At 71.1% G+C, this 114,948-nt stretch carries 99 protein-coding genes, 2 tRNA genes and 1 pseudogene (2 of these 102 running past the window's edge); 55 read left to right on the top strand and 47 right to left on the bottom strand.

Translation table 11 applies throughout. The annotated features are described in order from the left end of the window. The 3 genes from ACWDVG_RS09840 to ACWDVG_RS09850 all read right to left on the bottom strand — a co-directional run. On the bottom strand, window positions 1-6,540 hold the beginning of the coding sequence (locus ACWDVG_RS09840; protein WP_451697921.1) for an amino acid adenylation domain-containing protein. 8,343 nt of this gene lie to the left of the window's left edge; only the first 6,540 of its 14,883 coding nucleotides appear in the window; its start codon is at window positions 6,538-6,540; its stop codon lies beyond the left edge, outside the window. 299 nt (window positions 6,541-6,839) lie between these two features. Beyond that, window positions 6,840-8,207, bottom strand: coding sequence for a serine hydroxymethyltransferase (locus ACWDVG_RS09845; protein ID WP_451697922.1), 1,368 nt, complete (start codon window positions 8,205-8,207; stop codon window positions 6,840-6,842). A 136-nt stretch (window positions 8,208-8,343) separates the two neighbouring features. Continuing rightward, window positions 8,344-9,165 carry a TauD/TfdA family dioxygenase gene (locus tag ACWDVG_RS09850; protein WP_451697924.1) on the bottom strand — a complete coding sequence of 274 codons (822 nt, stop codon included), beginning with the start codon at window positions 9,163-9,165 and terminating at the stop codon, window positions 8,344-8,346. Window positions 9,166-9,530: 365 nt separating this feature from the next. On the opposite strand from ACWDVG_RS09850, the gene ACWDVG_RS09855 reads away from it, so the two are divergent. Beyond that, window positions 9,531-10,403, top strand: coding sequence for a 4'-phosphopantetheinyl transferase family protein (locus ACWDVG_RS09855; RefSeq protein ID WP_451697926.1), 873 nt, complete (start codon window positions 9,531-9,533; stop codon window positions 10,401-10,403). Here the strand turns inward: ACWDVG_RS09855 and ACWDVG_RS09860 are convergent. The 3 genes from ACWDVG_RS09860 to ACWDVG_RS09870 all read right to left on the bottom strand — a co-directional run bounded on the left by ACWDVG_RS09860 (window position 10,363) and on the right by ACWDVG_RS09870 (window position 12,363). Then, on the bottom strand, window positions 10,363-10,575 hold the full coding sequence (locus ACWDVG_RS09860; protein WP_451697927.1) for an MbtH family protein: 213 nt from the start codon (window positions 10,573-10,575) through the stop codon (window positions 10,363-10,365). The genes ACWDVG_RS09855 and ACWDVG_RS09860 overlap by 41 nt on opposite strands. Further along, window positions 10,572-11,204, bottom strand: a complete 633-nt coding sequence (locus tag ACWDVG_RS09865) for a LuxR C-terminal-related transcriptional regulator (protein WP_451697929.1) — start codon at window positions 11,202-11,204, stop codon at window positions 10,572-10,574. Before ACWDVG_RS09865 ends, ACWDVG_RS09860 begins: the two co-directional genes overlap by 4 nt. Before the next feature lie 163 nt (window positions 11,205-11,367). Beyond that, window positions 11,368-12,363, bottom strand: coding sequence for a helix-turn-helix transcriptional regulator (locus tag ACWDVG_RS09870; protein WP_451697931.1), 996 nt, complete (start codon window positions 12,361-12,363; stop codon window positions 11,368-11,370). Window positions 12,364-12,515: 152 nt separating this feature from the next. Between ACWDVG_RS09870 and ACWDVG_RS09875 the strand changes: the two genes are divergently transcribed. The 3 genes from ACWDVG_RS09875 to ACWDVG_RS09885 all read left to right on the top strand — a co-directional run bounded on the left by ACWDVG_RS09875 (window position 12,516) and on the right by ACWDVG_RS09885 (window position 14,276). Then, the gene (locus ACWDVG_RS09875; RefSeq protein WP_451697933.1) at window positions 12,516-12,854 is read left to right on the top strand and encodes a hypothetical protein; all 339 of its coding nucleotides are present in this window, start codon (window positions 12,516-12,518) and stop codon (window positions 12,852-12,854) included. 162 nt (window positions 12,855-13,016) lie between these two features. Further along, window positions 13,017-13,166: a hypothetical protein gene (locus ACWDVG_RS09880; RefSeq protein ID WP_451697934.1), complete on the top strand. Its 150-nt coding sequence runs from the start codon at window positions 13,017-13,019 to the stop codon at window positions 13,164-13,166. 240 nt (window positions 13,167-13,406) lie between these two features. Beyond that, window positions 13,407-14,276, top strand: coding sequence for an HAD family hydrolase (locus ACWDVG_RS09885; RefSeq protein ID WP_451697935.1), 870 nt, complete (start codon window positions 13,407-13,409; stop codon window positions 14,274-14,276). A 58-nt stretch (window positions 14,277-14,334) separates the two neighbouring features. Here the strand turns inward: ACWDVG_RS09885 and ACWDVG_RS09890 are convergent, their stop codons facing one another. The 4 genes from ACWDVG_RS09890 to ACWDVG_RS09905 are packed head-to-tail and all read right to left on the bottom strand — an operon-like array spanning window position 14,335 to window position 22,307. Beyond that, a complete protein-coding gene (locus ACWDVG_RS09890) occupies window positions 14,335-16,101 on the bottom strand; it encodes a sensor histidine kinase (protein WP_451697936.1) in 1,767 nt (588 codons plus the stop codon). A gap of 20 nt (window positions 16,102-16,121) precedes the next feature. Next, the gene (gene cydD, locus ACWDVG_RS09895; RefSeq protein ID WP_451697938.1) at window positions 16,122-19,739 is read right to left on the bottom strand and encodes a thiol reductant ABC exporter subunit CydD; all 3,618 of its coding nucleotides are present in this window, start codon (window positions 19,737-19,739) and stop codon (window positions 16,122-16,124) included. A gap of 40 nt (window positions 19,740-19,779) precedes the next feature. Next, window positions 19,780-20,781, bottom strand: coding sequence for a cytochrome d ubiquinol oxidase subunit II (cydB, locus tag ACWDVG_RS09900; RefSeq protein WP_451697940.1), 1,002 nt, complete (start codon window positions 20,779-20,781; stop codon window positions 19,780-19,782). 17 nt (window positions 20,782-20,798) lie between these two features. Beyond that, window positions 20,799-22,307, bottom strand: a complete 1,509-nt coding sequence (locus ACWDVG_RS09905) for a cytochrome ubiquinol oxidase subunit I (RefSeq protein ID WP_451697942.1) — start codon at window positions 22,305-22,307, stop codon at window positions 20,799-20,801. Window positions 22,308-22,510: 203 nt separating this feature from the next. On the opposite strand from ACWDVG_RS09905, the gene ACWDVG_RS09910 reads away from it, so the two are divergent. After that, window positions 22,511-22,888 (top strand): cyclophilin-like fold protein, encoded by a 378-nt coding sequence (locus ACWDVG_RS09910; RefSeq protein ID WP_451697943.1) that lies wholly within the window; start codon window positions 22,511-22,513, stop codon window positions 22,886-22,888. Between the two features lie 75 nt (window positions 22,889-22,963). Here ACWDVG_RS09910 and hisC read toward each other — a convergent pair whose 3' ends face one another. After that, window positions 22,964-24,070: a histidinol-phosphate transaminase gene (hisC, locus tag ACWDVG_RS09915; RefSeq protein ID WP_451697945.1), complete on the bottom strand. Its 1,107-nt coding sequence runs from the start codon at window positions 24,068-24,070 to the stop codon at window positions 22,964-22,966. A gap of 395 nt (window positions 24,071-24,465) precedes the next feature. On the opposite strand from hisC, the gene ACWDVG_RS09920 reads away from it, so the two are divergent. From ACWDVG_RS09920 to ACWDVG_RS09930, 3 genes are all read left to right on the top strand, one after another. Beyond that, entirely contained in the window at window positions 24,466-25,572 is a 1,107-nt protein-coding gene (locus tag ACWDVG_RS09920; RefSeq protein ID WP_451697947.1) for a LacI family DNA-binding transcriptional regulator, read from the top strand. Window positions 25,573-25,833: 261 nt separating this feature from the next. Then, window positions 25,834-27,168 (top strand): metallophosphoesterase, encoded by a 1,335-nt coding sequence (locus ACWDVG_RS09925; protein WP_451697949.1) that lies wholly within the window; start codon window positions 25,834-25,836, stop codon window positions 27,166-27,168. Window positions 27,169-27,426: 258 nt separating this feature from the next. Then, window positions 27,427-28,089 carry a hypothetical protein gene (locus ACWDVG_RS09930; protein ID WP_451697950.1) on the top strand — a complete coding sequence of 221 codons (663 nt, stop codon included), beginning with the start codon at window positions 27,427-27,429 and terminating at the stop codon, window positions 28,087-28,089. 102 nt (window positions 28,090-28,191) lie between these two features. Here the strand turns inward: ACWDVG_RS09930 and thiC are convergent, their stop codons facing one another. Further along, window positions 28,192-29,967 (bottom strand): phosphomethylpyrimidine synthase ThiC, encoded by a 1,776-nt coding sequence (thiC, locus tag ACWDVG_RS09935; protein WP_451697952.1) that lies wholly within the window; start codon window positions 29,965-29,967, stop codon window positions 28,192-28,194. A gap of 182 nt (window positions 29,968-30,149) precedes the next feature. Here thiC and ACWDVG_RS09940 point away from each other — a divergent pair, with 182 nt between their 5' ends. Then, window positions 30,150-31,607, top strand: coding sequence for a YibE/F family protein (locus ACWDVG_RS09940; protein ID WP_451697954.1), 1,458 nt, complete (start codon window positions 30,150-30,152; stop codon window positions 31,605-31,607). 77 nt (window positions 31,608-31,684) lie between these two features. On the opposite strand, the gene ACWDVG_RS09945 is transcribed toward ACWDVG_RS09940, so the two are convergent. The 4 genes from ACWDVG_RS09945 to ACWDVG_RS09960 form a co-directional block, all read right to left on the bottom strand. Next, complete coding sequence (locus ACWDVG_RS09945) at window positions 31,685-32,125, bottom strand: SsgA family sporulation/cell division regulator (protein WP_451698205.1); 441 nt, start codon at window positions 32,123-32,125, stop codon at window positions 31,685-31,687. 138 nt (window positions 32,126-32,263) lie between these two features. Continuing rightward, entirely contained in the window at window positions 32,264-33,028 is a 765-nt protein-coding gene (locus tag ACWDVG_RS09950) for an IclR family transcriptional regulator (protein WP_451697955.1), read from the bottom strand. 287 nt (window positions 33,029-33,315) lie between these two features. Beyond that, window positions 33,316-33,534: a DUF5326 family protein gene (locus ACWDVG_RS09955; RefSeq protein ID WP_451697957.1), complete on the bottom strand. Its 219-nt coding sequence runs from the start codon at window positions 33,532-33,534 to the stop codon at window positions 33,316-33,318. A 151-nt stretch (window positions 33,535-33,685) separates the two neighbouring features. After that, window positions 33,686-34,003 (bottom strand): cupin domain-containing protein, encoded by a 318-nt coding sequence (locus ACWDVG_RS09960; RefSeq protein WP_451697959.1) that lies wholly within the window; start codon window positions 34,001-34,003, stop codon window positions 33,686-33,688. Between the two features lie 51 nt (window positions 34,004-34,054). On the opposite strand from ACWDVG_RS09960, the gene ACWDVG_RS09965 reads away from it, so the two are divergent. The 4 genes from ACWDVG_RS09965 to ACWDVG_RS09980 all read left to right on the top strand — a co-directional run bounded on the left by ACWDVG_RS09965 (window position 34,055) and on the right by ACWDVG_RS09980 (window position 37,272). Beyond that, a complete protein-coding gene (locus tag ACWDVG_RS09965) occupies window positions 34,055-34,432 on the top strand; it encodes a phage holin family protein (RefSeq protein ID WP_451697961.1) in 378 nt (125 codons plus the stop codon). A gap of 3 nt (window positions 34,433-34,435) precedes the next feature. Beyond that, a complete protein-coding gene (locus tag ACWDVG_RS09970) occupies window positions 34,436-35,617 on the top strand; it encodes a cystathionine gamma-lyase (RefSeq protein WP_451697963.1) in 1,182 nt (393 codons plus the stop codon). Between the two features lie 243 nt (window positions 35,618-35,860). Next, entirely contained in the window at window positions 35,861-36,757 is an 897-nt protein-coding gene (locus ACWDVG_RS09975; protein ID WP_451697965.1) for a LysR family transcriptional regulator, read from the top strand. 35 nt (window positions 36,758-36,792) lie between these two features. Next, the gene (locus ACWDVG_RS09980; protein ID WP_451697967.1) at window positions 36,793-37,272 is read left to right on the top strand and encodes an NUDIX domain-containing protein; all 480 of its coding nucleotides are present in this window, start codon (window positions 36,793-36,795) and stop codon (window positions 37,270-37,272) included. Here ACWDVG_RS09980 and ACWDVG_RS09985 read toward each other — a convergent pair. Next, window positions 37,215-38,630: a globin domain-containing protein gene (locus tag ACWDVG_RS09985; protein WP_451697969.1), complete on the bottom strand. Its 1,416-nt coding sequence runs from the start codon at window positions 38,628-38,630 to the stop codon at window positions 37,215-37,217. The genes ACWDVG_RS09980 and ACWDVG_RS09985 overlap by 58 nt on opposite strands. After that, complete coding sequence (locus ACWDVG_RS09990; RefSeq protein ID WP_451697971.1) at window positions 38,602-39,240, bottom strand: HAD family hydrolase; 639 nt, start codon at window positions 39,238-39,240, stop codon at window positions 38,602-38,604. Before ACWDVG_RS09990 ends, ACWDVG_RS09985 begins: the two co-directional genes overlap by 29 nt. Window positions 39,241-39,339: 99 nt before the next feature. Between ACWDVG_RS09990 and ACWDVG_RS09995 the strand changes: the two genes are divergently transcribed. The 3 genes from ACWDVG_RS09995 to ACWDVG_RS10005 all read left to right on the top strand — a co-directional run bounded on the left by ACWDVG_RS09995 (window position 39,340) and on the right by ACWDVG_RS10005 (window position 41,264). After that, window positions 39,340-40,206, top strand: coding sequence for a GNAT family N-acetyltransferase (locus tag ACWDVG_RS09995; protein ID WP_451697973.1), 867 nt, complete (start codon window positions 39,340-39,342; stop codon window positions 40,204-40,206). Between the two features lie 128 nt (window positions 40,207-40,334). Next, window positions 40,335-40,793: a MarR family winged helix-turn-helix transcriptional regulator gene (locus tag ACWDVG_RS10000; protein ID WP_451697974.1), complete on the top strand. Its 459-nt coding sequence runs from the start codon at window positions 40,335-40,337 to the stop codon at window positions 40,791-40,793. A gap of 18 nt (window positions 40,794-40,811) precedes the next feature. Further along, the gene (locus tag ACWDVG_RS10005) at window positions 40,812-41,264 is read left to right on the top strand and encodes an N-acetyltransferase family protein (RefSeq protein ID WP_451697976.1); all 453 of its coding nucleotides are present in this window, start codon (window positions 40,812-40,814) and stop codon (window positions 41,262-41,264) included. Window positions 41,265-41,317: 53 nt separating this feature from the next. Here the strand turns inward: ACWDVG_RS10005 and ACWDVG_RS10010 are convergent, their stop codons facing one another. Beyond that, a complete protein-coding gene (locus ACWDVG_RS10010; protein ID WP_451697978.1) occupies window positions 41,318-42,700 on the bottom strand; it encodes a serine hydrolase domain-containing protein in 1,383 nt (460 codons plus the stop codon). A 162-nt stretch (window positions 42,701-42,862) separates the two neighbouring features. On the opposite strand from ACWDVG_RS10010, the gene ACWDVG_RS10015 reads away from it, so the two are divergent. After that, the gene (locus tag ACWDVG_RS10015) at window positions 42,863-43,672 is read left to right on the top strand and encodes an alpha/beta fold hydrolase (protein ID WP_451697980.1); all 810 of its coding nucleotides are present in this window, start codon (window positions 42,863-42,865) and stop codon (window positions 43,670-43,672) included. 107 nt (window positions 43,673-43,779) lie between these two features. Then, entirely contained in the window at window positions 43,780-44,625 is an 846-nt protein-coding gene (locus ACWDVG_RS10020) for a helix-turn-helix domain-containing protein (protein ID WP_451698207.1), read from the top strand. Here the strand turns inward: ACWDVG_RS10020 and dnaB are convergent. Next, window positions 44,592-46,073 (bottom strand): replicative DNA helicase, encoded by a 1,482-nt coding sequence (gene dnaB, locus ACWDVG_RS10025; protein WP_451697982.1) that lies wholly within the window; start codon window positions 46,071-46,073, stop codon window positions 44,592-44,594. The genes ACWDVG_RS10020 and dnaB overlap by 34 nt on opposite strands. Window positions 46,074-46,497: 424 nt before the next feature. On the opposite strand from dnaB, the gene ACWDVG_RS10030 reads away from it, so the two are divergent. Next, on the top strand, window positions 46,498-47,835 hold the full coding sequence (locus ACWDVG_RS10030) for an MATE family efflux transporter (RefSeq protein ID WP_451697984.1): 1,338 nt from the start codon (window positions 46,498-46,500) through the stop codon (window positions 47,833-47,835). Between the two features lie 123 nt (window positions 47,836-47,958). Here ACWDVG_RS10030 and rplI read toward each other — a convergent pair whose 3' ends face one another. The 4 genes from rplI to rpsF form a co-directional block, all read right to left on the bottom strand. Further along, window positions 47,959-48,405: a 50S ribosomal protein L9 gene (rplI, locus tag ACWDVG_RS10035; RefSeq protein WP_451697986.1), complete on the bottom strand. Its 447-nt coding sequence runs from the start codon at window positions 48,403-48,405 to the stop codon at window positions 47,959-47,961. A gap of 18 nt (window positions 48,406-48,423) precedes the next feature. Continuing rightward, entirely contained in the window at window positions 48,424-48,660 is a 237-nt protein-coding gene (gene rpsR / locus ACWDVG_RS10040) for a 30S ribosomal protein S18 (RefSeq protein WP_005315025.1), read from the bottom strand. 56 nt (window positions 48,661-48,716) lie between these two features. Further along, window positions 48,717-49,301, bottom strand: coding sequence for a single-stranded DNA-binding protein (locus ACWDVG_RS10045; RefSeq protein ID WP_451697988.1), 585 nt, complete (start codon window positions 49,299-49,301; stop codon window positions 48,717-48,719). 73 nt (window positions 49,302-49,374) lie between these two features. Next, window positions 49,375-49,665 carry a 30S ribosomal protein S6 gene (rpsF, locus tag ACWDVG_RS10050; protein ID WP_004950685.1) on the bottom strand — a complete coding sequence of 97 codons (291 nt, stop codon included), beginning with the start codon at window positions 49,663-49,665 and terminating at the stop codon, window positions 49,375-49,377. A gap of 286 nt (window positions 49,666-49,951) precedes the next feature. On the opposite strand from rpsF, the gene ACWDVG_RS10055 reads away from it, so the two are divergent. The 3 genes from ACWDVG_RS10055 to ACWDVG_RS10065 all read left to right on the top strand — a co-directional run bounded on the left by ACWDVG_RS10055 (window position 49,952) and on the right by ACWDVG_RS10065 (window position 52,625). Beyond that, window positions 49,952-50,266: a hypothetical protein gene (locus ACWDVG_RS10055; protein WP_451697990.1), complete on the top strand. Its 315-nt coding sequence runs from the start codon at window positions 49,952-49,954 to the stop codon at window positions 50,264-50,266. A gap of 105 nt (window positions 50,267-50,371) precedes the next feature. Then, entirely contained in the window at window positions 50,372-51,490 is a 1,119-nt protein-coding gene (locus tag ACWDVG_RS10060) for a lipid II:glycine glycyltransferase FemX (RefSeq protein WP_451697992.1), read from the top strand. A gap of 103 nt (window positions 51,491-51,593) precedes the next feature. Beyond that, window positions 51,594-52,625, top strand: a complete 1,032-nt coding sequence (locus tag ACWDVG_RS10065) for an alanine racemase (RefSeq protein ID WP_405855515.1) — start codon at window positions 51,594-51,596, stop codon at window positions 52,623-52,625. Window positions 52,626-52,698: 73 nt separating this feature from the next. Here the strand turns inward: ACWDVG_RS10065 and ACWDVG_RS10070 are convergent, their stop codons facing one another. Together ACWDVG_RS10070 and ACWDVG_RS10075 are read right to left on the bottom strand one after the other, a co-directional pair. Next, window positions 52,699-54,213: a glycosyltransferase family 87 protein gene (locus tag ACWDVG_RS10070; RefSeq protein WP_451697994.1), complete on the bottom strand. Its 1,515-nt coding sequence runs from the start codon at window positions 54,211-54,213 to the stop codon at window positions 52,699-52,701. Window positions 54,214-54,334: 121 nt separating this feature from the next. After that, entirely contained in the window at window positions 54,335-57,100 is a 2,766-nt protein-coding gene (locus ACWDVG_RS10075) for a transglycosylase domain-containing protein (RefSeq protein WP_451697996.1), read from the bottom strand. A gap of 370 nt (window positions 57,101-57,470) precedes the next feature. Between ACWDVG_RS10075 and ACWDVG_RS10080 the strand changes: the two genes are divergently transcribed. From ACWDVG_RS10080 to ACWDVG_RS10090, 3 genes are all read left to right on the top strand, one after another. Continuing rightward, on the top strand, window positions 57,471-58,151 hold the full coding sequence (locus ACWDVG_RS10080) for a helix-turn-helix transcriptional regulator (protein WP_451697998.1): 681 nt from the start codon (window positions 57,471-57,473) through the stop codon (window positions 58,149-58,151). A 48-nt stretch (window positions 58,152-58,199) separates the two neighbouring features. Next, window positions 58,200-59,282, top strand: a complete 1,083-nt coding sequence (locus ACWDVG_RS10085) for an inositol-3-phosphate synthase (protein ID WP_451698000.1) — start codon at window positions 58,200-58,202, stop codon at window positions 59,280-59,282. Window positions 59,283-59,355: 73 nt separating this feature from the next. Then, window positions 59,356-60,615, top strand: coding sequence for an MFS transporter (locus ACWDVG_RS10090; protein WP_451698002.1), 1,260 nt, complete (start codon window positions 59,356-59,358; stop codon window positions 60,613-60,615). A 104-nt stretch (window positions 60,616-60,719) separates the two neighbouring features. On the opposite strand, the gene ACWDVG_RS10095 is transcribed toward ACWDVG_RS10090, so the two are convergent. Further along, window positions 60,720-62,186, bottom strand: a complete 1,467-nt coding sequence (locus tag ACWDVG_RS10095; RefSeq protein WP_451698004.1) for a CCA tRNA nucleotidyltransferase — start codon at window positions 62,184-62,186, stop codon at window positions 60,720-60,722. A gap of 181 nt (window positions 62,187-62,367) precedes the next feature. Between ACWDVG_RS10095 and ACWDVG_RS10100 the strand changes: the two genes are divergently transcribed. The 7 genes from ACWDVG_RS10100 to trxA all read left to right on the top strand — a co-directional run bounded on the left by ACWDVG_RS10100 (window position 62,368) and on the right by trxA (window position 72,184). Next, a complete protein-coding gene (locus ACWDVG_RS10100; RefSeq protein ID WP_451698006.1) occupies window positions 62,368-64,677 on the top strand; it encodes a DUF6049 family protein in 2,310 nt (769 codons plus the stop codon). Between the two features lie 45 nt (window positions 64,678-64,722). Beyond that, on the top strand, window positions 64,723-66,990 hold the full coding sequence (murJ, locus tag ACWDVG_RS10105; protein WP_451698007.1) for a murein biosynthesis integral membrane protein MurJ: 2,268 nt from the start codon (window positions 64,723-64,725) through the stop codon (window positions 66,988-66,990). 117 nt (window positions 66,991-67,107) lie between these two features. Beyond that, a complete protein-coding gene (locus ACWDVG_RS10110) occupies window positions 67,108-68,841 on the top strand; it encodes a protein kinase family protein (protein ID WP_451698009.1) in 1,734 nt (577 codons plus the stop codon). A 116-nt stretch (window positions 68,842-68,957) separates the two neighbouring features. After that, window positions 68,958-69,668 (top strand): RNA polymerase sigma factor SigM, encoded by a 711-nt coding sequence (sigM, locus tag ACWDVG_RS10115; protein ID WP_451698011.1) that lies wholly within the window; start codon window positions 68,958-68,960, stop codon window positions 69,666-69,668. Beyond that, on the top strand, window positions 69,665-70,651 hold the full coding sequence (locus ACWDVG_RS10120) for a hypothetical protein (protein WP_451698012.1): 987 nt from the start codon (window positions 69,665-69,667) through the stop codon (window positions 70,649-70,651). Before sigM ends, ACWDVG_RS10120 begins: the two co-directional genes overlap by 4 nt. A 182-nt stretch (window positions 70,652-70,833) precedes the next feature. Then, entirely contained in the window at window positions 70,834-71,799 is a 966-nt protein-coding gene (trxB, locus tag ACWDVG_RS10125; protein WP_451698014.1) for a thioredoxin-disulfide reductase, read from the top strand. A 46-nt stretch (window positions 71,800-71,845) separates the two neighbouring features. Beyond that, window positions 71,846-72,184 (top strand): thioredoxin, encoded by a 339-nt coding sequence (trxA, locus tag ACWDVG_RS10130; RefSeq protein WP_451698016.1) that lies wholly within the window; start codon window positions 71,846-71,848, stop codon window positions 72,182-72,184. 81 nt (window positions 72,185-72,265) lie between these two features. On the opposite strand, the gene ACWDVG_RS10135 is transcribed toward trxA, so the two are convergent. The 9 genes from ACWDVG_RS10135 to rpmH all read right to left on the bottom strand — a co-directional run bounded on the left by ACWDVG_RS10135 (window position 72,266) and on the right by rpmH (window position 78,996). Beyond that, window positions 72,266-72,883, bottom strand: coding sequence for a GNAT family N-acetyltransferase (locus tag ACWDVG_RS10135; protein ID WP_451698018.1), 618 nt, complete (start codon window positions 72,881-72,883; stop codon window positions 72,266-72,268). A gap of 168 nt (window positions 72,884-73,051) precedes the next feature. Then, window positions 73,052-74,146: a ParB/RepB/Spo0J family partition protein gene (locus ACWDVG_RS10140; RefSeq protein WP_451698020.1), complete on the bottom strand. Its 1,095-nt coding sequence runs from the start codon at window positions 74,144-74,146 to the stop codon at window positions 73,052-73,054. After that, a complete protein-coding gene (locus ACWDVG_RS10145; RefSeq protein WP_451698022.1) occupies window positions 74,143-75,219 on the bottom strand; it encodes a ParA family protein in 1,077 nt (358 codons plus the stop codon). The genes ACWDVG_RS10140 and ACWDVG_RS10145 overlap by 4 nt, the downstream gene beginning before the upstream one ends. 236 nt (window positions 75,220-75,455) lie before the next feature. Next, complete coding sequence (rsmG, locus tag ACWDVG_RS10150) at window positions 75,456-76,172, bottom strand: 16S rRNA (guanine(527)-N(7))-methyltransferase RsmG (RefSeq protein WP_451698024.1); 717 nt, start codon at window positions 76,170-76,172, stop codon at window positions 75,456-75,458. Window positions 76,173-76,289: 117 nt separating this feature from the next. Further along, window positions 76,290-76,802, bottom strand: coding sequence for a Jag family protein (locus ACWDVG_RS10155; protein WP_451698026.1), 513 nt, complete (start codon window positions 76,800-76,802; stop codon window positions 76,290-76,292). Window positions 76,803-76,828: 26 nt separating this feature from the next. Then, window positions 76,829-78,139 (bottom strand): membrane protein insertase YidC, encoded by a 1,311-nt coding sequence (gene yidC, locus ACWDVG_RS10160; RefSeq protein WP_451698028.1) that lies wholly within the window; start codon window positions 78,137-78,139, stop codon window positions 76,829-76,831. 3 nt (window positions 78,140-78,142) lie between these two features. Next, the gene (yidD, locus tag ACWDVG_RS10165) at window positions 78,143-78,469 is read right to left on the bottom strand and encodes a membrane protein insertion efficiency factor YidD (RefSeq protein ID WP_451698030.1); all 327 of its coding nucleotides are present in this window, start codon (window positions 78,467-78,469) and stop codon (window positions 78,143-78,145) included. Beyond that, complete coding sequence (gene rnpA, locus ACWDVG_RS10170; RefSeq protein WP_451698032.1) at window positions 78,466-78,837, bottom strand: ribonuclease P protein component; 372 nt, start codon at window positions 78,835-78,837, stop codon at window positions 78,466-78,468. Before rnpA ends, yidD begins: the two co-directional genes overlap by 4 nt. Window positions 78,838-78,858: 21 nt before the next feature. Then, window positions 78,859-78,996, bottom strand: coding sequence for a 50S ribosomal protein L34 (gene rpmH, locus ACWDVG_RS10175; RefSeq protein ID WP_015659252.1), 138 nt, complete (start codon window positions 78,994-78,996; stop codon window positions 78,859-78,861). Window positions 78,997-79,371: 375 nt separating this feature from the next. Here rpmH and dnaA point away from each other — a divergent pair, with 375 nt between their 5' ends. The 11 genes from dnaA (at window position 79,372) to ACWDVG_RS10230 (ending at window position 93,735) form a co-directional block, all read left to right on the top strand. Continuing rightward, complete coding sequence (gene dnaA / locus ACWDVG_RS10180) at window positions 79,372-81,168, top strand: chromosomal replication initiator protein DnaA (RefSeq protein ID WP_451698034.1); 1,797 nt, start codon at window positions 79,372-79,374, stop codon at window positions 81,166-81,168. Between the two features lie 797 nt (window positions 81,169-81,965). Beyond that, on the top strand, window positions 81,966-83,096 hold the full coding sequence (gene dnaN, locus ACWDVG_RS10185) for a DNA polymerase III subunit beta (RefSeq protein ID WP_399826544.1): 1,131 nt from the start codon (window positions 81,966-81,968) through the stop codon (window positions 83,094-83,096). Window positions 83,097-83,196: 100 nt separating this feature from the next. After that, window positions 83,197-84,075, top strand: coding sequence for a phosphogluconate dehydrogenase (NAD(+)-dependent, decarboxylating) (gene gnd, locus ACWDVG_RS10190; protein WP_451698037.1), 879 nt, complete (start codon window positions 83,197-83,199; stop codon window positions 84,073-84,075). Window positions 84,076-84,134: 59 nt separating this feature from the next. Beyond that, window positions 84,135-85,256 (top strand): DNA replication/repair protein RecF, encoded by a 1,122-nt coding sequence (gene recF / locus ACWDVG_RS10195; RefSeq protein WP_451698039.1) that lies wholly within the window; start codon window positions 84,135-84,137, stop codon window positions 85,254-85,256. Window positions 85,257-85,279: 23 nt separating this feature from the next. Next, entirely contained in the window at window positions 85,280-85,843 is a 564-nt protein-coding gene (locus tag ACWDVG_RS10200) for a DUF721 domain-containing protein (RefSeq protein WP_451698041.1), read from the top strand. Window positions 85,844-86,268: 425 nt separating this feature from the next. Next, on the top strand, window positions 86,269-88,299 hold the full coding sequence (gene gyrB / locus ACWDVG_RS10205) for a DNA topoisomerase (ATP-hydrolyzing) subunit B (protein ID WP_451698209.1): 2,031 nt from the start codon (window positions 86,269-86,271) through the stop codon (window positions 88,297-88,299). 41 nt (window positions 88,300-88,340) lie between these two features. Next, the gene (gene gyrA / locus ACWDVG_RS10210) at window positions 88,341-90,950 is read left to right on the top strand and encodes a DNA gyrase subunit A (RefSeq protein WP_451698043.1); all 2,610 of its coding nucleotides are present in this window, start codon (window positions 88,341-88,343) and stop codon (window positions 90,948-90,950) included. A gap of 103 nt (window positions 90,951-91,053) precedes the next feature. Further along, window positions 91,054-91,626 (top strand): DUF3566 domain-containing protein, encoded by a 573-nt coding sequence (locus tag ACWDVG_RS10215; protein ID WP_451698045.1) that lies wholly within the window; start codon window positions 91,054-91,056, stop codon window positions 91,624-91,626. Window positions 91,627-91,725: 99 nt separating this feature from the next. Continuing rightward, window positions 91,726-91,799, top strand: a tRNA-Ile gene (locus ACWDVG_RS10220). Between the two features lie 160 nt (window positions 91,800-91,959). Then, the gene (locus ACWDVG_RS10225; RefSeq protein ID WP_003958712.1) at window positions 91,960-92,094 is read left to right on the top strand and encodes a DLW-39 family protein; all 135 of its coding nucleotides are present in this window, start codon (window positions 91,960-91,962) and stop codon (window positions 92,092-92,094) included. 267 nt (window positions 92,095-92,361) lie between these two features. Then, window positions 92,362-93,735: a hypothetical protein gene (locus ACWDVG_RS10230; RefSeq protein ID WP_451698047.1), complete on the top strand. Its 1,374-nt coding sequence runs from the start codon at window positions 92,362-92,364 to the stop codon at window positions 93,733-93,735. Between the two features lie 46 nt (window positions 93,736-93,781). On the opposite strand, the gene ACWDVG_RS10235 is transcribed toward ACWDVG_RS10230, so the two are convergent. After that, the gene (locus ACWDVG_RS10235; RefSeq protein ID WP_451698049.1) at window positions 93,782-95,086 is read right to left on the bottom strand and encodes a serine/threonine-protein kinase; all 1,305 of its coding nucleotides are present in this window, start codon (window positions 95,084-95,086) and stop codon (window positions 93,782-93,784) included. Between the two features lie 63 nt (window positions 95,087-95,149). Then, window positions 95,150-95,701, bottom strand: a complete 552-nt coding sequence (locus ACWDVG_RS10240; protein WP_451698051.1) for a helix-turn-helix domain-containing protein — start codon at window positions 95,699-95,701, stop codon at window positions 95,150-95,152. 129 nt (window positions 95,702-95,830) lie between these two features. Here ACWDVG_RS10240 and ACWDVG_RS10245 point away from each other — a divergent pair. The 3 genes and pseudogenes from ACWDVG_RS10245 (at window position 95,831) to ACWDVG_RS10255 (ending at window position 97,255) form a co-directional block, all read left to right on the top strand. Continuing rightward, window positions 95,831-95,903: transfer RNA gene (locus ACWDVG_RS10245), tRNA-Ala, on the top strand. Between the two features lie 176 nt (window positions 95,904-96,079). Continuing rightward, window positions 96,080-96,835, top strand: a pseudogene (locus ACWDVG_RS10250) (Tat pathway signal sequence domain protein); the annotation flags it as partial. Beyond that, window positions 96,818-97,255, top strand: a complete 438-nt coding sequence (locus ACWDVG_RS10255) for a discoidin domain-containing protein (RefSeq protein WP_451698211.1) — start codon at window positions 96,818-96,820, stop codon at window positions 97,253-97,255. The pseudogene ACWDVG_RS10250 and the gene ACWDVG_RS10255, both read left to right, overlap by 18 nt. A gap of 21 nt (window positions 97,256-97,276) precedes the next feature. Here ACWDVG_RS10255 and ACWDVG_RS10260 read toward each other — a convergent pair whose 3' ends face one another. Together ACWDVG_RS10260 and ACWDVG_RS10265 are read right to left on the bottom strand one after the other, a co-directional pair. Further along, a complete protein-coding gene (locus ACWDVG_RS10260; protein ID WP_451698213.1) occupies window positions 97,277-97,666 on the bottom strand; it encodes a hypothetical protein in 390 nt (129 codons plus the stop codon). A gap of 53 nt (window positions 97,667-97,719) precedes the next feature. Next, window positions 97,720-98,943 (bottom strand): NAD(P)/FAD-dependent oxidoreductase, encoded by a 1,224-nt coding sequence (locus ACWDVG_RS10265; protein ID WP_451698053.1) that lies wholly within the window; start codon window positions 98,941-98,943, stop codon window positions 97,720-97,722. A 194-nt stretch (window positions 98,944-99,137) separates the two neighbouring features. Here ACWDVG_RS10265 and ACWDVG_RS10270 point away from each other — a divergent pair, with 194 nt between their 5' ends. Both ACWDVG_RS10270 and ACWDVG_RS10275 read left to right on the top strand, forming a co-directional pair. Continuing rightward, window positions 99,138-100,403: an MFS transporter gene (locus ACWDVG_RS10270; protein ID WP_451698055.1), complete on the top strand. Its 1,266-nt coding sequence runs from the start codon at window positions 99,138-99,140 to the stop codon at window positions 100,401-100,403. Window positions 100,404-100,548: 145 nt separating this feature from the next. Continuing rightward, window positions 100,549-100,914 carry a DUF6344 domain-containing protein gene (locus ACWDVG_RS10275; RefSeq protein ID WP_451698057.1) on the top strand — a complete coding sequence of 122 codons (366 nt, stop codon included), beginning with the start codon at window positions 100,549-100,551 and terminating at the stop codon, window positions 100,912-100,914. Between the two features lie 134 nt (window positions 100,915-101,048). Here the strand turns inward: ACWDVG_RS10275 and ACWDVG_RS10280 are convergent, their stop codons facing one another. Further along, window positions 101,049-101,780 carry a DUF5324 family protein gene (locus ACWDVG_RS10280; protein ID WP_451698059.1) on the bottom strand — a complete coding sequence of 244 codons (732 nt, stop codon included), beginning with the start codon at window positions 101,778-101,780 and terminating at the stop codon, window positions 101,049-101,051. Window positions 101,781-101,993: 213 nt separating this feature from the next. Between ACWDVG_RS10280 and ACWDVG_RS10285 the strand changes: the two genes are divergently transcribed. Both ACWDVG_RS10285 and ACWDVG_RS10290 read left to right on the top strand, forming a co-directional pair. Beyond that, entirely contained in the window at window positions 101,994-102,521 is a 528-nt protein-coding gene (locus ACWDVG_RS10285) for a peptidylprolyl isomerase (RefSeq protein ID WP_451698061.1), read from the top strand. 23 nt (window positions 102,522-102,544) lie between these two features. Continuing rightward, window positions 102,545-103,429 carry a rhomboid family intramembrane serine protease gene (locus tag ACWDVG_RS10290; RefSeq protein ID WP_451698063.1) on the top strand — a complete coding sequence of 295 codons (885 nt, stop codon included), beginning with the start codon at window positions 102,545-102,547 and terminating at the stop codon, window positions 103,427-103,429. 319 nt (window positions 103,430-103,748) lie between these two features. Here the strand turns inward: ACWDVG_RS10290 and crgA are convergent, their stop codons facing one another. Then, window positions 103,749-104,003, bottom strand: a complete 255-nt coding sequence (gene crgA / locus ACWDVG_RS10295; RefSeq protein WP_451698065.1) for a cell division protein CrgA — start codon at window positions 104,001-104,003, stop codon at window positions 103,749-103,751. A 140-nt stretch (window positions 104,004-104,143) separates the two neighbouring features. Between crgA and ACWDVG_RS10300 the strand changes: the two genes are divergently transcribed. From ACWDVG_RS10300 to ACWDVG_RS10320, 5 genes are all read left to right on the top strand, one after another. Then, entirely contained in the window at window positions 104,144-104,917 is a 774-nt protein-coding gene (locus tag ACWDVG_RS10300) for a DUF881 domain-containing protein (protein WP_451698067.1), read from the top strand. 112 nt (window positions 104,918-105,029) lie between these two features. Beyond that, window positions 105,030-105,200 carry a hypothetical protein gene (locus tag ACWDVG_RS10305; RefSeq protein ID WP_451698220.1) on the top strand — a complete coding sequence of 57 codons (171 nt, stop codon included), beginning with the start codon at window positions 105,030-105,032 and terminating at the stop codon, window positions 105,198-105,200. Then, window positions 105,197-105,835, top strand: a complete 639-nt coding sequence (locus ACWDVG_RS10310) for an aminodeoxychorismate/anthranilate synthase component II (RefSeq protein ID WP_451698069.1) — start codon at window positions 105,197-105,199, stop codon at window positions 105,833-105,835. Before ACWDVG_RS10305 ends, ACWDVG_RS10310 begins: the two co-directional genes overlap by 4 nt. After that, window positions 105,832-107,088: a class E sortase gene (locus ACWDVG_RS10315; RefSeq protein WP_451698071.1), complete on the top strand. Its 1,257-nt coding sequence runs from the start codon at window positions 105,832-105,834 to the stop codon at window positions 107,086-107,088. The genes ACWDVG_RS10310 and ACWDVG_RS10315 overlap by 4 nt, the downstream gene beginning before the upstream one ends. A 37-nt stretch (window positions 107,089-107,125) precedes the next feature. Continuing rightward, a complete protein-coding gene (locus ACWDVG_RS10320) occupies window positions 107,126-107,803 on the top strand; it encodes a class E sortase (protein WP_451698073.1) in 678 nt (225 codons plus the stop codon). Window positions 107,804-107,889: 86 nt separating this feature from the next. Here the strand turns inward: ACWDVG_RS10320 and pknB are convergent, their stop codons facing one another. The 5 genes from pknB to ACWDVG_RS10345 all read right to left on the bottom strand — a co-directional run. Further along, complete coding sequence (gene pknB / locus ACWDVG_RS10325) at window positions 107,890-109,917, bottom strand: Stk1 family PASTA domain-containing Ser/Thr kinase (RefSeq protein WP_451698075.1); 2,028 nt, start codon at window positions 109,915-109,917, stop codon at window positions 107,890-107,892. 167 nt (window positions 109,918-110,084) lie between these two features. Continuing rightward, on the bottom strand, window positions 110,085-111,551 hold the full coding sequence (locus ACWDVG_RS10330) for a peptidoglycan D,D-transpeptidase FtsI family protein (RefSeq protein WP_451698077.1): 1,467 nt from the start codon (window positions 111,549-111,551) through the stop codon (window positions 110,085-110,087). After that, a complete protein-coding gene (locus ACWDVG_RS10335; RefSeq protein ID WP_451698079.1) occupies window positions 111,548-112,969 on the bottom strand; it encodes an FtsW/RodA/SpoVE family cell cycle protein in 1,422 nt (473 codons plus the stop codon). Before ACWDVG_RS10335 ends, ACWDVG_RS10330 begins: the two co-directional genes overlap by 4 nt. A 27-nt stretch (window positions 112,970-112,996) precedes the next feature. After that, window positions 112,997-114,478: a Stp1/IreP family PP2C-type Ser/Thr phosphatase gene (locus tag ACWDVG_RS10340; protein WP_451698081.1), complete on the bottom strand. Its 1,482-nt coding sequence runs from the start codon at window positions 114,476-114,478 to the stop codon at window positions 112,997-112,999. A 96-nt stretch (window positions 114,479-114,574) separates the two neighbouring features. Then, window positions 114,575-114,948 carry the 3' portion of an FHA domain-containing protein FhaB/FipA gene (locus ACWDVG_RS10345; RefSeq protein WP_451698083.1) on the bottom strand. The gene runs 151 nt beyond the window's last position, so 374 of the gene's 525 nt are visible here — the last part of the coding sequence; its start codon lies off the right edge, out of view; the stop codon is at window positions 114,575-114,577.

The following is a 114,948-nucleotide window of genomic DNA, read 5'->3' on the forward strand; positions in this document are numbered from 1 at the left end:
CTCGCCGAACAGGCGGGCGACGAGCCGCGCGGTCTCCGGCCGGAACAGCTCCGTGTTGAACTCCAGCCAGCCCGTCAGCGGGCCGCCGTCGTCGGTGATCTCGAAGGTCAGGTCGGTCTTGGCGGTGCCGGTGTACGCCGGTGCCGTCTCGACCCGCAGGCCCGGCAGGGCCGGCGTGGGCAGCGCCCCGGCGCGGACGTCGAGGATCGCCTGGAAGAGCGGGCTGCGGCTCGGGTCGCGGTCCTGGCCGCTCGCCTCCACGATCGCGGAGAACGGCACCCACGTGTGCGGCAGCGCCTCCAGGGTGGTGGCGCGCGCCCGGTCGACGAGGTCGCGGCCGGTGGCGCCGTCCGGCACGTCGAAGCAGAGCGGGACGGTGTTGACGAAGAAGCCGACGACGTCGTCGTAGGCGCCGCCGTCCGGGCGGTTGGCGTCCGGGACGCCGATGACCACGCGCTCCTGGCCGGTCAGCCGGGCCAGGGTCGAGGACATGCAGGCGGCCAGCGTCATGAAGACGGTCGCCTGCTGGTCGCGGGCGAGCGCGCGCAGCAGGTCCGAGTCGGCCTGGCTCAGCGTCAGTGGGACGCGGGCGCCGCCGAAGGTCTGCACCGCCGGCCGGGACCGGTCGAAGGGCAGGTCGAGGGCGAGCGGCGCACCGCCGAGGTGGTCGGCCCAGAACTCCAGTCCCGCGCGGCCCTCCGCCGAGTCGAGGCGGGCGGCCTCGTCGACGGCCCAGCGGGCGTAGTCGTGGATCACGGCCGGCGGTTCACCGGCACCGGCGCCCGCGCCGTGGGCGTACAGCTCGGCCAGCTCACCGGCGATGATCTCCATCGAGCGGCCGTCGGAGACGATGTGGTGGAAGGCCAGGAGCAGGGCGTGCTCGTCGGGCCCGAACTCCACCAGGGCTGCGCGCATCAGCGGCGGCTCGTCCAGGCGGAACGGCCGGCGGGCGTGTCCCTCGACGAGTCCGGCGAGTTCGGCCTCGCGCCGGGCGGGCGCGACCGCGGTCCGGTCGATCACCTCGAACGGGCAGCTCGGGCCGGTGAGCACGAAGGGCACCGGGCGGCCGCCCTCGTCCCTGAAGCCGGTGCGCAGCGCGGAGTGGCGGGTGACGAGCGCGTCGAGCGCGCCGCGCAGGACGGCCGGGTCGAGGTCCCCGTACAGGCGCAGGACGCCGGGGACGACGTAGGCGAGCGAGCCCGGGGCGAACTTCTCCAGGAACCACAGACGGCGCTGGCCGAGCGAGAGGGCGGGCTCGACGGCCGTGGGGACGACGGTCGCCCCGGTCCCGGTCTCCGCCGGTGCGGCGGCGAGTTCGGCGATCCGCGCGGCCTGGGCGCGGACGGTGACCGACTCGAAGAACATCCGCAGCGGCGGCTGGACGCCGAACTCACGGCGCACCCGGGTGTTGAGGTCCGCCGCGCGCAGCGAGTGCCCGCCGAGCGCGAAGAAGTCCTCGTCGGGACCGACGCCCGCCACTTCGAGCACCTGGCACCAGATCGCGGCGAGCCTGCTCTCCATCGGCGTCATGTCCGCCGCCCCGGCCGAGCGGGACACCTCTGCGGCCAGTTCGCGCAGGGCGTGCGCGTCCACCTTGCCGTTCGAGGTGAGCGGGATGCGGTCCAGGACGAGGAGCCGGCTCGGGACCATGTAGCTCGGCAGCTCGCGGTTGAGCCAGTCGCGCAGGCCGTCGGTGCTGACGCCCCCGCCGGTGACGGCGGCGATCAGCTCGGTCTCGCCGGAGCCGCGGGAGGCGACGACGGCGGCCTCGGCGACCTCCGGGTGGCGGCGCAGCGCCACGTCGACCTCGCCCAGCTCGATGCGGTAGCCGCGGACCTTCACCTGCTGGTCGGCGCGGCCGACGTAGCGCAGCTCGCCGTCGGCGGACCGGCGCACCAGGTCGCCGGTGGCGTACAGGCGGCGGCCCGGCTCGGTCGCGAACGGGTCGGGGACGAACCGCTCGGCGGTCTTGCGCGGGGCGGACGCGTAGCCGCGCCCGACGCCCACGCCGCCGATGTACGCCTCGCCCACGACGCCGTCGGCGACGGGCCGCAGCCCGGCGTCGAGGACGTGGATCACCGCGTCGGTCATGTCGGCGCCGATGGACACGTCCCGGGCCCGGGAGACCCGGCCCGACTCGGGGCCGAGGTGGGCGACGGTCGAGCACACCGTGGTCTCGGTGGTGCCCCAGCGGTTGTACAGCCCGACGTGGCCGCGGTCGGCCGCGAACCACTGCGCGAGCTTGTCGGGGTGCGCGGCCTCGCCGCCGATGAGGATCGAGCGCAGCGCGGGGGGCACCTGCGCACCGGCCTCCAGGGCGGTGACGAGGACGTGGAAGAAGGCCGTCGGGATGTCGACCAGGGTGAGGCGCTGCTCCGCGCACCAGGCCCAGAACCGCTCCGGGGAGCCGAGGACCGACTCGTCGCGCTGCACCAGCGTCGCCCCGCGGGTCCAGGCGGAGAAGATCTCCTCCAGGCAGGGGTCGAAGGTGAGCGGCGCGAACTGCAGCACCCGGTCGCCCTCGGCGACGTCGAACGCGTCGAGGAACGACAGCACGTAGCTGACGAGCGAACGGTGCTCGATCTGTACGCCCTTGGGGCGGCCGGTCGAGCCGGAGGTGAAGATGACGTACGCGAGGTGGTCGCCGGTGACGGCGAGCGCCGGGCGCCCCTCGGGCAGGTCCGCGCCGGTCTCCCGGTCGACGCGGGTCGCGCTCCCCAGGGAGCCGGCGAGGTCCGCGGTCGCGGCGTGGCAGAGGATCCGCGCGCACCGCGCGTCGCCCACCATGTCGGCCAGGCGGCCCTGCGGCAGCGTCGGGTCCAGGGGCACGAACGCGGCCCCGGACTTCATGACGGCGAGCATCGCGACGATCAGCTCGGGCGAGCGCTCCAGGCAGAGGCCGACGGTGTCCTCGGGGCCGAGGCCGTCCCGCCGCAGCAGGTGCGCGAGGCGGTTCGCGGCGCGCTCCACCTCGGCGTAGGTGAACTCCACCGCGCCCGCCACGAGGGCGGTCGCGTCGGGGGTGCGGTCGGCGGTCGCCTCGAACAGCTCGTGGACGGAGGTGACGCCCGGCAGGGTGCGGGCGGGGACGTCGGCGCGGTCGAGCGACTCGGTGGCGCCGGTCAGCCGCAGCGCGGACACCGGGGCGTCGCCCTGGACGACGATCTGTTCGAGCAGTTCCAGGAACTGCTGTCCGAGCTGTCCGGCGAGGGCCTCGTCGAAGCGGTCCGCGCGGACCAGCATGTGGGCGAGGAGGCCGCCGCCCGCCGGGATCGCGTGCAGGGTGATGTCGAACTGGGTGGCGAGCTCGCCGGCCGGGAACGGTTCGAGGGTGAGCTCGCCGAGCACCGCGCGGTCGGTGCCCGCGCCGAACAGCACCGAGGTGACGTCGTCGGCGATCGCGGTGTGCGGGCGCTCGAAGACGACCGCCGTGTTGATCGCGGCCGAGGTGTTGCCCCGGGCGCGCAGCAGCTCGACGAGCCGGCTGACCGGGAAGTGCTGGTGGCCGAGGGACTGCCGCAGCTGCTGTCCGGTGCTGCGGATCAGCTCGGTGACGGTCCGGTGGGCGCCGGGCTCGGCCCGTACGGGAATGGTGTTGGCGAAGTAGCCGAGGGTGTTGCGGAAGCGGGCCTGCGGACGGCCGGCCGTGGTGGCGCCGACGACGAAGTCGCGCGCACCGCTGTGCGCCGCGACGAGCACCTCGAACGCCGCCATCAGCACCGAGAAGACGGTGGTGCCGTTGTCGCCGGCGACGCGTTCGAGCGCGCCGAGCAGCTCGGCGTCCACCGTGACCCGGTGGCTCGCGATGCCCTGGCCCGGCCGCGGACGCTCCCGTACGGGCAGCGTCGGGGCCTGGACGTCGCCGGAGAGCAGGTCGAGCCAGTAGCGCTCGTCGGCCCGCCACTGCGGGGAGCGCTCGTAGTCCTGCTGCCAGCGGACGAACTCCTCGTAGCCGACGGCCGCCGGGAGGTCGGGGGTGCGGTCGTGCAGCAGGTCGCCGTAGACGGTGGTCAGCTCGTCGAGCAGGGTCACCACGGACCAGAAGTCCGTGATCGCGTGGTGCTGGGCGAGGACCAGGACCGGTGCGCCGCAGCCGGTGAACAGCCGGGCGCGGGCGACGTCGCCGTGCTCGACGGCGAAGGGCGCGAGCGCGGCCTCGTCGACGCGGGCCCGGAGCACCTGCTCCGTCTCGCCCGTCAGGTCGACGACGTCAAGCTCGAACGGGACGGCGGGGTCGATCAGCTGCGCGCGGCGGCCGCCGTCGGTGCCGAAGGAGGCGGTCAGGATGGGGTGGCGGGCGCCGATGTGCCGGACGGCGGCGGCCAGCAGCCCGGTGTCGACCGGCTCGGTGAGCCGGACCGCGACCGAGACGTTCTGCCGGCAGTCCGGGCCTTCGAGGTCCCGCATGAACAGCAGCGACTGCTGACCGGCCGAGAGCGGTACGGTGCCGCCGCGCCCGCCGGGCTGGTGCGAGCCGGACTCCTGACGGCCGGACTCCTGTCCGGCGGGTGCCTCGGGGGCGCTGCGCAGCCGCTCGTCGATCGCGGCCGCGACCTCGCGCAGGCTCGTCGGCTGGAGCAGCAGGCTCGGGTCGGTGACGACGCCGAGCTGCTCCTCGATCCGGAAGGCGAGGTCGACGGCGGCGAGGGAGTCGAGGTCGAGTTCGGCGACCCGGGTGGCGGGGGCGTCGCCGTCGGCGCGGCCGACCCGGCTCAGGGCGTGCTCGATGGCGTCGGCGCTCGCCTCGGGGGAGAGGGCGAGGAGTGCGGCGCGGGAGGGAAGGTCGAGCTGCCGCCGCTCGCCGCGGGCGGTGGCGGTGGCGGTGGCGGAGCGGCGGTAGAGCTCGCCCTCGACCTGGCCCGCGGTGTACGCGGTCCGGCCGGCCAGGCGCTGGATCTTGCCGCTGGAGGTCTTCGCCAGGCTGCGGGCGGCCAGCAGGACGACGTCGAACAGGGCGATGCCGTGCTCGTGCTGGACGGCGGCGGCGATCGCGTCGGCGATCCCGGGGAGTTCCTCCTCGGGGGTGCCGGCGGCGACCTCGTGGAGGATCACGCACTCCTCGCCGTCCGCGGTCTCCACCGAGAAGGCGGCACCGCAGCCGGGCCGGGCTCGGGTGGAGGCCGCGACGGCGGTCTCCTCCAGGTCGTGCGCGTAGAGGTTCCGGCCGCGGACGACCATCATCTCCTTGAGGCGGCCGGTGACGAACAGCTGCTCGTCCCGGACGAAGCCGAGGTCGCCGGTGCGCAGGTACGGCCGCGGGTCGTCCGCGAGCGTGGCGCCGAAGCTCGCCTCGGTGGCGGTCTCGTCCTCCCAGTACCCGGCGGCGACGGAGGTGCCGCGCACCCACAGCTCGCCCACGGTGCCGGGGGCGACGCGCTCACCGGTCGCGGGGTCGACGACGGCCAGTTCGTGCCCGTCCGCGACCGGACCGGAGGCGACCAGCCGGTCGCCGTCGGGGTGCGGCTCGGCGCGGCCCTGCTCCAGGGCGGCGCGGTCGATCCGGAGGTCGTGCGCCCCGCGGCCGCGGCCGGCGCCCGCGACGAACAGGGTGGCCTCGGCCAGGCCGTAGCAGGGCAGCAGCGCGGAGCGGTCGAAGCCGCTGGGGGCGAAGGCCTCGGCGAACCGCTCCAGGGTGCGGTGGCGCACCGGCTCGGCGCCGCAGAAGGCGACCCGCCAGGACGACAGGTCGAGGTTCTCGCGCTCGGCGGGGGTGCTCTTGTTGACGCAGAGGTCGAAGGCGAAGTTCGGGCCGCCGGAGACGGTGGCGCCGCGGCTGGAGATCGCCTCCAGCCAGCGCATGGGCCGGCGCATGAACTCCAGCGGCGACATGAGGACGTTGGAGAGGCCGGAGAGCATCGGCTGCAGGACGCCGCCGAGCAGACCCATGTCGTGGTAGAAGGGCAGCCACGAGGCCACGACGTCGCCGTCGCCGAGCCCGAAGCCGCCGGCGATCGCGGACCCGTTGGACAGCAGGTTCCCGTGCGTCACGACGACGCCGCGGGGCGTTCCGGTGGAGCCGGAGGTGTACTGGAGCAGGGCGACCGAGTCGCGGGTGAGGTCGGGCCGCCGCCAGTCGTCGGCGCCCTCGGCCATCGCCTCCTCGGTGATCACCCAGGGCAGCCGGGCCAGTTCGGGGGCCTGGCTCTCGAACAGCTCGTACGTGAAGGCCTGCACGAGGCTGTCGGAGAGGACGATCTCGGCGCGGGAGCTCTGCACGACCGCGCGCAGCCGGGGCAGGGTGCGGGCCACGCGCAGGGGGTCCGGCGGGTAGACCGGGACGGCGACCATGCCGGCGTACAGGGTGGCCACGAAACCGATGACGAAGTGTTCGCCCGGCGGATACAGCAGCATGACCCGGGCACCGGGCTTCGCGCGCTCCAGCAGGGAGACGGCCGTCGCCCGCGCACGCCGGTCGATCTCGTGCATGCCGAGCGTGGTGTCGACACCGCCCGCGTCGGCGAGGAACTCGTAGCTGAGGGCGGCGCCGCGCTCGGCGACGTTGCGGCGGATGACATCGACGACAGAGGTGTTTGCGTACATAGACCGTTCTCGCATCGGCGTGGAAGGGGGAGCCCGGACGGGGGAGGGCGGGCCTGCGGGCACACCGCGGCGGCGGGCCGGACGGCAGGAGGGGCGCCGTCGGTCCGCCCGGGGGACGCGCGGGGGAGCCGGTCCGGCGGGACGGGGCCGGAGGGGCTGGTGAGGGGCCGGGACCGGCAGGACCGGGGGCCGGTGGGAGGCGGGTCCTCGTACCCGGCGACGGGCCGGCGGGACGGGGGCCGGCAGGAGTGGCGGCCTGGTAACCGGCGACGGGTCGGCGGGACCGGGCGCCGGTGGGCCTAGTAACCGGCGACGGGCCGGCGGTGGCAGAGGGCGCGGACCCGTTCCTGGACGCGGACCCGGAGGGCGGCGTCGAGGGCGTACGTCTTCTCCGAGGTGTTCTCGGTGGCGGTCAGGACCTCGATGACCAGGTCCGCGACCTCGGCGACGTCGGCGGTGTCGAAGCCGCGGGCCGCCATGCTGTTGCTGCCGAAGCGCACGCCCGACGTCACCATCGCGGAGTGGGCGTCGCCGACGATCCGGTTCTTGTTCACGAGGATGCCGCAGCTCTCCAGCGCCTTCTCGGCGTTGACGCCGGTGACGCCGAACGAGGTCAGCACGTCCGCGACCACGATGTGGTTGTCGGTGCCGCCCGAGATGACCCGGACGCCCCGGTCGACGAGCTGCTCGGCGAGCGCCGCCGACAGGGACCGCACCCGCTGGATCGTCTCGGCGAAGGCCGGGGTGGTCGCCGCGCCGAGGGCGTACGCCTTGGCGGCGATGCTGTTGACCACGGGGGCGCCCTGGATCAGCGGGAACAGCCCGCTCTGCAGGGTCTGCTGGAGCGTGCGGCCGGTGGGGAGCACGAGGTCGGCCGAGTCGCCGAGCAGGATGAGACCGCCGCGCGGGCCGTAGAGCTGCTTGTGGGTGCAGGTGGTCACGACGTGGGCGTGGGGCAGCGGCGAGGGGTGCAGACCGGCCACCACCAGACCGGCGATGTGGGTGATGTCGGCGAGCAGGTACGCGCCCACCTCGTCGGCGATCGCGCGGAACGCGGCCCAGTCGAGCGTACGGGGGTAGGCGGTGGTCCCGGCGACGATCAGGCGCGGCCGGTGCTCCAGGGCCTGCGCCCGCACCTCCGCGTAGTCGATGAGCCCGTCGGCGCCGAGGCCGTAGCTGTGCGCCTGGAAGATCCGGCCCGAGATGTTGACCTTGGCGCCGTGGCTGAGGTGGCCGCCCGCGTCCAGGTCGAGGCCCAGGATCGGGTCGCCCGGCTTCAGCAGCGCGTTCATGACCACCTGGTTGGCGGTGCTCGCCGAGTGGGGCTGGACGTTGGCGTAGCGGGCGCCGAAGGCCTGCTTGGCGCGCTCGACCGCGAGCCGCTCGACCTTGTCGACGTTCACGCAGCCGGCGTGGAAGCGTCGGCCCGGGTACCCCTCGGCCGTGACGTTGGCGAAGAAGCTCCCCTCGGCGAGCAGGGCCGCCGGGCTCACCGGGCTGCACGAGGCGACCAGGGCCAGGGTCTCCCGCTGCCGGTGGAGCTCCTCGTCGAGGAGCCCGTACAGGGCGGGGTCCCCGAGCTCCATGGCGTGCAGGGCGTTCTCGTAGAAGGCCGACAGGGGGGCGGTCGGGCCGGTCAGCGTGGGCAGATCCACGGCATGGGTCATGGGGCCGAATCCAAACTGTGAGGGCGGCGGTCGTCGGCCAGGGGCGACGGGCGGGCGTCGACGGGGACGGGCGCCGAGGGGGACGTCGACGGGTGAGCGGTGGGGGGAAGGGGATCGGAGGAGGCGCGGCGGACGATCAGAAGTTCGGCGTCGAGAGCATCGCCGCGACCTTGCGGTCCGGGTCCTCGAAGCCGCGCCGCCCGTGCATCACGCGCTTGTTGTCGATCATGACGATGTCGCCGGACTCCCACGGGAGGTCGACCCGCACCTCCTCGGTCGCGTCGAGCGCGTCCCACCGGCAGTGCTGCGGGATGGACGACCCGTCCTCGAAGGTCACGATCGCGCCCGAGCCGAGGTAGCTGTTGCACAGCGTGGGCGCGTCCACGTAGGGCGCCCGCGGGACCGCGGAGACGGTCCACCTCCAGTTGAGGTTCCCGGCCTCGTCGAAGTCGTACGCGAAGTCGTCGAAGGTGGCGAACAGCGCCTCCAGCTCCGCCCGGTCGGCCGTGCCGAACACCCGCTCCTGGTGCTCGGGGGCCGTCGGGAACGGAAGCCGCCAGGTCAGCCGCTTCTCGTCGAACAGCGCGCGGGTCTCCGGGGCCAGCCGCTTGTACGCCTCGACGCCGTCGTACACCGTCGTCTCGCCGTCCTCGTCGGCCGGCCGGACGCAGTAGAACCACTGGAGGCCCGGGTGCAGCGGGCAGTAGCTCATCTCGGAGTGCGCCGGAATGGGATTCCGGTGCGCGTCGACGAGGAGGACCGCACCGTCGTCGGAGATCGTCTCGCGATTCGGGTTCTGGTGGAAGAAGAGCTTCGAGGAGAACTTCTGGACGAGCGCGCGGAAATCGTCGGCGGTCGCGCCGAATCCGCGGAACATCAGCGTGCCGTGCTGCTTGAAGAGCTCGGAGATCTCGGCGTGCGGAAGTTCGGCGAGGGGGAGATCCGCGCTCTCGATCACCAGTCCGTGGTGATCGGAAAGGGGAGAGGTTTTGAAAGGGGTTGTCGCCATGAGAATTCCTACGTGAGAGAGAGGCCCGGGGATTCGATCACTTCGGTGACGGTAGACGGGCGTAGAACGGGCGGGCAATATCCGGATCCTGGACTGATCCGGTCAATGAAAGGGCCGCGTCATTCCGTCCATGGCCGCGTCATTCCGGCCGGAGCCGCGTCATTCCGGCCGCGGGCCGATGGGCGCGGTGTCCCCTGAACAGGTGTCACGGCTTTCGGGGGCGTGTGTTCGGGCCGCCGCGGCCCGACCATGGAAGACCGACCGGTACTCGCGTACCGCCCCGTCCCGTCCCGTCAGTGGAAGGCAATGCGGTGATGAACGACCTCCGGCTCGACGCCGTACGCGGCCCACAGGGAGGGCTCGTGCCGCGTGACGCGCCCCCGGCGGTCCCGGCGCTCGGTCCGGCCGACTGCCACATCTGGTGGACCGATCCGGCCACGGTCACCGACGACTGCCTGGCCCTGCTCGACGGGCCGGAACGGGACCGGATCCCGCAGTTGCGCAAGGCGGAGGACCGGCGGCGGTTCGTCGCCGGCCGGGCCCTGCTGCGTACCGCGGCCGCCGGCTACCTCGGCGTCGTACCGCGTGACCTCGACGTGGTGGCCCGCTGCCCCGACTGCTCCCGGAACCACGGCAAGCCCGAACTCCCGGGCACCGGGCTCCAGGTGTCCGTCTCGCACTCGGGCGACCGGGTGGCGGTCGCCGTCACCCGCGCGGGGGCGGTCGGCATCGACGTCGAGGAGATCGGCGCCGCGGTGTCACCCGCCGAGCTGCTGCCCCACGTCCTCGGGCCGTCGGAGCCCCGGACCCCCGCCCACGCCACCCCGAGCGGCTTCCACACGATGTGGACCCGGAAGGAGGCCGTGCTCAAGGCGACGGGACTGGGACTGCGGGTGCCGCTGTCCGAGATCGGGGTGTCCGCCCCGGAGGAGGACCCCCGGGTGCTGTTCCTGGGCGGCCCCGCCGCCAGGCCGGCCGAGGACTTCGTCCTGGCCGACCTGGACGCCGGTGCGGGCCGTGCGGCGGCGGTCGCGGTGATCGGCGGCGGGCCACTGGCCTTCACCGCCTACGCGCGCAGCCACCCCTCGGCCGCGGGGTTCGGCGCGGCCTTCGGTGCGGGGATCGGTACGGGACTCGGAGCGGGGTTCAGCGCGGGGCCGCCGCCGACTCGGACGACCGGGCACTGAGCGGCCGCATGTCCGTCCACACCCGTTCGATGTGGTCGAGGCACTGCTCGCGGTCGCCGCGGAAACCGTCCGGCTCCCAGCCGGCCGGCAGCTCGCGGTCGGCGGGCCAGAGGGAGTACCGCAGTTCGTCGTTGCGGACCACGAGATGGGTGCCGATGCCTTCGGACGTCATGTCTCCACCTGCTGTCGTTGTCGGGATTCGCCGTGCGCGGAGTGGGTGCGCGGGGCGGTCAGGGCGGCGCGGACCAGCTGCGCCTTGTTGTGCGCGCCGAGCTTGGAGCGGATGCGCTTCACGTACGTGTCGACCGTGTGCTGACTGATGCCGATCCGCCGGGCGGCCTGGTCGTGGGTGCAGCCCTCGACCAGGTGCCGGAGCACCTCCCGCTCCCGCGGGGAGAGCGTGGCCACCCCCTGCCGGGCGCCGCTCCCGGCACCGGCCGGAGCCGGTCCCCGGCCCGCCGCCCGCCGGATGGCGTCGACCAGCAGCAGGGGCGCGTCGTCGAAGGGGTGCGTCTCGCCCGGCCGGCCCGAGGCGGTGCCCCGGTCGGCGATCGGGTCCGTGGTCCGTTCCGTGGTCAGGAGGACCGTACGGGCCGGGGGCACTCCGGCCGTCCCGCGCGGCGGCTCGGGCAGCTCGTCGAGCAGCCCCAGGTCGAGGACCAGACAGTCGACCGCGTCGGCCGGCACCGCGAAGGGCGTACCGCTGGCGAACTCGACCTGGATGTCCGCTTCCGCGTCGAGAAGATGCCGGACGCCCAGGAGGGCCAGCTGGTTCCGGACGAAGATCCCGGCACGCACCATGTCGATCCCCCGTCTGCGCTGGTCCCGGTCCGCACCGGCTGTACAGCGCCAATCTCCACGATCGGCGCGACGGCCGGAAGACGACTCCGGTGGCCGATAGGGGCCCTGGACAGAAGGGGACACCGGGCGTGGGCGTCGGGGAGGCGACGCTCCGCCGGACGGGTCAGCGGTTGTCCGGAATCCAGCCGTTCTGCACGGCCCGGACGCCCGCCTCGAAGCGGCTGCGCGCGCCGAGCCGGGTCATCAGTTCGGAGGCCAGCCGTCGGGCGGTGCGCGGCGAGACGCCGAGCCGCTTGGCGATGGTCTCGTCGGTGTGCCCCTCGGCCAGCAGGACGACGACCATGGCCTGCTGGTCGGTGAGCCCCTGCTCGTCGGTCCTGCTCTCCTCGTTCAGCGGCCGGGCGCTCTGCCAGACGCTGTCGAACAGCGCGCAGAGCGCGGTCAGCGTGCCCTGGCCGGTCAGCACGACCGCGCCCTCGGCGCTGTTGTCGCTGTCGACGGGGATGACGGCGACCTTGCGGTCGACGACGATCATGCGGGTCGGCAGCGTGGGTACGGTGCGCACCTCGCCGCCCTGCTTGGACAGCCAGCTCACGTACTGGAGGGTGTGCGTGCTGCTGCGGGCGCTGTTGAGGTAGACGGTCCGCATCCGGACACCGCGGTCGAGGAGTTCCTGGTTGAGCGGCTTCGCGGCCTCGATGTGCTCGGGCCGCTGGGGTCCGTCCGGGGCGAAGGTCATGACCTCCTCCCGCGTCTCCCGGGTGAGGGCGGCGAGCCGGTCGCGGATCTGGTCGATTCCGGTCAGCCGCTCGCTGTGCGACTGGCTGTCGGACGGCCGGGCCTCCGCGTACTCCGCGATGAGCCGGGCCGCGGCCGCCCGCGAGTCCTCCAGCCGTTTCTGGTGCGCGGCCAGTTCCGCCTGCTGGCGTGCCATCAGCATCTGCAGGCCGACCTCGGGCGAGACCGGCCACAGCTCGCCCTCCCGGTCGTAGGAGGGCCTCAGCAGGGCGAGTTCGCTCAGGGTGTCGAGCCCGTGGCGGACCTGCTCGGAAGTGAGTCCCAGTCGCTCGGCGAGGTCCGTCACGCCGTCGTGCGGCCGCGCCAGAAGACCGCGGTAAACGGCCTCGGCCATTGGATCGAGACCAAGCGATGTGAGCACGGCACCTTCCCCCCGGAGGTCCATCAGGACGTCACATGATGCCACGCGTGGCCGGAATTCGACAGAAGGGTGGGTGGACTGTAGCGGCCATTGCCGGAATGGGACTTCTGTTGCCCTTCTCCCCCGTTCGCCCTATTGGGAAAATGCGAGGCGTGTATCTCGTTCACACCGAACTCCTCAACAGGAAGGAGGACTTGTGCATCCCTCAGGACCTCGCGCTTCTCCTTCGCGCCTTGGCGCACCCGGACGACGGCGTGGAGCACGTGGTCGTCCACCCCCGGGCCGGCCGCGGGCTGACGGTGGGCGTCTACCTGCTGTCCGAACGCCTCCGTGACGCGGAGGAGACGGCGGCGCGCCTCTGCGGGCGCGCGGTGGCGGGGACCGGTCCGCTGCCGGGCTGGCGGGTCGGCCGCTCCGAGGCGCCCCTGCTGGCTCCGTACGGCCTCGACGGCCTCGGCGACCTCGGCGACCTCGGCGACCTCGTGGACTGAACTCCTGGTCCGCACACTCCGCTCTCCCCTGACGGGGGTCCGTGACCGCTTCGGTCCAGGGCCCGTTCCGTCCACCCGATAACCCTTCCGAAGCCCTTTCGGCACGACGAAGCTCTGTCTCACCGAACGAACAACACACCCCGCTCGAAAGGGATTCACACGGTGCTGCGCTTTCGTCCCCGCCGCTGGGCCGCCGTTCTCCTGACGGCCTTCGCCCTCCTCGTCCCCGCCCTGAGTGGTTCCGTCGACACCCCCGCCACCGCTGCCGCCGTGGTCGCCGACGGCCCCCAGGACGACATGATCTGGGGCTGACCCGGCCTCCTCGCCCCATGGCGTGGACCGGTGGCGCGGACACGGGTACCGGAGGTGCCCGAGCCGACGTGACGGACGGCACCGAAGACACGGGTCCTCGGTGCCGTTCCGCGTGTCGGGACCCGGGCCCCGGAGGCGCCCGGCGAACCCCGTCCCCGGAGGCGCCCGGCGCCGCGAACTTCCGCACTCATATGTGCGGCTCCTCGCACGCCCGTGCGCAAGGTGCGGAAGAATGGAGCGGTGACCTCTTCCCGCTCCCCGCTTCCCTCCACCCCGGCGGCACGACTGATCGCCACCGACCTCGACGGCACCCTCCTGCGCGACGACAAGACCGTCTCCGAGCGCACGGTCGCCGCCCTCGCCGCGGCCGAGCGGGCCGGCATCGAGGTCTTCTTCGTCACCGGCCGCCCGGCCCGCTGGATGGACGTCGTCAGCGACCACGTCCACGGCCACGGCCTGGCGATCTGCGCCAACGGCGCCGCCGTCGTCGACCTCCACTCGGGCGGCACGTTCGTGCGGGTCCGCCCGCTGGAGCGCGCCGTCGCCCTCGACGTCGTACGGGCGCTGCGCGTCGCGGCCCCCGGCACCTCCTTCGCGGTCGAGCTGACCACCGGCATCCACTACGAGCCGCAGTACCCGCCCTTCTTCCTCGACCCCGGCGCCACCGTCGCCACCGCCGAGAAGCTCCTCTTCGAGGAGACCCCGGGCGCAGCGGCCCCCGTCCTCAAGCTGCTCGCCCAGCACCCGGAGCTCGACCCGGACGTCTTCCTGGCGACGGCCCGCGCGGCGGCCGGCGACCTGGCGGCCTTTACCCGGTCCAGCCCGACCGCCCTCATCGAGATCAGCGGGCTCGGCGTCTCCAAGGCCTCGACCCTCGCCCTCTGCTGCGCCGAGCGCGGCATCACCCCGGAGGAGGTCGTGGCGTTCGGCGACATGCCGAACGACATCGAGATGCTCAGCTGGGCCGGCCGCTCGTACGCCATGGGCAACGCCCACGCGGACGTCCTCGCCGCCGCCTCCGGCCACACGGCCGGCAACAACGAGGACGGCGTGGCGGTCGTCATCGAGCGCCTCGTCGCGGAGGCCCGTCCCACCCCCGGCGCCTCCTAGGCCCCTGGCAGCGAGGGCCACCCCCGCACCCTCCCGCCCCGACCGTCGAGGCGGCTCCCTACAGCGGGGCCTCCCACACCACCGTCGTACCGCCGCCGTCCTCGCCGAGGCCCGGGCCGCACCAGCTCGCGCCACCCAGCGACTCCGCGCGCCGGGCGAGGTTGCGCAGACCGCTGCGCCGGCCGCCGTCCGGGAGGCCGATGCCGTCGTCCGCGACCGTGAGCCGGACGCCGGGGGAGCCGTCGGACAGGGTGACGGTGGCGTCCACGACGACCTCGATCCGGCTCGCGGCCGCGTGCCGGAAGGCGTTGGAGAGCGCCTCGCGCAGCGCGGCGATCAGGTTCTTGCCGGTGAGGTCGCCGACCGTCGCGTCGATCGCGCCGAGAAAGCGGTGCGCGGGCGTGAAGCCCAGCGGCACGGCCGCCATGTTGATCTCCCGGAGCACCCGGGTCCGCAGCCCCGAGGGCGCCTCCGCGGGGCCCTGCTGGAGCGCGAAGATCGCCGTACGGATCTCCTGGATGGTCACGTCCAGCTCGTCCACGGCCTTGCCGACGCCCTCCCGCACCGCCGGCACGACCGACCCGCGCTGCGCGCTCTCCAGCATCATCCCGGTCGCGAAGAGCCGCTGGATCACGAGATCGTGCAGGTCACGGGCGATGCGATCGCGGTCCTCGTACACGGCGAGGCGCTCCCGGTCCCGCTGCGCCTCGGCCATCATCAGCGCGAGCGCCGCCTGCGAGGCGAACTGCGTCGCGAGGGTCCGCTCCGTCTCCGTGAACGGCCGGGCCCCGCGCAGCCGGGGCGTCGCGAGCGCGCCGAGCACCCGGCCGCCGCTCTGCAGCGGCAGCACCATGCTCGGTCCGTACGGGGAGGTCAGCCCGCTGATCATGCGCGGGTCCGTGGCCGCGTCCGCGACGAAGACGGCCTCGCCCTCCAGGAGCTGCTCCACCACGGCGCTCTCGGACGGGATCACCACGCCGAGCGACTTCGTGGGCCGGGGCGAGGAGACGGCGACGATCTCCAGACCGCCCTCCCGGGCCGGCAGGAGCACGATCCCGGCGTCCGCGTCGGCGAGCCGGCGCGCCTGCTCGGCCACGACCGTCAGCGCGTCGTCCGCGTCACCGCCCGAGAGCAGCGCGGTGGTCACGGCGACCGAGCCGTCGATCCACCGCTCACGCTGCCGGGCCGCCTCGTACAGGCGCGCGTTGCCGATGGCGATGCCCGCCTCGGTGGCGAGCACCCGGACCATGTGGACGTCGTCGTCGTCGAACCGCTCGCCCCCGCGCTTCTCGGCGAGGTAGAGGTTGCCGAAGATCTCGCCCTGGACGCGGATGGGAACGCCGAGGAAGGTCCGCATCGGCGGATGGCCGGGCGGGAACCCCGCCGCGCGGGGATCGGCGGTCAGATCGGCGAGGCGGATCGTCCGCGGGTCCCTGATGAGGGCGCCGAGCAGCCCGGCGTGGCCGTCCGGGCGGCGCCCGATGCGGTCGGCGACGTCGTCGCCGACGCCGTGGGTGACGAAGGCCGAGAGGCCGTCGCCCTCCTCGTCGACGACGCCGATGGCGGCGTAACGGGCGTCGGCCAGCTCGGCGGCCGTCTCGCAGATGCGGTCGAGGGTGGAGTGGAGTTCCAGGCCGGTGCCGATCGAGCGCATCGCCTCCAGGAGCTGCGGCACACGGGCGGTCAGCTCCGTGGACAGCCCCTGGAGACTGCGGGTGGCCCGCGCGGCGGCGTCCACGGGATCGGGCCGGCCCGCAGGGTCCTGCCCGCTCTCCGGGTCGTACGGGTCGAGCGGTTCCGGGGCGTCCGGCACGGCGGCGGTCATGACCGTGAGCCTAGTAAGTCCTATTTGGCGAGAAAAGTCGGCCCTCCGGAGCCGGGCCCCGCCGCGGCGACGAGCAGATCGGTCGCCCGCTCCTGCTCCAGCATCCGGCGCAGCGGCCCCTCCGCCCCGGCCAGCTCCGCGTACGGACCGCGCTGCACCGTGCGGCCACCGTCCAGGACCAGCACCTCGTCGACGGCGTCGAGGCCGTGCAGCCGGTGCGTGACGAGGACGGTCGTGCGGCCCTCCGTGGCCCGCAGCAGATCGTCGGTGAGCGCGTCGGCGGTGGCCAGGTCCAGGTGCTCGGCCGGCTCGTCGAGGACGAGGACGGGGAAGTCGGCGAGGAGGGCGCGCGCGAGCGCCAGCCGCTGGCGCTGGCCGCCGGAGAGCCGCGACCCGTGCTCGCCCACGAGCGTGTCGAGCCCGGCCGGCAGCCCGTCCACCCAGTCGAGGAGCCGGGCCCGGCGCAGTGCCTCGCGCAGCTCCCCGTCGCCCGCCCCCGGCCTGGCGAGCCGCAGGTTCTCCCGGACGGAGCTGTCGAAGAGGTGCGCGTCCTGCGCGCAGAGGCCCACGAACCGCCGGACCTCGTCACCGTCGAGTTCCCACGCGGGCACCCCGCCGAGCCGGTACGTGCCGTGTTCCACGTCCAGGAAGCGCAGCAGCACCTGCGCGAGCGTCGTCTTGCCGGAGCCGGAGGCGCCGACGACGGCCACCCGGCGCCCCGGCTCCAGGGTCAGCGCGAAGTCGTCGAGCGCCGGGCGCTCCTGGCCCGCGTACCGCGCGGTCACCCCGGACAGCTCCAGCGGGAACGGCCCCGCCGGGGGAGCGGCGGGCGAGCCCGGCTCCCGTACGGGCACGGGGGCGTCCAGCACCTCGAAGACCCGCTCGGCGCTGTGCCGCACCCGCTGGCGGTACTGGACGGCGAGCGGGAGTCCGGTGACCGCCTCGAACGCGGCGAGCGGCGTCAGGACGACCACGGCGAGGGCCACCCCGTCGAGCCGCCCGTCCCGCACGGCCTGGACGCCGACGAACGCGGCGGCCACCACCGTCAGGCCGCACACCAGGGCGGAGAGCCCGGCTCCGAGCGCGGCGGCGGCGGACTGCCGCGACGCGATGCCGGTGAGCGTCCGGTCGGCGGCCGCGGCCCGCTCGATGCGGCTCCGCAGCGCTCCGACGACGGTCAGCTCCGCGCAGCCGCGCAGCAGGTCGGCGACGGCGGTCGCGAGGGCGCCGCGGGCGGGCGCGAGGCGCCGCTCGGCCCGGCGGGCCAGCGCCCCGCTCACGGCCGGCACGGCGACGCCCGCGACCAGCAGGCCGACGGCGAGCACGGCTCCGGCCTCGGGCAGCAGCCAGGCCGTGAACCCGGCGGAGGCCACGCCCACGACGAGCGCGGCGCCCACCGGGAGGAGCCAGCGGAGCCAGTAGTCCTGAAGCGCGTCGACGTCCTGGACGAGCCGGGCGAGCAGGTCGCCGCGCCGGGTGCGGCGCAGTCCGGCCGGGGCGATCCGCTCCAGCCGCCGGTAGACGGAGACCCGCAGGTCGGCGAGCATCCGGAGCACGGCGTCGTGCGAGACGAGCCGCTCGGCGTACCGGAAGACGGCCCGGCCGATGCCGAAGGCGCGCGTGGCGGTGACGGCCATCATCAGGTGGAGCACGGGCGGCTGTTCGGAGGCCCGGGAGATCAGCCAGCCGGAGACGGCCATCAGTCCGACGGCGGACCCCAGGGCGAGGCTGCCGAGCAGCAGCGCGAGCGCCATCCGGCCCCTGAACTCCCCCGCCATCTCCCGCACCCGCCGCAGCCCGGACCGCGCCCCGTCCCCCGCACCGCCCTCCGCGTCCACGGCGCCGGGCGCGGCCGCCGTCTCCCCGGCGTCCCCCACGACAGCCGCCTCGGGCACGGCCGTCACCGTCTCCCCCACGGCCGCCGCGCGCCCGGCCTCGTCCGCCCTGCCCAGCGGCGACGGGGTCTTGGGCGACAGGGTCTTCGGCGACGGGTTCTTCGGCGACAGGCTCACCACCCGGTCCGCGACCGCGAGCAGTGCTGGCCGGTGCACCACGAGCAGCACCGTCCGCCCGGCCGCCAGGCGCCGGACCGCCTCGACGATCCCCGCCTCCGTCTCCCCGTCCAGCGCCGCCGTAGGCTCGTCGAGGAGCAGCAGCGGCCGGTCCGCCAGGAAGGCCCGCGCGAGCGCCAACCGCTGTCTCTGCCCCGCCGAGAGTCCCGCACCGTCCTCGCCGAGCACCGTGTCCAGCCCCTGCGGGAGGCCGTCGACGAAGCCGTCCGCCCCGGCGTCCCGCAGGGCGTCCCGTACCGCCGCGTCGGAGGCGTCGGGGCGGGCGAGCCGCACGTTCTCGGTGATCGTCCCCGCGAACAGGTACGGCCGCTGCGGCACCCAGGCGATCCGGCCCCGCCAGGCCTCCGGGTCCAGCGCGGCCAGGTCGACGCCCCCGACCCGTACGGAACCGCCCTCCTCGGGCACCGCGAAGCCGAGCACGACATCGAGGAGGGTCGACTTCCCGACGCCGCTCGGCCCGACCAGGGCCACCGTCTCGCCCGGTTCCACCGTCAGCGTCGCCGCGTCCAGCGAGGGCTCGGCCCGCCCCTCGTGCCGTACCGTCACCCGGTCCAGTTCCAGCCGTACGGAGTCCGGCACCGCGACCGTGCCCCCGCCGCGCACCGGCTGTTCGAGGACCTCGAAGATCTCCTCCGCCGCCGCGAGCCCCTCGGCCGCCGCGTGGAACTGGGCGCCGACCTGGCGCAGCGGCAGATACGCCTCGGGGGCCAGGATCAGGATGACGAGCCCGACGTAGAGGTCGAGTTCGCCGTGGACGAGCCGCATGCCGATGGTGACGGCGACGAGCGCCACGGAGAGCGTCGCGAGCAGTTCGAGGGCGAAGGAGGAGAGGAAGGCGATCCGCAGCGTCCGCATGGTCGCCCTGCGGTAGTCGGCGGTGATCGCGCGGATCGACTCGGCCTGGGCCTTCGCCCGGCCGAAGACCTTGAGGGTGGGCAGGCCGGTCACCACGTCCAGGAAGTGGCCCGACAGCCGGGAGAGCAGCTTCCACTGCCGGTCCATCCGGGCCTGGGTGTACCAGCCGATGAGGATCATGAAGACCGGGATGAGCGGCAGGGTCACGACGATGATCGCCGCCGAGACCCAGTCCTCGGTGACGATCCGGGCCAGCACCGCGACCGGGACGACCACCGCGAGGCCGAGCTGCGGCAGATAGCGCGCGAAGTAGTCGTCCAGCGCGTCCACGCCCCGCGTCGCGACGGCGATCAGGGACCCCGTCCGCCGGCCGCTCAGCCACGCGGGGCCGAGCGCCGCCGCGTGGTCGAGGAGCCGGCCGCGCAGTTCGGACTTGACCGCCGCGCTCGCCCGGTGGGCCGCCAGCTCGGTCAGCCAGGAGACCAGCGCCCGCGCCGCCGCGACCCCGGCGAGCAGCAGCAGGGGAGTGGTCAGCGCGGAGACCGCCAGCCCCTTCTGGAAGGCACCCACCACGATCTCGGCGATGAGCATGGCCTGGGCGACGACCAGCGCCGCCCCGGCCAGGCCCAGCACCACCACCGCGAGGAGGAAGAGGCGCGTGGCACGGGCGTACCGGAGCAGACGCGGGTCGATCGGTTTCACGTGAAACATGCCCCTCTGTGAGCAGCGGCCCTGGGTGGGAACGGACGTCCTAGTGGGCGTCGGCGATGTGCTGCGTGCCGATGCGCTTGCGGAACACCCAGTAGGTCCAGCTCTGGTAGAGCAGCACCAGCGGGGTCGCGATCGCCGCGCACCAGGTCATGATCTTGAGCGTGTACGGGCTCGACGACGCGTTCGTCACCGTAAGGCTCCATGCGGGGTCGAGCGAGGACGGCATGACGTTCGGGAAGAGCGCGAGGAAGAGCATCGCCACGGCAGCGGCGATCGTGATGCCCGAGAGCGCGAAGGACCAGCCCTCGCGCCCCTTCCGGATCGCTCCGACCGCACCGACCAGCGCCACCACGGCGACCACCATCGCCCCCAGGCTCCAGGCGTCGCCCCGGTCGGCCTGGGTCCAGCCCAGGAAGACGAGCGCGAGCACCGCCGTGACCAGGCCGAGCCCGAACGCGAGCGAGCGGGCCCGCTCCCGGATGTCCCCCACCGTCTTGAGCGCCGCGAAGACCGCGCCGTGGAAGGTGAAGAGGGTGAGCGTGACGAGGCCGCCGAGAAGGGCGTAGGGGTTGAGCAGGTCCCCGAAGGTGCCGACGTACTCCATCTCCGCGTCGATCCTCACCCCGCGGACGATGTTGCCGAAGGCCACGCCCCAGAGGAACGCGGGCACGAGGGAGGTCCAGAAGATGGCCTGCTCCCAGTTGCGCTGCCAGCTCTCCTCGGGTCGCTTCACGCGGTACTCGAAGGCCACGCCCCGGATGATGAGGCAGACGAGGATGAGCAGCAGCGGCAGGTAGAAGCCGGAGAAGAGCGTCGCGTACCACTCGGGGAACGCGGCGAAGGTCGCGCCGCCGGCGGTCAGCAGCCACACCTCGTTGCCGTCCCAGACGGGTCCGATGGTGTTGATGAGGACGCGCTTCTCGGGCCGGTCCCGGGCCAGCAACTTGGTGAGGACGCCGACCCCGAAGTCGAAGCCCTCCAGGAAGAAGTAGCCGATCCACAGGACGGCGATGAGTACGAACCAGACGTCGTGGAGTTCCATGCCTCGTCTCCTCGGCCTCAGTACGAGAAGGCCATGGGCCGGTCGGGGTCACGGGTGTCCCCGCCGATCGTGGTGGGCGGGTTGAGGTCGTCCTCGGTGAGCTCGGGCGGCCCCGCCTTGACGTACTTGACGAGGAGCCTGACCTCGATCACGGCGAGGACGGCGTAGAGGAGGGTGAAGACGATCATCGAGGTGAGCACTTCGGCCTGGGAGACACCGGGGGAGACCGCGTCCCTGGTGCGGAGCACGCCGTAGACGACCCAGGGCTGGCGGCCCATCTCGGTGAAGATCCAGCCCCAGGAGTTGGCGATCAGCGGGAAGAGCATGGTCCAGAGGGCGACGATCCAGTACCACCGCGTGAACTTCGGGCTGAGCGCCTTGCTCCTGAAGAGGACCAGGTGCGGCACCTCGTCCTCACCGGTCCGCATGCCCGGGGCCAGCAGGAACTTCTTGCGGGTCAGCCAGAGCCCGACGACGCCGATGGCCAGCGAGGCCATGCCGAAGCCGATCATCCAGCGGAAGCCCCAGTAGGCGACGGGGATGTTGGGCCGGTAGTCGCCCGGTCCGAACTTCTCCTGCTCGGCCTCGTTGATGTCGTTGATTCCGGGGACGAACGAGTCGAAGTCGTTGTGCGCGAGGAACGACAGCAGGCCGGGGATCTCGATGGCGACCTTGTTGTGGCCCTCGTCGACGTCGCCGTACGCGAAGACGGAGAAGGGCGCGGGCGCCTCGCCGTCCCAGAGGGCCTCGGCGGCGGCCATCTTCATGGGCTGCTGCTCGAACATGACCTTGCCGAGCAGGTCACCGCTGACGGCGGTGCCGAGTCCGGCGATGATCATGGTGACCAGGCCGAGGCGGAGCGAGGTGCGCATCACGGGGACGTGCCTCTTGCGCGCCAGGTGGAAGGCGGAGATGCCGACCATGAACGCGCCGCCGACCAGGAAGGCCGCGGTCATCGTGTGGAAGAACTGCGTGAGGGCCGTGTTCTGCGTGAGGACGGCCCAGAAGTCGGTGAGCTCCGCGCGGCCGCGCTCCTCGTTGATGCGGTAGCCGACCGGGTGCTGCATCCAGGAGTTGGCCGCGAGGATGAAGTACGCGGAGAGGATGGTGCCGATCGACACCATCCAGATGCAGGCGAGGTGGATCTTCTGCGGCAGCTTGTCCCAGCCGAAGATCCACAGGCCGATGAAGGTCGACTCGAAGAAGAAGGCGATGAGTGCCTCGAAGGCGAGCGGGGCCCCGAAGATGTCGCCGACGAAGCGGGAGTAGTCGGACCAGTTCATGCCGAACTGGAACTCCTGCACGATGCCGGTGACGACACCCATGGCGATGTTGATCAGGAAGAGCTTGCCCCAGAACTTCGTCGCCCTGAGGTACTTCTCCTTCCCGGACCGGACCCAGGCGGTCTGCAGCCCTGCCGTGAGGGCGGCGAGGGAGATCGTCAGGGGGACGAAGAGAAAGTGGTAGACGGTGGTGATGCCGAACTGCCAGCGCGCCAGAGTCTCTGGCGCAAGAGCGAGGTCCACGTCGTCTTCTCCTTACGTCGCCGTGGTCACATCGGCGGTTTGTCCCGCTCATCCCGCCCATTTCGGGAGGAACGAGACTCGCTTGTGAACGCGTTCACATTCACAAGCATTATGGCTCATACGAAATCCGTACTGGAAGTCGGGGCCCCTGTACCGCAGGTCACTCTTTCCCGAGACCTTCAACATATTGTTGAATCCGGGCCATGACCCTTCGGATACGCATCTCCTGGCCGGCCGGCCACACCACGGCCACCCTTGAGGAGACCCCCACGAGCAGCGCGCTCGTGAGGGCCCTCCCGCTCTCCTCCACCGCCCGCACCTGGGGCGAGGAGGTCTACTTCGACACGCCCGTCTCCGTCGCCGTCGAGGAGGGGGCGCGGCAGGTCGTCGACCCGGGCACCGTGGCCTTCTGGACGGAGGGCGACGCACTGGCCCTCCCCTACGGCCCCACGCCGATCTCCCGGGACGACGAGTGCCGGCTCGCGAGCCCGTGCAACCTGCTCGGCTCGCTCGACGGCGACCCGCGGATCCTGGCCGCCGTCAGGGACGGCGACCCGATCCGGGTGGAACTGATCCGCTAGGCCGTTTCTTTCGGATCAGGCCGGATCAGCGAGGTGCCGGGCGTCGGGAGCCCGGCAAGATCCGGAAGAGACGGCCTAAGCCCCCTCGCGGAAGCCCTCCGCCGCCTTGAGGAACAGGTCGTTCGCCTCGGTCTCACCGATCGTGACGCGCACGCCCTCCCCCGCGAACGGCCGCACCACCACGCCGTGCCGCTCGCACTCCGCCGCGAACTCCGTCGTCCGCTCCCCGAGCCGCAGCCAGACGAAGTTGGCCTGGGTGTCCGGCACGGTCCACCCCTGGGCCACGAGCCCCGCGTGGACCCGGGAGCGCTCGGCGACCAGCGAGCCGACCCGCCCGAGCAGCTCGTCCTCGGCGCGCAGCGAGGCCACCGCCGCGTCCTGCGCCAGCTGGCTCACGCCGAACGGCACGGCCGTCTTGCGCAGCGCGGCCGCCACCGGCTCGTGGGCGACGGCGAAACCGACCCGCAGCCCCGCCAGGCCGTACGCCTTGGAGAAGGTCCGCAGCACCGCCACGTTCGGCCGGTCGCGGTAGAGCTCGATGCCGTCCGGGACGTCGGTGTCACGGACGAACTCGCGGTACGCCTCGTCGAGCACGACCAGGACGTCGGAGGGCACCCGGTCGAGGAACCGCTCCAGCTCGGCCCGGCGCACGGCGGTGCCCGTGGGGTTGTTCGGGTTGCAGACGAAGATCAGCCTGGTCCGGTCGGTGATCGCCTCGGCCATCGCGTCGAGGTCGTGCACCTCGCCGTCGGTCAGCGGCACCTGCACCGAGGTGGCCCCGCTGATCTGCGTGATGATCGGGTACGCCTCGAAGGAGCGCCAGGCGTAGATGACCTCGTCGCCAGGACCCGAGGTCGACTGGATCAGCGACTGGGCGATGCCGACCGAGCCGGTGCCGGTGGCGATGTGGGAGACGGGCACGCCGAAGCGGTCGGCGAGCTCCTGCGTCAGCGCGGTGCAGGCCATGTCCGGGTAACGGTTGAAGCTCGCGGCGGCGCCCACCGTGCTCTCCAGGACGCCCGGCAGCGGCGGGTAGGGGTTCTCGTTGGAGGACAGCTTGTAGGCCACCGGTCCGTCGGCGGCGGCCGGCTTGCCCGGCTTGTAGGTGGGGATGCCGTCCAGCTCGGCGCGCAGCTTCGGGCTGCCGGTGCTCTTCCCGCTGGTCCCGCTGGTCTCGCTCACAGTGTGGCCTCCTCGACCGTCCGTCCGTACCGCCAATACTCCTCACCTTATGAGGATTCGCGGCCGCTGCGAATGGGCTGTGGACAACAGGAGGGACACGCTGTGGAAAAGGCCGCACCACCGGCACGGGGCGGGGGGAGCGTGCGGATGGGTGGCGCGCGCCGGTGGCGAGCGCCGTGGCGCGCATCCCCCGTAGAGGTGAGTTGAGACCTCTTCGAGACCTCGCCCCCTCGCCAGGTCGACACCGTTCGACAGCCCAAGGTCGTATGCCAAAAGCGTGAACTACCTTTGATTTCGCGGTCATTGACCCGCCACGACCGTGCAGAAACGTGCCTGTCAACGCAGTCATATGCGACCGGCCCAACCGCCCCCCGTCGCCCTACTATCGGCTCGCCATGACAGCAGCAGGGAAGCACCAGGTGAGCCGGGCACAGACCCGGGGAAGCCGGCAGGGCCGGGCAGGCATCCGGGACGTGGCCGCCGCCGCCGGGGTCTCCATCACGACTGTCTCCGACGCGCTCAACGGCAAGGGCCGACTCCCGGACGCCACCCGCCGCCACGTCCGCGAGGTCGCAGACCGGCTGGGCTACCGCCCTTCCGCAGCGGCCCGCACGCTCCGTACCGGCAAGTCGGGACTCATCGGCCTGACCGTGACCACGTACGGGGATGAACCTTTCACCTTCACCGAATTCGCGTACTTCGCGGAGATGGCCAGAGCCGCCACATCGGCCGCACTCGCCCGGGGCTACGCCCTGGTCATCCTCCCCGCCACCTCCCGCCATGACGTCTGGTCGAACGTCGCCCTCGACGGCACCGTCGTCATCGACCCCTCCGACCACGACCCGGTCGTGACCGAGCTCGTCCGCCAGGGCCTCCCCGTCGTCTCCGACGGTCGCCCCGCCGGCACCCTCCCCGTCACCGCCTGGGTCGACAACGACCACGAAGCCGCCGTCCTCGACCTGCTCGACCACCTCGCCGACGCCGGGGCCCGCCGCATCGGCCTCCTCACCGGCACCACCACCGACACCTACACGCGCCTGTCGACCACCGCGTACCTCAACTGGTGCGAACGCGTCGGCCAGGACCCCGTCTACGAGGCCTACCCGGCGCACGATCCGTGCGCGGGCGCCGTCGCGGCCGACCGGCTGCTCGCCCGCCCGGACCGACCGGACGCCGTCTACGGCCTCTTCGACCCCAACGGCACCGACCTCCTCGCGGCGGCCCGTCGCTACGGCCTGCGCGTCCCCGACGACCTGCTGCTCGTGTGCTGCAGCGAGTCGACCGTCTACGCCACGACCGAACCGCCCATCACGACCCTCTCGCTCAAGCCGCGCCGCATCGGCACGGCCGTCGTCCAGCTCCTCATCGACGCCATCGAGGGGATCGAGACCGACGGACCGGTCGAGCGGGTGATACCGACCGAGCTCATCGTCCGTACGTCCTCGCAGCGCCGCTCCCCGCGCACGACCGTCAGCCCGCCGCGCTCTCCCTCGAACGACTGACATCCACCGGCCGCCGGCCGTCCCCGCTCCTGCCCGTGGGCGGGGACGCCGAAACCGCGTCCTCCACCGGCTTCAACCCTGGACCGGACCTTCCCAATTCGGGCGAAACAACCGGTGAACCCGGAGTGGACCCGGATTCACCACCCCTGGTGCGTCACACAGGCGGACCCTCATTCCTATGATGGGCGCACGACACCGCGGACCACCCCGACCAGACAGGTCCGCGATGTGCAGGGCATCGCGACGGTGGTGGAGGGGTCGATGACTCAGGGGGCCGGGCAGGAGCCCGTGGTGCGCACGGCGACATTGCGTGACTTCCGTGTACCGCCGTACGCCCGCGTGCCCGTGCAGGGCCACGCCGAAGCGCCGGCAGCGGAGCCGCCCTCCGCCGTCCCGCCGACGGCGCAGGAGCCGCCCCGGGCCCCCGCGCCGCTCCCCGACACGCCGACGCCCGCGCAGCCGCCGGCCCCGCCTCAGCCCCCCACCGCCGCGCCGGTCACCGCTCCCCAGGCCGCCCCCGCGCCGGTCCCCACCGCCGCGCCGACCCTCCACCTCGGCCGCATGGCGCCCCCCGCCGCGTACCCCGACCCGGCCGGCGCGTCCTCCATCGTCGCCGTCGCCACCGGACACCCCGGCAACGCCTTCCCCGAGGGCGAGGTGCCCGACGGCTACACCCCGACCGAGCGCGACCTGCCCGTCATCAACCGCGGCGACACGGTCCAGGTCCACGTCGCCCCGGCCCCCGTCGCGGCGCCCGCGGGCGCCCCGGGCGACGGCCCCGGCCCGCTGTACGTGGTCGGCGACGTCCACGGCTACCTCGACGAGCTGGTGGCCGCCCTCCACGAGCAGGGCCTCATCGACGCGAGCGGCCGCTGGTCCGCGGGCAACGCCCGCCTGTGGTTCCTCGGCGACTTCACCGACCGCGGCCCCGACGGCATCGGCGTCATCGACCTCGTCATGCGGCTCTCCGCCGAGGCCGCCGCCGCCGGCGGCTACTGCAAGGCCCTCATGGGCAACCACGAACTGCTGCTCATCGGCGCCAAGCGCTTCGGTGACACGCCCGTGAACTCCGGCGCGGGCACCGCCACCTTCCAGGCCGCCTGGCTCCTCAACGGCGGCCAGAAGCACGACATGGACCGGCTCCAGGACGTCCACCTCCAGTGGATGTCCCGGCTCGACGCCGTGGTCCGCGAGGACGACCACCTCCTGCTGCACTCCGACACCACCGCGTACCTGGAGTACGGCGAGACCATCGAGGACGTCAACGACACGGTCCACGAGATTCTCACCCGGAACGACGCGGACGAGGTCTGGGACCTCTTCCGGAAGTTCACCAAGCGCTTCGCGTTCCGGGACGAGGGCGGCCCCCAGGCGGTCCAGGAACTCCTCGGCACCTACGGCGGACGCCGGATCGTGCACGGCCACAGCCCTATCCCGTACCTCCTCGGCCAGGTCGGCGGCGAGGACGGCGAGGGCGACTCGGGTCCGCTCGTCGAGGGTCCGCACGTGTACGCGGACGGGCTCGCCATCGCGATGGACGGCGGCGTCACCATGGCCGGAAAGCTGCTGGTCGTCCAACTCCCCCTGGCGGACTGAGTGATCGACCCGCTCGACTGACCGACCGCTCGACTGACCGACCGCTCGACCGACCGACCGGATGACCGGCCGACTGACCGGATGACCGGGCACGGGACGCATCACCCTCCGCATCCGGGAAAGTCGATTTCCGGAAACTCCCTGTCAGCGCCCGCCGTCACCGCAATACCATCGGAGCATCCGTAGCAGGCTCTCCTCCGTTTCCGCCCGCCACGCCGTCTCCACGGCCTGTCCGGGCCCCTTACGGAGCATCGGGGGATGCACATGAACGTGGCTCCGCACCTGCTGACCGAGGACCGCGCCGAGTACGAGCGGGTCCTCGACGACGCACTGCACACCGCTCACGCACGTCCGGATCTCGACGGCGTCGGCACCCGGCTGACGCCCGCGCAGCTGCGGTCGATGGCCATGAACGCGACCGCCCTGATCACCGCGGCGGCGGCGAGCGAGTACGACCACTTCGTCAAGGTCCGCGCACAGCGCCGCGCGCCCTCCCCCCGCCCAGCCCCCACACCCGCCCACGAAGGCCCCGGCGCGGGCGTCGTCGCGATCTTCACCGTCATGGTGCCGGTCCTCGGGGGCTCGGCCGCCGCGATATTCCTGCTGGTCGGAGCGGTGCTGCACGCCGTCGCCCCGACCGTCGTCTTCGGCTCCACGCTGCTCACGGCCGGCCTGGTCTTCGCCGCCGTCGCCGCCGCGGGCCTGCTCTGCGCGGCCGTGGGCCTCCTCCTGACGGCCCTGCGCAACAGCCCGGCCGCCTCGGGCGCGACGGCCGCCGCGGCCGACGACGAACTCGCCCTCGCCCGGGAGGCCTGGCGCCACGCCCTCCTGGAGCGCGGCATCGTCCCCTTCCTCCGCGACGCCCTCGCGGCCACGCCCCCGCCCGAGGCCGCCTCCCCCGACCCGCTCCCCGGCCCGTAGCCGGGCGAAGGCCCCGGCGACCGCACGACGTTCGGGCCCGTGGGCAGGGTGACGGCCCGCGACTCCCCCCGTGAGTCGCGGGCCGGTCCGGTGCCCTCGGCGTCAGTTGGCCATCGGGAGGTAGACCCGGTTGCCGGCGGCCGCGAACTCCGCGGACTTCTCCGCCATCCCGGCCTCGATCTCCTCCTGGGTCCCGCCGTGTTCGCGCCGGATGTCCTGGGAGATCTTCATCGAGCAGAACTTCGGACCGCACATCGAGCAGAAGTGCGCGGTCTTCGCGGGCTCCGCCGGCAGGGTCTCGTCGTGGAACTCCCGCGCCGTGACCGGGTCGAGGGCCAGGTTGAACTGGTCCTCCCAGCGGAACTCGAACCGCGCGTCCGACAGCGCGTCGTCCCACTCCTGCGCGCCCGGGTGACCCTTCGCGAGGTCCGCCGCGTGCGCCGCGATCTTGTACGTGATGACGCCCGTCTTCACGTCGTCCTTGTTCGGCAGGCCCAGGTGCTCCTTGGGCGTGACGTAGCAGAGCATCGCCGTGCCCCACCAGGCGATCATCGCCGCGCCGATGCCCGAGGTGATGTGGTCGTACGCGGGCGCGACGTCCGTGGTGAGCGGGCCGAGCGTGTAGAACGGCGCCTCCTCGCAGATCTCCTGCTGGAGGTCGATGTTCTCCTTGATCTTGTGCATCGGGACGTGCCCGGGGCCCTCGATCATCGTCTGGACGTTGTGCCGCTTGGCGATCGTGTTCAGCTCGCCGAGCGTGCGCAGCTCCGCGAACTGGGCCTCGTCGTTGGCGTCCGCGATCGAGCCGGGCCGCAGGCCGTCGCCGAGCGAGTACGTGACGTCGTACGCCGCCAGGATCTCGCAGAGCTCCTCGAAGTTCGTGTAGAGGAAGTTCTCCTTGTGGTGCGCGAGGCACCAGGCGGCCATGATCGAGCCGCCGCGCGAGACGATGCCGGTCTTGCGGCGGGCGGTGAGCGGCACGTACGGCAGCAGCACGCCGGCGTGGACCGTCATGTAGTCGACGCCCTGCTCGGCCTGCTCGATGACCGTGTCCTTGTAGATTTCCCAGGTCAGCTCCTCGGCCTTGCCGTCGACCTTCTCCAGGGCCTGGTAGAGCGGCACGGTGCCGATCGGCACGGGGGAGTTGCGCAGCACCCACTCGCGGGTGGTGTGGATGTTGCGGCCGGTGGAGAGGTCCATGACCGTGTCGGCGCCCCACTTGGTCGCCCAGGTCATCTTCTCCACCTCCTCCTCGATGGAGGAGGTGACGGCGGAGTTGCCGATGTTGGCGTTGACCTTCACCAGGAACCGCTTGCCGATGATCATCGGCTCGATCTCCGGGTGGTTGACGTTCGCCGGCAGCACGGCACGACCGGCCGCGATCTCCTCGCGCACGATCTCGGGCGAGACGTTCTCGCGCAGCGCGACGTACTCCATCTCCGGGGTGATCTCGCCCCGGCGGGCGTACGCGAGCTGGGTCACCGCCTGGCCGTCGCGGCCCCGGCGGGGCAGGCGCGGGCGGCCGGGGAAGACGGCGTCGAGGTTCTTGAGGCCGCCGCCGCGCGGCGAGGTGTGCTTGATGCCGTCGTCCTCGGGGCGGACCGGGCGGCCCGCGTACTCCTCGGTGTCGCCGCGCGCGATGATCCAGTTCTCGCGCAGCGGGGCGAGGCCCCGTCGTACATCGGTGTCGATGGTCGGGTCGGTGTACGGACCGGACGTGTCGTACAGCGTCACGTCCTTGCCGTTGGTGAGGTGCACCTGCCGCACGGGCACACGGAGGTCGGGGCGCGAGCCCTCGATGTACCCCTTGTGCCAGCCCGGCGTGCGCTCCTGGCCGCTCTGGTCGGTGGCAGGCGTGCGTGCATCCTGAATGGTCATGTGACCGAATCTCCCTACGCCGGCATTACCCGGTAACAGGTTCGGCGGTCGGCGCAGCGAAGTCGTCAGCGCCCTCTCAGCCCGGTGCTCCGAGCTCCCGCGTGTGCAAAGGTGCCACCACGCTAGCGTCATCACGGGCGTGCTGAACAGTGGGCCACGGACGTTCTTGCGATGATCGGTCGGTGACTTCCTCGCAGCAGACCCCCGATCCGTACGACTCCGGCCACGGGTCCGGGCAGGAATCCGGCCACGGCTCCGGACCGGGGTCGGGGCCGGGCTCCGGACCCGGCGGTTCCGGGCACGGCCACGGGCACGGCTCGGGCCAAAGCCACGGGCACGGGAACGGCCACGGCCCTGCGCACGGCCACAGCCACAGCCACGGGCCCGCCGCTCCCGTCTCCCGGCATCTGCGCAGGGTCATCGCGGCCGTCCTGGTGCCCTTCGCCGCCGCCGTGGTGGTCGGGCTCGCCGTGCTGTGGCCGGGAGGCGCTCCGGCGCACGAGCGGACCGGGGTCGGCTTCGACCGGCAGACCGAGCAGGGCACGGTCGTCTCCGTCGAGCGCGTCGACTGCGCGGACGTGAACGCCGCCCAGGTGCCGCCGACCGGTGACACCTCCACCCCGCAGGGCCGCGAGGCGGTCAACGCCCAGCAGGGGCAGTGCGAGAAGGCGACCGTCGAGGTGACGACCGGCCAGCACAAGGGCCGCACCTTCACCGAGATCGTGCAGCCGGACGCGCCGCGCCAACTCGACGAGGGTCAGGGCGTGGTGGTCGCGTACGCCCCCGACGCCCCGAAGGACCTGCAGTACTCGGTGACGGACGTGAACCGGAAGGTGCCGTTGGCGGTGCTCGCCGGGATCTTCGCGCTCGCGGTCGTGCTCGTGGGCCGCATGCGGGGTCTGATGGCCCTGATCGCGCTGGCGGTGAGCTTCCTCGTCCTCACGCTCTTCATCCTGCCGGCGATCCTGGAGGGCTCGAACCCGCTGGTCGTGGCGGTGGTCGGGTCGAGCGCCATCATGCTGATCGCGCTCTACATGTGCCACGGCCTGTCGGCCAGAACCTCGGTCGCGGTCCTCGGCACGCTGATCTCCCTGCTGCTGATCGGCCTGCTCGGCTCGCTGTTCGTCGGCTGGGCGTCGCTGAGCGGCAACACCGACGACAACACCGGTCTGATTCACGGGCTCTACCCGGAGATCGACATGTCCGGCCTGTTGCTCGCGGGCATCATCATCGGCTCCCTCGGCGTCCTCGACGACGTGACCGTGACGCAGACCTCGTCCGTCTGGGAGCTGCACCAGGCCGATCCGAGCATGGGTCCTCGGGCCCTGTACCGGGCCGGGATCCGGATCGGCCGGGACCACATCGCCTCGGTGGTGAACACGCTGGTCCTCGCCTACGCGGGCGCCGCCCTGCCGCTGCTGCTGCTCTTCTCGATCGCGCAGAGCAGCGTGGGGACGGTGGCCAACAGCGAGCTGGTCGCGGAGGAGATCGTCCGGACCCTGGTCGGGTCGATCGGCCTGGTCGCGTCCGTGCCGCTCACCACGGGCCTCGCGGCGCTCGTCGTCTCGGCCGACCGTCCGTCCTCCGGTGGCCGTCAGCCCGCGCCGGTACGAGGTGGTCGGCGCCGTCGCGCGAAGTGACGCGGCCCCGGGGGCGGGCCGTCGCCGGTGCCCGGGGCGGTGCGTCCGCGGTCGGTGCCCGGGGCGGTGCCGTCCGGTCATGCCGGGCCGGCGTTCTCCTCCGCCAGGATCCGGCCGAGCGCCGCCTCCAGGTGGTCCTCGAAGTCACCGAGCGTGCGCTCCTGACCGAGCGGAACCAGCTTGTCGGTCCGGTCGAGGAAGGCGACCAGCGGCGGCGCGCTCGCCCGGAACAGGGCGCGGTCGCCGCCCACCTGGAGACGGATGGAGACGTCCGAGAGTCCCTCGGGATCGGTAGGCGCGATGTGGACGTCGCCCTCGCCGCTCGGCCGGTTGATCCCGTCGAGCAGCAGCTCCCTGCCGAACGCCCAGGTGACGGGCGCGTCCCCGGGGAGGTGGAAGGTCATGCGCACCGCGTAGGGATCCCGGGTCTCATACCGCAGTTCCACCGGGATCTTGAAGGAGAGCTCCTCCGAAACGAGGAAGCTCATCAGGACCTCGGCCTGAACCGACTCTCGCATCATGTACCCCGCAGTTGATGGAGCAGTTGTGTAAACACAGCTGCTGAAAGCTGTGACCGAAACGGCCAGGAATGATCCCTCGTGGCCCTCTTGACGCAATCGTGCTGCACGCACTTGCAGATCACAAGGAGTGATTTTTCAGATACTGATAGAGAACGCGAGGGAACTGAAGAGCCTCCCGATCTCCGTACGCAGTCGCTCAACTGCGGGGAGCAACCGTTCTTCCTGGTGGAGAGGGAGGGAAATGGCCATCGCGGCCGCTGCGGACCCCGCCGTCACCGGAATGGCGGCACAGACCGTGCCGAGCGCATATTCCTGCCGCTCTACCAGGGGCTCCATTCTCCCCAAACCGCCCAAACGATCCAAAAGCGCCCGCCGGTTACTCACCGTGTACGGAGTGATGGCTTCCACCGGGTGGCGGTCAAGGTGGTCTTGACGAGATTTCAGATCGAGTTGACTCAGCAGGCATTGCCCGATCGCGTGCGCGTGAGCGGTCTCGCGAAAGTCCGCCCATTCCTCCACGGCGGGGGCGGACGGGGTGTCCGCGACGGCCACGAGCTGGATCTCGCCCTCGCGGTAGAGGGCGAAGTAGATCGGCACACCGATCTCGTCCCGCCAGCGGGCAAGGGAGTCTTCGATCTTGATGCGACGATTCTGCACAGCTCCGCCGCCGGCCAGCCGCCTCGCGGCTTCGCCCAGCACGAACACGCCCTTCTCGCGGAGCAGATAGCCCTCGTGCGTCAGGGTGCGGAGCAGGTGGTACGTCGTCGGCAGCGGGAGGCCCGTCTCACGGGCGAGCTGCTTGGCGGGGGCCCCGTCCTCGTGGGAGGCCACGGCCTCCAGAAGTCTCAGCGCCCGCTGCACCGAACCGATCAAGGTAGGCGCAGCCGTCTGCGTAGCCATGGCCAAAGGTCACCCCCAGGCGTGACAACGGATGCAGTGCACCCGTCGGCGGGGGCCGCCCCCGCGCGACCGCCGGGCCTGGGAACCCCCTGGGGTCCGATCGTGGACCCGTCGGGGGACAAGCGGGAAACCGCTGGTCAGTATGGAGGTCTACGCCTGTAGTCCCCATCACGGCGGAGGACTGCCACCTTAACGGCAGGTACGGAGCCCACACCCCGTTTCAAGCGGCGCGTTCCCCCGCCCGGGCTAACGGCCTCCGCCGTCGTCCTACTGGCCGGTAGCTTCAGCTACCACTCCTCGCGCGAGCGGGACGAGGAGCTGAACTTCCGTACGACGTACACGAGTCCGGCGACCAGGGCCACGAAGAGCAGCACCTTGAAGAGCAGCCCGACCACGAAGGCCAGCACGCTGGTGATGAGTCCGCCGAAGACCAGCAGGGCGAGGGCGGGTATGGCGACCCACTTCACCCACCAGGGCATCCCCGCGAGAATCTCCTGTACCGCCATGGTCTTCTCCCTCGCTCTCGACCGTCCGCCCGCCGCACCCGCGCCGGACACCCTCAAGGCTAGGGTCGCGAAGGCCCCGGCGGAGCCCGCGCTTCCCCGGCTCTTCCCTGAACCACCCCCTAGGGGGCGGACCGTCGAGGGGGCCGCGTGGTCAGCTCTCCGGCGGCGAGAAGACCACCATGACCTTCAGGTCCTCGCTGATGTGGTGGAACTTGTGCGGCACCCCGGCCGGCACGTAGACGACGCTGCCCCGCGCCACCTGCTCCGTCTCCTCGCCGACCGTGATCGCCGCCCGGCCGCTCACCACGAGGTACACCTCGTCCTGGTCGTGCGGCTGCTGCGGGTCGAGTGCGCCGGCGTCCAGCGCGTACAGACCCACGGACATGTGCCGCTCGCGCAGGAACTGGAGGTACGCGCCCTTGTTGGCGGCGCGCTCCGCCTCCAGGTCGTCCAGCCGGAATGCCTTCATCGCCCGTCAGCCCCTGCCCTCGGCCCGATCATGTCTGCCACGATCAGACACATGAAGAATTTCGTAGTCAAGACGCTCGCGAACGCGGGCGCCCTGGGAGTCGCCATCTGGCTGCTCCAGGACATCACCCTGACCGGTGAGAGCACCGGCAAGAAGGCCCTGACGCTCATCCTCGTCGCCCTGGTCTTCGGTCTGGTGAACTTCCTGGTGAAGCCGCTGGTGAAGCTGCTCACGCTGCCGCTGTTCATCCTGACGCTCGGCCTGATCACCCTGGTGGTCAACGCCCTGATGCTGCTGCTGACCTCCTGGCTCGCCGACCAGCTCGACCTCAGCTTCCACGTGGAGGGCTTCTGGACCGCCGTCCTGGGCGGCCTGATCATCTCCGTCGTCTCCTGGGCGCTCAACGTCGTCCTCCCCGACGGCGACTGAGCGATGACCGACTACGCCGACGAGAAGAACCCGCTGGGTTCGCCGGGTTCACTGAGCTCACTGGGCGACGGGACGCTCGCCGTACGGGCAGGGCTGCCCGAGCCCGTGAAGTACGAGCCGACCCTGCCGGGGCCGGTCTTCGCCGCCCACTTCCACCTGCCGGGGGAGCCGACGGGGCCGTACACCTACGGCCGGGACGAGAACCCCACCTGGACCCACCTCGAACGGGCCATCGGCGAGCTGGAGGCACCGGGGGAGCCGGACGTCGAGACGTTGGTCTTCGCCTCCGGCATGGCCGCCATCTCCGCCGTCCTCCTCTCCCAGCTGTCGAGCGGCGACGCCGTCGTCCTGCCCTCCGACGGCTACCAGGCCCTCCCCCTTCTCCACGAGCAGCTGCGCGCGTACGGCGTCGAGGTCCGCACCGCGCCGACCGGCGGGGACGCCCAGCTCGACCTCCTCGACGGGGCGCGGCTGCTGTGGATCGAGACCCCGTCCAACCCGGGGCTCGACGTCTGCGACATCCGCCGGCTCGTGCGCGAGGCGCACGCCGTCGGCGCCCTCGTCGCCGTCGACAACACCCTCGCCACCCCGCTGGGCCAGCGCCCCCTGGAGCTCGGCGCCGACTTCTCCGTCGCCAGCGACACCAAGGGCATGACCGGCCACGGCGACGTCCTGCTCGGGCACGTGAGCTGCCGCGACCCGCGGCGGGCCGCCGAGGTGCGCCGCTGGCGCAAGATCGTCGGCGCGATCCCGGGGCCCATGGAGGCCTGGCTCGCACACCGCTCGCTCGCCACGCTCCAGCTGCGCATCGACCGCCAGTGCGCCACGGCGCACGCCCTCGCGGAGACCCTGGCCGCGCGGCACGACGTGACCGGGCTCCGCTACCCGGGGCTGCCCGGTGACCCCTCGCACCCGGTGGCCGCCCGGCAGATGCGCCGCTTCGGACCGGTGGTCTCCTTCGAACTGGCCGACCGGAAGCGGGCCGAGCGGTTCCTGGAGGGGCTGCGGCTCGTGGACGACGCCACCAGTTTCGGCGGGGTCCGCTCGACGGCGGAGCGGCGCGGACGCTGGGGCGGGGACGCGGTCGCGGAGGGCTTCATCCGCTTCTCGGTCGGCGCCGAGGACCCCGAGGACCTCATCGCCGACGTGGTGCGCGCCCTCGACGAGGCCGCCGCCACCGGCTGAGAGCGGGACCCTCGCGCCCCTCGCTCGGACGGGCCGGGGCGCTCCGAGCCTCCCCCCTCGTGGCTCGGAACGCCCTCGGTTCCACGCGCGGAGACCGCCTGCACAAGGCTAGTTGACTGAGCGTCAGTGTCCAATCACGGTAGCGACAGAGACCTATCGACTTATTTATAGTTGGACGGTCCTGAGGCGCAGTCAGCCGACCGCCTGAGTCGAACGGCCGCACGGCCGGGAGGGGGCGATCCCGTGGATCTGGCCCTGCTGCGCACGTTCGTCACGGTGCACCGGGCCGGCTCCTTCACCCGCGCCGCCGCTCTCCTCGGCCTCTCCCAGCCGGCCGTCACCAGCCAGATCCGGACACTCGAACGGCAACTGGGGCGTCCTCTCTTCCTCCGGCAGGCCCGCGGGGTCACGCCGACCACCATCGGCGACGAGCTCGCCCACCGAGCCGCTCCCCATCTGGACGCCCTCGTCGAGATCGCCGAGACCGGGATCGACGAGGAGAGCGGCCTGCGCACGCTCCATGTCGCCGGGCCGCCGGAGTTCACCAGCCTGCGCGTTCTGCCGGCGCTCACCCCGCTCGTGTCCCAGGGGCTCGCCGTGCGGGCCTCGTTCCCCGGCAACGCCGAGGACCTGATCGACGGCCTCGCCGCGGGTCACCACGACCTGGCCGTCGCCACCGCCCGCCCGCGCGGCGGCCTGCTGGCCGCCACCCCGCTCTGCGACGAGGAGCACGTCCTGGTCGCCGCCCCGCGCTGGGCGGCCCGGCTCTCCCCCGACGTCCTGCTCGACAAGGGCGCCGTGGTCCTGGAGCAGCTGCCGGTGGTCGAGGTGCACGAGTCGCTGCCGTTCGTCGCCCGCTACTGGGCGGCCGTCTTCGAGACCAAACCGGCGACGGCGGCGACCGTCATCGCCCCCGACCTGCGGGCCGTCCGCGAATCGGCCGCCTCGGGCGCGGGGCTCGCGGTGCTGCCGCGCTATCTGTGCGAGGAGGCGCTGGAGCAGGGGCGGCTGGTGGCGCTGCTCGATCCTCCCGTGCCCCCGCTGCGTACGTACTTCCTGCTCGCCCGGACGGGCACGCTCTCCCTCTCCCACATCGCGCGGGCGCAGGAGGAACTGCTGCGTGCCGCGGCCGCCTGGTGAGTTTCAGGTCACCCGGAACGGGCCATTTTCTTCCCATGACCGAACGCCCCGTGGTCAAGCGCACCGCACGCGCCATCCTGCTCGACGGAGACGACCTCATCCTCATCAAGCGCACCAAGCCGGGGATGGATCCGTACTGGGTCACGCCCGGCGGCGGCGTGGAGCCCTCCGACAGCACCGTCGTCGAGGCCCTGCACCGCGAGGTGCGCGAGGAACTCGGCGCCAAGATCACCGATGTGGTCCCCTGCTTCGTCGACACCGTGGAGCACATCGTCGACGGCGGCGTCTCGGGGGTGAAGGTCCAGCACTTCTTCGTCTGCCGCCTGGTCTCCATGGACCTGTCCCTGCGGCACGGCCCCGAGGTCGACGAGCCCGTGGGCGAGTACGAGATCGTCCGGGTGCCGTTCAGCCGGGTCGGCATCGCCGCCGTGCACCTGGTCCCGCTCTCCCTGCGGCACTACCTCGACGGCAACATCGAGGGCGTCCGCGCCATGCACGCTCCCGACCTGGGCTGATCCTCCGCCGCCGGGGTGATCTCCGCCGGGAAGTCGTGACGGATCCGCTCGGCGGGCACCCCGGCCCCGCGCAGGGCGTCGACGCCCTGTCGGACCATGCCCAGCGGGCCCGACAGATAGGCGTCGCGTTCGTTCCAGGGGCCGTAGCGACAGGCGGTCTCCGGGAGCCTGCCCTGCGCGTCGGTGACCGGGTGGACCGCGAGCCAGGGAAACGTCTTCTGGAGGCGCAGCAGGGTGTCCATGTCGTAGAGGTCGTGGCCGCTGCGCGCCCCGTAGAAGACGTCGACGGGGCGCCGGTCGCCGTGCTCGGCGACGTCCTCGACGAGCGCCTTGATCGGCGCGATGCCCGTGCCGCCGCCCAGACAGAGCAGCCCGTGGTCCGTGGCGTGGTCGACCGTCATCGAACCGGCCGGCGGGCCGAGCCGCAGCACGTCGCCGGGCCGGGCCCGGTGGACCAGCGCGTTCGAGACCCAGCCGGCCGGGACCGCCTTCACGTGGAGCGAGAGCAGGCCGTCGGGCCGGGGCGCTGAGGCGAAGGAGTAGTGCCGCCATGTCCGGGGCCACCAGGGCGTCTCCAGCGTCGTGTACTGCCCCGCGAGGAAGGGGTACGGCTGGTCCGGCCTGAGCGTGAGCACCGCGACGTCGGGGGTGCGCAGGTCGTGGGAGACGACCTCCGCCTGCCACCAGGGCGGCGCCTCCTTCTCGTTCTCCGCCGCCGCGTCGATCATGATCTGCGAGATCGTCGTGTACGTGCGGACCCAGGCCGCCTCCGTCCCGGCGTCCCAGACGGTCACCGCGTACCGGGCCAGCGCGCCGAGGAGCGCCTCTCCGACGGCCGGGTACTGGTCGGGCCGCGTGCCGTACTTCCGGTGCCCGCGGCCGAGGTTCTCCAGGTACGCGGTGAGCGTCGGCCTGTCGTCGAGGTGCTCGGCCGCCGTGAGCAGCGCCCTCAGGAGCCGGTCGCGCTGGGTGTCCATGGCGGCGGGGAACATGTCGCGCAGCTCGGGGTTCCGCAGGAAGAGCAGGGCGTAGAAGTACGAGGTGACCCGGTCGGCGACCGGCGCGATCTCCGCCAGCGTGCGGCGGACCAGCACCGCGTCGGGTGAGCCACCGGCGTCACGTGCGCCCGGGTGGCGTGCACCGGCCCCGCGTGGTTCGGCGGCTGGTCGGCCCGGATCGGATATTCGGGCCTCCGCGTCCGTCGTCGTGGTCGGACCATCCATCGTGTGCCTCGCCTCGCGCAGCCGACTTCCGTGAGCGCAGGATGCCGTTCGCCTCCACCGCTCCGAGCAGAAAGCAGTGTTCCCGGCCGGAGGGCAGGAATTCCGACTAAGCTGCGCCCCTTCGGACCAGCGCATAGGCCTCCCGGAGGTCGTCTCCCCGGTAGCCGTGGCGGGCGAGTCCGGCCAGGTGATGATCCGCGTTCACGGCCACCGTCACCGGAACCCGCGCGAAGAGCGCGGCGTCCGACATCGAGTCCCCGTAGGCCACGCAGTCCTCGAACCCGAGCCCGTACCCGGCGCAGAGTTCACGGGTGATCCGCACCTTCGCCGCGGCGTCGAGGATGCCAGGCCGGTGGACGGGCGCGGTGAAGGGAACCGCGGGCCAGGCGGAGGCGTGCGTCGAGTCGACACCCCAGGCGAGCAGGCGCTCCACGAAGAAGTCGGGCGACAGGGAGATGACGGCACAGCGGTCGCCGGCGGCGCGGATGTCCGCCCAGACCTCACGGATGCCGAGGAGCCAGGGCGCCCCGTCGAATGCCGTGTCCACCTGCTCCGGGGTGAGGTCCGCCCACAGCTCCCGCGCGCGGACGGCGAACTCGTCCGGCGTCAGCCCCTGGAGGAACAGCAGCTCCAGGGCCGCGATCTCCTCGGCGAGGCCCAGTTGGCGGGAGATCTCCACGGCGGCGGCCGAGCCTCGGATCAGGGTGCCATCGAGGTCGAAGAGGTGCAGTTTCACGTGAAACATCGTCCGTGCCGGACAGAGGAGAGGCAACGTCCCCCCGCGTCTCGGCCAGATCCCGTAAAGGGGTGGACGGAAGATCGTTGTTTCGAGAGCCTGGCAGGCATGCCTACGCCGTCATCCGTGCCGCTCACCCAGCTTCCCGTCCGGCGCCTCACCTCGGACGATCTCCGGGCCTGCGCCGACCTCGCCGAAAACCGCGGATGGCTCCGCGAGGAACACAAGTGGGGACTTCTGCTCACCGCGGGCACCGGCTACGGCATCGACGACCCGGCCGGCGGCGGGCTGCTCGCCTGCTCCGTGGTCACCTCCTACGGTCCCGACCTCGCCGCGATCGGCATGGTGCTCGTCGCCGAGGCGTACGCCCGTCAGGGCGTGGGCCGCCGACTCATGCGGCACGTGCTCGACGAGGCCGGATCCACTCCGCTCACCCTCCACGCCACCCCGAACGGCCAGCCCCTCTACGAGCAGCTGGGCTTCACCGAGGTCAGCCGTGCGGAGATGGTGCTCGGCCAGTTCAGCTTCACCACCCCCGCCCCCGACGTCGCCGTCCGCCCGGCCACGGCGGACGACCTCCAGGCGATCCTCCGGCTGGACCGCGAGGTCTTCGGCCTGGACCGCACGCCGCTCATCACCCGGCTGCCCGCCTTCGCCGACCACCTCCGGGTCGCCGAGGAGCACGGCGACCTCATCGGCTTCGCCGCGGCCTGGCCCAATATGCACACCCATGTCATCGGCCCCCTGATCGCCCGGGACCCCGCCACCGCCCAGGCCCTGGTGGCCTCCCTGGCCACCGCGACGGACCGGCCGCTGCGCACGGACGTCGACGTCCGCCATACCGAGCTGCTGCGCTGGCTGAAGGAGAACGGGGTCGAGACGATCGCCTTCAACGCGGTGATGACCCGCTCCGTCCCGGACCTCCCCGGCGACTGGCGTCGACGGTTCGCCCCCCTGACCGTCGCGGCCGGGTAATTGTCGCGCCCCCGGAGCGGTGGGCTCCCTCCCGGTACACAGAATTACTTGCACACGCGCACTATTGCGCCGCATCGTCTACTCTGGGAGGAGCCTCCACCACCGAGGAGAGACCGAGGAGAGAGACCATGACCGCGACGGACCCCGCCCTCACCGCGCTGGCGCAGCGCTGGTGCGCCCTCTCCCTGCTCCACGGCAGGATCGAGTCCCACCTGGAGCGCGCCCTGGAGTCCCGCCACGGTCTGAGCGTCCGCGAGTACTCGCTCCTCGATGTCCTCAGCCGCCAGCACAGCGGCCCCGGCGGTCACCTCCAGATGAAGCAGGTCGCCGACGCGGTCGTCCTCAGCCAGAGCGCGACCACCCGGCTCGTCACCCGCCTCGAAGACCGCGGACTGCTCACCCGGTATCTCTGCGCCACCGACCGACGCGGCATCTACACGGACGTCACCGAGGCCGGCCTGAAGCTCCTCGAAGAGGCACGCCCCACCAACGACAGCGCGCTGCGCGAGGCGCTGGACGAGGCGGCCAAGAATCCCGAGCTGGCTCCCCTGGTCCAGGTTGTGGAAGGCGTGGGCGTCTCCGCCTGACGCCGTACGCTTCGGGGCATGAGCGATCTTGAGATACGTCCCACCACCACGGAGGATATCCCGGCCGTCGTCGCGATGCTCGCCGACGACCCGCTGGGAGCCCAGCGCGAGTCCCCCGACGACCTCACCCCGTACCTCGCCGCCTTCGAGCGGCTCGCGGGCGACCCGCACCAGCACCTCGTCGTGGCCGTCCGCGGTGACAAGGTCGTCGGCACCCTCCAGCTGACCGTCGTCCCGGGGCTCTCCCGCCGGGGCGCCACCCGCTCGATCATCGAGGGCGTCCGCATCCACGCGGACGAGCGCGGCAGTGGCCTCGGCACCCAGCTCATCGAATGGGCCGTCGAGGAGTCGCGGCGGCAGGGGTGTGTTCTCGTCCAGCTCACCTCCGACGCCACGCGCATCGACGCCCACCGCTTCTACGAGCGCCTGGGCTTCGAGGCCTCCCACGTGGGCTTCAAGAAGAGCCTCTGAGGCCACCGACGGAGCTGGGCTCGTGTTTCACGTGAAACGCGAGCCCAGCGGGCTCAGAGACCGCGCCAGCCCGCCTCGTCCACCCCGCCCGGCACCGCGTCCCCCGGCTCGTACGGTTCCCGGGTGAAGACGAAGGACCCCAGGTCCAGGTGGCTCACCCCGCCATCGGCCCGCCGCACCACGCGGAGCCGCTCCCCGGCGTAGTAGCCGTTCAGACCGATCCAGTCACCGTCCGGCAGCGCCCGGAACTCCGCGCGGCGCCCGGCACCCCGCAGCGGTTCGAGCGTCACCCCACGGCCCCGCCCGATCCGGAGCCCATAAACGTACGTCCCCCAGTACCAGGGCCCCGTCAACGCCAGCAGCTCCGAGTCGACCTCGGCCTCCGGGAGCGGCCGCCACGGCTCGGGAAGCCTTGGCTCCGCCTCCGCCACGATCCGTACGAGATCGGCGGCCACCAACGCAGCCGGCGGACCGGACGTCGCATTGGCCAGGGCGATCCCCGCCAGCCCCTCCTCCACGCAGACCCACAGACAGGCCACGAACCCGGGCAGGGAGCCCGTGTGCCCGATCAGGGTCCGGCCGTCCCTGCGCAGCAACTGGAGACCGAGCCCGTAGCCACCCTCCCAGTCGCCCTCTCCGGCGGGAGCCGAGGGCACCCGCATCTCCGCCACCGAGGCGGCTCCGAGCACCCGTTCATCGCCCTCCGCGAGAAAGGCGGCGAACCGGCCCAGGTCAGCGGCGGTCGACCACAACTGTCCGGCGGCCGCCATCAGACCGAGGTGCTCCAAGGGCTCGGGCAGCATCACGTCGGCCCACGGATGCACGGCCCAGCCTCCGGCATGCGGGGCCACCGGATCGACCGTCGTCCGAGCCATGCCCAGCGGCTCCAGGATCTCGCTCCGCAGGGCCTCCTCCCAGGGCACCCCGCGTACTGCCTCGACCAGTGCACCGAGCAGGGTGTAGCCGGGGTTGGAGTAGTGGAAGCGGCGCCCCGGCGTCTGGATCATCGCTCCCTCCCCCAGGACGTCGGACAGCTCGGGCCGCAGCTCGGCCGACGAGCGCTCCCACCACGCACCGGGCGTCTCGGCGGCGAGACCCCCACTGTGGGAGAGGAGCTGAGCGATCGTCACCTGCCCCACGCCCGTGCCCTTGAGGTGCCGCTCCAGCGGATCGTCGAGATCGAGGAGCCCCTCGTCCCTCAGCCGCATCACCAGCACCGCGGTGAACACCTTGGTGATCGACCCGATCCTGAACTGCGTGTCCTCGTCCGGTGCATGCCCGTCCACACAACTGCGCGCCCCGCTCCACACCGGCTCCCCGTCCCGTACGACCGCACCCACGATCGAGGGTGCACGCCCTTCGGACTGCGCGAGCGCGACGCGGTGCAGCAGAGCCCGCTCGGTACCGGGCAACAGAGCTTCGAATGATGTCGTCATGCCCCCATCCAACACACGACGACGACTTTCCGGTGCCGCGCCGGTCCCTGCGCCTGCGACCGACGTGCAGAAGGCCGGCGCCCTGCTCGAACGGAGCCGCGGCGTCCCCGTGGCGACATTTGTACAAGACCCTGGGCCGACACCCCCGGCATCCTCCCGCGTATGGCTACTGACGACGGTAAGCAGGTGCACGGGATGCACGTGGTCCACGACGGCCCGCGGGAAGCACCCCCGCTGGTGCTCATCCACGGATCGGGGGCCTCGGGCAGCTCCTGGGGCCCGGTGACGCACGCACTGGCCAGCCGCCATCACGTCATCCGGATCGACCTCCCGGGCCACGGTCAGTCCCCGCCCGCGCCGTCGTACGCCGTGCCGGAACAGGCGGCCAGGCTGGCCGCGGCCCTCGACGAGCTCGGCCTGCGTCCGGTCACTGTGGTCGGGCACTCCAGCGGCGGGTACATCGCCACCGCCCTCGCCGAACAGCGCCCGGACCTGGTGGGTTCGCTCGCACTGATCAGCAGCGGCCCGAGCCCCGACGCACTCCTTCCGCAGCCCGCCGTCCTTCGGGTCCTGATCGACCCGCCCCTCGGCCCGCTTGTGTGGAGAGTCCGTTCCGACGCGATGCTCCGCCGGGGGGTGACCGCGGTGTGCAACCGCCCGGTGGACGTCCCGAACGACCTGGTCGCCGACGTACGGGGCATCAGCTACGGCACGTTCAGGAAGGTGCTGCGCGAGAACGGCGCGTACATCGCCGAGCGGAGCGTACCCGCGCGCCTGGCCGCGCTCGACGTCCCGGTTCTGGTGATCTTCGGTGCTGCCGACCCCCGCTGGGATCCTTCCTCGGCACACCACTACGACACGGTGCCGAACGCGCGAGTGCATCGGCTGCCCGACGTCGGACACTTCCCCATGCTCGAAGCACCCCGAGAGACAAGCGAGTTGCTGTTGCGCTTCGCGGCGACGGGTCGCTGACACCCATCGCCTAGCCTGGTGCCGTGAAGTCCACGGGAGCACCACCTGACTGGGCGTCGGTGGAGGTCGCCGTGCCCCGGCGACCGGGCCGGCTGCCGGGGGTCAGCATGGCCGGGTTCCGCCAACGTGCTCCGGCAGACGTAGACATCGCCATGGTCGCGCACCCCTCGGTGACCCTGTTCGTGGATCTGAGCGACGGCGACAGCCTCGTCCACGACGCCCACGGCCGGCGCGCGTGCGGCAGCACGGTCGTCGGGCTGGTACCGGGCGACCTTCGGCTCGGGGGCCGGGCGGCAGGAAGGATCGAGTGCCTCCAGATCCGGTTGTCGCCGGTCATGGCGGCCGCGGTGTTCGGTGCGTCGATCGACCTCAGCGGTACGGTGGTCTCCTTGGAGGACCTCTGGGGCCGCGACGCCGGACGAACCGAGGAGAGACTGCGGGCCGCCGCGTCGTGGGACGAGCGGTTCACGATCGCGGCGGACGCCCTCGACCGGCGCGTCAGCGCCCGCCGGTCGTGTGATCCAGAGGTCGCCGCTGCCTGGTGGCTGATGCGCACCAGCCGGGGTCGGGTGCGCATCGACAGCCTTGCGGGCGAGGTGGAATGGAGCCGGAAGCGCCTGTGGTCCCGCTTCCGCTCCCAGATCGGCCTCACGCCCAAGCACGCCGCCCGGCTGGTGCGCTTCGACCACGCCGCCCATCTCCTCGCGGCGGGTCACACCGCCGCCCAGGTGGCGGCCGAAAGCGGCTACGCCGACCAGGCCCACCTCCACCGCGAGGTGAAAGCGTTCACCGGGGTGACACCCACCGCCGTAGCCGCTGCGCCGTGGCTCGCCATCGATGACGTCGCGTGGCCGACCTCGTTCGCGGATCTGACCCGACCAGCCGGTCTCACGAAGACGGCCCAAGCGCCTCGGCCCGGTCAGGTCTGTGCCATGTCCACGAAGCGCGAGTAGTGGCCCTGGAAGGCGACCGTGATCGTGGCCGTGGGGCCGTTTCGGTGCTTGCCGACGATGATGTCGGCCTCGCCGGCGCGCGGGGACTCCTTCTCGTAGGCGTCCTCGCGGTGCAGCAGGATCACCATGTCGGCGTCCTGCTCGATGGAACCCGACTCACGCAGGTCGGAGACCATCGGCTTCTTGTCGGTGCGCTGCTCGGGGCCACGGTTCAGCTGGGAGAGGGCGATCACCGGCAGTTCCAGCTCCTTGGCGAGGAGCTTGAGGTTTCGCGACATGTCGGAGACCTCCTGCTGCCGGCTCTCCTGCCGCTTCGAGCCACCCGACTGCATCAGCTGCAGGTAGTCGATGATGACGAGCTTGAGGCCGTTGCGCTGCTTGAGGCGCCGGCACTTCGCCCGGATCTCCATCATGGACAGGTTGGGCGAGTCGTCGATGTACAGCGGGGCCTGGGAGACGTCCGGCATGCGCCGGGCCAGCCGCGTCCAGTCCTCGTCCGTCATCGTGCCGGAGCGCATGTGGTGCAGCGCGACCCGCGCCTCCGCGGAGAGGAGACGCATCGCGATCTCGTTGCGCCCCATTTCGAGGGAGAAGATCACGCTGGGCAGGTTGTGCTTGATCGACGCCGCGCGGGCGAAGTCCAGGGCGAGGGTCGACTTACCCATGGCGGGACGGGCCGCGATGATGATCATCTGGCCGGGGTGCAGACCGTTGGTGAGCGAGTCGAGGTCGGTGAACCCGGTGGGCACACCCGTCATCTCGCCGCTGCGGGAGCCGATCGCCTCGATCTCGTCGAGGGCTCCCTCCATGATGTCGCCGAGCGGCAGGTAGTCCTCGGTGGTGCGCTGCTCGGTGACGGCGTAGATCTCCGCCTGGGCGGAGTTCACGATCTCGTCGACGTCTCCGTCGGCCGCGTATCCCATCTGCGTGATCTTGGTACCGGCCTCCACGAGACGGCGCAGGACGGCGCGCTCGTGGACGATCTCCGCGTAGTACGAGGCGTTCGCCGCGGTCGGTACCGACTGGACGAGGGTGTGGAGGTACGACGCTCCGCCGACGCGGGTGATCTCTCCGCGCTTGGTGAGCTCGGCGCCGACGGTGATGGGGTCGGCGGGCTCGCCCTTGGCGTAGAGGTCGAGGATCGCCGCGTAGACCGTCTCGTGGGCCGGCTTGTAGAAGTCGTGGCCCTTGATGATCTCCACGACGTCCGCGATGGCGTCCTTGGAGAGCAGCATGCCGCCGAGCACGGACTGTTCGGCGTCCAGGTCCTGCGGAGGCACGCGCTCGAAGGTGGAGAGCCCTCCGTCCCAGGGGCCCTCGCTGCCGCGCTCGTGCTGGTCGTCCCGTCCACGGCCTCGGCCGCGGCCCTCACCTCGGGTACGGGTGGGCAGCCGGTCGCTCGGTCCGCTGTCGGCCCAGGGATCGTCCATGGGCTCGGGAACGCTCACCAAGCCACCTCCTCCCGTCCGCTCCGCGGACTCCGCCGTGTCACTCTTTCTACCGCCACGGCTTTGATCAAAGAGTGGCTTTCGCGACCGCTTCTGCGCGTCGGGCGCCGGTCCACGGTAGGCCCGCGGGGGGCTTCAGCCAATCTGGTTATCCACAGGCCCTGTGGGTGAAGGGCCAGATGCTGTGGAGAACTCCCCGGATCCTGTGCACGGACCGGGGGACAGCCATGTGGACAAACTCATAACCCTCCCGCCAACACCCCCCTGACCTGCCCCTTTTCCATCCACGGGCTGTGGGGGAGAAAAAGTTTCGCCCGTGAACCAAGATCAGAACAAACGGCCCACACCCGAAGCCCCACGCCATCGTTCAGTAAGGACCCTCAGGGCTTTACATCTCTTACCTGTGGAAGATTAGATTGATCCCATGACCCAGGCCCCCGCGACCACCAAGGCCACCCGCCGCCGACACGACCGCGAGATCCTCTCTCTGGCCCTGCCGGCGTTCGGCGCTCTCGTCGCCGAGCCTCTCTTCCTCATGGTCGACAGCGCCATCGTCGGCCACCTCGGCACCCCCCAGCTCGCCGGGCTCGCGATCGCCGCCGCCCTGCTCTCCACCGCCGTGAGCGTCTTCGTCTTCCTCGCCTACGCCACCACGGCCGCGGTCGCGCGCCGCGTGGGCGCGGGCGACCTCCCGGCGGCGATCCGGCAGGGCATGGACGGCATCTGGCTGGCCCTCCTGCTCGGGGCCGCCGTCGTCGCGGTGACCCTGCCGCTGGCCCCCTGGCTCGTCGACCTCTTCGGCGCCTCCGACACCGCCGCCCCCTACGCCGTCACCTATCTGAGGATCTCCCTGCTCGGCATCCCGGCCATGCTGGTCGTGCTGGCCGCCACCGGGGTCCTGCGCGGCCTCCAGGACACCCGAACGCCGCTGTACGTCGCCATCGGCGGCTTCGCGGTCAACGGCGCCCTCAACCTCGGTCTGGTCTACGGCGCGGGCCTCGGCATCGCCGGCTCCGCCTGGGGAACCGTCATCGCCCAGTGCGGCATGGCGGCCGTCTATCTCGTCGTCGTCGTGCGCGGCGCCCGCCGCCACGGCGCCTCCCTCCGCCCCGACGCCGTCGGCATCCGCGCCTCCGCCACAGCCGGCGCGCCGCTCCTCGTCCGTACGCTGTCGCTCCGCGCCGTCCTGTTGATCGCCACGGCGGTCGCGGCCCGGCTGGGGGACGCCGAGGTGGCCGCCCACCAGATCATCCTGTCTCTGTGGAGCCTGATGGCCTTCGCCCTGGACGCGATCGCCATCGCGGGGCAGGCCATCATCGGACGCTACCTCGGCGCGGACGACCCCGACAGCGCCCGCCAGGTCTGCCGGCGCATGGTGCTCTGGGGCACCGTCTCCGGGGTGGTCCTCGGCGTGCTGCTCGTCGCCACGCGCCCACTCTTCGTGCCGCTCTTCACCGGCGACGCCACCGTGCAGGACACCCTGCTCCCGGCCCTTCTGGTCGTCGCACTCTCCCAGCCGATCTCCGGAGTCGTCTTCGTCCTCGACGGCGTCCTGATGGGGGCGGGCGACGGTCCCTATCTGGCCGGGGCGATGCTGTTGACCCTGGCCGTCTTCGCCCCGGTCGCCCTGGCCGTCCCCGCGCTCGGCGGCGGACTCACCGCCCTCTGGTGGGCGATGACCCTGATGATGACGGTCCGCATGCTCACCCTGGGGCTCCGCATGCGCTCGGGACGCTGGATCGTGACGGGCGCGAGCCGGTGACCGTTTCACGTGAAACACGCGAAACGCACGGCGCGGAGAAGTGAACGCGAGAACAGCGGAAGGGCCGCACCCCGAGGGGTGCGGCCCTTCCTCACTGCTGAGCGCAGACTGCCAAGGGCAGCGTTACGCGGCGACGACCTCGACGCCGAGCTTCGCGGCAACCTCGGGGTGCAGACGCACGGACACCTGGTGCGAGCCCAGGGTCTTGATCGGCGAACCGAGCTCGACGCGACGCTTGTCGACGTCGGGGCCACCCGCGGACTTGATCGCCGAAGCGATGTCGCCCGGGGTCACGGAACCGAAGAGACGGCCGGCGTCGCCGGAGCGAACGGCCAGGCGCACCTTGGTGCCCTCGAGCTGGGCCTTGATCTCGTTGGCCTGCTCGATGGTCGCGATCTCGTGGATCTTGCGGGCGCGGCGGATCTGCGCCACGTCCTTCTCGCCGCCCTTGGTCCAACGGATCGCGAAACCGCGCGGGACCAGGTAGTTGCGGGCGTAGCCGTCCTTGACCTCGACGACATCGCCGGCGGCACCGAGGCCAGAGACCTCGTGGGTGAGGATGATCTTCATTTTTCGGTCACCCTTCCCTTATCGCGCGGTGGACGTGTAGGGCAGCAGCGCCATCTCACGGCTGTTCTTGACGGCCGTGGCGACGTCACGCTGGTGCTGCGTGCAGTTGCCGGTCACGCGGCGGGCACGGATCTTGCCGCGGTCGGAAATGAACTTCCGCAGCATGTTCGTGTCCTTGTAGTCCACGTACGCGGTCTTGTCCTTGCAGAACGCGCAGACCTTCTTCTTAGGCTTGCGCACAGGCGGCTTCGCCATGGTGTTTCTCCTGTGTGATCAAGAAGTGGGGGTACGAGCTGCTTCGAGGGCGTGCCCTAGAAGGGGGGCTCGTCCGAGTAGCCGCCGCCGGAGTTGCCACCCCAGCTGCCTCCGCCGCCCTGCTGGCCGCCGGAGGAGGAGCCGCCGGTCGCCCACGGGTCGTCGGCGGGAGCACCGCCGCCACCCTGCTGGCCGCCGCCGGAGTTGCCACCCCAGCTGCCGCCCTGCTGGGCACCGCCGCCACCACCGCCGCCGTAGCCACCCTGACCACCGCGGCCGGCGGTCTTGGTGACCTTGGCCGTGGCGTTCCGGAGGCTGGGGCCGACTTCCTCGACGTCCAGCTCGAAGACCGTGCGCTTGACGCCCTCACGGTCCTCGTAGGACCGCTGCTTCAGCCGGCCCTGCACGACGACGCGCATGCCTCGCTGGAGCGACTCGGCGACGTTCTCCGCCGCCTGACGCCAGACCGAGCAGGTCAGGAAGAGGCTTTCGCCGTCCTTCCACTCGTTCGTCTGGCGGTCGAAGGTGCGGGGAGTGGACGCGACACGGAACTTCGCGACCGCCGCACCGGACGGGGTGAAGCGCAGCTCGGGGTCGTCGACGAGATTGCCGACGACCGTGATGACGGTCTCGCCTGCCATGGGTGAACCTCTCGGCGGGATTGCTTCTGGCTGCTTGTTGCTACTCGGACCCGATGACCTCTGAGCGGAAGGCTCAGTGGGTCTCGGGACGGAGGACCTTGGTCCGGAGGACCGACTCGTTCAGGTTCATCTGGCGGTCGAGCTCCTTGACGACCGCAGGCTCGGCCTGCAGGTCGATGACCGAGTAGATGCCCTCGGGCTTCTTCTTGATCTCGTAGGCGAGACGACGACGGCCCCAGGTGTCGACCTTCTCGACCTTTCCGTTGCCCTCACGGACGACGGAGAGGAAGTTCTCGATCAGCGGGGAGACAGCGCGCTCCTCGAGATCGGGGTCGAGGATGACCATCACCTCGTAGTGACGCATGTGGAACCCACCTCCTTTGGACTCAGCGGCCACGGTCGTTCCGTGGCAGGAGGGTCGTGATGCGTGAACGACGGTATCGGCCCCCACTGACAGTCCCCCTCGGCGAACGAGGGGAGTCGTCGGGTATCCCGGAGGGAGCTGGGCAGACACCGGCGCAGACCGTACAGAGTACCCGCACATCGGCCTGCGGTTGAAATTCGGCGGTGAGAGGCCGCAATCTGGACACATCGGACCCGGGCGGCGCTAAGATGCGCCGCCTTCCGGCAGGCACGCCAGGAGGTGCCCCATGGCACAGGCAATGCGACCCGACCCCGGCCACTCCCTCTTCGCGACCGACGGGAAACCACACCCCCTCCAGGACACGCTGGTCGGTGTGACCCTGGTGCTCGGCGCCCTCGCCTTCGTCACCGCCCAGTTCCACGACCTCCACCTGCTCAGCTCCTGGGCGGGCCTGATCGGCATCATCAGCGGCGCCTACGGACAGTTCATCTCCGTCACGACGCGCGAGCGCTTCCTCCTGATCGTGGGGCTCGGCGCGTCCGCCGTGGGCTTCTTCCTCGGCATGGCCCACGGGGGTCTCTTCGGCGGTGTCATCGGCTGAGCGGCCCACACAGCCATTCGGGGCGCTCCCCGGTCGCAGTAGGCTTCGGCGCGAGAGCCGGAGCCCCGCAACCGATGGGGACACACCTGCCGAGGAGCGCCCCGCATGAGCCTGACCCTGAGGACCATCAGCCGTGAGCAGCATCTGGCATACATCCAGAGCCAGCCCGCGGCGAGCCACTGCCAGGTCCCGGCGTGGGCTGATGTGAAGACCGAGTGGCGCTCGGAGAACCTCGGCTGGTTCGACAAGAGCGGCGAGCTCGTCGGCGTCGGTCTCGTCCTCTACCGCCAGCTCCCGAAGCTCAAGCGCTACCTGGCCTATCTGCCCGAGGGCCCGGTCATCAACTGGTACGCGCCGAACCTCGACGACTGGCTCCAGCCGATGCTGGCCCACCTCAAGCAGCAGGGCGCCTTCTCCGTGAAGATGGGCCCCCCGGTCGTCATCCGGCGCTGGGACTCCGCCGCCATCAAGTCCGGCATCCAGGACCCGGACGTCAAGCGGCTCAAGGACGTCCAGGCCACCACCGTCGAGCCGCGCGCCTTCGAAGTCGCGGACCGGCTGCGGAAGATGGGCTGGCAGCAGGGCGAGGACGGCGGCGCCGGCTTCGGCGACGTGCAGCCCCGCTACGTCTTCCAGGTCCCGCTGGCCAACCGCTCGCTCGACGACGTCCTCAAGGGCTTCAACCAGCTCTGGCGCCGCAACATCAAGAAGGCCGAGAAGGCCGGCGTCGAGGTCGTCCAGGGCGGCTACGAGGACCTGGCCGAGTGGCAGCGCCTGTACGAGATCACGGCCGTCCGCGACCACTTCCGGCCGCGCCCGCTCTCGTACTTCCAGCGCATGTGGACCGTCCTCAACAACGAGGACCCCAACCGCATGCGGCTCTACTTCGCGCGCCACAACGGCGTGAACCTCTCCGCCGCGACCATGCTCGTCGTCGGCGGGCACGTCTGGTACTCCTACGGCGCCTCCGACAACATCGGCCGCGAGGTCCGGCCCTCGAACGCGATGCAGTGGCGGATGCTGCGCGACGCGTACGCGATGGGCGCGACCGTCTACGACCTGCGGGGCATCTCCGACTCGCTCGACGAGACCGACCACCTCTTCGGTCTGATCCAGTTCAAGGTGGGCACCGGCGGCGAGGCCGTCGAGTACGTCGGCGAGTGGGACTTCCCGCTCAACAAGCTGCTGCACAAGGCGCTCGACATCTACATGTCGCGCCGCTGACGCGCGCGGGCGCGGCACGCACCCGTGTCGCGCCTTCACGCTTTCCGTAGTCTCGTACATACCTTTGATACACCGCTTCCGTCAGAAAGGTTCCGGGCCGGCCATGGCGCTCTCCCTCTACGTCGACACCGCGCGCTGGCGGGCGCACCAGAAGACGGTCATCGACCAGTTCCCCGGTCTGATCCCGGTCTGCAAGGGCAACGGCTACGGCTTCGGCCACGAGCGGCTCGCGGACGAGGCGGCCCGGTTCGGCGCCGACATGCTCGCGGTGGGCACGACGTACGAGGCCGCCCGCATCAAGGACTGGTTCAGCGGCGACCTGCTGGTGCTCACGCCGTTCCGCAGGGGTGAGGAACCGGTTCCGCTGCCGGACCGGGTCGTCCGCTCCGTCTCCTCCGTCGACGGCGTGCACGCCCTGGTCGGAGCGCGGGTCGTCATCGAGTGCATGAGCTCGATGAAGCGCCACGGCGTCCGCGAGGAGGAGCTGCACCAGCTCCACTCCGCGATCGAGGACGTGCGCCTGGAGGGCTTCGCCCTGCACCTCCCCCTGGACCGCCCGGACGGCACCGACGCGGTCGAGGAGGTCATCGCCTGGATGGACCGCCTGCGGGCCGCCCGGCTGCCGCTGCACACCATGTTCGTCAGCCACCTGCGGGCCGAGGAGCAGGCGCGGCTCCAGCAGCAGTTCCCGCAGACCCGCTTCCGGGCGCGGATCGGCACCCGGCTGTGGCTGGGCGACCACGAGGCCACGGAGTACCGGGGCGCGGTCCTGGACGTGACCCGGGTCGCGAAGGGCGACCGGTTCGGCTACCGCCAGCAGAAGGCCGCCTCGGACGGCTGGCTGGTCGTCGTCGCGGGCGGCACCTCGCACGGCGTGGGCCTGGAGGCCCCGAAGGCCATGCACGGCGTCATGCCCCGCGCGAAGGGCGTGGCGCGGGCCGGTCTGGCGACGGTCAACCGCAACCTGTCGCCGTTCGTGTGGGCGGGCAAGCAGCGCTGGTTCGCCGAGCCGCCGCACATGCAGGTGTCGATCCTCTTCGTGCCGTCGGACGCCCAGGAGCCGCGCGTCGGCGACGAGCTGGTGGCGCATCTGCGCCACACCACGACGCAGTTCGACCGGCTCGTCGAGCGCTGAGCGCACCCTCCGGGCCGGCCGTTCCGGTCGTCCTCGCTGTTCCCGCCGGCCCGGTGATCCGGGCCGGCGGCCCTCACCCCCGGAAGCTCTGCTCTTCGGGGGTGCCCCATTCCACGCGCGGCCACGCCGGGGGCGGCTCCGCCGCGTGCTCCGCCGGGCGGGCCGCCCTGCCCGCGACGACGACGTCCTCCGCGCCGTCCAGGACGCCTCCGGAGGGGTCGTCGGTGCCGTCCTGGCGTACGGGGTCCTTCTCGGGCGCCAGGACGTCGCGTACGACCACGGCGACCAGGTACAGCGTGCCCGCCAGGTGCAGGACGATCGCGAACTGGTAGCCGTCGACCGGCAGGCCCTGCTTGTTGCCGCTGGCCGTGAACGCCAGGTACGTCCAGATGCCCAGGAAGTACATGACCTCGCAGGCCTGCCAGATCAGGAAGTCGCGCCAGCGCGGCCGGGCGAGCACGGCCAGCGGGACGAGCCACAGGACGTACTGCGGCGAATAGACCTTGTTGGTCAGCACGAACGCGGCCACGATCAGGAACGCCAGCTGGACGAAGCGGGGCCTGCGCGGGGCGGTGAAGGTCAGCACCGCAAGCCCGGCGACCGCGACCGCCATCAGCAGCAGCGCGTACAGATTGGCCCGCTCCGGCGGGATCGAGACGCCGGTGCGCTGGCTGACGAGCAGCCAGACCGAGCCGAAGTCGACGTTCCGGTCGCGACTGAAGAGGTAGAACTGCTTCCACCCCTCGGGCGCGAGCAGCATCACCGGCAGGTTCACCACGAGCCAGGCGCCGACGGCTCCCAGCACCGCGGTCCCGTACTCCCGCCACTTCGCCGCCCGCCAACAGAGCAGCAGCAGCGGGACGAGCAGCAGGACCGGGTAGAACTTCGAGGCGGTCGCCAGGCCGAGCAGGACGCCGAAGGCCAGCGGTCGGCCGCGCGACCACATGAGGACGGCGGCGGCCGTCAGCGCGACGGCGAGCAGGTCCCAGTTGATCGTGGCCGTGAGCGCGACGGAGGGGGCCAGCGCGACGAGCAGGCCGTCCCAGGGCCGCCGACGGTGCGTACGGGCCACACAGACCGCGAGGACGGCCGCGCAGACCATCAGCATGCCCGCGTTGGCGAGCCAGTACGCCTGTTCCTGCTCCCGCATGGCGCCGCCGCCCGGCGTCAGCCAGGAGGCGACCTCCATGAAGAGGCCGGTGAGGACCGGGTACTCCAGGAACGGTATGTCGCCGCCCAGCCGGTCGAAGTACGGCATCAGGCCGGCCGCGAAGCCCCGGCCCTCGTAGAGGTGCGGGATGTCCGAGTAGCAGGCGTGCGTGTACTGGGAGGTGAGGCCCTCGAACCACGCCCAGTTGTAGCAGGGCAGCTTCTGCACCATGCCGAGGGCGTACATCCCGATCGCCACGAGGGCGATCACCCGGACCGGGGAGAACTGGCCGGTCCCGATCAACGCGCGCCGGCCGAACGGGCCACCGATCAGTTCGCTGCCCGCCGCGGCCACCGGGTCCCGGTGGGTGGGGACGACCACGGACGAGCGGTCCGGCGAGTCGTCGCGCGGCGCAGGCGTCTTCTGGAGGCTCGGCATAGGGGACATCCTGCCGTACGTCCCCGGGAAAACGGCGAGGGCCGCCGCGTCCGGCCCGTACACGGTGGTACGGACCGAAGTGCGACGGCCCTCGGACGTTCGGGCGCTCCCGGGAACCGGATCAGGGAATCCAGGTCCCGTCCTCGGGTCTGCCGTTCCCGCCGTTGCCGTTCCCGTCCGACGGTGTGCCCGTCGGTGTCGGCGACGTCGTGCCCGTGGCGGGCGGTGTCGTCGTCGGCTCGCCCGTACTGCCGCCCGGATTGCCCTGGTTGTCGCACTCCCAGTCGAGGAAGTCACAGGTCGTCTTGCCCGGCTTCGGCTCCTTCGTGGTGGTCGGAGGAGTCGTCGTGGGCGTGGTCGGCGGGGTCGTCGTCGGCGTGGCCGACGGGGACTCCGTCGTCGGGGTGGCCGTCGGGGTCGGGGGCTCGCTGGTGGCTTCGCCGCCATAGACCGGCTCGGCGTTCTCCAGCTTCTCCGGCTCCGGGAAGCTCTCGATCTTGTAGCTCTTCACGGCCGTGGACATGAAGTCCTGCCAGATGCGCGACGGGAAGGACGAGCCGTGGATCTTCGGCTGGTCACCCGTGCCGTACATCTCCAGGAACTCGCGCTTCTTCTTCGTCTCGTCGTCGTCGAGGCGGTACATGTCGATCGCCGTCGACAGGGTCGGGGTGTAGCCCACGAACCAGGCCGACTTGTTGCCGTCGGTCGTACCGGTCTTGCCGGCCACCTGGACACCCGGGACCGCGGCCTTGCGGCCGGTGCCCCTCGGGTTCTCCACGACGTCGCGGAGCACGTCCGTGACGTTGCTGGTGATGGCGGTGGAGAAGGCCTGCTCCGGATCGGCCTTGTGCTTTCCGACGGTCTCGCCGCCCTTGACGACCCTCTCGACCGAGTAGGGATCGTTCTGCACGCCCTCGTTGGCGAAGGTCGCGTAGGCACCCGCCATGCGGATGGCGCTCGGGCTGGAGATGCCGAGGGAGAAGGAAGGAACCTCGCCCGTGTCGAGCGAGTCCCTCCGCAGTCCCGCCTTGACGGCCGCCTCACGCACCTTGTCGATGCCGACGTCCATGCCGAGCTGCACGTACGGCGAGTTCGCCGAGCGGATCATCGCCTCGCGAAGGGTGATGTTGCCGTAGCTCTTGTTGTCGTCGTTCGGCTGGCGCCACTCCTCACCCTTCTCGTTGTGCCAGATCTCGCCGTTGTACTTCCGGACCTCCTGCTTGTTCCGTCCGGAGTAGCGGCTCTTGTCCGGGTCCACGATCGTGCGGGTGGAGGCGTCCTGGACGGGCCCCAGGTCCGGATCACGGACGCCGTCCTGCATCGCGGCGGCGAGCACGAAGGGCTTGAACGTCGAGCCCACCTGGGCACCGGTGTTGTCGGCGTTGTTGGTGTAGTGCTCGGTGTAGTTCTGGCCGCCGTAGATGGCGACGATCTTCCCGGTCTCGGCCTCGACGGAGGCACCGCCGAACTCGACGTGGGTGTCCGTGTCCGGACGCTTCTCCGGGTCGATGTACTCGTCGTAGATCTTCTTGACGGACTTCTCCATCTCCATCACCTTCGCCTTGTCGAAGGTGGTGTGGATCTCGTATCCGCCGCGGGCCAGCTCTGCCTCGCCGATGTCGAACTGCGCCTTGACGTTGACCTTGGCGGTGTTGACGAGATAGCCGATCTGTCCCGTCAGGTTGCCGCTCGCCTTGCGCTTCTCGACCTTGGGGAAGGCCGGGTACTTGGCCCGCTCCTCCGCCGTGAGCTTCCCGTCCTTGACCATCTCGTCGAGGATCCAGCTCCACCGCTCGGTGGCGCGCACGGTGTTCTTCTCGGCCGTGGCCTCCGGATCGATGTCGGGGTAACCGGCGGGGTCGTAGTACGTCGCGCCCTTCAGCACCGCGGCGAGCAGCGCGGACTGGCTGACGTTGAGGTCCCTGGCGTCCACGTTGAAGTACGCCCGGGCGGCCGCCTGAATGCCGTAGGCACCGCGCCCGTAGTACGCGGTGTTCAGGTAGCCGGCCATGATCGCGTCCTTGTCCAGCTCGTTGCCGACCTTCATGGAGATGAAGAGTTCCTTCACCTTCCGGCTGACGGTCTGCGACTGGTCGTCAAGGCGGTTGTTCTTCACGTACTGCTGGGTGATGGTCGAGCCACCCTGGGTCTCGCCGCCCTTGGCCATGTTCCACACGGCACGGCCGATGCCCATGGGGTCGATGCCTGAGTCGGTCCGGAACGTCTTGTTCTCGGCCGAGATCACCGCCTCCTGCATGTGCAGCGGAATCTTCTCGATGCCGACGATCTGGCGGTTGGTGGTGCCCTCCGTCGCCATCCGCTCGCCGTTGGCCCAGTAGTAGATGTTGTTCTCGGCGACCGCCGTGTCGGCGGTGTCCGGGATCGTCACCTGCGAGTACGCGATCGCCGCGGCGCCCATCAGGCTCGCCGCGAAGAACAGGAACGTGCCCGTCACGAGCCGCCACGACGGCATCCAGCGGCGCCAGCCGTACTTGTCGTGACGCGGATAGTCGATGATCCGCTTCTTGCCGGGGTTGCCCCCGCCGCGGCCGCGTCCGGGCCCCCCGCTGCCGCCGTGTCCGCCACCGCCGCCGCCTCCGCGCCGACCGCCGCCGCCGGGACCCCCGGTCCCGCCGGGTCCGGTCTCGGCGCCTCTTCTGCGGCTGCCGCGCTGGGCGGCCCGACGGGCCTCCGCGCGGCCCCCGTAGGGACGCGGCTCCTCCCCGTAGGAGGAGGACGGCCCGTACGAGGCCGCAGGCGCCCCCGTACCGGCGTCATGGAAGGAAGCCGGGCGGCGTCCCGCCGGCTGCTGTGCGGCGCGCCGTGCCGCCGCGCGACCGCCCGTCGGCGGCTGCTGCGGCGGCATTTTGCGACGATGCTCGCTCATCGAACGACTACTCCTCGGGCAGGCGTGAGCGCCTGGAAGCGGCAGTTGAGTTCCGGTCCCCCCGAAATGCGCACGGACTGAGCCCCATGGGAGGCCCCTCCGTAGCGCAGCCGGTCACCCGCAGCACTGACGCCCCAGAGCGGCTCTTGGTTCCCGGTGGTCTGCATGCCGCACAGACTACGCACGGCCAAAAACCTCCTACAGCCGGAGTTCACCCCAAATCAGGCAAGTCGGCTCCTGTGAATTGATGATGTGACGCCGGTCACCGTGGCGCGGGTTGTGGCCGCCGGGGCACCGTTCTATCGTCAGGATGTATCGAGTCGATACATCAGTACGGCATATACGGTTCCGAGGGCGGAGGAGGCGACGAATGAGCAGACGCTCCGGCATCCTCGAATTCGCCGTACTCGGCCTCCTTCGCGAAGCCCCCATGCACGGCTACGAGCTGCGCAAGCGGCTCAACACCTCGCTGGGCGTCTTCCGGGCCTTCAGCTACGGGACGCTGTACCCCTGCCTCAAGACGCTGGTCGCAAACGGCTGGTTGATCGAGGAACCGGGCAGCGCGCCCGAGGACGCCCTCGCGGCGTCACTCGCAGGACGCCGGGCCAAGATCGTCTACCGGTTGACGCCGGAAGGTAAGGAGCACTTCGAGGAGCTCCTCTCGCACACCGGCCCGGACTCCTGGGAGGACGAGCACTTCGCCGCCCGGTTCGCCTTCTTCGGCCAGACCGAGCGCGAGGTCCGGATGCGCGTCCTCGAAGGACGGCGCAGCCGGCTGGAGGAGCGCCTGGAGAAGATGCGCGCCTCGCTGGCCCGGACCCGCGAGCGTCTCGACGACTACACGCTTGAGCTGCAGCGCCACGGCATGGAGTCCGTGGAGCGCGAAGTGCGCTGGCTGAACGAGCTCATCGAGAGCGAGAGGGCGGGGCGGGATCGGCGATCCGGCCCCGACGCCCCCGCTCGGCACGACAACGATTCCGATGAAACGGGCGGCCTGCCCCGGCACGGGGGCAGCACCCGGCCGGATCCGTCCGATGACACCACCAAGTGAGGCCCTGCCTTCAGCAGGGCTTCCAGATCACACAGGGAGCAACCGGAAATGGGTTCGGTTCGCGTAGCCATCGTCGGCGTGGGCAACTGCGCCGCCTCGCTGGTCCAGGGCGTCGAGTACTACAAGGACGCCGACCCGGCGACCAAGGTGCCCGGCCTGATGCATGTCCAGTTCGGCGACTACCACGTGGGTGACGTCGAGTTCGTGGCCGCGTTCGACGTGGACGCGAAGAAGGTCGGCCTCGACCTCTCGGACGCGATCGGCGCCAGCGAGAACAACACCATCAAGATCTGCGACGTCCCGAACAAGGGCGTCACGGTCCAGCGCGGTCACACGCTCGACGGTCTCGGCAAGTACTACCGGATGACCATCGAGGAGTCCGCCGAGGAGCCGGTCGACGTCGTCCAGGTCCTCAAGGACCAGCAGGTCGACGTCCTCGTCTGCTACCTGCCCGTCGGCTCCGAGGACGCGGCGAAGTTCTACGCCCAGTGCGCCATCGACGCCAAGGTCGCCTTCGTCAACGCCCTCCCGGTCTTCATCGCCGGCACCAAGGAGTGGGCGGACAAGTTCACCGAGGCGGGTGTCCCGATCGTCGGTGACGACATCAAGTCGCAGGTGGGCGCCACCATCACGCACCGTGTGATGGCGAAGCTCTTCGAGGACCGCGGTGTCCGCCTCGAGCGCACGATGCAGCTCAATGTCGGCGGCAACATGGACTTCAAGAACATGCTGGAGCGCGACCGCCTGGAGTCCAAGAAGATCTCCAAGACGCAGGCCGTCACCTCGCAGATCCCCGACCGTGAGCTGGGCGAGAAGAACGTCCACATCGGCCCGTCGGACTACGTGGCCTGGCTGGACGACCGCAAGTGGGCGTACGTGCGCCTCGAGGGCCGCGCCTTCGGCGACGTCCCGCTGAACCTCGAGTACAAGCTCGAGGTGTGGGACTCCCCGAACTCCGCCGGTGTCATCATCGACGCCCTGCGCGCCGCGAAGATCGCCAAGGACCGGGGCATCGGTGGCCCGATCCTCTCCGCGTCCTCGTACTTCATGAAGTCCCCGCCGGTTCAGTACTTCGACGACGAGGCCCTGGCCAACGTCGAGAAGTTCATCAAGGGCGAGGTCGAGCGCTAAAGCTCGCGACTTCCCGACCGAGGGTCCCCGAGGCACTGCCCGGGGGCCCTCGGCGTATGTGAGTCTTGCTGCCATGTCCGTCGCACGTGATCTGCGCGTACTGCTGCGCCTGCGCGACTTCCGCCGCCTGCTCGCCGTCCGGCTGCTCTCCCAGTGCGCCGACGGCGTCTACCAGGTGGCCCTGGCCACGTACGTCGTCTTCTCCCCCGAGAAACAGCCCTCCGCGACGGCCATCGCCTCCGCCATGGCGGTGCTGCTGCTGCCGTACTCGCTCGTGGGGCCCTTCGCGGGAGTCCTCCTCGACCGCTGGCAGCGCCGGCAGGTCTTCCTCTACGGGAACCTGCTGCGGGCTTTGCTCGCCTGCGGGACCGCCGTCCTCGTCCTGGCGGCCGTGCCCGACTGGCTCTTCTACGTCTCCGCCCTCTCCGTCACCGCCGTCAACCGCTTCGTGCTCGCGGGTCTCTCCGCCGCCCTTCCCCGGGTCGTCGACGACGAGCGACTGGTCATCGCGAACGCGCTCTCGCCCACCGCCGGCACCCTGGCCGCGACCGTGGGCGGCGCGCTGGCGTTCGGCATCCGGCTGGTCGCCGACGACTCCGACGCCGCGGTGGTCGCCTTCGGCGCCCTCCTGTACCTCTGCGCCGCCCTGGCCTCGCTGCGGATGCCCAGAGGGCTCCTCGGCCCCGACCCCGCCCTCGTACCACCCAGGCTCGGCGCGGCCCTCGCCTCGACGGCCCGTGGCCTCGTCGCCGGGCTGCGGCACCTCGGTGAGCGGCGGCCCGCCGCCCGTGCCCTCGCCGCCATCGGGCTCATGCGCTTCTGCTACGGCGCCCTGCTCGTGACCGTGCTCATGCTCTGCCGGTACGCCTGGACCTCCACCGAGTCCGAGGGCCTCGGGCTGCTCGGTCTCGCCGTGGCCATCTCGGGAGCCGGCTTCTTCGCGGCGGCCCTGCTCTCCCCCTGGGCCGTGCGGCGGTTCGGGCCCTTCGGGTGGATGACCGCGTGTGCCGGGTCCGCCGCGGTCCTGGTGCCGCTCCTCGGCCTCTTCTTCGCTCCGGCGCCGTTCCTCGTCGCCGCCTTCGTCCTGGGTCTCATCACGCAGGGCGCGAAGATCGCGACCGACACGGTGGTGCAGACGTCCGTGGACGACGCCTTCCGGGGGCGGGTCTTCTCCCTCTACGACGTCCTCTTCAACGTGGCCTTCGTCGGTGCGGCCGGGGTCGCGGCCCTGATGCTGCCGCACGACGGCCGCTCCCCGCTGCTCGTCGTGCTGGTGGCCCTCATCTACGCGGGGACCGCCCTAGCCACCCGGGGAGGACGGAGAGAGGGGTGATGTTTCACGTGAAACACCACCCCGTGAAACGTCACCCCTCCGACGTCTGCCGTTCGTGCCGCCGCCCCCCGCGCTGTTTCACGTGAAACAGCGCGGCGCGGTCCTCAGTCCCGGGCCGCCCACCACTCCGTCAGCGCGGCCACGGCCTGGTCGTGTTCCATCGGCCCGTTCTCCAGGCGGAGCTCCAGCAGGAACTTGTAGGCCTGGCCGATGGCGGGGCCGGGGCCGATGCCCAGGATCTCCTGGATCTGGTTGCCGTCGAGATCGGGCCGGATGGCGTCCAACTCCTCCTGCTCCTGCAACTGGGCGATGCGCTCCTCCAGACCGTCGTAGGCGCGGGAGAGTGCGGACGCCTTGCGCTTGTTGCGCGTCGTGCAGTCGGAGCGGGTCAGCTTGTGCAGCCGGGAGAGGAGCGGGCCCGCGTCCCGCACGTAGCGGCGCACGGCGGAGTCGGTCCACTCGCCGGTCCCGTACCCGTGGAAGCGCAGGTGCAGCTCCACGAGACGCGAGACGTCCTTGATCATCTCGTTGGAGTACTTGAGCGCGGTCATGCGCTTCTTGGTCATCTTGGCGCCCACCACCTCGTGGTGGTGGAACGAGACCCGGCCGTCCTTCTCGAAGCGGCGGGTGCGCGGCTTGCCGATGTCGTGGAGCAGGGCGGCGAGGCGCAGCACCAGGTCGGGGCCGTTCTCCTCCAGGTCGATGGCCTGGTCGAGCACGGTCAGGGAGTGCTCGTAGACGTCCTTGTGCCGGTGGTGCTCGTCGCTCTCCAGGCGCAGCGCGGGCAGCTCGGGCAGCACGTGCGCGGCGAGACCCGAGTCCACGAGCAGGCCGAGGCCCTTGCGCGGGTGGGCGGAGAGCACCAGCTTGTTCAGTTCGTCACGGACGCGCTCCGCGGAGACGATCTCGATCCGGCCGGACATCTCCTTCAGCGCCGTGATCACCTCGGGGGCGACCTCGAAGTCCAGCTGCGCGGCGAAGCGCGCGGCCCGCATCATGCGCAGCGGGTCGTCGGAGAACGACTCCTCCGGCGTGCCGGGCGTACGCAGGATCCGGGCGGCGAGGTCCTCCAGGCCGCCGTACGGGTCGATGAACTCCTTCTCGGGGAGAGCCACGGCCATGGCGTTGACGGTGAAGTCGCGCCGGACGAGGTCCTCGTCGATGGAGTCGCCGTAGGAGACCTCCGGCTTACGCGAGGTGCGGTCGTACGCCTCGGAGCGGTACGTCGTCACCTCGATCTGGAAGCTCTGGACGGCGTCACCGACGCGTGCGTCCTTCTGGCAGCCGACCGTCCCGAAGGCGATCCCGACCTCCCACACGGCGTCGGCCCAGGGGCGGACGATCTTGAGCACGTCCTCGGGGCGGGCGTCGGTGGTGAAGTCCAGGTCGTTGCCGAGCCGTCCGAGCAGGGCATCCCGTACGGAGCCGCCGACCAGCGCGAGGCTGAACCCGGCCTCCTGGAAGCGGCGGGCGAGGTCGTCGGCGACAGGGGACACGCGCAGCAGTTCGCTGACGGCGCGGCGCTGCACCTGGCTCAGCGCGTTCGGGGTGTCTTCGTTGGCGTTCGGCACAACAGAAAAGGGTACGTGCCCCGGCTCACCACGATGTCCCCGTTTTCGCCCGGCCGCCGGGGCCGGGCGCATCTGCTGGAGCAGTCCCCGGCACTTGCCCCCGGCGTGCCTCGTTACCATGCCTGGACACAGCAACCGGGAACCACCGACACCACAGACAACGACGAGGACGGGCGAGCGCGTGGCCGAGGCGGCAGACATCCAGGGAACCGGTCCCTCACCTGCCCGCCGCTGGCTGCGGCGCACCATCACGGTTGCCTTCGGGGCCCCCCTTCTCGCCGGACTGCTCCAGTCACCGGCCGCGCCTCCGGCGAGCGCCGCCGAGGAGGCCACCGGATCGAAGACGGTGGATGTGTCCCTCGACACCCTCGCACCGAGCGCACCCGTCGAGGGAGACACCGTCACGGTCACGGGCACGGTGACCAACCGGGGCCGGAAGACCATCACCGACGCGCACATCGATCTGCGCGTCGGCCCGCAGATGACCAGCCGCAGCGAGATCGAGCAGGTCTCCCGGCGCACCGGCTTCCGCAGCGGCAGCGATCCCGCGGCCCTCGACGCACCGCGCGTCGGCATCGCCCGGCTGGGCGCCGGTCTCAGCGCCGAGTTCTCCCTGTCGGTGCCCGTCTCCAAGCTGGGGCTCGACAAGGCCGGCGTCTACCAGCTGGGGGTCTCCCTCACCGGGCAGACCTCGGACCAGCGCTACGACCGCGTACTCGGCATCGAGCGGACCTTCCTGCCGTACCAGCCGGAAGCGCTGGCGAAGAAGACGCAGCTGACCTACCTGTGGCCGCTGATCTCCTCGTCCCACGTCTCCGCCGAGACGGGCACCGACGAGCAGCAGACCCCGGTCTTCGAGGACGACGACCTGGCGGCCGAGCTGCGCCCGGGCGGCCGGCTGGACGAGCTGGTGTCACTGGGCAAGGACCTCCCGGTCACCTGGGTGATCGATCCCGACCTCCTGGCCTCGGTCGACGCCATGGCGAACGGCTACCGCGTCAAGGAGGGCACCGGCCACGTCCCGGGCCCGAACAAGGCGGTGGCCGAGCGCTGGCTGGCCGCGCTGGAGAAGGCGGTCCAGGGACGCAAGGTCGTCGCCCTGCCCTTCGCCGACCCCGACCTCGCCTCCCTGGCGCACCGGGGCAAGGACGTTCCCGGCTCCCTCGGCCACCTCCAGTCGGCGACCGCGCTCGCCGCCACGACGGTCGAGACCGTCCTCCACGTCGAACCGGCCACGGACTTCTCCTGGCCAGTCGAGGGTGCCGTCGATCCGTCGATCGTGGCGGTCGCGACCTCCGCGGGCGCCGACAAGGTGATCGCGCGCAGCGACAGCGTCCGCGACGACCTCTCCTACACGTCCACGGCGGCACGCCCCCTCGGCGGTGGCACCACCGCCGTGGTGAGCGACGCCCTGCTGTCGACCGCCTTCGAAGGGGACATGGTCCGGGCGGAGGGCTCCACGCTCGCCGTCCAGGAGTTCCTCGCCCAGTCCCTGGCGATCACGCTGGAGCAGCCCGGGCAGCAGCGCAGTGTCGTGGTCGCCCCGCAGCGACTGCCGTCCGCGGCGCAGGCACAGACCATGGCGGAGGCGCTCCAGGGCCTCTCCGCCCGCCGCTGGACGCAGCCGATCGACCTGATCGCCGCCGCGGCGGTCAAGCCGGACGCCAACGCGACCACCACCGTGCCGGGCAGCTCGCGCTACCCGAAGCGCCTGCGGGACCGGGAACTGCCGGTGCTGACCTTCCGCGACATGAAGACCACGCGGGACGAACTGGACGACTTCAAGGTCGTGCTGACCCAGCCGGAGCGGGTCGTGACACCGTTCGGCAACGCGATCAACCGCGAGATGTCCACGTCCTGGCGGGGCGAGGCCCGTGACGCCGCGATCTACCGATCCAACGTCTACAGGTATCTGCAGGGCCTCACCGAGGGCGTCCAGCTCGTCGACAAGTCCGACCTCACCCTGTCCGGCCGCAGCGCCACGATCCCGGTGACCGTCCAGAACAAGCTCCTCCAAGGCGTGGACGACCTGGTGCTGCGCCTGTCGTCGGGCAACAAGAACCGTCTGAAGCTCAACGGCGACGGTGACGCGGAGCTGCCGATCAGGATCAGCGCCGGGCACAGCCAGTCGGTGAAGTTCAACGCCACGGCCAACGCCAACGGCCAGGTCCCGATGACGGCGCAGCTGTACACGAAGGACGGCACTCCCTACGGCCGGCCGATGACGTTCACGGTGAAGGTCTCCGAGATCACCCCCACGGTGATGCTCGTGCTCGCGGGCGGTGTGCTGCTGCTCGTCCTCGCCGGCGTACGGATGTACTCGCAGCGCAAGCGCCTGGCCGCCCGGACCGCCGAGGCGGAGGCCGCGTCGACGGACGAGCCGGGTTCCGCTTCCGTGGGCGGCGCCGAGGCGCAGCCGAGTGACCCGACGCCGGACACCGTGTCCGAAAGCGGTGACCCGTCGGGCTCGGGTGAGAAAGTGGACCGTTGAGCGATGTCGTGGCCGGTCGGCCGGGGACGATGAGGTGGGGTAACCATGAACGCGCCGTACGACGGTGACCGCGGCCAGGGCGCGGGTGGCGCCGTGCCGTCCGGTGGGACACCCGTGCCCCCTTCCGGTTCCGGCCGTCCGCCCGTGCCGCCGCCCCCTCCGCAGGGCGACCCGAACGGGCAGGCGCCCTACGCCGCCCAGGGCCCGTACGCCCAGGGGGCGTACGCGCAGGACCCGCACGGTCAGCACCCGTACCCCCAGGATCCGTACGTCCAGGACGCCTACGCCCACGACCCCTACCGTGCGCAGGACCTCTCCGCCCAGGACCCGGTGACCGAGGCCCTCTACGACCGCGCCGCGCATCCGCCGCCCCCGCCCGGCACCTACCAGGAGCCGCAGCCGCTGTACCAGCAGCCGGCGACCCCGCAGCACGCCCCGGACCCCCGGGTGTGGGCGCAGACGCCCGCGCCCGAGCCCGACGGCCCGTCGCGCCACCTGCCGTACGGCGACGACGCGCGCACCGTCCAGTTCACCGGCGTCGACGACCTGGTGACCCGGGCCGGTGAGGACGAGCCGGAGCCCGACGCGTTCGCCCACCTCTACCGGGACCAGCAGACGCCGGGTCAGGTCCCCGCGCCCGCCCCCGCTCCGGAGCCGATGCCCGCCCCCGCCCCGCGGAAGACCGGCCGCGCCTCCGGTCTGCTGAAGTCGAGCGCCGTGATGGCGGCCGGCACGCTGGTCTCCCGGCTCACCGGCTTCCTCCGCAGCCTGGTGATCACCGGCGCGCTGGGTGCCGCACTGCTCGGTGACACGTTCACCGTGGCCTACACGCTGCCGACGATGATCTACATCCTCACCGTCGGCGGCGGCCTCAACTCCGTCTTCGTGCCGCAGCTCGTCCGTTCCATGAAGAACGACGAGGACGGCGGCGAGGCCTACGCCAACCGTCTCCTCACCCTGGTGATGGTCGCCCTCGGCCTCATCGTGGCGGTCGCCGTCTTCGCGGCACCGCTGCTGATCCGGCTGATGTCGAACACCATCGCCGACGACGCCGCGGCCAACAGCGTGGCCGTCACCTTCGCCCGCTACTGCCTGCCCACCATCTTCTTCATGGGCGTGCACGTGGTGATGGGTCAGATCCTGAACGCCCGGGGCAAGTTCGGCGCGATGATGTGGACTCCGGTCCTCAACAACATCGTCATGATCGTCACCTTCGGCCTGTTCATCTGGGTGTACGGCACCTCCGCCGAGTCCCAGATGGGTGTGCAGACCATCCCCGACGAGGGCATCCGGCTCCTGGGCATCGGCACCCTGCTCGGCCTCGTCGTCCAGGCCCTGGCGATGATCCCGTACCTCCGCGAGGCGGGCTTCCGCTTCCGCCCGCGCTTCGACTGGAAGGGACACGGCCTCGGCAAGACCATCAAGCTCGCCAAGTGGACCGTGCTCTTCGTCCTCGCCAACCAGGCCGGCGTCCTCGTCGTCACCCAGCTCGCCACCGCGGCCGGTCAGGAGTCCGGGAAGAACGGCGCCGGTTTCCTCGCCTACTCCAACGCCCAGCTGATCTGGGGCATGCCGCAGGCCATCATCACCGTCTCCGTCATGGCCGCGCTGCTGCCGCGGATCTCCCGCGCCGCCCACGACAACGACCCGGGCGCCGTCCGCGACGACATCTCGCAGGGCCTGCGCAACTCGGCCGTCGCGATCGTCCCGGTCTCCTTCGCCTTCCTGGCGCTCGGCGTGCCCATGTGCACCCTGCTCTACGCCTCCAGCGGCGTCGAGGCGGCCCAGGGCATGGGCTTCATCCTGATGGCCTTCGGCCTCGGACTGATCCCCTACTCCGTCCAGTACGTCGTCCTGCGCGGCTTCTACGCCTACGAGGACACCCGGACGCCCTTCTACAACACGGTCATCGTCGCCGCCGTCAACGCGGCCGCCTCCGCGCTCTGCTACGTCCTCCTGCCCGCCCAGTGGGCCGTCGTCGGCATGGCCGGCTCCTACGGCCTCGCCTACGCGGTCGGCGTCGGCGTCGCCTGGCGCCGCCTGCGCAACCGGCTGGGCGGAGACCTGGACGGCGCCCACGTGATGCGCACCTACGCGCGGCTCTGCATGGCCTCCGTACCCGCCGCGCTCGTCGCGGGTGCCGTCGGCTTCGGTCTCCTGAAGCTGCTGGGGGAGGGGGCCCTCGGCTCGCTCGTCGCCCTGCTCGTCGGCGGCGCCGTCCTCCTCGGTGTCTTCTTCGTCGCCGCCAAGCGCATGCGGATCGCCGAACTGAACACCCTGGTCGGCATGGTGCGCGGCCGTCTGGGACGCTGAGTCCACGGTCCCGGGCAACCTTCGGCGGGAACCGCGTGTCGTGCACAGCGTCCGACTGTGGGCACAATTGGCTTGGCTGTTGGATGTGGCGCAACGGATGGGGAGGCAGGAACGACGGTGGCGGAACGTAGCACGGCTGCCGTCGACGTGGCCGACAACAGCGGTGACGATCCGCTGACCGCCAAGGCGGACACGGCCGCGACCGACGGGGTGGCGGAAGCGCAGAAGACGGCGGAGACGACTGCCGAGGGCACCGGGAAGAAGACGGCCGCACGCAAGAACGGCGAACCGTCCTCCCTCACGGCACCCGAACTCCACAGCGGCCACAAGCTGGCCAGACGGTACCGGCTGGAGGAGTGCGTCACCCGTCTGGACGGCTTCAGCAGCTGGCGTGCCGTGGACGAGAAGCTGCGGCGCGCCGTCGGCGTCCACCTGCTGCCTGCCGACCACCCGCGGGCCCGTTCGGTGTTGGCCGCGGCCCGCTCCTCGGCCCTCCTCGGCGACCCCAGGTTCGTCCAGGTCCTCGACGCCGTCGAGGAGAACGACCTCGTGTACGTGGTGCACGAGTGGCTTCCCGACTCCACCGAACTGACCGCGCTCCTCGCGGCCGGTCCCCTGGAGCCGCACGACGCCTACCAGCTGGTCAACCAGCTCTCCCAGGCCATGGCGGCCGCCCACCGCGAAGGCCTCGCGCACCTCCGGCTGACGCCGAGCGCCGTCCTGCGCAGCTCCACAGGCCAGTACCGCATCCGTGGCCTCGCCGTGAACGCCGCCCTGCGCGGCATCACCGCCGAGCGCCCGCAGCGCACCGACACCGAGGCCATCGGCGCCCTGCTGTACGCGGCGCTCACCCAGCGCTGGCCGTACGACAGCGACGCCTACGGGCTCTCCGGCCTCCCCAAGGGCGTCGGCCTGCTCCCGCCGGACCAGGTCCGCGCCGGGGTGCACCGGGGGCTCTCCGAGATCGCCATGCGCGCCCTCGCCAACGACGGGGCCACCGCCTCGCGCCAGGAGCCGCCCTGCACCACTCCGGACGAACTCGCCAAGGCCGTGGCCGCGATGCCCCGCGTCAAGGCGCCGGAGCCGGAGTTCCCCGCCCCTGCCGAGTACCAACGGACGACGTACCAGCAGGGCACGTACGGCCGCCCGCAGGCGCGTCTCCCGATGATGACGCAGCCGGTGCCCGTGCCGCCCGCGCCTCTGCAGAGCCGCACCGGCACGGCGCTGAAGTGGGCGGTCTCCGCCCTCCTCATCGCCGCCCTGGGCCTGGGCAGCTGGCAGATCGCGGATCGTCTCCTCGCTCCGGAGAGCCCGAAGGAGGAGGCCCCGGTCACCAACCCGACGGTCATGGACGAGAAGCCTCTGCCGCCGAAGCCGCTCTCCATCGAATCGGCCAGGGAGTACGCCCCCGACGGCAAGCCGCAGGACACGAGCGGAGTCGACAGCACCTACGACGACGACAGCTCCACGTACTGGCGCACCAAGACGTACGTGGGCGGCCCCGTCCTCGCGCCGTACAAGCAGGGCGTCGGGATCGTCTACGACCTGGGCAGCGAGCAGAACGTGACCGGGGCGTCCATAGCGCTCCGGTACGGCGGTCCGCAGACCGCGATCACGCTGTACGCGGCGGACTCTCTGTACCCGTCCGGCCTGCCCGAGTCGATGAAGCGGATCGCCACCGTCGAGACGTCGGACACGACGGCGAAGCCGGAGGCGAAGGACGCGGTCAGAACGCGCTATGTGCTGCTCTGGCTGACGTCCGCGCCGTATTCGAACGGCGACGGCTACTTCGGTTCCGGCTACAAGCAGGCCCTCACGAACGTCACCTTCCTGGGCAGGACCGCCCCCTGACGGCGGGTCCCGCCGACTCGCACGACCATGAGCGCCGAGCCCAGCTCGGCGCTCATTTACTTCCGGCCGGGGACCGGATTGAATGCCTGCACGGCTGCCGAGCGAGGAGGGGAATCGTGGCGTCAGCGAATGACGACCTCCACACCGCGGCGGACGAGGAACTCCTGGCGCTCCATGTCGCCGGGGACCCGGACGCTTTCGGGGAGCTCGTGCGCCGTCACCGCGACCGCCTGTGGGCCGTTGCCCTGCGGACCCTGGGGGACCGCGAGGAGGCCGCCGACGCCGTCCAGGACGCCTTCATCTCGGCCTTCAGGGCCGCCCACACCTTCCGCGGCCAGTCCGCCGTCACGACGTGGCTGCACCGCATCACGGTGAACGCCTGCCTCGACCGCATGCGCAAGACCGCCTCCCGCAGGACCTCGCCGGTCGACGACACCGCCCGCTTCGAGCAGCTCCTCGACCCCCATGAATCGGCCGAGGCGCCCGCAGAACGCCAGGATCTCCATCGGGAACTGCTGGCCGCGCTCGCCACCCTCCCGCCGGAGCAGCGCGCCGCCCTCGTCCTCGTCGACATGCAGGGTTATCCGGTCGCCGAAGCGGCACGTATCCTCGACGTCCCCACCGGCACGGTGAAGAGCCGCTGCGCACGCGGGCGGGCTCGGCTCCTGCCCATGCTCACTCATCTGCGCGCCGACACGGTGGGTAACGAGGGCCTCGAAGGGGGAAGGAACCGGACGCCGGGGACGTCCGTCCCACCGGTGCCGGGGCCGACGGACACCGGACCGACAGATCCAGCTGCTGTGAAGGGCGGAGGTGGGCGCGCGTGACTTCCACGACCGGCAAGGCCGACACGGCACAGCACCCGGATGTCTCGGAGATCTCCGACCTGACCGAGGGGCTTCTCGCTCCGCCCCGCGCGGCCGTCATTCGGCGCCATCTGGACGCCTGCCCCCTCTGCGCCGATGTACGCGACTCCCTGACGGAGATCCGGGGACTGCTCGGCACCCTGCCGGGACCGCCGCGCATGCCCGCCGAGATCGCGGGCCGGATCGATGCCGCCCTGGCTGCCGAAGCACTGCTCCACGCGACCGCGCCGGAGAGCAGCGCCCCTGTTTCACGTGAAACATCGCGGCCCTCCACCGAGACCCGCTCGCCTTCCCCGACCTCCGCCGCGCCGTCCGTCACCGCTCCGGCGGCCTCGGGCACCTCCACCGCCCCCACCCGGCCCGAGGGGCACCCGCGCGGAGCCGGCGGCCCGGGGCGCTCCTCCACGACGCGGCGCAGGCGTCGCGTCCCCCTGCTCGCGGGCCTCGGCGCCGCCTTCGGCGCCGCGATCCTCGGGACGAGCCTCTTCCTCAGCCAGGGTGGTGGCGTGCCGTCCGCCGGTGACTCCTCGTCCTTCGCCGACACGAAGAAGGCCGACGCACTCGCGAGCGCACCGCTGAGCCCGTTCTCGGGAACGCCGATGGAGGAACGCGTCCAGAGCCTGCTCACCGAGGAAGCCTCCGCAGGCACCCCGAAGGGACTCACCCCCGAGTCCACGACCGACGGCGTCACCGCACAGGAGCGGAGCGGCGCGACCGACGTCCCCGCCTGCGTCCTCGCCGGCACGGGCCGCACGGACGGCGTCCTCGCCCAGGAGAAGGGCGAGTACGAGGGAACCTCCGCCTACCTCGTGGTGCTCACCGACCCCGCCGACGCCCAACGGGTCAAGGCGTACGTCCTCGACGCCGCGTGCGCCGAGCGCTCCGCGCGCGTGGCGGACAGCGCGGCCACCCTGCTGACGTCCGGCTCCTATCCCCGCCCCTGACCTCTTCCCCACCCCGTCCCGCCTCGTCCGGATCTCGATTCGGATCTCGTTCCGGACTCGGGGCGGTGCCGTGCGGCCGTTACGGGAATGCGCGCCCCTTAGGATCCGTTGGGTGGGGTGAGAGCACCGAGAACACCGCCCCCGTAGGCAGTAGGCAGTCTGCAGAGACGAGGAAGAAACCCGTGAGCGACGTCCGTAACGTGATCATCATCGGCTCGGGGCCCGCGGGATACACCGCTGCGCTCTACACCGCCCGAGCGTCGCTGAACCCGCTGGTCTTCGAGGGAGCCGTCACCGCAGGTGGCGCCCTGATGAACACCACCGAGGTCGAGAACTTCCCCGGTTTCCGTGACGGCATCATGGGCCCGGACCTGATGGACAACATGCGGGCGCAGGCCGAGCGCTTCGGCGCCGAGCTCGTGCCGGACGACGTCGTCGCGGTGGACCTCACCGGCGAGATCAAGACCGTCACCGACACCGCCGGCACCGTGCACCGCGCCAAGGCCGTCATCGTCACCACCGGCTCGCAGCACCGCAAGCTGGGCCTGCCCAACGAGGACACGCTCTCGGGACGCGGTGTCTCCTGGTGCGCCACCTGCGACGGCTTCTTCTTCAAGGACCAGGACATCGCCGTCGTCGGCGGCGGCGACACCGCGATGGAGGAGGCCACCTTCCTCTCGCGCTTCGCCAAGTCCGTCACCATCGTCCACCGCCGGGACAGCCTGCGCGCCTCCAAGGCCATGCAGGAGCGCGCCTTCGCCGACCCGAAGATCTCCTTCGCCTGGGACAGCGAGGTGGCCGAGATCCACGGCGACCAGAAGCTCTCCGGGCTGACCCTCCGCGACACGAAGACCGGTGAGACGCGCGAGCTGCCCGTCACCGGCCTCTTCATCGCCGTGGGCCACGACCCGCGGACCGAGCTCTTCAAGGGCCAGCTGGACCTCGACGAGGAGGGCTACCTCAAGGTCGCCGCCCCCTCGACGCGGACCAACCTGACCGGTGTCTTCGGCGCCGGCGACGTCGTCGACCACACCTACCGCCAGGCCATCACGGCCGCCGGCACCGGCTGCTCCGCCGCGCTCGACGCCGAGCGCTTCCTCGCCGCCCTCTCCGACAGCGAGAAGCTGGCCGAGACCCCCGCGGTCTGACCCCACCCTCCCCCACCCCACACCCCACGAAGTTAAGGAGGCCGCCGTGGCCGGCGCCCTGAAGAACGTGACCGACGCTTCCTTCGAAGAGGACGTCCTCAAGAGCGACAAGCCCGTCCTGGTGGACTTCTGGGCTGCCTGGTGCGGCCCGTGCCGTCAGATCGCCCCGTCGCTGGAGGCCATCGCCGCCGAGCACGGTGAGATCGAGGTCGTGAAGCTCAACATCGACGAGAACCCGGGCACGGCCGCCAAGTACGGCGTCATGTCGATCCCGACCCTCAACGTCTACCAGAACGGCGAGGTCGTGAAGACGATCGTCGGCGCCAAGCCGAAGGCCGCGATCCTGCGTGACCTCGAAGGCTTCGTCGAGCCGACCAAGGCCTGACGCCTCCGCTGTTTCACGTGAAACGGCCCGCCCCTTCCGGGGGCGGGCCGTTCTCGTTCGGGGTCTCACGAAGGGCCCGCCCTACAGCGGCCTGAGTACGGGCTCCTTCTGGACGGCGCCGAGCAGCCGGTCCAGCGCCATCTCGACGTCCTCCTTCCAGGAGAGAGTCGTCCTCAGTTCGAGCCGCAGCCGGGGAAAGGCGTGGTGCGGGCGAACGGTCTTGAACCCCACCGCCGTCAGATGGTCGGCGGGGAGCACACAGGCGGGCTCCTTCCACCGGGCGTCACCGAAGGCCTCGATCGCCTTGAAGCCCCTCCGCAGCACGTCCTTGGCCACGGTCTGCACCACCACGCGCCCGAGCCCCTGCCCCTGGTAGCCGGGCATGATCCAGGCCGTCATCAGCTGGACGGCATCGGCGGCCACCGGGCTCGTCGGGAAGGCCAGCGACCGGGGCACGTAGGCCGGGGGAGCGTAGAGGACGTAGCCGACGGGGACGTCGTCGACATAGACCACCCGTCCGCAGGAACCCCACTCCAGGAGCACCGCGGAGATCCAGGACTCCTTCTCCAGCTCCGGCCGGCCGGAGTTCACGGCGGCCTCTCCGCTGACCGGGTCGAGCTCCCAGAAGACACAGGAGCGGCAGCGCTTGGGGAGGTCCGGAAGATTGTCCAGCGTGAGCGGTACGAGCCGACGCCCCACGGCTGACCCTCGCTTCCCTCGCCATCGAGCACGATTACAGCTCTCAGAATCGTATCGATCGGGCGATCGGGACGACACCGCTCACAGGCAAAGGGCGGGCCGCGTTCCGATGACGTCCGGAACACGACCCGCCCAGTCAGCCGTGGGGGCGGCGGAGGACGCGGGGGATCAGTCCTCCTGCTCCCGCTCGGCGTTCCTCTGGTCCATGACCTTCCCCTCGCCGGGCGCCATCGTCGTGAGGATCCGCTCCAGGTCCTCCATCGAGGCGAACTCGACGACGATCTTGCCCTTCTTCTGGCCCAGGTCGACCTTCACCCGGGTCTCGAAGCGGTCCGACAGACGGGTGGCGAGCTCCGACAGCGCGGGCGAGACCCGGGCTCCCGCCCTCGGCCCCTTCGGCTTCACCGCGGCGGCGGGCTCCGAGCCCATCAGCGAGACGATCTCCTCGACCGACCGCACCGAGAGACCCTCGGCCACGATCCGGTACGCCAGCTTGTCCTGGGCCTCGGGGTCGTCCAGCGACAGAAGGGCACGCGCGTGACCGGCGGAGATGGTTCCGGCGGCCACCCGGGTCTGCACCGTGGCGGGCAGCCGCAGCAGGCGCAGCGTGTTGGAGACCTGCGAGCGCGAGCGCCCGATCCGCTCCGCCAGCTGGTCGTGGGTGCAGTGGAAGTCCTCGAGCAGCTGGTTGTAGGCGGCTGCCTCCTCCAGCGGGTTCAGCTGGGCCCGGTGCAGGTTCTCCAGGAGGGCGTCCAGGAGCATCTTCTCGTCTTCGGTGTCCCGGACGATCGCCGGAATGCGCTCCAGACCGGCCGCCTTGGAGGCCCTCAAACGCCGCTCGCCCATGATCAGCTCATAGCGCTCGGCATCGACCTTGCGCACGACCACGGGCTGGAGGAGACCGACCTCCCGGATGGAGGTCACCAGCTCGGCGAGCGCGTCCTCGTCGAAGACCTCGCGCGGCTGACGGGCGTTGGGCGCGATGGCGTCGAGAGGCAGCTCAGCGAAGTACGCGCCCTCGGGAGCCTGCGGCTCGACGGCCGTCCCGGACGGCGGCCACGCCGCCGATGCCTCGGGGGCCGAGGCGCTCTGGGGCAGCGTCGCCAGCTTGGCGGCGGCCACCCCCCGGTCACCGGAGACGGAACCCGCGCCGGGCACCGGAGCGCCCGTACCCAGACCCACCGCGGGGGTCTGCCGTTCCTGGGGAGCAGCGGGGATCAGCGCACCGAGCCCACGCCCCAGTCCCCTACGTCGCTCACTCACTGGATCCCCTCCGACATGCTGCGCTGGTTGTTCTGGTGCCCGACATGGGCGTGCTGGGCGTCGTAGTGCACGGCGACACCCCGCAGGGCGATCTCACGGGCCGCTTCCAGGTACGACAGGGCGCCGCTGGAGCCCGGGTCGTACGTGAGCACGGTCTGCCCGTAGCTCGGCGCCTCGGAGATGCGGACCGAGCGTGGAATGCTGGTCCGCAGCACCTCCTCACCGAAGTGGGTGCGCACCTCGTCGGCGACCTGGGAGGCGAGGCGCGTCCGGCCGTCGTACATGGTGAGCAGGATCGTCGAGACGTGGAGCCCGGGGTTGAGGTGTCCGCGCACCAGGTCGACGTTCCGCAGGAGCTGACCGAGCCCCTCCAGTGCGTAGTACTCGCACTGGATCGGGATCAGCACCTCGGCGCCCGCCACCATCGCGTTGACGGTCAGCAGACCGAGCGAGGGCGGGCAGTCGATCAGGATGTAGTCCAGGGGCTGCTCATAAGCCTGGATCGCCCGCTGGAGGCGGCTCTCACGCGCCACGAGCGAGACGAGTTCGATCTCCGCACCCGCGAGGTCGATCGTGGCCGGCGCACAGAACAGTCCCTCGACGTCCTGCACCGGCTGCACCACATCGGAGAGCGGCTTGCTGTCCACCAGGACGTCGTAGATCGAGGGGACCTCGGCGTGATGGTCGATGCCGAGGGCGGTGGAGGCGTTGCCCTGCGGGTCCAGGTCGATGACCAGGACCCGGGCGCCGTGCAGAGCCAGGGAGGCGGCGATGTTGACCGTCGTGGTCGTCTTGCCCACGCCGCCCTTCTGGTTGGCGACCACCATGATCCGGGTCCGGTCCGGTCGAGGAAGACCCTCACCGGCACGGCCCAGAGCCTCTACTGCCAGTTGGGCAGCACGACCAATGGGGGTGTCGTCCATCGGGGGCGGTGTTTCACGTGAAACATCCTCCCCCGCCGATTCGGTTCGGGGACCGGGGACCGGATCGGTCATCGGTCCCGCGATGTTGGCGTCGGACCGCAAGGATTCACTCTCCTCGGCATCAAGCTCGCGATGAGGAGAGACTGCCATGCTTTCTGGGTCACGAACCAGCGAGGTCGGTGGTTCTGTGGGTGAATCCACCTCTGTGGACAACTCCGTGACCCTCACGGGTGGCTCCACACGAGGTCGACGGTCCCGGGGGGCGGCAGCCGCGCGACCGCGGCTGATGATCCCCTGCAGCAGTGAGCGACGTTTCACGTGAAACACCATGCCCCCGCCGCCCGGCCGGGACCGCTCGACACTCCGAAATAGGACGTAGCGGACGCTCAGCGGCGCCGACGGGTCTTGCTGGTACGCGCCGCCTTGGCCCGCTTGGCCGCGAACCGCACTCCGCCCGGGCTCTCCCCGACCTCGACCCGCACGACGGTCGACAACGGATCGACGATCCCCTCGCCGACCTGGAGCACCGAGGTCTCCACCACGCCGAGCTTCGAGAGCGCGGCCCGCGCCCCGTCGAGCTCCTCCTCCGCGGTGTCGCCCTTCAGCAGCAGCATCTCGCCGTACGGGCGGAGCAGCGGAACGCCCCAGCCCGCCAGCCGGTCCAGAGGGGCCACCGCGCGGGCGGTCACCACGTGGACGGGCGGGAACTTGCCCAGCATCTCCTCCGCGCGGCCCCGGACCACGGTGACGTGGTCGAGGCCGAGCAGCTCCACGACCTCCTGGAGGAAGTTGATCCGCCGCAGCAGCGGCTCCAGCAGTGTGATCTTGAGATCCGGCCGGACCAGGGCGAGCGGGATGCCGGGCAGACCGGCGCCCGAGCCCACGTCGCACACGGTCACGCCCTCCGGCACGACCTCGGAGAGGACAGCGCAGTTCAGCACATGGCGCTCCCAGAGACGCGGGACCTCGCGCGGGCCGATGAGACCGCGCTTCACACCCGCGTCCGCGAGGAGCTCCGCGTACCGAACGGCCTCCGGGAAGTACTCACCGAAGACTGTCCGCGCCTGCTCCGGAGCCTCGGGGAGCTCCGCTGCCTCCGTCACGGGAACCGTCCTTCCGTACCGCACATGTGGGTGCGAGCGCACTGTGGTGGCTGAACTATCAGGCTGACAAAGATCGGCCCCGCCTGCGAACAGACGGGGCCGACACTACGAGAGGGGTCAGGCCGGGAGCACGATGACGAAGCGCTGCGGCTCCTCGCCCTCGGACTCGCTGCGCAGACCGGCTGCGGCGACCGCGTCGTGCACGACCTTGCGCTCGAACGGGGTCATCGGGTCCAGCTTCACCGGCTCGCCCGAGGCCTTCACCTCGGCCGCGGCCTTGGCGCCCAGCTCGGCGAGCTCGGAACGCTTCTGGGCGCGGAAGCCGGCGATGTCGAGCATCAGTCGGCTGCGGTCCCCGGTCTCCCGGTGGACGGCGAGCCGGGTCAGCTCCTGAAGGGCCTCCAGCACCTCGCCGTCGCGGCCCACGAGCTTCTGCAGGTCGCGGCTGCCGGAGTCGCTGATGATCGAGACCGCGGCCCGGTCCGCCTCGACGTCCATGTCGATGTCACCGTCGAGGTCGGCGATGTCGAGCAGGCCCTCGAGGTAGTCGGCCGCGATCTCACCCTCCTGCTCCAGGCGGGTCAGGGTGTCGCCACCCTCGGCGGCGGCGGAGGTGGTGCCTTCCGTCACGGATGGACTCCTTAGTGCTTCGAGGCTTACTTCTTGGAGGACGGGTGCTTGGGCCGCTGCTGGCCCTTGCGCTGGCGGGAGCCGCCGGAGTTGGCGCGGCTCGGACGCGCGGGCTTGTCACCCTGGGCCGCGTCCTTGGCCTTCCCCTGCGCACCGGCCTTGTCGTCCTTGGCCTGGGTCGCCGGCTTCTTCTCCAGCGAGGTGGTCGGCGCGTCGGTGGTCGCCTCGACGACCTCCTCGACGCCCTTCACCTGCTGGGCCCCACCGGCCTGGCGCTTGGCCTTGGTCTGGCGCTTGGGCTGCTGCCGCTTGGCGGTGACACCGCTCTCGGCCTCGGCGGCGAGGGTGTCGCTCTTGATCACGGTGCCGTCGGCCTGGGGCGCGAAGCCGGCCTTGGCGAGACCGCCGAAGAAGCGGCGCTCGTTCTCGTTGCGGTCGCTGCCCTTGGCGACGATCACCTTGACGACGGCCTTGCGGCGACGGCCGCGGACCTCACCGTGGTGCGTGACGCTCTTCAGCAGTCGCTGGAGGTACGCGTCCTGCGCCTTGCTGCCCGGGGTCGGGTTCTGGTTGATCACGTACATCTGCTGGCCCATGGTCCACACGTTGGTGGTCAGCCAGTAGACGAGGACGCCGACGGGGAAGTTGATGCCCATGACGGCGAAGATCACCGGGAAGATGTACATGAGCATCTTCTGCTGCTGCATGTACGGCGTCTTCACCGAGAGGTCGACGTTCTTCATCATCAGCTGGCGCTGGGTGAAGAACTGCGAGGCCGACATCAGGACGATCATCACCGCGGTGACGATGCGGACATCGGTCAGGGAGGCGTTGAGGGCCTCGACCTTCTCCGGGCTGTCCATGAACTTCGCCGCGATCGGGGCACCGAAGATGTGCGCCTGCCGGGCGCTGTCGACCAGCGCCTGGTTCATCGCGCCGATCTCCTTGCCCGACGCGATATTCGACAGCACGTGGTAGAGGGCGAAGAAGAACGGCGACTGGGCGAGGATGGGAAGGCACGAGGAGAGCGGGTTGGTGCCCGTCTCCTTGTACAGCTTCATCATCTCTTCGGACTGACGCTGCTTGTCGCTCTTGTAGCGCTCCTGGATCGCCTTCATCTTCGGCTGGAGCGCCTGCATGTTCCGCGTCGACTTGATCTGCTTCACGAAGAGCGGGATCAGGCAGATACGGATCAGCACCACGAGGGACACGATCGACAGGCCCCAGGCCCAGCCCGTGTCAGGGCCGAAGATCGCCCCGTACAGCTTGTGGAACTGGACGATGACCCAGGAAACGGGCCAGGTGATGAAGCTGAACAGACTGGCAATCGTGTCCACTAATCAGGCTCCTTGAGCATTGGGCGAGGTCTCTGCGGCCGGGCTCGTCTCGGCGGAGATCCCGCCCTCGTCGCCGCGCAGCGCGTTCCTCAGCATCTCGTGCCAGCGCGGACGCTTGCGCGGGGGGACATGGTCCACGCCGCCGGGCGACCACGGATTGCACCGCAGGATGCGCCAGGCGGTCAGGAAGGTGCCCTTGATCGCGCCATGCCGGTCGATGGCCGTGAATCCGTAGTGGGAACACGACGGGTAGTACCGGCAGACCTCGCCCAGCATCGGGCTGATCGTCCACTGGTACAGCTTGATCAGGGCCAGCAGCGGGTACTTCATCGCGTGCCCCCTCCCAGCAGCCGCTGGAGAGCGGCGTCCAGGTCTCGGGCCAGCTGGGCGTGGTCGGCGTCACCGGCTCCGGGCAACGCCCGTACGACCACCAGGCTACCGGGGGGCAGCTCGGTGAGCCGGTCGCGGACGAGATGGCGGAGGCGACGCTTCACCTGGTTGCGTACCACCGCACCGCCCACGGCCTTGCTCACGACGAAACCCGCACGCGTCGGGGGAGCGCTCTCCCCAGGCGCGTGCGGGTCCGTTGCACCGCTGCGTAGGTGGACGACGAGGAGCGGGCGACCGGCCCGGCGTCCTCGTCGTACCGCGGTTGCGAAGTCCTCGCGCCGCCTCAGCCGATTCTCGGTAGGCAGCACGTCATGACCTGTTTAAGTGGATCAGGCGGACAGGCTCGCGCGACCCTTGGCGCGGCGGTTCGCCAGGATGGCGCGGCCGGCACGGGTACGCATGCGCAGGCGGAAGCCGTGGGTCTTCGCGCGACGACGGTTGTTCGGCTGGAAGGTGCGCTTGCTCACTCGGGGGCTCCAGAAATGATTCGGGTGGTGGCGGGACATCGCCTGGCTGTCACCGTGCGCCCACGAGTAGCTCGCAATACGCCCGAGTGCACCGCTTCAGCGACCACGGAACGTGATCTTTGCCCATCGGAGGCAGGCGGCAGCAGCCATCGACAACTCGACCTGGTTACGGTACGCGCGGCTACGCCATCCGGTCAAACCGACCTGTTGCCGGGGTCCATTGTGCACAGGCTGTGGACAACAACTTGAACGACGTCAGGCGGCCCGACTACCGTGGCTGGACTCCACAATCTTTTCCGTTCTGTCCTTTCCTGTCCCCGCGGACGCCTCCGTCCCCCGGACGCCGATTCACCGTTCCGAGAGAAAGCGTGCCCTGTGGCTGACGTACCTGCCGATCTTGCCGCAGTGTGGCCACGCGTCCTCGAGCATCTCCTGGGCGAGGGCCAGCAGGGGATCGAACCCAAGGACAAGCAGTGGATCGAGCGCTGCCAGCCGCTCGCATTGGTCGCCGACACCGCTCTCCTCGCCGTCCCCAACGAGTGGGGGAAGCGCGTCCTGGAGGGCCGGCTCGCACCGCTGATCAGCGAGACCCTCAGCCGCGAGTGCGGCCGCCCGATCCGGATCGCGATCACCGTGGACGACTCGGTCGGCGACTCCGGCCCGCCCGCGCCGCAGACGCCGCAGTCCCCGCCGCCCCGCTACGACGACCAGCCGCAGCCCGAGCCGTACGAGAAGTACGAGGGCTACGGCCGGCACCGCGGGATGCCCGACGACGGGCTGCCCACCGCCCGCCCCGCCTACCCGGACTACCAGCAGCCGCAGCGGCCGGACCCGGGCGCCTGGCCGCGCACCCAGGAGGACCTCTCCTGGCAGCAGCCGCGCCTCGGCGGCTACCAGGAGCGCGCGCCGTACACCGGCCCGACCGGCCCGGAGCCGACCCGGCCGCGGTACGACGAGCCAGGCCGCGGCTACGACCGGCCGCAGCGGCCCGAGCGCGACGGGCTGCCCGACCCGCAGGGTTCCGGCCCCCGCCCCGGTCCGCGTCCGGGCGGCGGTCCCGTCCCCGGCCCCGGACCCGGCGGCGCGCACGGCGGTCCCGGCTCCGGTGCGGGCCAGGGCTCCGGCGCGCCCGGCGAGCAGCACGCGCGGCTGAACCCCCGGTACCTCTTCGACACCTTCGTCATCGGTTCCTCGAACCGCTTCGCGCACGCCGCCGCGGTCGCGGTGGCCGAGGCGCCGGCGAAGGCGTACAACCCCCTCTTCATCTACGGGGAGTCGGGGCTCGGCAAGACCCACCTGCTGCACGCCATCGGGCACTACGCGCGGAGCCTCTACCCGGGGACCCGCGTGCGGTACGTGAGCTCCGAGGAGTTCACCAACGAGTTCATCAACTCGATCCGCGACGGCAAGGGCGACGCCTTCCGCAAGCGCTACCGCGACGTGGACATCCTGCTCGTCGACGACATCCAGTTCCTCGCGAGCAAGGAGTCGACGCAGGAGGAGTTCTTCCACACCTTCAACACGCTCCACAACGCGAACAAGCAGATCGTGCTCTCCTCCGACCGGCCGCCCCGGCAGCTGGTCACCCTGGAGGACCGGCTCCGCAACCGCTTCGAGTGGGGGCTGACCACCGACGTCCAGCCTCCGGAGCTGGAGACGCGCATCGCGATCCTCCGCAAGAAGGCGGTGCAGGAGCAGCTCAACGCCCCGCCGGAGGTGCTGGAGTTCATCGCCTCCCGGATCTCGCGGAACATCCGCGAGCTGGAGGGCGCGCTGATCCGGGTGACGGCGTTCGCGAGCCTCAACCGGCAGCCGGTGGACCTCGGGCTGACCGAGGTCGTGCTCAAGGACCTGATCCCCGGCGGCGAGGACACGGCACCGGAGATCACCGCTCCCGCGATCATGGCGGCGACGGCCGACTACTTCGGCCTGACCGTGGAGGACCTCTGCGGCTCCTCCCGCAGCCGCGTCCTGGTGACGGCCCGGCAGATCGCCATGTACCTCTGCCGCGAGCTGACGGACCTGTCACTGCCGAAGATCGGCGCGCAGTTCGGCGGCCGCGACCACACGACGGTGATGCACGCGGACCGCAAGATCCGCGCCCTGATGGCGGAGCGGCGCTCCATCTACAACCAGGTCACCGAGCTCACGAACCGCATCAAGAACGGCTGAGGACTCCCCGAAGGGCGCTCCGGACACCCCGTCCGGAGCGCCCTTCGGCGTTCCCGCGGAGCCACGCACCGGAGAGCCGTGTTCGATTACTCCGTTCCGGTGGCGGGTTCTCCACAGATTGGGGGATGATCTCCCGTCCACAGGGTGGGGACTGCCAAGTTATCCGGAACGTGTCCACAGGTCAGGGTGTTGACAGATCATCACGCCAGGTCAGAGGGGTGTGGATTTGTTGGAAAACGATCTCCACAGCCTGTGGATGAATCTTCCGTCCACAGGGGGCCGGGACGGTTGTCCACCGGCCGCCCACAGGGAGAGGCAGGTTGCCCACAGCTTCTCCACACCGCTGTCCACTGTTCGGCAACAAAACGCCCCCTCTCACCGCCCCGAGTGAAAGGCGTCACACCAAGGGAGACGTTTGGGCTGTGGGGAACCCGGGGAAAGCTGGGGACAGCACTGGGGAGAACTCCCCGTGGCCTGTGTATCGGGTGTGCAGAACTTTTGGGTGTCCACAGAGACCCCCGGTTGTCCACTGGTTCCACCCACAGGCGCGGTGGATAAAAAACCGGGCCTGACCTGCGCATACGACGTTATCCACGGTTTCCACAGGCCCTACTACTACTCCCACCTAGAGTTAGCCCGGAATCCGCTTCGAAGTGGGACCTGTGCACAACTCGACGCCGGAGCTCCGACTCGCCCTCGACGCGACTTGACCGGAGAGCAGCACCGACTGTCGGCGGCGTACGTCAGACTGGTTCCCGCAGTCGACGAAGAGCCAGCAACAGCAGGAGGCGGTTCCGGTGAAGATCCGGGTGGAGCGCGATGTACTCGCGGAGGCGGTGGCCTGGGTGGCCCGCAGCCTTCCGGCCCGTCCGCCGGCGCCCGTACTCGCGGGCCTTCTCCTGAAGGCCGAGGACGGCGCCCTGAGCTTCTCGAGCTTCGACTACGAGGTCTCCGCCCGGGTGTCGGTCGAGGCCGAGGTCGAGGAGGACGGCACGGTCCTGGTTTCCGGCCGCCTGCTCGCCGACATCTGCCGCGCCCTCCCCAACCGCCCCGTGGAGATCTCCACGGACGGCGTACGGGCGACCGTGGTCTGCGGCTCCTCCCGCTTCACCCTCCACACCCTGCCCGTGGAGGAGTACCCGGCGCTGCCGGAGATGCCCACCGCGACCGGCACGGTCCCCGGTGAGGTCTTCGCCTCCGCCGCCGCCCAGGTGGCCATCGCCGCCGGCCGGGACGACACGCTGCCCGTCCTCACCGGCGTGCGCATCGAGATCGAGGGCGACACGGTCACCCTCGCCTCCACCGACCGCTACCGCTTCGCGGTCCGCGAGTTCCTGTGGAAGCCGGAGTCCCCGGACGCCTCCGCGGTCGCCCTGGTGCCCGCGAAGACCCTCCTGGACACCGCCAAGGCACTCACCAGCGGCGACACCGTCACCCTGGCGCTCTCCGGCTCCGGCAAGGGCGAGGGCCTGATCGGCTTCGAGGGCGCGGGCCGCCGCACCACCACCCGCCTGCTCGAGGGCGACCTGCCCAAGTACCGGACGCTCTTCCCCACCGAGTTCAACTCGGTCGCGGTGATCGAGACCGCGCCGTTCGTCGAGGCCGTCAAGCGCGTCGCCCTGGTCGCCGAGCGGAACACGCCGGTCCGGCTGAGCTTCGAGCAGGGCGTGCTGATCCTGGAGGCCGGTTCCAGCGACGACGCACAGGCTGTGGAGCGCGTCGACGCCCAGCTGGACGGCGACGACATCTCGATCGCCTTCAACCCGACCTTCCTCCTGGACGGCCTGAGCGCGATCGACTCCCCGGTCGCCCAGCTCTCCTTCACGACCTCCACCAAGCCGGCGCTGCTCAGCGGCAGGCCCGCCGTGGACGCCGAGGCGGACGAGGCGTACAAGTACCTGATCATGCCCGTGCGACTGAGCGGCTGAGGGTCGTCGACTGAGCGGCTGACCCCACAGGTGTGCGGCCGGGTCCGGGCGTAGGCTCGGACCCGGGTACGAACCGCACACGACGCTTAAGGAATCTCTGATGGAGCTCGGTCTCGTCGGTCTTGGCAAGATGGGCGGCAACATGCGCGAGCGCATCCGCCGCGCAGGCCACACCGTCATCGGATACGACCGCAACCCGGACCTCGCCGACGTCCACAGCCTCGAAGAGCTTGTGGGCAAGCTCAAGGGTCCGCGCGTCGTGTGGGTGATGGTCCCGGCCGGTGCCGCGACCCAGTCCACGATCGACGAGCTGGCGGAGCTGCTCTCGCCCGGCGACATCGTCGTCGACGGCGGGAACTCGCGCTGGACGGACGACGAGAAGCACGCGGAGGAGCTGGCCGCCAAGGGCATCGGCTTCGTCGACTGCGGCGTCTCCGGCGGCGTCTGGGGCCTGGAGAACGGCTACGCGCTGATGTACGGCGGCGACGCCGAGCACGTGGCCCGCGTCCAGCCGGTCTTCGACGCCCTCAAGCCCGAGGGCGAGTTCGGCTCGGTCCACGCGGGCAAGGTCGGCGCAGGCCACTTCGCGAAGATGGTCCACAACGGCATCGAGTACGCCATGATGCAGGCCTACGCCGAGGGCTGGGAGCTCCTGGAGAAGGTCGACTCCGTCACCGACGTGCGCGAGGTCTTCCGCTCCTGGCAGGAGGGCACGGTCATCCGTTCCTGGCTGCTCGACCTCGCGGTGAACGCGCTGGACGAGGACGAGCACCTGGAGCAGCTCCGCGGCTTCGCCCAGGACTCCGGCGAGGGCCGGTGGACGGTCGAGGCCGCCATCGACAACGCCGTCCCGCTGCCGGCGATCACCGCGTCGCTGTTCGCGCGGTTCGCCTCCCGCCAGGACGACTCCCCGCAGATGAAGATGATCGCCGCGCTGCGCAACCAGTTCGGCGGCCACGCGGTCGAGACGAAGAAGTAATCCACAGGCTGTGCACCCCGCGGTGCACGGCCGCCGGGGGAAGAAGGTCGGCGCCCACCATGCACGTCACGCATCTCTCGCTGGCCGACTTCCGCTCGTACGCCCGGGTCGAGGTCCCGCTCGACCCGGGCGTCACCGCGTTCGTGGGCGCGAACGGCCAGGGCAAGACCAACCTGGTCGAGGCCGTCGGCTACCTCGCCACCCTCGGCAGCCACCGCGTCGCCTCGGACGCGCCGCTCGTCCGCATGGGCGCCGAGCGGGCCGTCATCCGGGCCGCGGTCACCCAGGGCGAGCGTTCCCAGCTGGTCGAGCTGGAACTCAACCCGGGCCGCGCCAACCGCGCCCGCATCAACAGGTCCTCGCAGGTCAGGCCGCGTGACGTGCTCGGCATCGTACGCACCGTGCTCTTCGCGCCCGAGGACCTCGCCCTGGTGAAGGGCGACCCCGGCGAGCGCCGGCGCTTCCTCGACGAGCTGATCACGGCGCGCGCGCCCCGCATGGCGGGCGTGCGCTCCGACTACGAGCGCGTCCTCAAGCAGCGCAACACCCTCCTGAAGTCGGCCGCGATGGCCAGGCGCCACGGTGGCCGCGGCATGGACCTGTCCACGCTCGACGTGTGGGACCAGCACCTCGCGCGGGCCGGGGCCGAGCTCCTCGCCCAGCGCCTCGACCTCGTCCACACCCTCCAGCCGCTCGCCGACAAGGCGTACGAGCAGCTCGCACCCGGTGGCGGACCGATTCTGCTGGAGTACCGGCCCTCCGCGCCGGGCCCCGGGCACAGCCGTGAGGAGCTGTACGAACAGCTGATCGCCGCGCTCGCGGAGGTCCGCAAGCAGGAGATCGAGCGCGGCGTCACCCTCGTCGGACCGCACCGCGACGAGCTGCTGCTCAAGCTCGGCGACCTGCCCGCCAAGGGGTACGCGAGCCACGGCGAGTCCTGGTCGTACGCGCTGGCGCTCCGCCTCGCCTCGTACGACCTGCTGCGCTCCGAGGGCAACGAGCCGGTCCTCGTCCTGGACGACGTCTTCGCCGAGCTGGACGCGCGACGGCGCGAGCGGCTCGCGGAGCTGGTGGCGGACGGGGAGCAGGTCCTGGTGACGGCGGCCGTCGACGACGACGTGCCCGGCGTGCTGGCCGGGACGCGGTACGCCGTCGCCGACGGATCGGTGGAGCGCACGTGAGCGGGGTGAGCGAGATGAGCGGCATGAGCGGCACGAGTGGCGAAACTTCCCCACAGCCTGTGGACAAGGCCGCGGCCCCGGAAGCCTCGGGCGTGGACCTCGCCCGGGTCGCGCTGCGCGCCGCCAAGGAGCAGGCGAAGGCCCGGGGCGCCGCCGTCCAGCAGAAGAAGCAGGCCAGGCGCGGGGGCGGACTGCGCTCCGGCGCGCGCGCCGACGGGCGGGACCCGATGGCGCTCGGCGCCGCGATCAACCGGCTGATCACCGAGCGCGGCTGGGAGACGCCCGCGGCGGTGGGCGGCGTCATGGGGCGGTGGCCGCAGATCGTGGGCGAGGACCTGGCGAAGCACTGCGTGCCGGTCACGTTCGACGAGGAGCCGGACGCGCGGGTCCTGACCGTGCAGTGCGACTCGACGGCCTGGGCGACGCAGCTGCGGCTCCTGGCACCGCGGCTGGTGGCGCGGCTCAACGAGGACCTGGGGCACGGGACCGTGCGGATGATCAAGGTCCTGGGGCCGGGCGGGCCGCGGCGGGGGTACGGGCCGCTGCGGGCGCCGGGGTCGGTGGGGCCCGGCGACACGTACGGGTAGGACGGGGCGGTTCCCCGTCGGGGCGGTCCCGGTCCCGGGTCGCCTCAGGTCCTCGTGGTGCGGGGCCGGGCGTCGGGCGCCGTCGCGCGTGGGGTTGTGCCCACCCGTTCCGCCCCGGCGGAACGCATGCCCACAACGGTGGGGACCGAGATCCGCTCCCATGCCCACAGCAGTGGCGACCGAGATCGCCCCCCATGCCCACGCCGGGTCACCGCCCGAAGCGCTAGGTGGCCGTCAGGGGCCCCTGGAGCCCCTATCCGGATATGGGGAGTCGTCTCGCTCCCGCCCAGGGCGGCACATGAGCATTCAGGTACCGGCAAACCCCCATGAGTGTCAGAGCTACCGGTAGACTGGAAGACAATCCCGCCACCCTGCGGAACATGTCGAACGACGCAGCCGGCTCCCGTATGCCCGGAGAACGGCCTGTGCTGTGCCAGAAAGGGCGCTTCGTGGCCGATTCCGGCAACCCCAACGAGAACAAGCAGTACACCGCCAGCAACATCCAGGTCCTCGAAGGCCTGGATGCGGTGCGCAAGCGCCCTGGCATGTACATCGGCTCGACCGGTGAGCGCGGCCTGCACCACATGGTGCAGGAGGTCGTCGACAACTCGGTCGACGAGGCCCTGGCCGGGCACGCGGACACCATCGACGTCACGATCCTCGCCGACGGCGGCGTGCGCGTCGTGGACAACGGCCGCGGCATCCCCGTCGGCATCGTCGAGTCCGAGGGCAAGCCGGCCGTCGAGGTCGTGCTGACCGTGCTGCACGCGGGCGGCAAGTTCGGCGGCGGCGGCTACGCGGTCTCCGGCGGTCTGCACGGCGTCGGCGTCTCCGTCGTCAACGCGCTCTCCACCAAGGTGTCCGTGGAGATCAAGACCGACGGGTACCGCTGGACCCAGGACTACAAGATGGGCGCCCCGACCGCGCCCCTCGCCAAGCACGAGGCGACCGACGAGACCGGCACCACGGTCACGTTCTGGTCCGACCCGGACATCTTCGAGACGACCGAGTACTCCTTCGAGACGCTCTCGCGCCGCTTCCAGGAGATGGCCTTCCTCAACAAGGGCCTGACGATCACGCTCACCGACGAGCGCGACTCCGCCAAGGCCACCGTCGGCGCCGACGACCCCGACGCGGAGGCGGCCGCCGAGCCCGCCGCCCGCACGGTGAAGTACCACTACGAGGGTGGCATCGTCGACTTCGTGAAGTACCTCAACTCGCGCAAGGGCGACCTGATCCACCCGACCGTCATCGACATCGAGGCCGAGGACAAGGAGCGCCTCCTCTCGGTCGAGATCGCGATGCAGTGGAACTCGTCGTACAGCGAGGGCGTGTACTCGTTCGCGAACACGATCCACACCCACGAGGGCGGTACGCACGAGGAGGGCTTCCGCGCCGCGCTGACGACCCTCGTCAACAAGTACGCGCGCGAGAAGAAGCTGCTCCGCGAGAAGGACGAGAACCTCACCGGCGACGACATCCGCGAGGGTCTGACCTCGATCATCTCGGTCAAGATCGGCGAGCCGCAGTTCGAGGGTCAGACGAAGACCAAGCTCGGCAACACCGAGGCGAAGACCTTCGTCCAGAAGGTGGTCCACGAGCACCTCACGGACTGGTTCGACCGCAACCCGAACGAGGCCGCGGACATCATCCGCAAGGGCATCACCGCCGCCACCGCGCGCGTGGCCGCCCGCAAGGCCCGTGACCTCACCCGCCGCAAGGGCCTCCTGGAGTCCGCCTCCCTGCCGGGCAAGCTCTCCGACTGCCAGTCGAACGACCCGACGAAGTGCGAGATCTTCATCGTCGAGGGTGACTCCGCCGGCGGCTCGGCGAAGTCCGGCCGCAACCCGATGTACCAGGCCATCCTGCCGATCCGCGGCAAGATCCTGAACGTCGAGAAGGCCCGCATCGACAAGATCCTGCAGAACACCGAGGTCCAGGCGCTGATCTCGGCCTTCGGCACCGGAGTCCACGAGGACTTCGACATCGAGAAGCTCCGCTATCACAAGATCATCCTGATGGCGGACGCCGACGTCGACGGCCAGCACATCAACACCCTGCTGCTGACCTTCCTCTTCCGCTTCATGCGCCCGCTGGTCGAGGCCGGCCACGTCTACCTCTCCCGCCCGCCGCTCTACAAGATCAAGTGGGGCCGGGACGACTTCGAGTACGCCTACTCGGACCGGGAGCGCGACGCGCTCGTCGAGCTCGGCAAGCAGAACGGCAAGCGCATCAGGGAAGACTCGATCCAGCGCTTCAAGGGTCTCGGCGAGATGAACGCCGAGGAGCTGCGCGTCACCACCATGGACGTCGAGCACCGCGTCCTCGGCCAGGTCACCCTGGACGACGCCGCCCAGGCCGACGACCTGTTCTCGGTCCTGATGGGCGAGGACGTCGAGGCACGCCGCTCGTTCATCCAGCGCAACGCCAAGGACGTTCGCTTCCTCGACATCTGAGTCGGTCCCCGCTGACCGTACGAAAGGACTGACGACCAGCAATGGCCGACGAAACCACGCCGACCGGCACCACCGAAGAGCAGGACGCCGTGCTGCGGATCGAGCCCGTCGGGCTCGAGACCGAGATGCAGCGCTCGTACCTCGACTACGCGATGTCCGTCATCGTCTCCCGCGCGCTGCCCGACGTACGGGACGGCCTCAAGCCCGTCCACCGGCGCGTGCTGTACGCGATGTACGACGGCGGCTACCGGCCCGAGAAGGGCTTCTACAAGTGCGCCCGCGTCGTCGGTGACGTCATGGGTACGTACCACCCCCACGGCGACACCTCGATCTACGACGCGCTCGTCCGGCTCGCCCAGCCCTGGTCGATGCGCATGCCGCTCGTCGACTCCAACGGCAACTTCGGCTCCCCGGGCAACGACCCGGCCGCCGCCATGCGCTACACCGAGTGCAAGATGGCGCCGCTGTCGATGGAGATGGTCCGGGACATCGACGAGGAGACCGTCGACTTCCAGGACAACTACGACGGCCGCAACCAGGAGCCGACCGTCCTGCCGGCCCGGTTCCCGAACCTGCTGGTCAACGGCTCCGCCGGCATCGCCGTCGGCATGGCCACCAACATCCCGCCGCACAACCTCCGCGAGGTCGCGGACGGCGCGCAGTGGTACCTGGCCCACCCCGAGGCCTCGCACGAGGAGCTCCTCGACGCGCTCATCGAGCGCATCAAGGGCCCGGACTTCCCGACCGGCGCGCTCGTCGTCGGCCGCAAGGGCATCGAGGAGGCGTACCGCACCGGCCGCGGCTCCATCACGATGCGCGCGGTCGTCGAGGTCGAGGAGATCCAGAACCGCCAGTGCCTGGTGGTCACCGAGCTTCCGTACCAGGTCAACCCGGACAACCTCGCGCAGAAGATCGCCGACCTCGTCAAGGACGGCAAGATCGGCGGCATCGCCGACGTCCGCGACGAGACCTCGTCCCGGACGGGCCAGCGCCTGGTCATCGTGCTCAAGCGCGACGCCGTCGCCAAGGTCGTCCTCAACAACCTGTACAAGCACACCGACCTCCAGACGAACTTCGGCGCCAACATGCTGGCGCTCGTCGACGGCGTGCCGCGCACGCTCTCCCTGGACGCGTTCATCCGCCACTGGGTGACGCACCAGATCGAGGTCATCGTGCGCCGGACCCGCTTCCGGCTCCGCAAGGCCGAGGAGCGCGCCCACATCCTGCGCGGCCTGCTCAAGGCCCTCGACGCGATCGACGAGGTCATCGCCCTCATCCGGCGCAGCGACACCGTCGACGTGGCCCGTGAGGGCCTGATGGGCCTGCTCCAGATCGACGAGATCCAGGCCAACGCGATCCTGGAGATGCAGCTCCGCCGGCTCGCCGCCCTGGAGCGGCAGAAGATCATCGCCGAGCACGACGAGCTCCAGGCGAAGATCAACGAGTACAACGCGATCCTGGCCTCGCCGGAGAAGCAGCGGGCCATCGTCAGCGAGGAGCTGGCCGCCCTCGTCGAGAAGTTCGGCGACGACCGTCGCTCCAAGCTGGTGCCCTTCGACGGTGACATGTCCATCGAGGACCTCATCGCCGAGGAGGACATCGTCGTCACGATCACCCGCGGCGGCTATGTGAAGCGGACGAAGACCGAGGACTACCGCTCGCAGAAGCGCGGCGGCAAGGGCGTGCGCGGCACGAAGCTGAAGCAGGACGACATCGTCGACCACTTCTTCGTCACCACCACCCACAACTGGCTCCTCTTCTTCACCAACAAGGGACGGGTCTACCGGGCCAAGGCGTACGAGCTGCCGGACGCCGGCCGGGACGCGCGCGGCCAGCACGTGGCCAACCTGCTGGCCTTCCAGCCGGACGAGCAGATCGCCGAGATCCTGGCGATCCGCGACTACGAGGCCGCGCCGTACCTGGTGCTCGCCACCAAGGCCGGCCTGGTCAAGAAGACCGCGCTGAAGGACTACGACTCGCCGCGTTCCGGCGGCGTCATCGCCATCAACCTGCGCGAGCGGGAGGACGGCAGCGACGACGAGCTGATCGGCGCCGAGCTGGTCTCCGCCGAGGACGACCTGCTGCTCATCTCCAGGAAGGCGCAGTCGATCCGCTTCACGGCCACGGACGACGCGCTGCGTCCGATGGGACGCGCCACCTCGGGCGTCAAGGGCATGAGTTTCCGCGAGGACGACGAGCTGCTCTCGATGAATGTCGTGCGGCCCGGTACTTTCGTCTTCACCGCGACCGACGGTGGGTACGCCAAGCGCACCGCCGTCGACGAGTACCGCGTCCAGGGCCGCGGCGGCCTCGGCATCAAGGCCGCCAAGATCGTGGAGGACCGTGGATCGCTCGTGGGCGCGCTGGTGGTCGAGGAGACGGACGAGATCCTCGCCATCACGCTGTCCGGTGGTGTGATTCGTACGCGAGTCAACGAAGTCAGGGAGACCGGCCGTGACACGATGGGCGTCCAGCTGATCAACCTGGGCAAGCGCGATGCCGTCGTCGGCATCGCACGGAACGCCGAGGCGGGTGGCGAGGACGAGTACGTCGAGGGCGCGGCCGATGCCGACGCCGACGGCGTGGTCGAGTCGGTCGAGACCGAGGCAGTCGAGGGCACGGAGCCCTCGGCCGGGGAGCACGAGGAGTAAGAGCGTGAGTGGAGCCACGGGCGCCGGATCGGCGGCTGCCGGAGCTTCTGCTGCCGGAGCGAACGGCGCCCGTGGCCCCGCCACGGACTCCCAGGGGGTTGCGGTGACGGACACCCGGGGGCAGCAGCCCCCGTACGAGACGTACAACGGGCCGCTGCCCGGCGAGCGCCCCCAGGGGCAGTCGGGCGGCGGGCCCTACCACCCGCCGCAGGCGTACGGCGCGCCGGAGGGCGGTCAGACGCTCGGCGGTCAGTCGGCGGGCGCGGCGGTCCGCAGGCCGCGTACGGGGGCGCGCACGACGCCCCGTACGCGCAAGGCGCGGCTGCGGGTGGCCAAGGCCGACCCGTGGTCGGTGATGAAGGTGAGCTTCCTGCTCTCCATCGCACTGGGCATCTGCACGGTCGTGGCCGCGGCCGTGCTGTGGATGGTCATGGACGCCATGGGCGTCTTCTCGACCGTCGGCGGCACGATCAGCGAGGCGACGGGCTCGAACGAGTCCAACGGCTTCGACCTGCAGTCCTTCCTGTCGCTGCCGAGGGTGCTGATGTTCACCTCGGTGATCGCCGTGATCGACGTGGTCCTGATGACCGCCCTGGCGACGCTGGGCGCGTTCATCTACAACCTGTCGGCCGGTTTCGTGGGCGGTGTCGAGCTGACGCTGGCCGAGGACGAGTAGCGGCGCGCGGGGCCGGCCCGGGAACGGATTTTGGGACTGGCCCCCACGTGCGCTAATCTTCAGGAGTCAGCGCGCGGGACACACACCGCACAGCGCGGCGGGGCTATAGCTCAGTTGGTTAGAGCGCATCCCTGATAAGGATGAGGCCACAGGTTCAAATCCTGTTAGCCCCACAGTTCAGATCGACCCGGACGGTTCCTCCGTCCGGGTCGATCTGTTTCTACGGGGTTTGAAGCGTGGGTGCGAAGGCCGCACAGGTCACCGATCGGTATCGGTCGATGTGTAGAGTGGGCGTCAGATGTCTCCTACGTCAACGAAAGACGAGGTCGCGCGGTGAAGAAGCTTCTCCTGGTCGCACTGGCCGCCATCGGCGGGCTCCTCGTGTACCGCCAGATCCAGGCGGATCGCGCCGAGCAGGACCTGTGGACGGAGGCGACCGACTCCGTGCCCGCAGGTTCCGGTGTCTGACGCACACACACCCTGACGCCCCACTCCGTGGGTGAAGCCCCGGCCGCGCGTGAGCGCCGCCGGGGTTTTGCTGTGCGGGGGCGGTGGGGAAGGGGGTGGCTTTCCTGATCCCGCGCGTTCACCTGCGCGAATTATTTCCTTGCTTGCGCAAAGGCGAGTTCCGGGCGCGGTACGGTCGGGGCAGGATGGACCGGCGTCTCGGACGCCGTGGTGGGCGGCGGGGTGCCGGTGGGGCGCAGGGCGGGAACGGAACACGAGGAGAGACCCGTGAGGACGCAGGCGGGGAACCGGGGCGGAATCGCCCGGCGCAGCGGGATCGTCCGGGGCAGGATCGTCCGGGGCAGCGGGATCGTCCGGAGCGCCGGAGCCCTGGTCGCGGCCGCCTGCGCGGTGGGAGCCGTGGCCGGCCTGCCCGCGCAGGCCCGGGCGGCCGAGGGAACGGCGGGCGCCGAGGGCGCCGGTGCCACGCCTCCGCCGTACGCCTACGACGCCTCCGCCCAGCCGGTCCGGGGCGCCGCCTCCAGCCTGGACGCCCAGGTGCTCGCGCAGGGGACGACCTACCGCGACACGCTCCAGAAGGACGGCAGGGTCTACTACCGGATCGACCTCGACGCGAAGCGGAACGCGTACGTCTCCGTCGTCGCCGTGCCCGAGCCGGGCGGCAAGGTGGCGTACGGCGACGGCTTCAAGGTCAGCATCCAGGGCACCTCCGGGACCGAGTGCGGCTACCAGGACGTGAACTTCGGCTCCGGGGAGTACGCCCGGCCGCTCGCCGCCTACGCCCGCCGCGTCATCGATCCGGAGTCCTCCAGCTGCCAGAAGGAGGGCGCCTACTACGTGGTCGTCGAGCGCGAGAGCGCCGCGGACTCCTCGCCGGACGACTGGGGCCTGGAGCTCCGGCACGTGACGGAGCCGCTCCTGAAGAAGGCCGGGCCGACCGAGCTGCCCGAGGCCTGGCCCTCGGCCACGCCCCCGCCACCGGCCGGAGGCCAGCAGAAGCGGCAGGGCGGCGACGGATACGCCCGGGCCGTCTCGCTGAAGGAAGGCGAGTGGCGCGCGGACATCCTGCCCGGCCAGACGCTGTTCTACCGGGTGCCCGTCGACTGGGGGCAGCAGCTCTTCGCCGGCGCCGAGCTGGGCAGCAGCAGCGCGGGCGACGACCTCGTGAGCAACGCGCTCACCCTCTCCCTCGACAACCCGGCGCTCGGCTTCGTCGACATGAGCACGATGAGTTACGACGGCGAGCCCGCGGCGCTCGCCCTCGACCCGCTGCGACCGGTGGCCCACGAGAACCGCACCTCGTACGACAACGCCACCAGCGGGATGCGGTTCGCCGGCTGGTACTACCTGACGGCCACGCTCAGCCCGGAGGTCGCGAAGGAGTACGGGGCCGGGGCGGTCCCGCTGACCCTGCGGGTCAACGTCAAGGGGACGCCGAAGCCCGCCCCCGGGTACGACGGGGACGCTGGGATCTTCGCGGTGACCGACGGGGACCGGCAGGCGGCGGCGAGCGGTGCCACCGGGGCGGCGGCCGCGTCGAACGGCACCATGAAGGTCGTCGCGGCGGCCGGGCTCGGCACCGGAACGCTGCTCCTCGCGGGGCTCGGGGCGTGGACGCTCCGGGCCCGTCGGCAGGCCTGAGGCCGCGCCGGACCCGGGGCCCTGGGGCTCGCTGCGGTGCCGGTCGTCAGATCTGCGTCAGGGCCCAGAAACCGACCGCGAGGCAGGCCAGCGCGAGCAGGAGAACCGGGACCGTCACCTTCGGGGGCGGTCCCGGTCGGCGTACGGCGGGAACCTCGACGGGTCGAGCGGTGTATGGAGGAGTAGGGGCGTGACCGTGCGCGGCTGCGGGCGCGGCTGCGGCAGTGGGGGCCTGGGCGAAGGAGGGGACGGGATGCGGGGGGACCGGGTGAGCGGGGACCGGCGGGGGCAGGTGGAAGCTGCCCGTCTCGGAGGGGGCGGGTACCGGTGGCTGGGGTTGGTACGCGGGCTGGTGCTGCTGCTGTGGGGGTGCGTACGAGGGGGCGGGAAGGGGCGCCGATGCCGGTACGGGGGCCCGCGCCGGGAGCCGCGGTGCGGCCGGGGCGGCGGTGTCCGCGGGGTCCGTGGGGGTTGTGGGGCCGTGGGGGCCGAAGCCGGGCGGGAGCGGGCCGAGTTGGTCGAAGATCTCGACGGGCTCCTCGTCGGGGGCGTGCGCGGGGAGCAGCTCGACCGCCGCGCTCAGCGCCTTCCGCGCCCCCGTGGCCGACCGGAAGCGGGCCTGCGGATCGGGCTGGAGGAGGCCGGCGAGGACCTGCCACAGCGGCTCCGGGATGCCTGCGGGGGCACCGGGGGTGCCGTGCTGGCGGAAGTGCTCGATCAGGGCCTGGGAGTCGGGCCTGCGGCCCTGCAGCAGATAGAGCCCGACGAGACCGACGGCGAACAGGTCGGCGGTGAAGTCGGGCTCGGCGCCGAGGAGTTGTTCGGGTGCGAAATAACCGGGCGTGCCGACCACGTAGTTGGTCTCGGTGAGGCGGGGTTCGCCCTTGCGCATGGAGATGCCGAAGTCGGAGAGCCGCAGGTGCGGCCGTCCCGTCCCGGTGACCTCCATCAGGATGTTGGCCGGCTTGATGTCCCGGTGCACGACCCCCTCGGCGTGCACCGCGGCCAGGCCCGAGAGCAGCTGGTCGAGCAGGGTGCAGACGAAGCGGGGCGGCAGCGGACCGTAGTCGCCGATGACGTGGGCCAGCGAGCCTCCGGCGACCAGGTCCATCGTGAAGAGGACCTTGTCGTCGTCGGCGGCCCAGCTGGCCGGGGCGAGGACGTGCGGGTGATCGATCCGCAGCGCCTGCTCGCGGACGAAACGGAGGAGCGTGTGCGCGTCGCTCTGCAGCAGCACCTTGGCCGCCACGTAACGGCGCCGCCGGTGGTCCCAGGCGCGCCACACCGCGCCGGCCCCGCCCCGGCCGATCGGATCGACCAGCTCGTACCGACCAGCGAAGACCTCACCCATCGCGCTGCGCCCGCTCCCCGTTCCGTCGTCTCTCCGCCGGGCCGGCGGGACGCCGGCCCCACGTCAGTTCTGGTGCGACTCGTAGTGGGCGACGGCGTCCGCCGTACGGCCCGCGCCGTACACCCGGAGGAACTCTGCCAGCTCCGGGTGGGCCGGGGCGAGGGAGTCGGCGGCGTCGATGATGTCCCCCGCGGCCGCGACGGACCGCAGGAGGGACTGGATCTCCCGCACCACGCGGCGCACCGTCGGGGCGCCGGAGGCGCCGTTCGGGGTCTGCGCCGTGCCGGTGAGGACGGAGCCCCCCTGCGACTTCTTGATCTCCTCCATGCGGTCGGTCGCCTCGCCGGCGCTGACGCTGCCGTCGGCGACCTGCACGGCGAGCTCCTGGAGCGCCTGGACGCGCTGGACGACCGCGGGGTTGCCGATCTTGGCCCGCTGGCCGCTCATCAGCTGGGAGAGCATGGGCGCCGAGAGTCCGAGCACGGCCGCGAGCCTGGCCTGATTGAGCCCGAGATCGTCGATCAGCCGACGGAAGAGCGCCCCCAGCGGCTCTCCGTACCAACTGCGCTGAAGCTCTCTGGCTCTTGCCGTGGCTTCCTGCTGCGCTGCGTCCATCACTTCTCCCCATCCCTGCGGTTCGCCACTGCGAACCTTGAACAGCATCTTACGGAGCGTGGTAGTCCACCGGGAGTCCCAATCCTTTTGCCGGACATGGGGGGTGACCCGGTACGCTGTCCTCGTTCCGGGGCCTTAGCTCAGTTGGTAGAGCGCTGTCTTTGCATGGCAGATGTCAGGGGTTCGACTCCCCTAGGCTCCACTTCTCGGCACCCCTTTGATCAGCGGAGACGCTGGCCGGAGGGGTGCTTTCGCGTTTTCGTCCCGGCCGAAGTTCGTTAGGAACCTTTACTGTCTTTCGGTCCTCGGGCAGCATGGTCCGTACCTGACAACCTCATCGAGGGGTGACCCGTGACGCACCGACGTACGTTGGCGGCCCTGCTGGCCGCGCTCGCCCTGGGACTGTCCGGTCTCGGACTCCCGTCCGCGCCCGCCGAGGCGGCTCCCGTCTGGACGCTCCGCTGGTCCCCCGATCCGGCCGTCCAGGGACTCGGCGCCTTCGAGACGATCGAGGACGACCGGGCGGGCTCGCATCCCGAGGCCGCTCCGCACATCAGGGCCGTGAACGGCACCTATCGCTTTGACATGCACATGGTAGACCGGGACTCCTCCACCGACCGCCAGCGCCAGGAGGTGACCGGCAACCGCACCTCCTCGTCGAGCCACCTGGAGTGGAAACCCGGCGAGACCTGGCGGGTCACGTACTCCATGTACATCCCCGGCTCCCTGATGGCGACGACCACCTTCACCCACATCATGCAGACCAAGCAGCCCGGCACGGGCACCTCACCGATCACCGTGACCTCGCTGCGCCGCGTCAACGGCGTCCAGACCATGGAGCACAAGATCTTCGCCGGCGACATCCTGGTCGGCCGGACCAACCTGGAGCCGCTCCAGAACAAGTGGATCGACATCGAGTACGAGATCAGGATCGGTGACGGAACGGCCGGATCGGTCCGTTGGGTGGTCAAGAGCGCGGGCACCACGGTCGTCGACGCGACGAAGAGCGGTGTCGACACCTTCCTCGCCGACCGGGTCCGCCCCAAATGGGGCATCTACCGCTCCCTCGGCGACACCTCGGGCTCCCTGCGCGACACCTATCTGCTCCTGCGGAACATGCGCGCCTACCAGCTGACCGGCACCACCCCGGGCGGCGAGACCCTGCTCTCCGAGGGCAGGCCCGCCACCGCCTCCAGCGTCGAGGGCACCGGCTTCGAGCCCGGTATGGCCGTCGACGGCCGGCTCACCACCCGCTGGGCGTCCGCCGAGGGCGTCGACCCCCAGTGGCTCCGCGTGGACCTCGGCACCACCGCCGCGCTCTCCCGCGTGCGGCTCGACTGGGAGGCCGCGTACGCCACCGCGTACCGGATCCAGTCCTCCCCCGACGGGACGACCTGGACCGACCTCGCCACCGTCACGGCGGGCGACGGCGGCACGGACGAGCTGGCGGTGAGCGGCCACGCCCGGTACGTACGGATGTACGGCACCCGGCGGGGCACCCCGTACGGCTACTCGCTCCACGAGTTCAGGGTGTACGGCACACCGCAGGCCTGACCCCGTGGCGGTCCGGCGGGGTCAGGCGGCACGGCCCCGCCGGGAGAGCGCGCGTGCCAGGTCCAGGGTGCTCAGGGCGAACATCAGGACGCCCAGGGGCACGTGCAGCGACGGCAGGCGCGCGACGCCCAGGACGACCTGGAGCGACGCGAGGACGAGGAAGCCGGTGGCGTGGAGGACCGGGCGGGGGCTGCCGCCGCCCGGGCGCCAGGCCAGGACGGCGGCGAGCAGGTACAGCATCGACGCCCCGTACATCACCTTGGAGCCCGCGTCGTGCAGCAGGGCGCCGCGGGACGAGGTCAGCAGGGCTCCGGCGGTCGCCGCCTGGAAGAAGAGCGTCAGGGTCTGCAAGGCGACCGCGGTTCTCAGGAACGTGCGGCCGCGCGGTTCGACGGCCGCCGCTGCGGGCACGGCCCGCTCGACGGGGTCCGGGCCGCCGAGGGGGGCGGGGGCGGGGGACACCGTCACCGGGCCGCCGCCTCTTCGGCGACGACCGCGCCCGCGGCGGAACGGCGGACGCGCTCGGCGGCCTCCACCTGCTGCCGACGCTCGGCGCCGCCCTTGGGCCAGCTGTGCTTGCCGGGCTTCCGCGCCTCGTTCGCCAGGTGCTTGACGCTCGCCCGGCAGGCGATCTCCTTGAGCTTCGCGCCCGCCTTCCCGCTGACGTACACCCGCGTCGCGGTGTCGTCCCGGCGCCCGAGCTGGAAGACGGCGGCGCCGCGCCCGAGGCTGATGCACATGGCCGGGAACGACATGTCGACGGGCTCGGGCCGCTTCCCCTCCACGCGGGCGAGGACCGTGTCGGCGGCGTGCGCGCCGAGGCAGCCCGCGGTGTAGGCGCTCATCCGGAACGGCAGGCCGGAGGGGGCGGCGGAGTCACCGGCGGCGACGACGCGCTCGTCGTCCACGCTGGTCAGCGTCTCGTCCGTGAGCAGCCGCCCCACCGCGTCGGTGGTCAGCCCGCTGCGCGCCCCCAGGTCGGGCACGCCGAACCCGGCGCACCAGACGGTGACCGAGCTGGGCAGCTCGCGGCCGTCGGCGAGCCGTACGGCACCGCGGGACACGGCGGTCACCTTCGCGTCGGCGCCCTGCAGAACCGTCACTCCCCTCGCGGTGAGCCGGGCGACGGCCGTGCGCCGAGCCTTCGGGTGCAGATACGGGCCCAGCTCCGCGCCGCAGACCAGGGTCACCGGCCGGCCCTCCTCGGCCAGCTCGCCCGCGGTCTCGATGCCGGTCGGGCCGCCCCCGACCACCGTGACCGGAGCCGGGGTGGGCGTCTCCGCCAGGAGCGACCGCAGCTGCCGGGCCTCCTCCAGGGTGGCCATCGGGTGGGCGAACTCGGCCGCCCCGGGCACGCGGGGCGCGGCGCTGCCGCTGCCCGCCGCGTAGACCAGGTAGTCGTATGTCAGGGTGTCGCCGGAGGCGAGCACCACCGCACGGGCGGCGGTGTCGATCCGCGTCACCCGGTCCACGAGCAGCCGGACGCCGTCGGCGAGGACCTCGGCGTAGTCGACGACCGCTTCGTGGGAGCCGCCCACCACCTGGTGCAGACGCAGGCGCGGGACGAAGACCCGCCGCGCGTTGACCACGGTCACGTCCACGTCCTCGCGGCCGCGCAGCCGGTTGGCCGCCATGACTCCGGCGTACCCGCCACCGATCACGACCACCCGCGTGCTGTTGTCCGTCATGACGTCTCCTCCGTCGGCCCCTGCTCCGTTTCCAGGGGGTCGACCACAAGACACCCGCCGACGAACGACTGTGACGTGATGTGACGCAGGTCACCTCGTGACTGCCGACAGGGCGGGGATTGCCGAATTGGCCCAGGAACCCACGGGGAGAATGGACCGGGTGGGCCGGGCCACTGCGTCCTAGCGTCGTGTCCATGCCGCACACCTCCCCGCAGGGCGCCCGGGCCCCCCGCGCGCTGCTCCTCGCCCAGCTCGCCAACTCGGTCGGCGACGGCGCCTTCTACGTCTCCTCGGCGCTCTACTTCACCCGGATCGTCGGCCTCTCCGCCCCGCAGATCGGGGCCGGGCTCGCCGTCGCCTGGGCCGTCGGCTCCGTCGCGGGTGTGCCGCTCGGGCACCTCGCCGACCGGCGCGGGCCGCGCGGCACGGCCGTCCTCCTCGCCCTCGCCACCGCGGCGGCCGTCGGCGCCTTCCTCTTCCTGCGCTCCTTCGTGCCCTTCCTCTGCGCCGCGATCCTCTACGCCACCGCGCAGAGCGGTCTCGCCGCCGCCCGGCAGGCGCTCCTCGCCGGACTCGTGACCCCCGAGGCGCGGACCGCGGTCCTCGCCCGCCTCCAGGCCACCCTGAACGCCGGGCTCGCCGTCGGCGCCGCCCTCGGCGGACTCGCGCTGAACGCCGGCACCCGCACCGCGTACCTCGCCGTCTTCGCGCTGGACGCCGCCGGGTTCCTGCTCTGCGCGCTCGTCCTCGGACGGCTCCCCGCGGTGGCCCCGGCGCCCGCCGCCCCGGACGGCGGGCCGCGCCTCGCGGTCCTGCGCGACCGGCCGTACGCCCTGCTCACCCTGCTCAACGCCCTGATGCTGCTGCGGCTGCCGCTCCTCAGCCTCGCCCTCCCGCTGTGGATCGTGGAGCGGACGGCCGCGCCCGGCTGGACCGTCTCGGCTCTGTTCGTCCTCAACACCGGCGTCGTGACGCTCCTTCAGGTGCGGGCGGCCCGCTCCGTCACCGGCCTGGCCTCCGCCACGCGCGCGGTGCGCCGGGCGGGGACCGTCATGTTCGCCTCGTGCGCGTTCTTCGCCCTCTCCGCGCTCCCCGGCCTCGGCACCGTCGCCGCACTCGCCGTTCTCGCCCTCGGCGCGCTCCTCCAGGTCGCCGCCGAGATGAAGCACTCCGCGGGCTCGTGGCAGCTCGGCTTCGCGCTCGCACCCCCCGAGCGGATCGGGCAGTACCAGGGCTTCTACGGAACCGGGATCCCCGTCGCCCGCACGCTGGGGCCGCTGCTCGTGACCACCCTGCTCATCGGCTGGGGTACGCCCGGCTGGCTGCTGCTCGGCGGGGTCTTCCTGCTGGCGGGGGCGGCGACGGGGCCGACCGCGCGGTGGGCCGAGCGGCACGGGGCGGTGGCCGCGGACACGGCCGCGGACATGGCGGCGGGACAGGGCCCGGTGGGTGCCCGCTGACCCGTACGGGTGGTGTTCATCGGAAGAACTGCGCGGTGACGGCGTCGCTCCGCCGGATCGGGGCGCGCGTACACATCATGAGAAAGGTATGTAAAGCGCGCAACCTGAAGTGAACCATTCGAGAACGTCACGAAAGTGAGGGGTCATGGCCACCGCCAAGGTCAAGCAGTTCTGGACCGCCTTCGTCTCCGTCCTCTTCGCCCTGCTCGCCGCCGTCGGCCTGGCGGGCACCGCCGCCGCGGCGCAGCAGCCCGCCGTCCAGCAGCCCGAGGAGCCGACCGCCCCCACCGCCGCCACCGCCGCTGGGGAGCGCGCCCTCGTCTCCGTACCGGCACAGCGGGCGCATCGGTGGGCCCTGGCCGGGGACCGCGCCCTGCCGCCGACCATCAAGCAGCGCATCGGCGCCGAGGCGCACGGCTCCTCGCCCTCGGTACGGCACCTGCCCTCGGCCGTCCCCGCGGACAGTGACCCCGCGGCGCTGACGGAGTCGGCGCTCGCCGCCACGGCGTAGGGCGCGGGGAGTCGCAGCACGCGCAACTCCCCGCAGCACCCTCCAACCCATCCGTAGCACCGCCGTACGAGAGCGGCACCAGCACCACCCGCGGTACGTGCGGGACCCGGTACGAACCGGTAGTGAGCCGGCGGTCAGCGACGCTCGTCGCGGTCCCTGGTCTCGGCCTCGGCGGCCTCGGCGGCCTCGGCTGCTTCCGCGGCCTCGGCTTCGGCCTGCTTGGCCTCCACCTCGGCATCGAGGGACGCTCCACTGCCGTCGACGGACGACAGGACGGACCCCTCGTCCACCTCGGTGGGAGCGGGCGGCTCGACCAGCCAGTCGGGATTGGCCTGCTTGTCCCACCACTTCCAGGCGGCGAACGCGCCGCCGACCAGTACGCCCAGGACCGCGAGGCCCTTGGCGAGGCGTCCGGCCCTGGCCCGACGCTCGTGCTTCCTCACGATCTTCTGAATTTCCCTCGGCGTCACCTGACCGCGGAGCGCGGCCCAGGCGGCAGTCGAGCGCGACCCGGCCTCCTCGAGAACGGGACCGGTCGCGGCGACCGCGTGCTCGACGCGCGGAACGGTGTAATCGGCCGCCTGGCGGGCGGCCACGCGGGTCCGGGCCGCAGCGCGATGCGCGGCCGCGTCGACCCGCGGCGGCACATGGGGTGCGACGTACGCGGCGTACTGCACACGCGCCTGCTTACGGGCCTTCCGAGCGGCGGTCGACACGTGGGGCGCGAGACGCGCCCGCGCCTCCTGCGCGTAGTGCGCGGCCTGGTCCTTCGCCGTCTCCGCGTACGGAGCCACCACTTCCGCGGCGTGCAGGACGCTCTCCTTCGCCGAATCCGTCGCGGCGCGCACGCTGTCCATGCGGGTCACGGGTTCCTCCTCCTCGGGGGCTCGGGGGCGGTGTCGGTTTTTCACCTATCCATCCTTTTCGAAATCATGCGCCTCCGAACGCGGTCCGGCATGCGGGGCTGGCATCCGGGGCATGCGAGGATCGGACACGCCAGAGACGGATGGACGCATGTGGCGTGACGCGGCGTGACACGACGTGAGGTGCCGCGGCGCGACCGGGAGGGAAGACGGACCGTGGCCGAGCAGCCTTACGCGATCCTCAAGACGACCATGGGCGACATCGAGGTGCGGCTGCTGCCGTTCCACGCCCCTAAGACGGTCCGCAACTTCGTCGACCTCGCCACGGGCGGGCGCGAATGGACCCACCCCGCCACCGGCAAGGTCTCCACCGACCCGCTGTACGACGGCACGGTCTTCCACCGGGTCATCAAGGGCTTCATGATCCAGGGTGGCGACCCGCTGGGGAACGGCACCGGCGGCCCCGGCTACGAGTTCGCCGACGAGTTCCACCCGGAGCTCTTCTTCGACCGGCCCTACCTGCTCGCGATGGCCAACGCGGGTCCGGGGACGAACGGTTCGCAGTTCTTCCTCACGGTCGGCCCCGCGACCTGGCTCAACCGCAAGCACACCATCTTCGGCGAGGTCGCGAACGCGGCGGGCCGGGCGGTCGTCGACGCGATCGCGGCCACCGCGACGGACCCGAGCTCCGAGCGCCCCCTGCAGGACGTGGTCCTCGAGTCCGTGGTGATCGAGAAGCGCTGACGCGGAAGGGACGGACCCACCCCATGGACCCGCAGGCCCCGAAGGTCCCGCAGTCCGGCCTCCCGCACTGCTACCGCCATCCGGGGACCGAGACCGGCATTCGCTGCACCCGCTGCGAGAAGCCGATCTGCCCCGCGTGCATGATCTCCGCCTCCGTCGGCTTCCAGTGCCCGGACTGCGTCCGGGACGGCTCGGGGACGGGCCACGCCGCCGACGCCAACCAGCCGCGGACCCTCGCGGGCGGCAAGGTCGCGGCCGACGACCGCCTCGTCACCAAGGTCCTCATCGGGATCTGCCTCGCGGTCTACCTCGCCGTCCTGGTGGCCGGTGACCGGTTCGTCGACGAGCTCGTGCTCATCGGCTACGCCTTCAACCCGCTGCTCGGCGAGGTCGTCGGCGTCGCGGACGGCGAGTGGTACCGGCTGCTCACTGCCACCGTCCTCCACCAGGAGGTCTGGCACATCCTCTTCAACGTGCTGGGCCTGTGGGTGATCGGCGGGATCGTCGAGCCCGAACTCGGGCGGATCCGGTACGCGCTGCTCTGTCTGCTGTCCGGACTGTCCGGCTCCGCGCTCGCCTATCTCGTCGCGGCGCCGAACCAGCCCTCCCTCGGGGCGTCCGGAATCGTCTACGGCCTGATCGGCGCCTGGGTGGTCCTGGCCCGCAGGCGGCGCCACGACATGCGGCCGGTGGTCCTCTTCGTGGCCCTGTCGCTGCTGATGACGTTCACCCGTCCGGGGATCTCCTGGGAGGCGCACGTCGGCGGTCTGGTGGCCGGCGCGCTCGTGACGTACGTGCTCGTGCACGCACCCCGGGCCCGTCGGGAGCTCCTGCAGTACGGGGCGTGTGGGCTGGTGCTCCTCGTCGACCTGGGGATCGTGCTCGGCCGGACGATGTCGCTCACCTGAGCGCCCAGGGCTGTGGAAGAGCCCCGGGATCGAGCTTTCCCCAGAGTTATCCACAGTGCGTGGCGGACACGGGCCACGTGCGGGGACATGACGGCGCCCCTCGCCTCTGACCTGGTCTTTTACCAGGGAGGTGAGGGGCGGATCGCCTGTGGAGCGGAAAGGGCGGCGATCATACCGGCGTCAACCCGGTGCGAGTTATCCACAGATCTTCGTAAGTTATCCAGTGCTGTGCACAACGCTGTGGATAAGTTCAGGGGTGAGCTTGACGAGAGCCCCGCGGGACCGCTACGGCGCCCCGGCCGCCCACCCCTGCCTCAGGTCACTTCCACTGCGTGGAGACGCCGAAGCCCGCCGCGATGAAGCCGAAACCGACCACGATGTTCCAGTTGCGGATCGACTCGATCGGCAGCGAACCGTCGGTGACGTAGAAGACCACGATCCACACCAGCCCGATGGCGAACAGCGCCAGCATCACGGGCGCCACCCAGCTGCGGTTCGTCAGCTTGATCGTGGCGGCCTGCTTCGCCGGCGGCGGCGTGAAGTCGGCCTTCTTGCGGATACGTGACTTCGGCACGAGGGACTCTCCTGTCGATGCGCTGCGTGACCGCGCAGGGAACTGTGGCTTGCGCCGGGATGTGACGCGGGAGGACGACGGCGTCCCCCGGGCGTCCGTTAGCGTAGTGGTTCCGCGGCACCGAAGGGGATCAGGGTACGTTGAGCAATTCCGCCGACACTCCCGCCGGGCCGGGCCGCACCTCACGGTGGCGCCCCGTCCGGGTGCTCACCCTTGCCGTCTTCGCCCTGGCCGGACTGATCTTCGTCACCAGCTTCAACACCGCCAAGGGCACCAACCTCCGCACCGACGCCTCCCTCCTCAGGCTCTCCGACCTCATCGAGGAACGCAGCCACAAGAACGCCGGCCTCGACGAGTCCACCGCCGTCCTGCGCTCCCAGGTCGACTCCCTCGCCGCCCGCGACGACGGATCCACCCGCGAGGAGGACGCCCGGCTCGCCGCCCTCGAAGCCGCCGCCGGCACCACCGAGGTCTCCGGCAGCGGCCTCACCGTCACCCTCAACGACGCCCCGCCGGACGCCCACGCCGCCCCCGGCTACCCCGAGCCGCACGCCAACGACCTGGTCATCCACCAGCAGGACCTCCAGGCGGTCGTCAACGCCCTGTGGCAGGGCGGCGCCGAGGGCATCCGCGTCATGGACCAGCGGCTGATCTCCACCAGCGCCGTCCGCTGCGTCGGCAACACCCTGATCCTCCAGGGCCGCGTCTACTCGCCCCCGTACAAGATCACGGCCGTCGGTGACCGCGGAAGGCTGAGCAGGGCCCTCACCGACTCCCCGGCGATCCAGAACTACCTGCTGTACGTGAAGGCCTACGGACTCGGCTGGAAGGTCGACGAGCACCGGGCGGTGACCCTGCCCGGCTACTCCGGCGCGGTGGACCTCCACCACGCGCAGCCGGTGCCTGTCAGCTGAGCGCCCCGCCGGATCCGCCCGGCCGTGACCGGTTGTCCACAGGCTTCGGACAGCTGACCCCCCACGGCCCCGGCGCCCCGTACTCTGGTCCCCGTAACGAACGGAAGGGGCGGTGGACGGCATGTACGGCTGGATCTGGCGGCATCTGCCGGGCAACGCGTGGGTACGGGCACTGATCTCGCTCGTCCTGGTCCTCGCGGTCGTCTACGTCCTCTTCCAGTACGTGTTCCCCTGGGCGGAGCCTCTGCTTCCGTTCAACGATGTGACGGTGGACGGCCAGTGAGCGCGCGAATTCTCGTCGTCGACAACTACGACAGCTTCGTCTTCAACCTCGTTCAGTACCTCTACCAGCTCGGCGCCGAGTGCGAAGTGCTCCGCAACGACGAGGTGGAGCTCTCCCACGCCCAGGACGGCTTCGACGGCGTGCTGCTCTCGCCCGGCCCCGGCGCGCCCGAGCAGGCCGGCGTCTGCATCGACATGGTGCGCCACTGCGCCGCCACCGGCGTGCCCGTCTTCGGCGTCTGCCTCGGCATGCAGTCGATGGCCGTGGCGTACGGCGGCGTCGTCGACCGCGCCCCCGAGCTGCTGCACGGCAAGACCTCCCCCGTCATCCACGAGGGCAAGGGCGTCTTCGCCGGACTGCCCTCGCCGTTCACCGCCACCCGCTACCACTCGCTGGCCGCCGAGCCCGCCGCCCTGCCGGCCGAGCTGGAGGTCACCGCGCGGACCGAGGACGGCATCATCATGGGGCTGCGCCACCGCGAACTCCCGGTGGAAGGCGTGCAGTTCCATCCCGAGTCGGTCCTCACCGAGCACGGGCACCTGATGCTCGCCAACTGGCTGGAGCAGTGCGGCGACAAGGGGGCGGTCGGCCGGTCGGCGGGGCTCGCGCCGGTGGTGGGCAAGGCCGTCGCGTGACGACGGGGTCGCCGTGGTTCCGGGCGACTGACACGCCGGAGCCGGAGCCGATACCCGGGGACCCTTACGGGCAGCAGCCGTCCCCGCGGCAGGGACACCCCCAGGCGTACGAGCAGGGGCAGCCCCAGCCGTACGAGTCCCAGCCGTACGAGCAGGGGTACCAGCAGCCGTCCTACGAGCAGGGGTACCAGCAGCCCCAGGCGTACGGAGAGCCGCCGTACGGGCAGCCCCAACCCGCCCCCTACGAGGCCGACCCCTACGGGACGCCGTACGAGACGCCCTACGAGGCCCCGTACGAGCCTCCCTACGCGCCGCAGGAGCCCGCCGAACCCCCGCAGGCCCCCCGGGCCCCGGACGACGCGACGAGGCCCATGCCGGCCGTGGAGCCCCTCCCCGGCCCCGGGCGGGCCGAGCGCCGCCGCGCCGCCGCCAAGGGCGGCCGGGGCAAGGGCCGGGGAACCGCCCCCGCCGGGGCCCCCGCCGGGGCCTCCGCCGGGGCTTCCGCCGGGCGCACGGGCCCGGACAGCCCCGCGCGCCCGCTCTCCCGCGTCGAGGCCCGCGCCGCCGCCCGCGCCTCCAAGGACAGCGTCGGCGTCGTCGCCAGCCGCGCCGTCGGCGAACTCTTCATCACCCTCGGCGTCGTCATGCTCCTCTTCGTCACCTACCAGCTGTGGTGGACGAACGTCCTCGCGGGACAGGAGACCGACCAGGCCAAGGAGCGCATCGAGGACACCTGGGCGAAGGGCGGCAGCAAGCCCGAGGCCTTCGAACCCGGCGAGGGCTTCGCCATCATGCACATCCCCAAGCTCGACGTCGTCGTCCCCATCGCCGAGGGCATCAGCAAGCCCAAGGTCCTCGACAAGGGCATGGTCGGCCACTACGCCGAAGGCACCCTCAAGACGGCCATGCCCTCCGACAAGCAGGGCAACTTCGCCGTCGCCGGCCACCGCAACACCCACGGCGAGCCTTTCCGGTACATCAACCGGCTGGAACCCGGCGACCCGATCGTCGTCGAGACCCAGGACGCGTACTACACGTACGAGATGGCCAGCATCCTGCCGCAGACCGCCCCTTCGAACGTCGCGGTGATCGACCCCGTCCCGAAGGGCTCGGGCTTCACCGGACCCGGCCGGTACATCACGCTGACCACCTGCACCCCCGAGTTCACCAGCACCTACCGGATGATCGTGTGGGGCAAGATGGTCGAGGAACGCCCGCGCAGCAAGGGAAAACCGGACGCGCTCGTAGGCTGATTCCCCACACCTTCGAACGGGACGACGGGACGACCTAGTGGGACGTGCGCGCAACCGGATCGCCGGGATCATCAGTGTCTTCGGCGAACTCCTCATCACAGCCGGCCTGGTGCTCGGGCTGTTCGTCGTCTACTCGCTCTGGTGGACCAACGTCCTCGCCGACCGCGCGGCCGACCAGGACGGCGCCCAGGTCCGCGACGGCTGGGCCGACGACGCCCCGGGCGCGCTCGACACCAGGGACGGCATCGGCTTCCTGCACGTCCCCGCCCTGGGCAACGGCGACATACTGGTGAAGCGGGGCACCACCAGCGCCGTCCTCAACAACGGCGTCGCCGGCTACTACACCGAGCCGATCAAGTCCGCGCTCCCGCAGGACAAGCAGGGCAACTTCACGCTCGCCGCGCACCGGGACGGACACGGCGCCAAGTTCCACAACATCCACAAGCTCAGGACCGGTGACCCGATCGTCTTCGAGTCCAAGGACACCTGGTACGTCTACAAGGTCTACAACAGCCTGCCGGAGACCACGAAGTACAACGTCGACGTCCTCCAGCCCGTCCCGAAGGAGTCCGGCAGGACGAAGCCGGGCCGGTACATCACGCTGACGACCTGCACCCCCATGTACACCTCGGACTACCGCTACATCGTCTGGGGCGAGCTGGTGCGCACGGAGAAGGTCGACCGCGACCGCACGCCCCCGGCCGAACTCCGCTGACCCCGGCCGGCGCCGCCGAACGGCAAGAGCCCCGGCATCCGCTGTGGATGCCGGGGCTCCTCGCTGCTCGACGCCGGTCAGGCCCTTCAGCCGAAGAAGCCGCCGCCGTCGTTGTCGCCGTTGTTGTCGCCGCCGCCGTTGCCGCCGTTGCCCATGCCGCCGACGGTGAGGACGGTGATCTGCTGACCGGGGTTGACCATCGTCCCCTCGGACGGGTTCGTTCCCACGACCAGGGCGTCCTCCTTGTCGGAGCCCTCCTGCACGACCTGGAGGTTCAGGGCCTCCAGCTGCGCCTTGACGTCCTTGAACGGCCGGCCGGCCAGCCCGCCCGGCACCTGCACCTGGGTCTGCTGCGGGCCCTTCGAGACCTTCAGCTTCACCTCGGTGCCCTTGGCCGCCGGCGAGTTGCCCTCCGGCGTCTGGCCGACGACCTGGTCCTTGGGCTGGTCGGAGTCGACGTACTCGACGCTCACGACGAACTCGAGCGTCTCCAGCTGCTGCTTCGCCGAGTCCAGCGGGTTGCCGACGACCGGCGGGACGGTGGTCTGCTTCTCCTTGGCGACCGTGATCGTCACCTCGGAGTTCTGCTCGGCCTTGGTGCCACCGGCGGGGTTCTGCCGCAGGACGGTGCCCGGGTCCTCGTCGGACTCCTCCTGCTCGACCTTGACCTTGAAGCCCTTGTCCTTCAGCGTCTGCTCGGCGCGCTCCTGGGACTGCTCCATGACGTCCGGCACGTCGGCGAGCGGGGCGCCCTCGGACACGTACACCTGCACGGTGCCGTTGGCGTCCATCTTCGCGACGCCGTCGTACTCCGGGGTCTGGCGGCAGATGGCTCCCGTGGGCTGGTCGCAGCGCTCGGTGCCCGCCTTCTGCACCTTCACGCCGACGTTCAGGGCCAGCTTCTCGGCCTGCTCGAACTTCTCGCCGACCAGACGCGGGACCGTGACCTGCTGCGGGCCGTCGTCGGTGTCGACCAGCGCGCGGCCGATCAGGATGGCGCCGACCAGCACCAGGATGCCCGCGAGCGCCAGCAGGATCGTCGAGGTGTTCGACTTCTTCTGGCCACCGCGGCGGCGGTCCGGGCGGTCGTCGTAGCCGTAGCTGCCGTCGTCCGCGTTGATCGGGGGCAGCATCGACGTCTGGCCTGCCGGGTCGGCCTGGCGCAGCGCCGTCGTCGGCTGGTCCTCCGGCGGATAGCCGCCGTAACCCCCGCCGTACGCGGGCGCGCCCGCCATGCCCATCCCCATGCCCATCGCGGCGGCCGCGGCGACCGGCTGGCCGTCGAGGCAGGCCTCGATGTCCGCACGCATCTCGTCCGCGGACTGGTAGCGGTAGTCGGGGTCCTTGACCAGCGCCTTCAGGACGATGGCGTCCATCGGAGGCGTGATCTCGGGGTCGAAGTTGCTCGGCGGCTGCGGCTCCTCGCGGACGTGCTGGTACGCGACCGCGACCGGGGAGTCGCCAATGAACGGGGGCCGGACGGTGAGGAGCTCGTAGAGCAGGCAGCCGGTGGAGTAGAGGTCGGACCTGGCGTCGACCTGCTCGCCCTTGGCCTGCTCGGGGGAGAGGTACTGGGCGGTGCCGATCACCGCGGCGGTCTGCGTCATGGTCATGCCCGCGTCGCCCATGGCGCGCGCGATGCCGAAGTCCATGACCTTGACCTGTCCGGTGCGCGTCAGCATGACGTTCGCGGGCTTGATGTCGCGGTGGACGATGCCGGCGCGGTGCGAGTACTCCAGCGCCTGGAGGATGCCGACCGTCATTTCGAGGGTGCGCTCGGGCAGCAGCTTGCGGCCGGAGTGCAGCAGCTCACGCAGGGTCGACCCGTCGACGTACTCCATCACGATGTACGGGATGGAGACCCCGTCGACGTAGTCCTCGCCGGTGTCGTAGACCGCGACGATCGCCGGATGGTTCAGCGAGGCGGCGGACTGTGCCTCTCGGCGGAACCGGGCCTGGAAGGACGGGTCACGGGCCAGGTCGGCCCGCAGCGTCTTCACGGCGACGGTGCGGCCGAGCCGGGTGTCCTGGCCGAGGTACACCTCGGCCATGCCACCACGGCCGAGCACCGAGCCCAGCTCGTACCGGCCGCCGAGGCGACGCGGCTCTTCCATAGCTAATCCAGCCCTCTCCGTCTGTCCCGACCGCACCCTGGGGTGGTCCGGCGGTGTGTGCTGTTCGCGCATACGCTACCGGCCCCGGAAAGTCGTTCAGCCCGGGAGCGGTAGCTGATACCTGACCGGTACCTGATCCTGACCGGTGGCTGATACGGGTGGCCGCGTCAGCCCTGGTTCTTGAGGACCGCCCGCATGACGGCCTTGGCGATGGGGGCGGCCAGGCCGCCACCGCTGATGTCCCCACGGCCGACGCCGGCGGCGTCCTCGACGATCACGGCGACCGCGACCGGGGAGCCCTCGGCGGTCTTCGCGTAGGAGATGAACCACGCGTAGGGACGCTTGGCGTTCTTCTCGCCGTGCTGGGCCGTGCCCGTCTTGCCGCCGACCTTGACGCCGTCCATGTTCAGGTCGGCGTTGCCGCCGGTGCCCTGCGTGACGACGTTCTCCATCATCTGCTGGAGCTTCTGGGCGTTCTCCTGCGAGAGCGGCCGGCTCATCTCCTCCGGCTCGTTCTGCTTGATGACGTCGAGGTTCGGCGCGCGCAGCTGGTCGATCATGTAGGGCTTCATCAGCTTGCCGTCGTTGGCGATCGCCGCCGTGACCATCGCCATCTGGAGCGGGGTCGCCGCGGTGTTGAACTGGCCGATCGAGGACAGCGCGTTGCCGCCGCGGTCCGCCTTCTTGTCGTAGACGGAGGCGGAGGAGCGGACCGGGACGAACTGCTCGGCGTTGAAGCCGAACTTCTCGGCGGTCTCGGCCATCTTGTCGCGGCCGATGTCGTCGCCGAGCTTGGCGAAGACCGAGTTGCAGGAGATCTCCAGCGCCCGGTTCAGGGTGGCGTTCGCACAGCCCTCGTGCTGGTTGACCATCTCCTTGGTGGAGAGCGGGATCTTCCAGCCGTCGGGGGTCTCGGTCGGTTTGTTGATGTCGGTGACCTTGCCGCTCTCCAGGGCGGCGGCGGCGGTGACGACCTTGAAGACGGAACCGGGCGGGTAGATCTCGCGGATCGCACGGTTCAGCTTCGGCTTCGCCTTGGACTCCTCCAGGGCGACCCAGGCCTTCTCGTCCTTGCCGGAGTAGCCGGCGAAGGAGGACGGGTCGTACGAGGGGGTCGACGCGAGCGCCAGGATCTTGCCGGTCTTCGGCTCGATGGCGACGACGGCGCCCGTCTTGCTGCCGAGGCCCTCGAACGCGGCCTTCTGCGCGGCGCCGCTGAGGGTGGTGACGACGTCGCCGCCCTTCTTCTCCTCGCCCGTGAACATGGCGAGGGTGCGGTCGAAGAAGAGCCGGTCGTCGTTGCCGGTGAGGATGCCGTCCTCGATCTTCTCGATCTGGTTGGCATCGTAGGCCTGCGAGGCGTATCCGGTGACCGGCGCCCACATCGGGCCGTCCACGTAGGTCCGCTTGTACTTGTAGTACGGGTCCTTGGAGTCGACGGAGCCGGTGATCGGCTTGCCGTCCACGATGATGTTGCCGCGGACGTTGGCGTACCGCTCGATCTGCACCCGCTTGTTCGACGCGTGCGTGTTCAGCTCGTCGGCGCGCACGTACTGCAGCCAGTTGTCGCGCAGGAGCAGGGCGAGGACGAGCAGGCCGCAGAAGATCGCGACCCGGCGCAGCGGCTTGTTCACGGACGGACCACCTGGGTCATCTCGGAGTCGGGGGACGGGGCGGGCGCGGGCGCCGGGCGGCGCGCGGTGTCGCTGATCCGGATCAGGATGCCGATGAGGGCCCAGTTGGCGATCACCGAGGAACCGCCGTACGCGAGGAACGGCATCGTCATGCCGGTGAGCGGGATCAGGCCCATCACACCGCCGGCGACGACGAAGATCTGGAGCGCAAAGGCGCCGGAGAGGCCCATCGCGAGGAGCTTGCCGAAGGGGTCACGGGCGGCGAGCGCCGTGCGGACGCCGCGCTCGATGATCAGCCCGTAGAACAGCAGGAAGACCATGACGCCGGTGAGGCCCAGCTCCTCGCCGACGGTGGCGAAGATGAAGTCGGAGTTGGCGGCGAAGCCGATGAGGTCGGAGTTGCCCTGCCCGAGGCCGGTGCCGAGGATGCCGCCGGAGCCGAAGGACATCAGGACTTCGGTCATCTGGTCGCACGCGGGGATCTTCTCGGCGCAGCTGAACGGGTCGGCCCAGGCGTCCACGCGGTCCTTGACGTGTCCGGCGAAGGAGGCGACGCCGACGGCACCCGCCACCGACATGAGCAGACCCATGACGATCCAGCTGGTCCGCTCCGTCGCCACGTACAGCATGATCACGAACATGCCGAAGAACAGCAGCGACGTACCGAGGTCGTTCTCGAAGATCAGGATGAGGAGGCTGACCGCCCAGATCGTCAGGATCGGGCCCAGGTCTCGGCCGCGCGGCAGGTAGAGCCCCATGAAGCGGCGGCTGGCCAGGGCCAGGGCGTCCCGCTTCACCATCAGGTAGCCGGAGAAGAAGATGGCGAGCACGATCTTCGCGAACTCACCCGGCTGGATGGAGAATCCACCGACGTTGATCCAGATCTTGGCGCCGTAGACGGCGGAGCCGAGGCCCGGCACCAGGGGCAGCAGCAGGAGAACCAGCGCCGCGACCATGGAGATGTACGTGTAGCGCTGAAGGACCCGGTGGTCCTTCAGGAGCAGCAGCATGCCCACGAACATGGCGATGCCGATCGCCGAGTACATCATCTGCTTCGGCGCGTCCGGGCTGAAGCTGTCGTACAGCCGCATCGAGGTCGCGATCAGCCGCGGCGACTGGTCGAGGCGCCAGATCAGCACCAGGCCCATGCCGTTCAGCAGCGTGGCCAGCGGCAGCAGCAGCGGGTCCGCGTACGGCGCCCACTTGCGCACCACGAGGTGGGCGACGCCCGCGAGGAGAGCCAGGCCGAGGCCGTACCCGAGCATGCCGGACGGGACCTTGCCGTCGATCGCCAGGCCCACGTTGAGGTACGCGAACACCGGAATGGCGACGGCGAACCCGAGCAGCGCCAGCTCGGTGTTGCGGCGGCTCGGCGCCTCGATCGCGCCGATCGTGGTCGTGTTGGTGACAACGCTCATGGTGGTGAAAGGCCCCCCTACGGGTGCTTACTGCTTGCCGCAGTTCGAGGCCAGCTTCTGCTCCTCCGCGGTGAGGGTGGGACCCGGGGACGGAGCGGCTGTGGTGGGCTTGGAATCGGGGGTGGTGGTCCCCGTGGCCGGCGGCTTGCTCGCCTGGTCGGCCGCCTTCTCGGCGGCCTCGCGGCGCTGTTCGGCCTTCTTGCAGGCGGAGGCCTGGCGCGCCAGCTCGGCGATCTTCGTCTCGGCCTTGCCGAGGCTGCCGCCCGCGATCGTGTCCTCGACCTGCTTCCGCTGGTAGGCGGGCAGGTACTTGAGTTCGATCTCGGGGTGGTCCTTCTCGACCTCCGACAGCGAGACCCAGGCCAGGTTCTGGCTGATGCCCCGGTACAGCGCCACGTGCTGGTCCTTGGACCCCACGTAGTACTGCGTCTGCGTCCAGCGCCAGCCGCCGTAGAGCGCGCCGCCGACGACGGACAGGGCGAGGACGAGGAAGAAGGAGCGCTTGAGCCACTTCCGGCCGGTGCGCGGCTTCTCGAAGTCGTCGTCCGTGTACGACTCGAAGGAGCCCTGCGGGGGCATGCCGCCGTAGCCGTGGTCGTCGCCGCTGCCGGGCGGGCCGAAGCCGCCCGCGGGCGGCTGCTGGTGCGGGGCGGGCCGGCCGAGGCCGGAGGCGCGGCCGGCCGGGGTCTGCATGGCCCCGCCGTCGTTCAGCTGCGCCTGGTTCTCGGCGACGGCGCCGACGATGACGGGGGTGTCGCTGAGGTGGCCCGCGAGGGTGTCGCCGCCGTCGACGTCGAGGACGTCGGCGACGATCACCGTGATGTTGTCGGGGCCGCCGCCGCGCAGCGCGAGCTGGATCAGCTCCTGCACGGTCTCCTGGGGGCCCTGGTAGCTGGCGAGGGTGTCCTCGAGGGTCTGGTGCGAGACCACCCCGGACAGGCCGTCGGAGCAGATCAGGTAGCGGTCGCCGGCGCGGACCTCGCGGATGGAGAGGTCGGGTTCCACGTGGTCGCCGCTGCCGAGCGCACGCATCAGGAGCGAGCGCTGCGGGTGGGTGGTGGCCTCTTCCTCGGTGATCCGGCCCTCGTCGACGAGCCGCTGGACCCAGGTGTGGTCCTGCGTGATCTGCGTCAGGACGCCGTCGCGGAGGAGGTACGCGCGGGAGTCGCCCACGTGGACGAGGCCGAGGCGCTGTCCGGTCCACAGCAGGGCGGTGAGCGTGGTGCCCATGCCCTCCAGCTGCGGGTCCTCCTCGACCATCATCCGCAGCTGGTCGTTGGCGCGCTGCACCGCCGTACCGAGCGAGGTGAGGATGTCGGAGCCGGGGATGTCGTCGTCGAGCGTGACGAGGGTGGAGATCACCTCGGAGGAGGCGACCTCGCCGGCGGCCTGGCCGCCCATGCCGTCGGCGATCGCGAGGAGGCGGGGACCGGCGTAGCCGGAGTCCTCGTTGCCCTCGCGGATCATGCCCTTGTGCGAGCCCGCGGCGAAACGCAGGGACAGAGTCATGCGCACCTGCCCTGTCGCCGCTGCATCGGGGTACAGCCGGTCTCGACCCACACTGCCCACCCTCCGGTCGCTCCGGTCAGCTCGCTCATTGTCGTACTACTTCCGCAGCTCGATGACGGTCTTGCCGATGCGGATCGGCGCCCCCAGCGGAATGGGCGTGGCGGTGGTGAGGCGGGTCCGGTCGAGGTACGTGCCGTTCGTGGACCCGAGGTCCTCGACGATCCACTGCCCGTCCCGGTCCGGGTAGATCCTGGCGTGCCGGCTGGACGCGTAGTCGTCGTCCAGCACGATCGTCGAATCGTGCGCCCGGCCCAGGGTGATCGTCTGCCCCTGGAGGGCGACGGTGGTGCCGGTGAGGGTGCCCTCGGAGACGACCAGCTTCGTCGGGGCGCCGCGGCGCTGCCGGCCGCCTCCGCCCGTGCTCTGCTGGCCGCGCTGCTGCGGCGGCGCGGCGGCCTGGCGACCGGTCT

Source organism: Streptomyces sp. NPDC003327, from assembly GCF_053589515.1.

Coding starts and splice junctions, on each gene's coding strand:
- ACWDVG_RS10270 (WP_451698055.1), top strand. CDS start 99,138: ATGCCGCACACCTCCCCGCAGGGCGCCCGGGCCCCCCGCGCGCTGCTC.
- recF (WP_451698039.1), top strand. CDS start 84,135: ATGCACGTCACGCATCTCTCGCTGGCCGACTTCCGCTCGTACGCCCGG.
- ACWDVG_RS09845 (WP_451697922.1), bottom strand. CDS start 8,207: ATGACCCATGCCGTGGATCTGCCCACGCTGACCGGCCCGACCGCCCCC.
- ACWDVG_RS09970 (WP_451697963.1), top strand. CDS start 34,436: ATGACCGACTACGCCGACGAGAAGAACCCGCTGGGTTCGCCGGGTTCA.
- rplI (WP_451697986.1), bottom strand. CDS start 48,405: ATGAAGATCATCCTCACCCACGAGGTCTCTGGCCTCGGTGCCGCCGGC.
- ACWDVG_RS10080 (WP_451697998.1), top strand. CDS start 57,471: ATGAGCAGACGCTCCGGCATCCTCGAATTCGCCGTACTCGGCCTCCTT.
- ACWDVG_RS10070 (WP_451697994.1), bottom strand. CDS start 54,213: ATGCCGAGCCTCCAGAAGACGCCTGCGCCGCGCGACGACTCGCCGGAC.
- ACWDVG_RS09955 (WP_451697957.1), bottom strand. CDS start 33,534: ATGGCGGTACAGGAGATTCTCGCGGGGATGCCCTGGTGGGTGAAGTGG.
- ACWDVG_RS09980 (WP_451697967.1), top strand. CDS start 36,793: ATGACCGAACGCCCCGTGGTCAAGCGCACCGCACGCGCCATCCTGCTC.
- ACWDVG_RS10265 (WP_451698053.1), bottom strand. CDS start 98,943: ATGACGGACAACAGCACGCGGGTGGTCGTGATCGGTGGCGGGTACGCC.
- rpsR (WP_005315025.1), bottom strand. CDS start 48,660: ATGGCGAAGCCGCCTGTGCGCAAGCCTAAGAAGAAGGTCTGCGCGTTC.
- ACWDVG_RS10010 (WP_451697978.1), bottom strand. CDS start 42,700: ATGACGACATCATTCGAAGCTCTGTTGCCCGGTACCGAGCGGGCTCTG.
- ACWDVG_RS09860 (WP_451697927.1), bottom strand. CDS start 10,575: ATGACGTCCGAAGGCATCGGCACCCATCTCGTGGTCCGCAACGACGAA.
- ACWDVG_RS10240 (WP_451698051.1), bottom strand. CDS start 95,701: ATGGACGCAGCGCAGCAGGAAGCCACGGCAAGAGCCAGAGAGCTTCAG.
- ACWDVG_RS10290 (WP_451698063.1), top strand. CDS start 102,545: ATGGACCCGCAGGCCCCGAAGGTCCCGCAGTCCGGCCTCCCGCACTGC.
- ACWDVG_RS10065 (WP_405855515.1), top strand. CDS start 51,594: ATGGCGCTCTCCCTCTACGTCGACACCGCGCGCTGGCGGGCGCACCAG.
- ACWDVG_RS09990 (WP_451697971.1), bottom strand. CDS start 39,240: ATGTTTCACGTGAAACTGCACCTCTTCGACCTCGATGGCACCCTGATC.
- murJ (WP_451698007.1), top strand. CDS start 64,723: ATGAACGCGCCGTACGACGGTGACCGCGGCCAGGGCGCGGGTGGCGCC.
- cydD (WP_451697938.1), bottom strand. CDS start 19,739: ATGTTTCACGTGAAACCGATCGACCCGCGTCTGCTCCGGTACGCCCGT.
- ACWDVG_RS10085 (WP_451698000.1), top strand. CDS start 58,200: ATGGGTTCGGTTCGCGTAGCCATCGTCGGCGTGGGCAACTGCGCCGCC.
- ACWDVG_RS10055 (WP_451697990.1), top strand. CDS start 49,952: ATGGCACAGGCAATGCGACCCGACCCCGGCCACTCCCTCTTCGCGACC.
- ACWDVG_RS10145 (WP_451698022.1), bottom strand. CDS start 75,219: ATGGCAGTCTCTCCTCATCGCGAGCTTGATGCCGAGGAGAGTGAATCC.
- ACWDVG_RS09920 (WP_451697947.1), top strand. CDS start 24,466: ATGACAGCAGCAGGGAAGCACCAGGTGAGCCGGGCACAGACCCGGGGA.
- ACWDVG_RS10000 (WP_451697974.1), top strand. CDS start 40,335: ATGACCGCGACGGACCCCGCCCTCACCGCGCTGGCGCAGCGCTGGTGC.
- ACWDVG_RS09910 (WP_451697943.1), top strand. CDS start 22,511: ATGACCCTTCGGATACGCATCTCCTGGCCGGCCGGCCACACCACGGCC.
- ACWDVG_RS09945 (WP_451698205.1), bottom strand. CDS start 32,125: ATGCGAGAGTCGGTTCAGGCCGAGGTCCTGATGAGCTTCCTCGTTTCG.
- ACWDVG_RS09855 (WP_451697926.1), top strand. CDS start 9,531: ATGAACGACCTCCGGCTCGACGCCGTACGCGGCCCACAGGGAGGGCTC.
- rpsF (WP_004950685.1), bottom strand. CDS start 49,665: ATGCGTCACTACGAGGTGATGGTCATCCTCGACCCCGATCTCGAGGAG.
- ACWDVG_RS10200 (WP_451698041.1), top strand. CDS start 85,280: ATGAGCGGCACGAGTGGCGAAACTTCCCCACAGCCTGTGGACAAGGCC.
- ACWDVG_RS10030 (WP_451697984.1), top strand. CDS start 46,498: ATGACCCAGGCCCCCGCGACCACCAAGGCCACCCGCCGCCGACACGAC.
- ACWDVG_RS10255 (WP_451698211.1), top strand. CDS start 96,818: ATGCGCGCCTACCAGCTGACCGGCACCACCCCGGGCGGCGAGACCCTG.
- cydB (WP_451697940.1), bottom strand. CDS start 20,781: ATGGAACTCCACGACGTCTGGTTCGTACTCATCGCCGTCCTGTGGATC.
- ACWDVG_RS10045 (WP_451697988.1), bottom strand. CDS start 49,301: ATGGCAGGCGAGACCGTCATCACGGTCGTCGGCAATCTCGTCGACGAC.
- ACWDVG_RS10235 (WP_451698049.1), bottom strand. CDS start 95,086: ATGGGTGAGGTCTTCGCTGGTCGGTACGAGCTGGTCGATCCGATCGGC.
- ACWDVG_RS10340 (WP_451698081.1), bottom strand. CDS start 114,478: ATGACTCTGTCCCTGCGTTTCGCCGCGGGCTCGCACAAGGGCATGATC.
- pknB (WP_451698075.1), bottom strand. CDS start 109,917: ATGGAAGAGCCGCGTCGCCTCGGCGGCCGGTACGAGCTGGGCTCGGTG.
- ACWDVG_RS10015 (WP_451697980.1), top strand. CDS start 42,863: ATGGCTACTGACGACGGTAAGCAGGTGCACGGGATGCACGTGGTCCAC.
- gnd (WP_451698037.1), top strand. CDS start 83,197: ATGGAGCTCGGTCTCGTCGGTCTTGGCAAGATGGGCGGCAACATGCGC.
- ACWDVG_RS09960 (WP_451697959.1), bottom strand. CDS start 34,003: ATGAAGGCATTCCGGCTGGACGACCTGGAGGCGGAGCGCGCCGCCAAC.
- ACWDVG_RS10075 (WP_451697996.1), bottom strand. CDS start 57,100: ATGAGCGAGCATCGTCGCAAAATGCCGCCGCAGCAGCCGCCGACGGGC.
- ACWDVG_RS09925 (WP_451697949.1), top strand. CDS start 25,834: ATGACTCAGGGGGCCGGGCAGGAGCCCGTGGTGCGCACGGCGACATTG.
- ACWDVG_RS10005 (WP_451697976.1), top strand. CDS start 40,812: ATGAGCGATCTTGAGATACGTCCCACCACCACGGAGGATATCCCGGCC.
- ACWDVG_RS09965 (WP_451697961.1), top strand. CDS start 34,055: ATGAAGAATTTCGTAGTCAAGACGCTCGCGAACGCGGGCGCCCTGGGA.
- ACWDVG_RS10020 (WP_451698207.1), top strand. CDS start 43,780: ATGGCCGGGTTCCGCCAACGTGCTCCGGCAGACGTAGACATCGCCATG.
- ACWDVG_RS10060 (WP_451697992.1), top strand. CDS start 50,372: ATGAGCCTGACCCTGAGGACCATCAGCCGTGAGCAGCATCTGGCATAC.
- ACWDVG_RS09995 (WP_451697973.1), top strand. CDS start 39,340: ATGCCTACGCCGTCATCCGTGCCGCTCACCCAGCTTCCCGTCCGGCGC.
- ACWDVG_RS10275 (WP_451698057.1), top strand. CDS start 100,549: ATGGCCACCGCCAAGGTCAAGCAGTTCTGGACCGCCTTCGTCTCCGTC.
- thiC (WP_451697952.1), bottom strand. CDS start 29,967: ATGACCATTCAGGATGCACGCACGCCTGCCACCGACCAGAGCGGCCAG.
- ACWDVG_RS09985 (WP_451697969.1), bottom strand. CDS start 38,630: ATGCGCTGGTCCGAAGGGGCGCAGCTTAGTCGGAATTCCTGCCCTCCG.
- ACWDVG_RS10090 (WP_451698002.1), top strand. CDS start 59,356: ATGTCCGTCGCACGTGATCTGCGCGTACTGCTGCGCCTGCGCGACTTC.
- ACWDVG_RS09865 (WP_451697929.1), bottom strand. CDS start 11,204: ATGGTGCGTGCCGGGATCTTCGTCCGGAACCAGCTGGCCCTCCTGGGC.
- yidD (WP_451698030.1), bottom strand. CDS start 78,469: ATGAAGTACCCGCTGCTGGCCCTGATCAAGCTGTACCAGTGGACGATC.
- gyrA (WP_451698043.1), top strand. CDS start 88,341: ATGGCCGACGAAACCACGCCGACCGGCACCACCGAAGAGCAGGACGCC.
- ACWDVG_RS09930 (WP_451697950.1), top strand. CDS start 27,427: ATGCACATGAACGTGGCTCCGCACCTGCTGACCGAGGACCGCGCCGAG.
- ACWDVG_RS09950 (WP_451697955.1), bottom strand. CDS start 33,028: ATGGCTACGCAGACGGCTGCGCCTACCTTGATCGGTTCGGTGCAGCGG.
- ACWDVG_RS09890 (WP_451697936.1), bottom strand. CDS start 16,101: ATGACCGCCGCCGTGCCGGACGCCCCGGAACCGCTCGACCCGTACGAC.
- ACWDVG_RS10335 (WP_451698079.1), bottom strand. CDS start 112,969: ATGAGCGTTGTCACCAACACGACCACGATCGGCGCGATCGAGGCGCCG.